This window comes from Hafnia paralvei, from assembly GCF_020150375.1.
Classification (GTDB): Bacteria; Pseudomonadota; Gammaproteobacteria; order Enterobacterales; family Enterobacteriaceae; genus Hafnia; species Hafnia paralvei.
The window spans coordinates 2,815,126-2,930,468 of record NZ_CP083737.1; the positions used below are offsets into that span (position 1 = coordinate 2,815,126).

General features: G+C 47.6%; 105 protein-coding genes and 4 tRNA genes (2 of these 109 only partly in view). 40 read left to right on the top strand and 69 right to left on the bottom strand.

From position 1 onward, the window contains the following. Positions 1-2,403, top strand: the 3' portion of a protein-coding gene (rne, locus tag K9N75_RS13355; protein WP_224452613.1) for a ribonuclease E. It extends 999 nt beyond the left edge of the window; the window shows 2,403 of its 3,402 coding nt (coding positions 1,000-3,402); the start codon falls outside the window, past its left edge; the stop codon is at positions 2,401-2,403. Positions 2,404-2,706: 303 nt separating this feature from the next. On the opposite strand, the gene K9N75_RS13360 is transcribed toward rne, so the two are convergent. Beyond that, positions 2,707-2,997: a putative quinol monooxygenase gene (locus K9N75_RS13360; RefSeq protein WP_008813805.1), complete on the bottom strand. Its 291-nt coding sequence runs from the start codon at positions 2,995-2,997 to the stop codon at positions 2,707-2,709. Positions 2,998-3,266: 269 nt separating this feature from the next. Here K9N75_RS13360 and pyrC point away from each other — a divergent pair, with 269 nt between their 5' ends. From pyrC to fetB, 3 genes are all read left to right on the top strand, one after another. Next, positions 3,267-4,310: a dihydroorotase gene (gene pyrC / locus K9N75_RS13365; RefSeq protein WP_130975893.1), complete on the top strand. Its 1,044-nt coding sequence runs from the start codon at positions 3,267-3,269 to the stop codon at positions 4,308-4,310. A 68-nt stretch (positions 4,311-4,378) separates the two neighbouring features. Continuing rightward, positions 4,379-5,041, top strand: coding sequence for an iron efflux ABC transporter ATP-binding subunit FetA (fetA, locus tag K9N75_RS13370; protein WP_039186349.1), 663 nt, complete (start codon positions 4,379-4,381; stop codon positions 5,039-5,041). Beyond that, a complete protein-coding gene (gene fetB, locus K9N75_RS13375; RefSeq protein ID WP_008813808.1) occupies positions 5,038-5,796 on the top strand; it encodes an iron efflux ABC transporter permease subunit FetB in 759 nt (252 codons plus the stop codon). Before fetA ends, fetB begins: the two co-directional genes overlap by 4 nt. 100 nt (positions 5,797-5,896) lie before the next feature. Here the strand turns inward: fetB and fumA are convergent, their stop codons facing one another. Together fumA and K9N75_RS13385 are read right to left on the bottom strand one after the other, a co-directional pair. Beyond that, the gene (gene fumA / locus K9N75_RS13380) at positions 5,897-7,543 is read right to left on the bottom strand and encodes a class I fumarate hydratase FumA (protein WP_039186346.1); all 1,647 of its coding nucleotides are present in this window, start codon (positions 7,541-7,543) and stop codon (positions 5,897-5,899) included. A gap of 358 nt (positions 7,544-7,901) precedes the next feature. Next, entirely contained in the window at positions 7,902-9,008 is a 1,107-nt protein-coding gene (locus tag K9N75_RS13385) for a glycerol dehydrogenase (protein ID WP_039186343.1), read from the bottom strand. Between the two features lie 381 nt (positions 9,009-9,389). Here K9N75_RS13385 and ydfZ point away from each other — a divergent pair, with 381 nt between their 5' ends. After that, positions 9,390-9,593, top strand: coding sequence for a putative selenium delivery protein YdfZ (gene ydfZ / locus K9N75_RS13390; RefSeq protein WP_130975894.1), 204 nt, complete (start codon positions 9,390-9,392; stop codon positions 9,591-9,593). 83 nt (positions 9,594-9,676) lie between these two features. Here ydfZ and aqpZ read toward each other — a convergent pair whose 3' ends face one another. The 5 genes from aqpZ to csgD all read right to left on the bottom strand — a co-directional run bounded on the left by aqpZ (position 9,677) and on the right by csgD (position 13,666). Further along, complete coding sequence (gene aqpZ / locus K9N75_RS13395) at positions 9,677-10,372, bottom strand: aquaporin Z (RefSeq protein ID WP_008813812.1); 696 nt, start codon at positions 10,370-10,372, stop codon at positions 9,677-9,679. 983 nt (positions 10,373-11,355) lie between these two features. Next, on the bottom strand, positions 11,356-12,189 hold the full coding sequence (gene csgG / locus K9N75_RS13400; RefSeq protein WP_008813813.1) for a curli production assembly/transport protein CsgG: 834 nt from the start codon (positions 12,187-12,189) through the stop codon (positions 11,356-11,358). A gap of 16 nt (positions 12,190-12,205) precedes the next feature. Next, complete coding sequence (csgF, locus tag K9N75_RS13405) at positions 12,206-12,616, bottom strand: curli production assembly/transport protein CsgF (protein ID WP_008813814.1); 411 nt, start codon at positions 12,614-12,616, stop codon at positions 12,206-12,208. A 9-nt stretch (positions 12,617-12,625) separates the two neighbouring features. Continuing rightward, positions 12,626-13,015: a curli production assembly/transport protein CsgE gene (gene csgE / locus K9N75_RS13410; protein ID WP_039186897.1), complete on the bottom strand. Its 390-nt coding sequence runs from the start codon at positions 13,013-13,015 to the stop codon at positions 12,626-12,628. A 3-nt stretch (positions 13,016-13,018) separates the two neighbouring features. Further along, positions 13,019-13,666, bottom strand: a complete 648-nt coding sequence (gene csgD / locus K9N75_RS13415) for a biofilm master transcriptional regulator CsgD (RefSeq protein ID WP_008813816.1) — start codon at positions 13,664-13,666, stop codon at positions 13,019-13,021. Between the two features lie 834 nt (positions 13,667-14,500). Here csgD and K9N75_RS13420 point away from each other — a divergent pair. The 3 genes from K9N75_RS13420 to csgC are packed head-to-tail and all read left to right on the top strand — an operon-like array spanning position 14,501 to position 16,049. Next, a complete protein-coding gene (locus K9N75_RS13420; RefSeq protein ID WP_008813817.1) occupies positions 14,501-15,010 on the top strand; it encodes a curlin in 510 nt (169 codons plus the stop codon). A gap of 52 nt (positions 15,011-15,062) precedes the next feature. Further along, positions 15,063-15,659 (top strand): hypothetical protein, encoded by a 597-nt coding sequence (locus K9N75_RS13425; protein WP_008813818.1) that lies wholly within the window; start codon positions 15,063-15,065, stop codon positions 15,657-15,659. A 60-nt stretch (positions 15,660-15,719) separates the two neighbouring features. Further along, on the top strand, positions 15,720-16,049 hold the full coding sequence (csgC, locus tag K9N75_RS13430) for a curli assembly chaperone CsgC (RefSeq protein ID WP_039186333.1): 330 nt from the start codon (positions 15,720-15,722) through the stop codon (positions 16,047-16,049). An 80-nt stretch (positions 16,050-16,129) separates the two neighbouring features. On the opposite strand, the gene putP is transcribed toward csgC, so the two are convergent. Then, entirely contained in the window at positions 16,130-17,611 is a 1,482-nt protein-coding gene (gene putP, locus K9N75_RS13435; protein ID WP_008813820.1) for a sodium/proline symporter PutP, read from the bottom strand. Positions 17,612-18,206: 595 nt separating this feature from the next. Between putP and putA the strand changes: the two genes are divergently transcribed. Continuing rightward, positions 18,207-22,181 carry a trifunctional transcriptional regulator/proline dehydrogenase/L-glutamate gamma-semialdehyde dehydrogenase gene (gene putA, locus K9N75_RS13440; RefSeq protein ID WP_224451728.1) on the top strand — a complete coding sequence of 1,325 codons (3,975 nt, stop codon included), beginning with the start codon at positions 18,207-18,209 and terminating at the stop codon, positions 22,179-22,181. Between the two features lie 647 nt (positions 22,182-22,828). Here putA and tcyN read toward each other — a convergent pair. The 4 genes from tcyN to K9N75_RS13460 form a co-directional block, all read right to left on the bottom strand. Continuing rightward, positions 22,829-23,611 carry an L-cystine ABC transporter ATP-binding protein TcyN gene (gene tcyN / locus K9N75_RS13445; RefSeq protein ID WP_008813822.1) on the bottom strand — a complete coding sequence of 261 codons (783 nt, stop codon included), beginning with the start codon at positions 23,609-23,611 and terminating at the stop codon, positions 22,829-22,831. Between the two features lie 199 nt (positions 23,612-23,810). Next, positions 23,811-24,326: a flagella biosynthesis regulatory protein FliZ gene (fliZ, locus tag K9N75_RS13450; RefSeq protein ID WP_020303701.1), complete on the bottom strand. Its 516-nt coding sequence runs from the start codon at positions 24,324-24,326 to the stop codon at positions 23,811-23,813. 38 nt (positions 24,327-24,364) lie between these two features. Then, positions 24,365-25,087 (bottom strand): RNA polymerase sigma factor FliA, encoded by a 723-nt coding sequence (locus K9N75_RS13455; protein WP_008813823.1) that lies wholly within the window; start codon positions 25,085-25,087, stop codon positions 24,365-24,367. Between the two features lie 196 nt (positions 25,088-25,283). Then, a complete protein-coding gene (locus K9N75_RS13460) occupies positions 25,284-26,561 on the bottom strand; it encodes a FliC/FljB family flagellin (protein ID WP_224451729.1) in 1,278 nt (425 codons plus the stop codon). 290 nt (positions 26,562-26,851) lie between these two features. Between K9N75_RS13460 and fliD the strand changes: the two genes are divergently transcribed. The 3 genes from fliD to fliT are packed head-to-tail and all read left to right on the top strand — an operon-like array spanning position 26,852 to position 29,063. Next, on the top strand, positions 26,852-28,270 hold the full coding sequence (gene fliD, locus K9N75_RS13465) for a flagellar filament capping protein FliD (protein WP_224451730.1): 1,419 nt from the start codon (positions 26,852-26,854) through the stop codon (positions 28,268-28,270). 17 nt (positions 28,271-28,287) lie between these two features. After that, on the top strand, positions 28,288-28,701 hold the full coding sequence (fliS, locus tag K9N75_RS13470) for a flagellar export chaperone FliS (RefSeq protein ID WP_004092864.1): 414 nt from the start codon (positions 28,288-28,290) through the stop codon (positions 28,699-28,701). Continuing rightward, positions 28,701-29,063 carry a flagella biosynthesis regulatory protein FliT gene (fliT, locus tag K9N75_RS13475; protein WP_008813827.1) on the top strand — a complete coding sequence of 121 codons (363 nt, stop codon included), beginning with the start codon at positions 28,701-28,703 and terminating at the stop codon, positions 29,061-29,063. Before fliS ends, fliT begins: the two co-directional genes overlap by 1 nt. Positions 29,064-29,286: 223 nt before the next feature. On the opposite strand, the gene K9N75_RS13480 is transcribed toward fliT, so the two are convergent. Beyond that, a complete protein-coding gene (locus K9N75_RS13480; protein ID WP_008813828.1) occupies positions 29,287-29,559 on the bottom strand; it encodes a putative hemolysin in 273 nt (90 codons plus the stop codon). Positions 29,560-29,835: 276 nt separating this feature from the next. Here K9N75_RS13480 and K9N75_RS13485 point away from each other — a divergent pair, with 276 nt between their 5' ends. Continuing rightward, positions 29,836-30,498, top strand: coding sequence for a DUF3313 domain-containing protein (locus tag K9N75_RS13485; protein WP_039186315.1), 663 nt, complete (start codon positions 29,836-29,838; stop codon positions 30,496-30,498). Between the two features lie 279 nt (positions 30,499-30,777). Here K9N75_RS13485 and K9N75_RS13490 read toward each other — a convergent pair whose 3' ends face one another. The 4 genes from K9N75_RS13490 to fliE all read right to left on the bottom strand — a co-directional run bounded on the left by K9N75_RS13490 (position 30,778) and on the right by fliE (position 33,264). After that, complete coding sequence (locus K9N75_RS13490) at positions 30,778-31,059, bottom strand: hypothetical protein (RefSeq protein WP_008813830.1); 282 nt, start codon at positions 31,057-31,059, stop codon at positions 30,778-30,780. Between the two features lie 137 nt (positions 31,060-31,196). Beyond that, positions 31,197-31,409 carry a hypothetical protein gene (locus tag K9N75_RS13495; protein WP_008813831.1) on the bottom strand — a complete coding sequence of 71 codons (213 nt, stop codon included), beginning with the start codon at positions 31,407-31,409 and terminating at the stop codon, positions 31,197-31,199. Between the two features lie 142 nt (positions 31,410-31,551). Then, positions 31,552-31,833: a hypothetical protein gene (locus K9N75_RS13500; protein WP_020303700.1), complete on the bottom strand. Its 282-nt coding sequence runs from the start codon at positions 31,831-31,833 to the stop codon at positions 31,552-31,554. A 1,116-nt stretch (positions 31,834-32,949) separates the two neighbouring features. After that, positions 32,950-33,264 (bottom strand): flagellar hook-basal body complex protein FliE, encoded by a 315-nt coding sequence (gene fliE, locus K9N75_RS13505; RefSeq protein ID WP_004092852.1) that lies wholly within the window; start codon positions 33,262-33,264, stop codon positions 32,950-32,952. Positions 33,265-33,549: 285 nt separating this feature from the next. Between fliE and fliF the strand changes: the two genes are divergently transcribed. From fliF to fliR, 13 genes are all read left to right on the top strand, one after another. Beyond that, positions 33,550-35,271: a flagellar basal-body MS-ring/collar protein FliF gene (fliF, locus tag K9N75_RS13510; protein ID WP_039186310.1), complete on the top strand. Its 1,722-nt coding sequence runs from the start codon at positions 33,550-33,552 to the stop codon at positions 35,269-35,271. Further along, the gene (gene fliG / locus K9N75_RS13515; RefSeq protein WP_004092847.1) at positions 35,268-36,260 is read left to right on the top strand and encodes a flagellar motor switch protein FliG; all 993 of its coding nucleotides are present in this window, start codon (positions 35,268-35,270) and stop codon (positions 36,258-36,260) included. The genes fliF and fliG overlap by 4 nt, the downstream gene beginning before the upstream one ends. Continuing rightward, positions 36,253-37,014, top strand: a complete 762-nt coding sequence (gene fliH / locus K9N75_RS13520; protein WP_064573558.1) for a flagellar assembly protein FliH — start codon at positions 36,253-36,255, stop codon at positions 37,012-37,014. The genes fliG and fliH overlap by 8 nt, the downstream gene beginning before the upstream one ends. After that, a complete protein-coding gene (gene fliI / locus K9N75_RS13525; protein WP_130961129.1) occupies positions 37,011-38,372 on the top strand; it encodes a flagellar protein export ATPase FliI in 1,362 nt (453 codons plus the stop codon). Before fliH ends, fliI begins: the two co-directional genes overlap by 4 nt. A gap of 192 nt (positions 38,373-38,564) precedes the next feature. After that, positions 38,565-39,005: a flagellar export protein FliJ gene (gene fliJ, locus K9N75_RS13530; RefSeq protein WP_039186302.1), complete on the top strand. Its 441-nt coding sequence runs from the start codon at positions 38,565-38,567 to the stop codon at positions 39,003-39,005. After that, on the top strand, positions 39,002-40,345 hold the full coding sequence (locus tag K9N75_RS13535; RefSeq protein WP_224451731.1) for a flagellar hook-length control protein FliK: 1,344 nt from the start codon (positions 39,002-39,004) through the stop codon (positions 40,343-40,345). Before fliJ ends, K9N75_RS13535 begins: the two co-directional genes overlap by 4 nt. An 881-nt stretch (positions 40,346-41,226) precedes the next feature. Next, entirely contained in the window at positions 41,227-41,706 is a 480-nt protein-coding gene (fliL, locus tag K9N75_RS13540) for a flagellar basal body-associated protein FliL (protein ID WP_004092168.1), read from the top strand. Positions 41,707-41,711: 5 nt separating this feature from the next. Further along, the gene (fliM, locus tag K9N75_RS13545; protein WP_008813837.1) at positions 41,712-42,725 is read left to right on the top strand and encodes a flagellar motor switch protein FliM; all 1,014 of its coding nucleotides are present in this window, start codon (positions 41,712-41,714) and stop codon (positions 42,723-42,725) included. After that, positions 42,718-43,155: a flagellar motor switch protein FliN gene (fliN, locus tag K9N75_RS13550; protein ID WP_008813838.1), complete on the top strand. Its 438-nt coding sequence runs from the start codon at positions 42,718-42,720 to the stop codon at positions 43,153-43,155. The genes fliM and fliN overlap by 8 nt, the downstream gene beginning before the upstream one ends. After that, on the top strand, positions 43,155-43,556 hold the full coding sequence (gene fliO, locus K9N75_RS13555; protein ID WP_008813839.1) for a flagellar biosynthetic protein FliO: 402 nt from the start codon (positions 43,155-43,157) through the stop codon (positions 43,554-43,556). The genes fliN and fliO overlap by 1 nt, the downstream gene beginning before the upstream one ends. Continuing rightward, positions 43,556-44,302, top strand: coding sequence for a flagellar type III secretion system pore protein FliP (fliP, locus tag K9N75_RS13560; RefSeq protein WP_004092156.1), 747 nt, complete (start codon positions 43,556-43,558; stop codon positions 44,300-44,302). The genes fliO and fliP overlap by 1 nt, the downstream gene beginning before the upstream one ends. A 26-nt stretch (positions 44,303-44,328) precedes the next feature. Continuing rightward, positions 44,329-44,598, top strand: coding sequence for a flagellar biosynthesis protein FliQ (fliQ, locus tag K9N75_RS13565; protein WP_008813840.1), 270 nt, complete (start codon positions 44,329-44,331; stop codon positions 44,596-44,598). Between the two features lie 8 nt (positions 44,599-44,606). Then, the gene (gene fliR, locus K9N75_RS13570; protein WP_004092151.1) at positions 44,607-45,392 is read left to right on the top strand and encodes a flagellar biosynthetic protein FliR; all 786 of its coding nucleotides are present in this window, start codon (positions 44,607-44,609) and stop codon (positions 45,390-45,392) included. A gap of 115 nt (positions 45,393-45,507) precedes the next feature. Here the strand turns inward: fliR and flgL are convergent, their stop codons facing one another. The 12 genes from flgL to flgB all read right to left on the bottom strand — a co-directional run bounded on the left by flgL (position 45,508) and on the right by flgB (position 56,517). Beyond that, entirely contained in the window at positions 45,508-46,488 is a 981-nt protein-coding gene (gene flgL / locus K9N75_RS13575; protein ID WP_008813841.1) for a flagellar hook-associated protein FlgL, read from the bottom strand. Between the two features lie 15 nt (positions 46,489-46,503). After that, positions 46,504-48,189 (bottom strand): flagellar hook-associated protein FlgK, encoded by a 1,686-nt coding sequence (gene flgK / locus K9N75_RS13580; RefSeq protein ID WP_008813842.1) that lies wholly within the window; start codon positions 48,187-48,189, stop codon positions 46,504-46,506. Then, complete coding sequence (locus K9N75_RS13585; RefSeq protein WP_039186292.1) at positions 48,177-48,401, bottom strand: hypothetical protein; 225 nt, start codon at positions 48,399-48,401, stop codon at positions 48,177-48,179. The genes flgK and K9N75_RS13585 overlap by 13 nt, the downstream gene beginning before the upstream one ends. Positions 48,402-49,142: 741 nt before the next feature. Continuing rightward, a complete protein-coding gene (flgJ, locus tag K9N75_RS13590; protein WP_008813843.1) occupies positions 49,143-50,081 on the bottom strand; it encodes a flagellar assembly peptidoglycan hydrolase FlgJ in 939 nt (312 codons plus the stop codon). Continuing rightward, a complete protein-coding gene (locus K9N75_RS13595; RefSeq protein WP_004092139.1) occupies positions 50,081-51,184 on the bottom strand; it encodes a flagellar basal body P-ring protein FlgI in 1,104 nt (367 codons plus the stop codon). Before K9N75_RS13595 ends, flgJ begins: the two co-directional genes overlap by 1 nt. 70 nt (positions 51,185-51,254) lie before the next feature. Continuing rightward, positions 51,255-51,938 (bottom strand): flagellar basal body L-ring protein FlgH, encoded by a 684-nt coding sequence (locus K9N75_RS13600; RefSeq protein WP_224452614.1) that lies wholly within the window; start codon positions 51,936-51,938, stop codon positions 51,255-51,257. A gap of 70 nt (positions 51,939-52,008) precedes the next feature. Next, complete coding sequence (gene flgG, locus K9N75_RS13605) at positions 52,009-52,791, bottom strand: flagellar basal-body rod protein FlgG (RefSeq protein ID WP_004092136.1); 783 nt, start codon at positions 52,789-52,791, stop codon at positions 52,009-52,011. Positions 52,792-52,830: 39 nt separating this feature from the next. Next, positions 52,831-53,586 carry a flagellar basal-body rod protein FlgF gene (locus K9N75_RS13610; RefSeq protein WP_008813845.1) on the bottom strand — a complete coding sequence of 252 codons (756 nt, stop codon included), beginning with the start codon at positions 53,584-53,586 and terminating at the stop codon, positions 52,831-52,833. A gap of 68 nt (positions 53,587-53,654) precedes the next feature. Continuing rightward, entirely contained in the window at positions 53,655-54,899 is a 1,245-nt protein-coding gene (flgE, locus tag K9N75_RS13615) for a flagellar hook protein FlgE (protein ID WP_008813846.1), read from the bottom strand. Between the two features lie 81 nt (positions 54,900-54,980). After that, positions 54,981-55,682: a flagellar hook assembly protein FlgD gene (flgD, locus tag K9N75_RS13620; protein WP_008813847.1), complete on the bottom strand. Its 702-nt coding sequence runs from the start codon at positions 55,680-55,682 to the stop codon at positions 54,981-54,983. A gap of 11 nt (positions 55,683-55,693) precedes the next feature. Continuing rightward, a complete protein-coding gene (gene flgC / locus K9N75_RS13625) occupies positions 55,694-56,098 on the bottom strand; it encodes a flagellar basal body rod protein FlgC (RefSeq protein ID WP_004092125.1) in 405 nt (134 codons plus the stop codon). 5 nt (positions 56,099-56,103) lie between these two features. Next, the gene (gene flgB / locus K9N75_RS13630) at positions 56,104-56,517 is read right to left on the bottom strand and encodes a flagellar basal body rod protein FlgB (RefSeq protein ID WP_020303695.1); all 414 of its coding nucleotides are present in this window, start codon (positions 56,515-56,517) and stop codon (positions 56,104-56,106) included. Between the two features lie 237 nt (positions 56,518-56,754). Between flgB and flgA the strand changes: the two genes are divergently transcribed. From flgA to K9N75_RS13645, 3 genes are all read left to right on the top strand, one after another. Next, positions 56,755-57,435 (top strand): flagellar basal body P-ring formation chaperone FlgA, encoded by a 681-nt coding sequence (gene flgA / locus K9N75_RS13635; RefSeq protein WP_130974761.1) that lies wholly within the window; start codon positions 56,755-56,757, stop codon positions 57,433-57,435. A 187-nt stretch (positions 57,436-57,622) separates the two neighbouring features. Then, a complete protein-coding gene (gene flgM, locus K9N75_RS13640; RefSeq protein ID WP_008813850.1) occupies positions 57,623-57,922 on the top strand; it encodes a flagellar biosynthesis anti-sigma factor FlgM in 300 nt (99 codons plus the stop codon). A gap of 15 nt (positions 57,923-57,937) precedes the next feature. Continuing rightward, positions 57,938-58,363 carry a flagellar protein FlgN gene (locus tag K9N75_RS13645; RefSeq protein WP_008813851.1) on the top strand — a complete coding sequence of 142 codons (426 nt, stop codon included), beginning with the start codon at positions 57,938-57,940 and terminating at the stop codon, positions 58,361-58,363. A 622-nt stretch (positions 58,364-58,985) separates the two neighbouring features. Here K9N75_RS13645 and K9N75_RS13650 read toward each other — a convergent pair. From K9N75_RS13650 to efeU, 9 genes are all read right to left on the bottom strand, one after another. Beyond that, positions 58,986-59,390 (bottom strand): flagellar protein FlhE, encoded by a 405-nt coding sequence (locus K9N75_RS13650; RefSeq protein ID WP_039186280.1) that lies wholly within the window; start codon positions 59,388-59,390, stop codon positions 58,986-58,988. Next, a complete protein-coding gene (gene flhA, locus K9N75_RS13655) occupies positions 59,390-61,465 on the bottom strand; it encodes a flagellar biosynthesis protein FlhA (protein WP_224451732.1) in 2,076 nt (691 codons plus the stop codon). The genes K9N75_RS13650 and flhA overlap by 1 nt, the downstream gene beginning before the upstream one ends. Next, positions 61,458-62,609, bottom strand: coding sequence for a flagellar biosynthesis protein FlhB (flhB, locus tag K9N75_RS13660; RefSeq protein WP_008813854.1), 1,152 nt, complete (start codon positions 62,607-62,609; stop codon positions 61,458-61,460). Before flhB ends, flhA begins: the two co-directional genes overlap by 8 nt. A gap of 186 nt (positions 62,610-62,795) precedes the next feature. After that, the gene (locus tag K9N75_RS13665; protein ID WP_004092077.1) at positions 62,796-63,140 is read right to left on the bottom strand and encodes a TehB family protein; all 345 of its coding nucleotides are present in this window, start codon (positions 63,138-63,140) and stop codon (positions 62,796-62,798) included. 10 nt (positions 63,141-63,150) lie between these two features. Beyond that, positions 63,151-64,326: an NADH:flavorubredoxin reductase NorW gene (norW, locus tag K9N75_RS13670; RefSeq protein ID WP_224451733.1), complete on the bottom strand. Its 1,176-nt coding sequence runs from the start codon at positions 64,324-64,326 to the stop codon at positions 63,151-63,153. After that, positions 64,304-65,701 (bottom strand): anaerobic nitric oxide reductase flavorubredoxin, encoded by a 1,398-nt coding sequence (gene norV / locus K9N75_RS13675; protein WP_039186255.1) that lies wholly within the window; start codon positions 65,699-65,701, stop codon positions 64,304-64,306. The genes norW and norV overlap by 23 nt, the downstream gene beginning before the upstream one ends. A 214-nt stretch (positions 65,702-65,915) precedes the next feature. Further along, positions 65,916-67,214 carry an iron uptake transporter deferrochelatase/peroxidase subunit gene (efeB, locus tag K9N75_RS13680; RefSeq protein WP_224451734.1) on the bottom strand — a complete coding sequence of 433 codons (1,299 nt, stop codon included), beginning with the start codon at positions 67,212-67,214 and terminating at the stop codon, positions 65,916-65,918. A gap of 24 nt (positions 67,215-67,238) precedes the next feature. Further along, a complete protein-coding gene (efeO, locus tag K9N75_RS13685) occupies positions 67,239-68,363 on the bottom strand; it encodes an iron uptake system protein EfeO (RefSeq protein WP_061059928.1) in 1,125 nt (374 codons plus the stop codon). Between the two features lie 44 nt (positions 68,364-68,407). Next, the gene (gene efeU, locus K9N75_RS13690) at positions 68,408-69,253 is read right to left on the bottom strand and encodes an iron uptake transporter permease EfeU (RefSeq protein ID WP_008813859.1); all 846 of its coding nucleotides are present in this window, start codon (positions 69,251-69,253) and stop codon (positions 68,408-68,410) included. A gap of 379 nt (positions 69,254-69,632) precedes the next feature. Here efeU and K9N75_RS13695 point away from each other — a divergent pair, with 379 nt between their 5' ends. The 3 genes from K9N75_RS13695 (at position 69,633) to mtfA (ending at position 72,730) form a co-directional block, all read left to right on the top strand. Continuing rightward, entirely contained in the window at positions 69,633-69,815 is a 183-nt protein-coding gene (locus K9N75_RS13695; RefSeq protein WP_130955372.1) for a GDFGVC terminal motif YodC-like protein, read from the top strand. 210 nt (positions 69,816-70,025) lie between these two features. Beyond that, positions 70,026-71,660, top strand: coding sequence for a phosphoethanolamine transferase (locus K9N75_RS13700; protein WP_224451735.1), 1,635 nt, complete (start codon positions 70,026-70,028; stop codon positions 71,658-71,660). A 275-nt stretch (positions 71,661-71,935) separates the two neighbouring features. After that, entirely contained in the window at positions 71,936-72,730 is a 795-nt protein-coding gene (mtfA, locus tag K9N75_RS13705; RefSeq protein WP_224451736.1) for a DgsA anti-repressor MtfA, read from the top strand. 217 nt (positions 72,731-72,947) lie between these two features. Here the strand turns inward: mtfA and K9N75_RS13710 are convergent, their stop codons facing one another. Next, positions 72,948-73,376, bottom strand: a complete 429-nt coding sequence (locus K9N75_RS13710) for a PPC domain-containing DNA-binding protein (RefSeq protein WP_039186236.1) — start codon at positions 73,374-73,376, stop codon at positions 72,948-72,950. Between the two features lie 175 nt (positions 73,377-73,551). On the opposite strand from K9N75_RS13710, the gene K9N75_RS13715 reads away from it, so the two are divergent. Next, positions 73,552-73,627, top strand: a tRNA-Asn gene (locus K9N75_RS13715). Positions 73,628-74,355: 728 nt separating this feature from the next. After that, positions 74,356-74,431 (top strand) — tRNA-Asn (locus K9N75_RS13720). Positions 74,432-74,510: 79 nt separating this feature from the next. Here K9N75_RS13720 and K9N75_RS13725 read toward each other — a convergent pair. Further along, the gene (locus K9N75_RS13725) at positions 74,511-74,660 is read right to left on the bottom strand and encodes a hypothetical protein (RefSeq protein WP_166713316.1); all 150 of its coding nucleotides are present in this window, start codon (positions 74,658-74,660) and stop codon (positions 74,511-74,513) included. A 92-nt stretch (positions 74,661-74,752) separates the two neighbouring features. Between K9N75_RS13725 and K9N75_RS13730 the strand changes: the two genes are divergently transcribed. Both K9N75_RS13730 and K9N75_RS13735 read left to right on the top strand, forming a co-directional pair. Then, a tRNA-Asn gene (locus K9N75_RS13730) sits at positions 74,753-74,828 on the top strand. A gap of 336 nt (positions 74,829-75,164) precedes the next feature. Beyond that, a tRNA-Asn gene (locus K9N75_RS13735) sits at positions 75,165-75,240 on the top strand. Between the two features lie 171 nt (positions 75,241-75,411). Here K9N75_RS13735 and tmaR read toward each other — a convergent pair. The 15 genes from tmaR to rfbA form a co-directional block, all read right to left on the bottom strand. Beyond that, positions 75,412-75,735 (bottom strand): PTS system regulator TmaR, encoded by a 324-nt coding sequence (tmaR, locus tag K9N75_RS13740; RefSeq protein WP_004089583.1) that lies wholly within the window; start codon positions 75,733-75,735, stop codon positions 75,412-75,414. A 249-nt stretch (positions 75,736-75,984) separates the two neighbouring features. Next, positions 75,985-77,397 carry an NADP-dependent phosphogluconate dehydrogenase gene (gene gnd, locus K9N75_RS13745; RefSeq protein ID WP_039186182.1) on the bottom strand — a complete coding sequence of 471 codons (1,413 nt, stop codon included), beginning with the start codon at positions 77,395-77,397 and terminating at the stop codon, positions 75,985-75,987. A gap of 231 nt (positions 77,398-77,628) precedes the next feature. Next, positions 77,629-78,795 carry a nucleotide sugar dehydrogenase gene (locus tag K9N75_RS13750; protein ID WP_064573517.1) on the bottom strand — a complete coding sequence of 389 codons (1,167 nt, stop codon included), beginning with the start codon at positions 78,793-78,795 and terminating at the stop codon, positions 77,629-77,631. A 47-nt stretch (positions 78,796-78,842) separates the two neighbouring features. After that, on the bottom strand, positions 78,843-79,859 hold the full coding sequence (gene galE / locus K9N75_RS13755; protein ID WP_224451737.1) for a UDP-glucose 4-epimerase GalE: 1,017 nt from the start codon (positions 79,857-79,859) through the stop codon (positions 78,843-78,845). A 14-nt stretch (positions 79,860-79,873) separates the two neighbouring features. Continuing rightward, positions 79,874-80,785: a sugar phosphate nucleotidyltransferase gene (locus K9N75_RS13760; protein WP_224451738.1), complete on the bottom strand. Its 912-nt coding sequence runs from the start codon at positions 80,783-80,785 to the stop codon at positions 79,874-79,876. 4 nt (positions 80,786-80,789) lie between these two features. Next, positions 80,790-81,923: a glycosyltransferase family 4 protein gene (locus K9N75_RS13765; protein ID WP_224451739.1), complete on the bottom strand. Its 1,134-nt coding sequence runs from the start codon at positions 81,921-81,923 to the stop codon at positions 80,790-80,792. Between the two features lie 115 nt (positions 81,924-82,038). Next, positions 82,039-83,127, bottom strand: a complete 1,089-nt coding sequence (locus K9N75_RS13770; RefSeq protein WP_224451740.1) for a glycosyltransferase — start codon at positions 83,125-83,127, stop codon at positions 82,039-82,041. A gap of 8 nt (positions 83,128-83,135) precedes the next feature. Next, positions 83,136-84,209 carry an EpsG family protein gene (locus tag K9N75_RS13775; RefSeq protein WP_224451741.1) on the bottom strand — a complete coding sequence of 358 codons (1,074 nt, stop codon included), beginning with the start codon at positions 84,207-84,209 and terminating at the stop codon, positions 83,136-83,138. 58 nt (positions 84,210-84,267) lie between these two features. Further along, a complete protein-coding gene (locus K9N75_RS13780; protein ID WP_224451742.1) occupies positions 84,268-85,167 on the bottom strand; it encodes a glycosyltransferase in 900 nt (299 codons plus the stop codon). 7 nt (positions 85,168-85,174) lie between these two features. Continuing rightward, positions 85,175-86,167, bottom strand: a complete 993-nt coding sequence (locus K9N75_RS13785) for a glycosyltransferase family 2 protein (RefSeq protein WP_130954018.1) — start codon at positions 86,165-86,167, stop codon at positions 85,175-85,177. Further along, on the bottom strand, positions 86,160-87,428 hold the full coding sequence (locus tag K9N75_RS13790; RefSeq protein WP_130954019.1) for an O-antigen translocase: 1,269 nt from the start codon (positions 87,426-87,428) through the stop codon (positions 86,160-86,162). Before K9N75_RS13790 ends, K9N75_RS13785 begins: the two co-directional genes overlap by 8 nt. After that, positions 87,416-88,522: a DegT/DnrJ/EryC1/StrS family aminotransferase gene (locus tag K9N75_RS13795; RefSeq protein ID WP_224451743.1), complete on the bottom strand. Its 1,107-nt coding sequence runs from the start codon at positions 88,520-88,522 to the stop codon at positions 87,416-87,418. The genes K9N75_RS13790 and K9N75_RS13795 overlap by 13 nt, the downstream gene beginning before the upstream one ends. A 1-nt stretch (position 88,523) precedes the next feature. Continuing rightward, on the bottom strand, positions 88,524-89,060 hold the full coding sequence (locus K9N75_RS13800) for a GNAT family N-acetyltransferase (protein WP_130954021.1): 537 nt from the start codon (positions 89,058-89,060) through the stop codon (positions 88,524-88,526). Beyond that, the gene (locus K9N75_RS13805; RefSeq protein ID WP_224451744.1) at positions 89,053-89,457 is read right to left on the bottom strand and encodes a sugar 3,4-ketoisomerase; all 405 of its coding nucleotides are present in this window, start codon (positions 89,455-89,457) and stop codon (positions 89,053-89,055) included. Before K9N75_RS13805 ends, K9N75_RS13800 begins: the two co-directional genes overlap by 8 nt. Positions 89,458-89,483: 26 nt before the next feature. After that, entirely contained in the window at positions 89,484-90,362 is an 879-nt protein-coding gene (gene rfbA, locus K9N75_RS13810; protein ID WP_224451745.1) for a glucose-1-phosphate thymidylyltransferase RfbA, read from the bottom strand. A gap of 642 nt (positions 90,363-91,004) precedes the next feature. On the opposite strand from rfbA, the gene K9N75_RS13815 reads away from it, so the two are divergent. Then, positions 91,005-92,588: a TerC family protein gene (locus K9N75_RS13815; protein WP_039187586.1), complete on the top strand. Its 1,584-nt coding sequence runs from the start codon at positions 91,005-91,007 to the stop codon at positions 92,586-92,588. 80 nt (positions 92,589-92,668) lie between these two features. Here the strand turns inward: K9N75_RS13815 and dcuC are convergent, their stop codons facing one another. The 5 genes from dcuC to apbC all read right to left on the bottom strand — a co-directional run bounded on the left by dcuC (position 92,669) and on the right by apbC (position 99,273). After that, complete coding sequence (gene dcuC, locus K9N75_RS13820) at positions 92,669-94,027, bottom strand: anaerobic C4-dicarboxylate transporter DcuC (protein WP_008813906.1); 1,359 nt, start codon at positions 94,025-94,027, stop codon at positions 92,669-92,671. 306 nt (positions 94,028-94,333) lie between these two features. Beyond that, positions 94,334-96,202, bottom strand: a complete 1,869-nt coding sequence (gene asmA, locus K9N75_RS13825) for an outer membrane assembly protein AsmA (protein ID WP_224451746.1) — start codon at positions 96,200-96,202, stop codon at positions 94,334-94,336. 96 nt (positions 96,203-96,298) lie between these two features. After that, positions 96,299-96,880: a dCTP deaminase gene (gene dcd / locus K9N75_RS13830; protein WP_061059884.1), complete on the bottom strand. Its 582-nt coding sequence runs from the start codon at positions 96,878-96,880 to the stop codon at positions 96,299-96,301. A gap of 435 nt (positions 96,881-97,315) precedes the next feature. Further along, positions 97,316-97,957, bottom strand: coding sequence for a uridine kinase (gene udk, locus K9N75_RS13835; RefSeq protein ID WP_004089611.1), 642 nt, complete (start codon positions 97,955-97,957; stop codon positions 97,316-97,318). Positions 97,958-98,160: 203 nt separating this feature from the next. Beyond that, a complete protein-coding gene (gene apbC / locus K9N75_RS13840; protein WP_008813909.1) occupies positions 98,161-99,273 on the bottom strand; it encodes an iron-sulfur cluster carrier protein ApbC in 1,113 nt (370 codons plus the stop codon). Positions 99,274-99,548: 275 nt separating this feature from the next. On the opposite strand from apbC, the gene metG reads away from it, so the two are divergent. Beyond that, on the top strand, positions 99,549-101,603 hold the full coding sequence (gene metG, locus K9N75_RS13845) for a methionine--tRNA ligase (RefSeq protein ID WP_224451747.1): 2,055 nt from the start codon (positions 99,549-99,551) through the stop codon (positions 101,601-101,603). A 66-nt stretch (positions 101,604-101,669) separates the two neighbouring features. Here the strand turns inward: metG and cirA are convergent, their stop codons facing one another. From cirA to K9N75_RS13880, 7 genes are all read right to left on the bottom strand, one after another. Next, on the bottom strand, positions 101,670-103,631 hold the full coding sequence (gene cirA / locus K9N75_RS13850) for a catecholate siderophore receptor CirA (protein WP_224451748.1): 1,962 nt from the start codon (positions 103,629-103,631) through the stop codon (positions 101,670-101,672). Positions 103,632-103,838: 207 nt separating this feature from the next. Next, on the bottom strand, positions 103,839-104,627 hold the full coding sequence (locus K9N75_RS13855; protein ID WP_008813912.1) for an ABC transporter ATP-binding protein: 789 nt from the start codon (positions 104,625-104,627) through the stop codon (positions 103,839-103,841). Further along, a complete protein-coding gene (locus K9N75_RS13860) occupies positions 104,624-105,706 on the bottom strand; it encodes a FecCD family ABC transporter permease (RefSeq protein ID WP_224451749.1) in 1,083 nt (360 codons plus the stop codon). The genes K9N75_RS13855 and K9N75_RS13860 overlap by 4 nt, the downstream gene beginning before the upstream one ends. A 57-nt stretch (positions 105,707-105,763) precedes the next feature. Beyond that, positions 105,764-106,909: an ABC transporter substrate-binding protein gene (locus tag K9N75_RS13865; protein WP_020303681.1), complete on the bottom strand. Its 1,146-nt coding sequence runs from the start codon at positions 106,907-106,909 to the stop codon at positions 105,764-105,766. 242 nt (positions 106,910-107,151) lie between these two features. Next, positions 107,152-108,636, bottom strand: a complete 1,485-nt coding sequence (locus K9N75_RS13870) for an amino acid permease (RefSeq protein ID WP_008813915.1) — start codon at positions 108,634-108,636, stop codon at positions 107,152-107,154. 217 nt (positions 108,637-108,853) lie between these two features. After that, on the bottom strand, positions 108,854-109,717 hold the full coding sequence (yieE, locus tag K9N75_RS13875; RefSeq protein WP_004089624.1) for a DNA-binding transcriptional regulator YeiE: 864 nt from the start codon (positions 109,715-109,717) through the stop codon (positions 108,854-108,856). 318 nt (positions 109,718-110,035) lie between these two features. Next, entirely contained in the window at positions 110,036-110,476 is a 441-nt protein-coding gene (locus K9N75_RS13880) for a universal stress protein (protein ID WP_008813916.1), read from the bottom strand. Positions 110,477-111,143: 667 nt separating this feature from the next. Between K9N75_RS13880 and K9N75_RS13885 the strand changes: the two genes are divergently transcribed. Both K9N75_RS13885 and nfo read left to right on the top strand, forming a co-directional pair. Beyond that, complete coding sequence (locus tag K9N75_RS13885; protein ID WP_224451750.1) at positions 111,144-112,232, top strand: YeiH family protein; 1,089 nt, start codon at positions 111,144-111,146, stop codon at positions 112,230-112,232. Positions 112,233-113,098: 866 nt separating this feature from the next. After that, entirely contained in the window at positions 113,099-113,956 is an 858-nt protein-coding gene (nfo, locus tag K9N75_RS13890) for a deoxyribonuclease IV (RefSeq protein ID WP_061059879.1), read from the top strand. 68 nt (positions 113,957-114,024) lie between these two features. Here nfo and fruA read toward each other — a convergent pair whose 3' ends face one another. Next, positions 114,025-115,343 carry the 3' portion of a PTS fructose transporter subunit IIBC gene (gene fruA / locus K9N75_RS13895; protein WP_039187575.1) on the bottom strand. Its footprint extends 373 nt past the window's final position, so only the last 1,319 of its 1,692 coding nucleotides appear in the window; its start codon lies beyond the right edge, outside the window; the stop codon is at positions 114,025-114,027.

Genomic DNA, 115,343 nt, shown 5'->3' on the forward strand with positions numbered 1-115,343 from the left:
CTGCGACTGCGTGACCTTGGCGGCCTGATCGTGATCGATTTTATCGATATGACACCGGTACGCCATCAGCGCGAAGTTGAAAACCGTCTACGCGACGCCGTCCGTCAGGATCGCGCTCGTATTCAGATTGGCCGTATTTCACGCTTCGGTTTGCTGGAAATGTCTCGTCAACGTCTGAGCCCGTCTCTTGGCGAGTCCAGCCACCACGTGTGTCCGCGCTGTAACGGTACAGGCACCGTACGTGACAATGAGTCTCTGTCTCTCTCGATTCTGCGCCTGATTGAAGAAGAAGCGCTGAAGGAAAACACCAACGAAGTCCACGCGATTGTTCCTGTTCCGGTTGCTTCATACCTGCTGAACGAAAAGCGAGAATCCGTGAGTGCTATCGAGAAGCGTCAGGATGGTGTGAAAGTCATCGTCGTTCCTAACGATCAGATGCAAACGCCACATTATTCCGTCGTACGCGTGCGTAAAGGTGAAGAAACCAGCACCCTCAGCTATCTCTTGCCTCAACTCCATGAAGCAGAGAGCCTGACTGCTGAAGAAGAACCGGTACTTGAGCGTAAACGTCCTGAACAACCCGCACTAGCGCCGTTCTCTCTGGATGTTGAGGCTCCGCCGGCTGAAACTGCCGCACCTGCTACCGTAGCACCTGCGACGAAAGCCGTTGCTAAGCCTGCTGAACCAACCCAACCAGGTTTGGTTAGCCGCTTCTTCTCTGCACTGAAAAATATGTTTGCTGGTTCAGAGTCAGAGCAAAAACCAGCTGCCGAACCCGCTGCGCCGGTGGAAGAACCTCGCCGCCAGAATCAGGATCGTCGCAACAACAACCGCCGTCAAAATGGACGTCGCGATCGTAATGACCGCAACGATCGTAATAACGACCGCAATAGCGACCGCCCTGAACGCAGCAACGAACGTAATAACGATCGTAGCAACGATCGCAACGAACGTAACAGCAACCGTGAAGACCAGCGCCGTAATCGCCGCCAGCCAGCACAAGCTGTCAATACCGACGTTAACGTTGATGCAGCGCCAACTGAACAGCGCGATGAACAGCAGCCACGTCGTGAACCACGTAACAACGACCGTCAGCGTCGTCGTACCGAGGATAAACGTCAGGCTCAGCAAGAAGTAAAAGCGCTAGAAAACAATGACGTCGTCGCCGCGACCGAAGCCGAAGAAAGCAACCGTGAAGAGAATCAGCACATGCCGCGCCGTCAGCGCCGCCAGCTGACTCAAAAAGTACGCTTCACAACGCAGGCTGAAGACGATGCCGCAGCGTTAGCTAAAGCCTTCGTTCCTGCCGTAGTCGTCACGCCGACGGTAGCTGAAGCTGCGCCGACTGTTCAGGCAGATGCACCACAGCAGCAGGCAAGCGAAGAAGAAAGCTTCCGTGATAACCGTCAGGGTGAAAACGGTATGCCTCGTCGTTCTCGCCGCTCACCTCGTCATCTGCGTGTTAGCGGTCAGCGCCGTCGTCGTTATCGTGATGAGCGTTACCCAACTCAGTCGCCAATGCCTCTGGCATTTGCCGCCGCCTCTCCAGAGATGGCATCTGGCAAAGTGTGGATCAGCTATCCAGTTGCACCAACGGCAACGACTGAAGTTGAAGCGCATGCTTCTACAACCGAACAACACCAGACCGAAACACATGTTTCTCCTGTTGCTGAAAACGTTGTGGAACACAGAGTAGAACAACCCGCAGTGGTTGAAACCGTTGTGGCGGCACCCGTCGTTAAGCCAGTCATCATCCCTGCGGTGGTCACTTCTGTAGTAGCAACCTCAGTTGCTGCGGCACCGGCTGCATCGTTAACCACGGATACCGTTGCGGCAGAGCCTGTGACTGAAGTTAAACCTGCAGAACCAAGCATCGACGCGGTAGAAGTTGCTTCTAACGCCCCTGTTGTTGAAGAAACAGCAGCCGAAGAGACAGTGGTCGAGCAGAGTGTTACTGAAGAAACTGCGGAGGCTGTTGCTCCCGTAGTGGCAGAAACTCCTGCTGAATCAGTGAGCGAAGAGCCAACGATTGCTGAATCCACGGCAATCGATGCTGCTGAAGTTCCTGTTCTAGCAGAGACTCAGCCAGAAACGGCGGCGATTGAAACGCCAGCGACTGAAACAGTAGAGACTAGGGCTACTGAAGACGCTGTCGTCGAGGCGCCTGTACAGCCTGCGGTGGTGACTCCAGCTAAACCGGTTATTGTGGTTGCGGCTAAAGCACAGCGCGTCGCAACAGCACCAATGACTAAGGCTCCCGCACCTGAGTATGTTCCTTCGACTCCGGCCGTGAGCACTTGGCAGCGCCCTGCTTTGGATCTACAAAGCAAAGGCGGTGCCGGTGGACATGCCGCGGTAAGTCAGGCAACAGCACCGGCAACTAAGCCACCAGCCGTTGATTGATGAGTTGGCTATTGCACTAAATAAAAAACCCGCCATTGGCGGGTTTTTTATTTATAAACTGACCTCAGAATTACTTTATTAAATAATAAAAACCATTCTCATATGTTTAATAATATATATGCATCAATAATTAGGCCAATTATTATTCATCGTTTGAGCTAGGATAAGTTTATTATAGATGGAATATAATTTGCCTAGAGTTTCTGGCATCACAATGTATTATTTCCGCACAGTCTCCGGCTGCATGACGCAATGGGCATGAAGGAAAACCTTAGCCCCCGGAGACTGGCTATTATTTATTCATCAAGCAATCTGATGTAGAACCTTAATATCAAGCATCTCCAACTTCCCTTCAATTTCTTTCACAAAATTCTGGAAGTGTACGGTATTGTTATGGTGATCTACCGCTTCCTGAGACGCCCATACTTCAAAGAATACATAGGTGCCTTTATGGCCAATTTCTTCGTGCAGATCGTACTGAATATTACCGACCTCTTGTCTACTAGGATCGACAACGCGTTCTACTGCTCTATGAATGGTTGCTGTATGCTCTGGTTTAGCGATCAAGGTTGCAACTATACGAATCTCACTCATCGTGGTACTCCTTTTCTTTGATTTCACAGATTCATTCATTTAACACCTGCTTTCACATTACGCTTTTTGTCACACAAAATCCCGCAGGAATTCTCATGAATCATACTAATTATCGATAGATCACAACAAACGAGTGCATATTGACGCGTTTCCCCTTATCCTTATTCCCCGCCATAAAAACACATTTTCATCGTTAATTTAAGAATGTGTCTCGCTCGATCTGTATCGTCAACATCACTCAAGACAGTCTTGTCAGCCGGAGCCTTGTAATGACCGTAATGCAGCACGCCCTTAAGATCCGCCGCCCAGATGACTGGCATCTCCATCTTCGCGATGATGAAATGCTAAAAACCGTTTTACCGCACACGAGCCAGCATTTCGCCCGTGCCATCGTCATGCCTAATCTGGTTCCGCCGATCACCAGCGTTGCTCAGGCACAGGCCTATCGCGCACGCATTCTCGCTGCCGTACCGGCGGAGCACGATTTCACGCCGCTAATGACCTGCTATCTTACCGACGATCTCGATGCTAATGAGCTGATCTCGGGGCACGCCGAAGGGGTTTTTACTGCGGCAAAGCTCTATCCTGCTAATGCAACAACTAATTCTAAACATGGCGTAACATCGGTTCCTGGCCTATATCCGCTGTTTGAGAAGATGCAAAAGGTGGGCATGCCGCTGCTGATCCATGGTGAAGTTACGCTGCACGACGTGGATATCTTTGACCGCGAGGCTCGTTTCATCGATGAAGTTATGCTGCCTCTGCGCAAAAATTTCCCAGAGCTGAAAATTGTCTTTGAGCACATCACGACCCAAGAGGCTGCCGAGTTTGTGACCGAAGGGGATAACTTTTTAGCCGCAACCATCACCCCGCAGCATCTGATGTTTAACCGCAACCACATGCTGGTTGGCGGCATCCGACCACATCTGTTCTGCCTGCCCATACTGAAGCGCAGCACGCACCAGCAAGCGTTGCGTAAGGCTGCCACCAGCGGTAACAGTCGCTTCTTCCTTGGCACCGACTCTGCGCCACATTCACGCCATCGCAAAGAATCCAGCTGCGGATGTGCCGGTGTATTTAATGCACCAACGGCCGTACAGGCCTATGCAACCGTGTTTGAAGAGGAAAATGCGCTACAACACCTTGAAGCATTTTGTTCACTCAATGGCCCTGCATTCTATAACCTGCCAGTTAACGAGAGCTATATCGAGCTGGTACGTACCCCCGTCACCGTGGCCGAGTCTATCTCCTGTGGTGACGATACATTGATCCCATTCTTAGCCGGAGAAACCGTTCAATGGACGGTCAAGTAAACGACTAATATCCAGAATTGGGCCCAGCCCACTTATTCAGTGGGCTGCAACACCAGATGGAACATAAAATGAGTAACACGGAGAATCTGCTTGAACTGCGCAATATTTGTTTTAGCGTCGATCAACAGATCATTATCGACAATCTCTCTTTAACGCTTCAGCCCAACGAGTTCAAAGTGATTACCGGTCCATCCGGTTGCGGTAAGAGCACTCTGCTGAAAATAATAGCCTCTTTATTTCCCCCCTCCTCGGGCGATATTTTTCTCCATGGGAAGAATATTATTACGATCAAACCTGAAGAATACCGTCAGAAGGTTTCTTACTGTTTCCAAACCCCAGTTCTATTTGGTGAGACAGTCAGTGATAACCTCAGATTTCCGTATCAAATCCGCGGGGATAAAGTCGACAATGAAAAAATAAAAAAGGGATTGCTACAGTTCGATCTCCCTCTGCACATTTTAGACAAGAAGATTGATGAACTTTCCGGCGGTGAAAAGCAGCGTGTGGCTCTGCTACGCAATCTACAATACCAACCTGAAATCTTATTGCTTGATGAAATAACCAGCGCTCTTGACGATAAGAATAAAGAAATTGTGCACCAGGTCATTGATGATTTAATCAACAGTTCTGGCATCGCCGTTTTGTGGGTCACACACAACAGCGATGAAATCCGTCAATCTCATAATCTTCTACGCATGGAAAAACATGAAGCCAAAGGGGAAGAACAGTGAGCGAACATAATATAACCGATCAATCACTGGTTATGGCTCTAGCACTCGTCGCTATCGCACTCCTGATCAGCGGTAAAGAAAAGCTGGGGTTAGAAAAAGACATTATCTGGAGCGTAACCCGCGCCATTATTCAGTTGATTATCGTTGGCTATGTCCTGAAGTATATTTTTAATATTGATCATGCCCTGCTAACACTTTTAATGGTGCTATTTATTTGCGTCAATGCGGCTTACAACGCCAAGAAGCGCAGCAAAAATTTAAGCCATGCCTTTGTTATCTCACTAATCGCTATCGTGACGGGTACCGCGCTTACCTTAGCAGTGCTGATTCTCAGCGGCTCCATAACATTTACACCTATGCAGGTTATTCCTATTTCGGGAATGATTGCGGGTAATGCGATGGTCGCTGTTGGGCTGTGCTACAACAATCTGCGTCAGCGTTTTGCGGATGAAAAACAAAAAGTACAAGAGATGCTCAGCCTCGGTGCGACACCTAAACAATCATCTGCCGCAATTATCCGTGCCAGCATCAAAGCCGCGCTAATACCGACCGTTGATTCAGCCAAAACTGTCGGGTTAGTCAGTTTACCTGGGATGATGTCGGGGCTTATTTTTGCGGGGATAGATCCTGTGAAAGCGATTCGCTATCAGATCATGGTGACATTTATGCTGCTCTCTACCGCCAGCCTCTCGACCATCATTGCCGGCTATCTCGCCTACAAAAAGTTTTATTCTGATCGGTCACAGTTATTGTAGTTTGATTCGTTGGTAAATACGCCAACCATATAACATCGCATATCGGCAAAAAGCCCTGCTCAATAAGCAGGGCTTTTTTATGACGGCTATGCGTAAAATACTACTTCACACAGCGAGTACATTGTTCAGACTGGATCACTTGGAAGAAATCATTGCCTTTATCATCAACCAGAATAAATGCGGGGAAGTCTTCAACCTCAATTTTCCAGATCGCTTCCATACCCAGTTCTGGATATTCCAGACACTCCAAGCTCTTAATACTTTGCTGAGCCAGAACCGCAGCTGGGCCACCGATGCTGCCGAGGTAAAAACCGCCGTGTTTCTTACAGGCATCAGTCACCTGCTGGCTGCGGTTACCCTTCGCCAGCATGACCATGCTACCGCCGTGGGCCTGCAGCAAATCGACATAGGAGTCCATACGCCCTGCCGTTGTTGGCCCTAATGAACCAGATGCATAACCCGCAGGCGTCTTCGCCGGTCCTGCGTAGTAAATCGGATGATCTTTAACGTATTGCGGCAGCCCCTCACCTTTGTCTAAACGTTCTTTCAATTTAGCGTGGGCAATATCGCGACCAACAACAATGGTGCCACTCAGCGATAGACGTGTCGAGACAGGATACTGAGATAGCTGCTGCAATATTTCAGACATTGGACGGTTTAAATCAACCTTAACCGCTTCCCCCTCACCGGCTTTACGCAGGTGTTCAGGAATATATTTACCCGGATTGCTTTCCAGTTTCTCAATCCAGATACCATCACGATTGATCTTCGCTTTGATATTACGGTCTGCCGAGCAGGAAACCCCCATGCCTACTGGACAAGAAGCACCATGGCGAGGTAAACGAATAACACGAACATCGTGGGCGAAATATTTGCCACCAAACTGTGCACCTAGGCCGAGATTCTGAGCTTCTTTCAGCAACTCCTGCTCAAGCTCAATATCACGGAACGCCTGACCATGTTCATTACCTTCCGTTGGCAGACCATCATAATATTTGGTAGAGGCGAGCTTCACAGTTTTCAGCGTCGCTTCGGCTGAAGTGCCACCGATAACAAAAGCAACGTGGTATGGAGGGCATGCAGCAGTACCTAAAGTACGCATTTTATCGACCAGATAATTTTTTAGCTTACCCGGAGTTAAAAGCGCTTTAGTTTCTTGATAAAGGTAAGTTTTATTCGCTGAGCCGCCGCCTTTAGCGATGCACAGGAACTTATACTCATCGCCGTCGGTGCTATATAAATCGATCTGCGCAGGCAGGTTACTGCCGGTGTTAACTTCTTTATACATATCCAGCGCGGCGTTTTGCGAATAGCGCAGATTATCTTCAATAAAGGTGTTGTATACGCCGCGAGACAGGGCTGCTTCATCACCGCCCCCCGTCCAAACTCGCTGACCTTTCTTACCGACGATAATCGCGGTTCCAGTGTCCTGACAAGTTGGCAAAATACCCTTTGCTGCAATTTCAGAATTGCGCAGGAATTGCAGTGCGACATATTTGTCGTTTTCACTGGCTTCTGGATCGTCAAGAATTTGGGCAACTTGTTGTTGATGGGCTGGGCGGAGCATAAAGGAAGCATCGTGGAACGCGTGTTGGGCAAGGAGAGTCAGCGCTTGCGGTTCAACCTTTAGGATTTCTTGCCCTTCAAACTCAGCGACCGAAACATGATCTTTACTCAACAGATAATATTCGGTTTCGTCTTTTTTTAGTGGGAACGGATCTTGGTAATGAAATGGCTTATTTGACATTTTTTTCTCACTTGCAACATCAGCTTCAGTAGATTCACACTCACGCGACGTATTCTCGTCGGCTCACTGTGTAAAGAAAACACCACCACCTTACGTGTTTTTAGCCTGTTGATTCTTGAGCTAAATCCAAAATATACCCTCTAATGATAAAGGGGTACTTTTTGAATGGGGCTTTCCATCTTCACAGGGTGAGAACTGCGGGTACAGATTTTTAATTGCTAAAGTCATTATCTCGCAGTTAACACAATGATTACAATCGCTGAGACCCGATCAGAGTCTCAATGTAAGACATTGCTTTTCACATAGGCATAAAAAAGCGGCCATCAGGCCGCATTAGCAACATATTCAGCATTAAGTATTAAGCGTTTTTGTAACGCTCAGCCATGGCATTCGCTGCAACCATTGCTTCATATACATCATCGGCGGTTAATTCCATTGGCATATTGCCCATAGTATCCCCTTCCGCACAGGCAATTTCTGCCACTTTGCGCCATTCAGCTTCTACAAAGTTTTTCAGTCCCATGTCTTGTAGCGTCAGAGGTAATCCAGCGACTTTGATGATACGAATAACTTCGTCGAGTTCGGTGCGTGGGGCATTTTCCAGCACAAGCTGGGTAAGGAGACCAAATACCACTTTTTCACCGTGCTGCGCACGATGTAAATCAGGCACCGCAGACATACCGTTGTTTACCGCATGAGCAGCGGCTAACCCTCCCGCCTCTGCCCCAACGCCACTCAAATAAATCGTCGCTTCAATGGTTTGTTCAAGCGCAGGCGTAGAAACTTTATTTCTTACCGCATCCATCGCCGCATCGACATTTTCGCTCAACAGCTCATAGCACAGTTGAGCCAGACCGAGTCCTGTTCGAGATGGCTTTTTCAGCACCAAATTCACGCCATCAGCTGCATAGCAGGCACGCGCTTCAAAATAGGTTGCAAGCGCATCACCCACACCGGCAGCAAAGAAACGTACCGGCGCGGCTGCAATAATTGAAGTATCGGCAATAACGGCATCAGGGTTTTGCGGCAAAAATAGGTAGCGTTCGAACTCCCCTTCTTCGCTATAGATGACCGCCAGCGCAGTGCATGGAGCATCGGTAGACGCAATCGTTGGGAATAAAATAACCGGCAATTTATGGTAGTAAGCGACTGCTTTAGCAGAGTCTAAGGTTTTACCTCCGCCGATGCCGACAATAACATTTGCACTCTGTGATTCGGCCAATGCTCCAAGTCGCTTAATTTCTACTTCAGTACATTCATAGTTAAATTTTTCACAGGAACCCTTTAGTCCCGCTTTTTGCAACCCTGTAACGGCCTCATCTTTCACTCGTGGCAATATGAACTCATCACTGATGATAAAAGCATTATCACCAAAATCTTTCACGTAATCATGCATTTGTTGAAGAAGGCCGCGCCCAATAACAAATTTTTTCGGTGAAGTAACCGTACGAGGTGTTTTATTCATATGACGCTCCTGAAAATAACAGCACGATTTGCTGAAGGTGATCTTTTGTTAAGAAAAATTTTATCTTCATAAAAGGATACGCCTTCATCCACCGCTAAACTAGCTAAGACAAGATAATACTAACTATTTAGGGTTATTATTTTATCTGCGAGATGATTTTAGAGAAAAGGCTAGGTTTAGCTGAAAAATTAAGCGACCAAATAGGATAATGAGCTTTTAAATTTTGCGACATAAATTCATCAGATTGTTCTCTGGAGGGTTTTATTCTCGATGAAAATTAAAAATCAATTCATATTACAATTAAAACTAAGTACGGACTTTATCTACAGATTTGATAGGGCTAGCATTGATCTGTTGCTTATCTTTTGATGGAGAAATTATATGCACATTGCTTACGATAGAAACAGAAACCCTTTACGCGTTGGCGCCCACGTTATAGAAAACGGCATGCGTAATGTCATGGTGATTAAAGCGATTAACGATAAGAATTTAGCAAGAGAAAAAATTCGCGCAGCAAAATGCGTCGTATGCAACGATAGCAATGAATATTATGCACCACAGGATCTGATTTTACTCGGCCATTAATAAACAAGGCTGATAGTCACTTTACGATACTGATATAAAAAAGCCTGAGCATTGCTCAGGCTTTTTGTCTGGTATAAACAAATTTAGTCTTTCTTCTCGAGCAAATGACGATAGATTAAACCGCCGATAATGCCGCCAATAATTGGCATTAACCAGAATAGCCACAGTTGCTGCAATGCCCAAGTGCCTTGGAAAATAGCGACTGCAGTACTACGTGCTGGGTTTACAGACGTATTTGTCACTGGAATACTGATAAGATGGATCAGCGTTAGCGCCAGACCAATCGCTAATGGAGCAAAACCAGCCGGTGCACGCTTATCTGTCACGCCATGAATAACAATCAGGAAGAATGCACTCAAAACCATCTCAACTACAACAGCAGATTGCAATGTGAATCCGCCAGGTGAATGTTCACCATAACCGTTTGATGCAAAACCACTGACTGTGGCATCAAAGCCAGCCTTACCGCTAGCGATAACATAAAGCACGGCAGCAGCCGCAATACCGCCAATCACTTGAGCTACAACGTAAGGCACCACGTCTTTCGCACTGAAACGACCACCAGCCCACAGGCCAATAGTCACAGCAGGGTTAAAATGACCACCTGAAATATGTCCAACGGCATACGCCATAGTCAAAACGGTTAAGCCAAATGCCAATGCAACACCAGCAAATCCAATACCTAACTCAGGAAATCCAGCCGCTAGAATGGCGCTACCACAACCACCAAATACGAGCCAGAACGTACCAAAAAACTCGGCCGACATTTTTTTAAACATTATTACCTCAACAATCAAAATAAAAGGTGGCTACAGAATTGCGTTTAAACGCAACGCCAGCACCATATTTCTATAGGCACTTTTGTTTCGTCAGGCTATGTTCTATACAATAAAAAAATAAAACTCTTTGCCTAGCGCTCTCCGTAGACAAACAGTTTTGACATCCATGATTAAATAAACTCAACACTGAGACTTCCAGTACTCAATATAAGTGTTATTCATATAACTATCCATTTTTTGGATGCATTTTCCACATGTATTATTTTTTCTCAAGGAAAAAATAGTGAGATTATTCTCAGATATCATGGTGAATCAATCAATTAGAACAAAACACCTACATAGATGGAGTTTATTTAACAAATCAACACGCTGTCTGGCTGAACTTTATACAACATTCAGGCCATCATCTTTTTAGACAAAAGATTGTCTGCCCATGCCTATGGGGTAATATGAGGTTTTGATATATCGGCTTTTTTACAAACTTCAGTAAAAATTTGCATTCTTTCACAGGTCTTATCAACGGCAAAAACCATCATATAGCAAAAAATAATGAAGCCGAATAAGCAAGAAAGGACAAGTAAGATTTTTGTTTTCATCGTAAGTAGGTAGGAGCTTCTTTAGGCTATGTAAGTAGGCTACCCCTACTTTAACAACAGAAAGTTAAACTAAGGCTCTACGGACTTACTCTAAACAAGATAGGTAGCACTTAATGCTAACAGATGAAACGCACTCGGCACGAAAAGACACGCGCTACATGGAGGCGCCGAACACGTTTCTCTGTTACCACTTCCATAATGCATCCAAGGATAGGCTGGCTTGCTAAAACTTTCAAGCCTCCCCCCTTCAAGATATTGTAATCTAAGACTTCGCCGAATTTTCCAATGCAAAATGATTAAGATTCTCCCTCTGCGGTCTACGTCTAACATATTGAATAAATGATAAAAGGCAAAAACCAGTCTTACGACTGGCTTCTTTAAGCATACTTAAGAGGCTATAGGTACAATCGTACTCTTATAACGTTCGAGTATCGGAGATGAGACATCCTTAGGGTTCTTCAGCGACCATAAATTACGCGTAATACCATCGTTGACCAAGTAGATCACGCCGGTTTCAATCGCTGACATGACGCAGAGCATAACTGGCTCATTTGTGGTATAGCCAATTTCGCCTTCAAGCAGACGCTGGTAATCAATGTAGCGGAATACCCCAGCCTGAACTTCATAGGACAAAATCGTCTTACTGGTATTTACCGATGATAATACTTGTCCGGTATTAACATCAACGACGCGTAAATTAACTGCGATTTGATCTAACTGATATTGTGTACTCGCACCAATACCAAAGAAACGAGCTCCAGCGCCCCCAGATTTTACATTGCTTTCGTAGCCGATAATTGAGCCTTCGATAAGCACATTTGCAGCAACCAAAGATGAAAGCTGACGCTGGTTATTCACAGCAGCGGTACCATTTTCTTGGGCAGCACGAATGATTTTTCGTTCATTTAATAGATTTTGTAAGCCCTGTCTTTCTAAAGGAATAAACCAACCTGAATCTTTCAAGGCAGAAACCAACATTGCCGTCGCACTTTGAGGAACCGCGGTCGAAAAGTTACTGGCCGGATACGGTTTAAACTGCCCTGTCTCATCCTGAATATTGTACACAGAGACAAACAGCTTTCCCGCAGGCTCAGGCAGATGCGTTAAATCCTGGTAGCTTTGCGCCCGAGGCATTAATGTGGGTTTAGCCGCTTGCTTTGGCGGAGCCGTTAGGCATCCACTCAATAAAAGAACTGAGATAATTAATAAATAGCTGCGCATGTCTCATCATCCCGTGCTAATTGGAATTAACGCTTGAGAGACCATCAACTTCGATGGTTGAGGATTTTCCCGTAGTGCGATCGAGAATATTCATGGTTAACCGCCCATCAATATTTTTCACATCGACAATGAAGTCCTTGGTCACTAAACGCCCTGGTTTCCCTTGGCTAATATTGCCCATCAGATTCCCCAATAGCTGAGATTGAATAACTGAAGTGAAGTTGTCTAATGCTGACGGTGTTGCGGTATCAAAATTATATCCGTTGGGGTCTTTATACGAATTTTGCGCATTCGCTTCATTGAGCAAAAATGCACCATTGTTCGGATTGCCTCCAAAATTAGGGTTAACAAACTGAAAAACCATATTACCGCCCCACGATACTGGGGAAATTAGTATTGATATAAAGGCTAGATAAGTGACTCGCATTGTGACTCCTTAAAACTCATCTGCGGTTAAGTCACCAGTATTGAGAAGCGCTTTATCGATAGAACGGCGAGATAGCGATTCGTTAACGCTTTCAATAGCTACGGCAACATCTTTGTCAAAGCTGCGTTTGTTTGGAAATAAAAACGTTTGATAAACCGTATCCTGTTCAATTTTGATAGTGATCCAACTTCCCCAGCGGGCACTCGGTCTTTCATTGATCGTTAGTGTTCCCGGGTATTCTTTTCCCCAGTTGTCACTAAAATCACGATAAAAGGCATGACCTATTGACGTTACCGTGTGATCGGTAATTAATCCGGGAACCTCAATTTCAGCCGCAGAGGCATTCTTTCCTGCACTGCATATAGAGGCAATTACAAGAATAAACATAATTTTTTTCATCATTTAACGCCTGAGATGATCGTTAGCCCAGGAAACCGCCTGTGTGCGATTTTTTACCGATATTTTCTTAAATAGATTATAAAGATGCGTTTTTACCGTGTTTTCACTGATGAATAACAGCTTGGCTATTTCGGTGTTCGAGGCCCCTGCTCTTAGCTTATTCAGTATTTCTTTTTCTCGTTGAGTGAGCCCTGTTGCCTCTGGGCTATGATAACGATAATGTGAAGATTGGCTGATTAAATAACTAGCAACACCCTGACTAAAAAAACATTCTCCCTTGATAACACTCTTTATTCCTTCCGTTAGCGTCCGTTCATCCATTGATGGATAGAATACTGCACTAATGTTTGGCCATGACTCAATATCTTGGTTTTGATAATCATCAGGAGTATTTAATAACAATATTCTATTTCTCTGCCGGCAACGGCTCAACTCTGATTGCCACAAAACGGTCGTTCGTCGGTCAGCCTCCATAAGGTCGAAAAGATAGAGAGTATTGTCTACGGGATCATTTAAATCTTTGTTGATATTATGTATCTTGGTATTGACCTGTAACGTCAGTTGAAGCTGGTGCAGTAGTGCTGTTGCTTGCAATGACGGTTTAGTTATTAATACCAATAAATACTTCTTACGCTCTACTTCATCAAGCATAATAAAACCCTGCATTTATGCGAAGAGCAACACTCCCTGCTTAATTAAAAACAGTTTTTATCGAGCGCTACTTATCCGCTGCTGTGTAAAAGGCAGTGCAAGAAAAATTTGAAATATGCACAGAGACGAGCCGTATATGCCATCCGTTATTGCGGGCATATTACATGATTTAATCTAGCCATTGGCGCTTCTAACGCAAGTGCTATTTGTGTTTCAAAATGTAACTTGATATTTATAAATAAGTCTTATCATTACTTCTAATTTACATAATCCTTAATCGTTTCTTTAGATTCATCCAAGAAATAGCAAGCAGGTGATCTTCTTTAAAAATATAGAGAGGGTAAATTTATTCTTTTCAGCAAAGCACTTAGCGCACGTGATAATGGGAAATACCACTTTATGATTAGCTTGCTTGGTATATTCACATGCATTTCCCTTAGGTAAGTGGTATGTGAATTGTATCTTTGCTAGAAAACAATGCGCTCATGCTAGCGCATGAAATTTTACCACGCGTCAGTGATGCCATAGGTCATACCCGTAGCGCATGCGCTGGGGTGGCAAACTTCATTACATGAGTAAGATGAAAAACAGCTATCAACATGTTAATGCTCGACTAATCGACTCTTTAGCTTTTATTACAACGAATAAACATTATCGCCTCATACTTTCTTATCAGGCTTTATTTTTAAAATACGACTTCTAGGTGAGTTATTTAATTTTTCTTCGGCACATACTCAAATCATAAATCTGAATATTCCTGAAAGAGTTCTCAGGACGTTAACATACGAATCATCACGTCATAATTTGATTCACCGATTACATTAGGACGGCAAAATGAAAAAGATTGTCTTGTCAGCCGCTCTGCTTGTCACTCCTTATTTGGCAGTAGCAAATAGTGATTTGGCTAACGCTGATATGAGCACTGGTTATAGTGACTTGAATAGTCGTTATAGCCAAAGTGCGCTTATTAACCAAATAGGTAGCGATAATAGAGCTTTTACCCATCAGCAAGGTACGAACAATCATTCGATTATCGTACAACAGGGAAATAGTAACCAAGGCAGAATTACCCAATCCAGTAGCAATAATAATGCGTTAATTGCTCAACGAGGTTCGGGAAACTCTGCGGACATTACTCAACTTAGCAGCAATAACAATGCTGTTATTGCTCAACTAGGTAGTGGAAATAGTGATTCAATCATTCAAGACAGTTTTGGTAATTCTGCTTATATCATTTCCTTCGGGAAAAATAATATAACGCAGATTACCCAAACGGGCACAAACCGCTCAGCCGGTGTTGTGCAAAATGCTTCAGGAATGGCCATTAGAGTTACACAACATTAGTTATTGTTTATCTGATACATACATCTGATTCTTTAACCGACGGGGTAACATCATGAATAAGTGGAAAATCATCGCAGCATCTAGCTTTGTTTTTGCTATGAGTAATGCAATGGCGTTAACTAACCCAGCTTACGTTTTCCAATTCACACCTCAAACCGGGGCATTAGGCGGTGAGGTGCAGGTCTATCAGCAAGGCACCAGTAATATTTCCAGCGTTAATCAAGATTCTGCGGTTTTCTCTAAAACATCCGTATCTCAAAGCGGGGGTCTATTAGGTGGCACGGGCAACTACGCATCGGTAAACCAGAATGGCAACGTCAGCGTTGTTGATATTAATCAGCAAGGTAATAATAACGCCGCCACCTCAAGTCAAAACGGGAACTGGTCTGTCACTGAAGTCTCTCAATCGGGTCTCTTCGGCAACACCGCAACCACAAATCAAAGTGGTGACTTCTCCAGAACTGCCGTGGTTCAGTCTGGTTTTGGCTTGAATAATGCCGTAACCAGTCAAAGCGGCGATGCCGCCGTTATTGTTGTCCGCCAAAGCGGTGCATCCAACTACGCTAATAGCTCACAAACAGCTGACTTCTCTTACTCCAACGTAAATCAAGTCGGTGCAGGCAACGCCTCATACGTTAATCAGAACTAACTTTCTCCTCCCAACAAGACAGGGCGTTGCCCTGTCTTGTTTTTATTTCCGGAGCCGCAAATGCATCCTCTTCTGATCGCCTCTGTTTTATCTAATCAACTTTGGTTCGATACTACCCAAGAGGGTCAATATTACATACTTAAGCCCATGGCTTCGGTCACCAATAGCTGCGTATGCAATATTACCGTAGACATAATCCGACACGGCCTTCATGGCGAAAGCATCTCCCAACAGACAGGCACGGTTCAACTAACAGCCAACCGAAAACAAGCGTTAGGGCAAATGAGTTTTCCCGTACTGCAAGGTGACTGGCTGCAAGTTACCGTTGTCTTAACCGATGGCGATAGCGTGCGCTTGGAGAAACAAGTGATACTCCCCGATAAGGTTTGAACCAATGACGCCTACGTTCCCCCATAAAAAAAGGAAATGCCTTCGCAGACATTTCCTTTTGCACATCAATAGATTCCTACTTAGATGGTTTTATACTCTGCTTCCGCATTGGCAAAACGTGTCTGGATAATCTGTGAAGGCGATCGCCCCATCAGACTAACAACCACAATCGCAATGCTGGCGAAAATGAATCCAGGGATAATCTCGTACAGATTAAACCATCCATACTGCTTCCATACGATGACGGTGATTGCCCCGATCAACATACCGACTAACGCGCCATTACGCGTCATACGAGACCACATCACAGAAATTAATACCACTGGGCCAAATGCCGCACCAAAACCGGCCCATGCATAACTCACTAACCCCAGCACGCGGTTTTCTGGATTGGCCGCCAAAGCGATGGCAATCAATGCCACCAGCAGAACCATCAGACGCCCTACCCACACCAGCTCACGCTGTGACGCTTTCTTACGGAAAAAGGCTTTATACAAGTCTTCAGTAATTGCACTTGAACATACCAGTAGCTGGCAACTCAGCGTACTCATAACCGCCGCTAAGATGGCCGACAGCAAGATCCCTGCAATCCAAGGGTTAAACAAGATTTTAGCCAGCTCGATAAACACACGTTCACCGTTTTCAGACACGGTTCCCGCTTGGCCAGGATTATTTTCAAAGTAGGCAATACCAAAGAAGCCCACCGCAACCGCACCAGCCAGACATAAAATCATCCAGGTCATACTAATTCGACGTGCTTTGCGAATAGTTTGATGAGAATCTGCTGCCATAAAGCGCGCCAAAATATGTGGCTGACCGAAATAGCCTAATCCCCAGCCCATCAGAGAGATGATGGCGATCAGGTTCAAACCCTTGAACATATCAAGATTGGCCGGATTCTTGGCTTCGATAACGAGCATGGAAGTATCAATACCCCCCACGGCCAAAATAACGAATACCGGCGTTAAGATCAGTGCGAAAATCATTAGGCTAGCTTGAACCGTGTCGGTCCAGCTGACAGCCAAGAACCCCCCTATAAAGGTATAGAGGATGGTCGCCGCTGCGCCTGCCCACAGAGCCGTTTCATAGCTCATACCAAAGGTGCTTTCAAACAAGCGCGCACCCGCAACGATGCCTGATGCGCAATAGATCGTGAAAAATACCAAAATGACCACCGCTGAGATTACGCGCAGCAGCTTGCTGGTGTCTTCAAAGCGGCTGGTAAAATAATCGGGCAGCGTCAGAGCATTATTGTTAGCCTCGGTGTGCACACGTAAACGTCCTGCAACCAGCTTCCAGTTTAAATACGCTCCAACGGTTAATCCGATAGCAATCCAACTTTCAGAAATCCCTGAAAGATAAATCGCGCCTGGTAAGCCCATCAATAGCCAGCCGCTCATGTCAGATGCGCCAGCTGATAATGCGGTAACCACGCTCCCTAAACTGCGTCCGCCTAAAATATAGTCATCAAAGTTGTTGGTAGCGCGATATGCCACTAGGCCAATGACGATCATTCCCAAGATGTAGACCAAAAAGGTCACCAACATCGGTGTACTTATCATGCAGGTGTCTCCGTATTTATTTTTATCCGTCACACTTGGAGTGTTTTCTGTTATTAACGATGCTAGCTAACGACTCAGACACAGCTCCAACTACTCAGGCTATATGCTTATCAATCAGGCATTTTTATGCTGTATTTCGGTTTTAAATACCTAGCTGCTTTAAAAACTCAGCCGCATCGGAACGATGATGCGGCCAAACCCCATCTTAAATACAACCAATAATGAAAATCTAAACGTCGGCATCTTATGAACAGGCTTAGCTTATTCACAAGTTATTTAACTCAAAAGTTACACAAAGTTTACCATTCATCACATTTTGACCTGCATCAGGTTGCAACAACGATCCATTAACATGTGCTTTGACATAGCTCACCGCTAAAATATCCCTCTAATTTATAATGAAATATTTAATGTTTCACATAACTTCTTTCACATTTCCTTGTGCCTACCTGAGCTAAACCGCCGGATAAAACCTGCGCCATTTCACACATTCAAAACTTGTACCTTTTAACAAGGTTGCACAAAGTTGCAACATTCATAATGAACAGGATATGCTCAGGCTCTACCTTACAAAAATAAAATGGAGTAGGACGGCATGGGCACCACCACTATGGGTGTAAAACTTGACGAAGCGACGCGAGATCGTATTAAAGCCGCCGCACAGCAGATCGATCGCACGCCGCATTGGGTAATCAAGCAGGCGATATTTAACTATCTCGAGCGAGTCGAGAGTGGCAGTACGCTCCCTGAACTGCCCCTTCCCGTATCTGACACACTTTCCAGCGACGGCGACGATACCGTAACGCAGCCAGATCAACCACATCAGCCGTTTCTTGATTTTGCAGAACAAATCTTGCCTCAGTCCGTCGCGCGCGCTGCCATCACCGCGGCCTATCGCCGTCCTGAGCATGAAGCCGTCTCTATGCTGCTCGAACAGGCGCGTATGGCGCCTGAACTCGCGCAGTCGACGCACCAGATGGCTTATAAAATCGCAGAAAAACTGCGCAACCAAAAAAGTGCTAATGGCAGAGCTGGGATTGTTCAAAACCTGTTGCAGGAATTTTCACTCTCTTCGCAAGAGGGCGTGGCGCTGATGTGTCTGGCCGAAGCCTTACTGCGTATTCCCGATAAAGCAACACGCGATGCGCTGATTCGCGACAAAATTAGCAATGGTAACTGGCATTCGCATTTAGGTCGTAGCCCTTCTCTGTTCGTTAACGCCGCCACGTGGGGACTCCTGCTTACCGGACGTCTGGTTGCCACCCACAACGAATCCAAGCTTTCTAGCTCGCTGAACCGTATTATCGGCAAAGGCGGCGAACCCTTGATTCGCAAAGGCGTTGATATGGCAATGCGTCTGATGGGCGAACAGTTCGTTACCGGAGAAACCATCGCTGAAGCGCTGGCAAATGCGCGTAAGCACGAAGAAAAAGGCTTCCGCTACTCTTACGACATGCTCGGTGAAGCCGCGCTGACCGAAGCTGACGCCCAGCGTTATATGATTTCCTATCAGCAGGCCATTCACGCCATCGGGAAAGCCTCTAACGGTCGTGGTATTTATGAAGGTCCGGGGATCTCTATCAAGCTTTCCGCTCTGCATCCTCGCTACAGCCGTGCACAATATGAGCGAATGATGGACGAACTTTACCCTCGTTTGCTCTCCCTGACATTGCTGGCACGCAGCTATGATATTGGCATTAATATCGATGCTGAAGAAGCTGACCGTCTGGAAATCTCACTCGACCTGCTTGAACGCTTGTGCTTTGAGCCAGAACTAGCCGGTTGGAACGGCATTGGCTTTGTGATTCAGGCCTATCAGAAACGCTGTCCGGCGGTTATCGATTATGTCATCGATTTAGCCCAGCGCAGCCATCGCCGCCTAATGATTCGCTTAGTGAAAGGCGCCTATTGGGACAGCGAAATTAAGCGTGCGCAGGTGGATGGTTTAGAAGGATATCCTGTTTATAGCCGTAAGGTTTACACCGACGTTTCTTATTTAGCCTGTGCGCGTAAACTTCTGGCGGTTCCTAGCGCCATTTATCCGCAGTTTGCCACGCATAATGCCCACACTTTATCGGCGATCTATCACCTCGCGGGGCAAAACTACTATCCGGGGCAGTATGAATTCCAATGCTTACACGGCATGGGTGAGCCACTGTACGAGCAGGTGGTTGGAAAAATAGCCGAAGGTAAATTCAACCGTCCTTGCCGTATTTATGCGCCAGTGGGAACCCATGAAACGCTGTTAGCCTATTTGGTACGCCGACTTTTGGAAAACGGGGCGAATACATCGTTTGTCAACCGTATTGCTGATAACTCGCTGCCGCTGGATGAACTGGTTGCCGACCCCGTATCCGCAGTTGAATCGATGGCAGCCAAAGAGGGGGCTATTGGCCTACCTCATCCGCGTATTCCATCCCCGCGTGGGCTGTATGGTGAAGAACGCCGTAACTCACGCGGCTTGGATCTTTCCAATGAGCAGCGCTTGGCCTCTCTCTCCAGCACGCTGCTGAGTAGCGCTAGCCATAATTGGAACTGTGCCCCTATTCTCGAGCATCCCGCCAGTGGCGATCAGCCATCTCAGCCGGTGATTAACCCTGCCGAGCCACGCGATATCGTAGGCTACGTCACGCCGGCCAGCGATGCGGATATTGAAGCCGCGCTGACCAGCGCAGTGAATGCGGGGCCCATCTGGTTTTCTACACCGCCGGAGCAACGCGCTGCCGTGCTGGATCGCGCCGCTGACTTAATGGAAGATCAGTTGCAGAGCCTGCTGGGTTTGCTGGCTCGTGAAGCAGGTAAAACGTTTAACAATGCCATTGCAGAAGTTCGCGAAGCGGTCGATTTCCTGCACTACTACGCTCAGCAGGTACGCCACGATTTCGCCAATGATACTCACCGTCCGCTGGGTCCCGTCGTGTGTATCAGTCCATGGAACTTCCCGCTAGCTATCTTTACCGGACAAGTTGCAGCCGCGCTAGCTGCGGGGAATAGCGTGTTAGCCAAACCCGCCGAACAAACGCCGCTGGTCGCAGCTCAAGCCGTACGCATTCTGCTTGAAGCCGGCGTGCCATCCGGAGTGCTACAGCTATTACCGGGTGAAGGTGAAACCGTGGGCGCTAAACTGGTCGGTGATAGCCGCGTACGCGGCGTCATGTTTACCGGCTCTACCGCCGTAGCCGGTATTTTGCAGCGTAATATTTCTGGGCGTTTGGATCCTCAAGGTCGCACCACGCCGTTGATCGCCGAAACCGGTGGTCTGAATGCAATGATCGTAGACTCATCCGCGCTGACCGAACAGGTCGTCACCGATGTCGTGGCATCTGCTTTCGACAGCGCCGGACAACGCTGCTCAGCGCTACGCATTCTGTGCGTGCAAGAGGATATCGCCGATCACACGCTGCAAATGCTGCGCGGCGCGATGGCCGAATGCCGCATGGGGAATCCTGAACGCCTATCAACCGATATTGGCCCCGTTATCGATGCCGAAGCTAAAGACAATATCGATCGTCACATACAGGCTATGCGCGCCAAAGGCCACAATGTCTATCAGGCCGCGTTTGAACATCCACAAGATAGCAAAGAGTGGTCTGAAGGTACTTTCGTCAAACCCACCCTGATTGAGCTGGAGAGCTTTGACGAGCTCGAGCAGGAAGTTTTTGGCCCCGTTCTGCACGTTGTTCGTTACAACCGTCAGAATCTTGATGCATTGATCGAGCAAATCAACGCGGCGGGTTACGGACTCACGCTCGGCATCCACACCCGTATTGATGAAACCATCGCGCAGGTAACCGAACAGGCAAAAGTGGGTAATCAGTACGTTAACCGCAATATGGTGGGCGCCGTAGTTGGCGTGCAGCCATTCGGCGGTGAAGGACTGTCCGGTACAGGGCCTAAGGCCGGTGGACCACTCTACGTCTACCGTCTGCTTTCTAGCCGTCCAGACGATGCGGTAAGCCGTACGCTGGCACGTCAAGACTATGAGCAAAACGTTGACGCAACCCTACGCCAACCATTGCTGGCAGCCCATCAAGCATTGCTAACATGGGCGCAGCAAGAGAAAAACACCGCGCTGGCGCAGCGCTGCCAAGAGTTTGGTGATTGGGCGCAAGGCGGCACCGTCCGCTTATTGCCAGGTCCGACTGGAGAGCGCAATACATATGCACTCCTCCCGCGTGAACGTGTGCTATGTCTGTTCGACAATGAGCAAGACGCCCTGATCCAGCTCGCTGCCGTGCTCGCGGTCGGTAGCCGTGTTCAGTGGATTGATAGCGAAGTTCAGCGCACGCTCTATCGTCGCCTGCCTAAAGCCGTACAGCAGCAGATTAACGTAGCGAAATCGTGGGATGCCGAGGGCGTTGAGTTTGACGCGGTGATCTACCACGGTGACTCCGACCAGCTACGCAGCCTGTGCGAAAAAATCGCCGAACGCCCTGGTGCGATTGTGTCAGTGCAAGGGTTCTCACACGGAGAAACCGGTATTCTGCTAGAGCGCCTGCTGCTAGAGCGTTCACTGAGTGTGAATACCGCCGCCGCTGGTGGGAATGCGAGTTTGATGACGATAGGGTGATAGGTAAGATTTGGAGGGGGTGTTGATTGTGTGTGGGGGCGTTGTATCCGAGCGCTTATGTATAACGTCAATATTCTATGGGATAGCGGTGAAATATTTCGTTCGCCAGTCAGCAAATGCGTTTCCATGACACCGCTGGCGAAGGCGAAGGCGACCGATGAGAGCCCCGTTGCGCGGGGGCTCTCAACTCGCGCGCTTTTATCCGAGACGCCATCTCCGCTCCGGTTTGGTATCGCCCATCCCGGGCGCCCCAAACTCCGCCGGTACATCCCTGTACCGGCGGCTCTATCTACGACCACTCAAACTAAACACCTAAAAACGTTTTGATTTTGTCTTTTGGTTTAGACGTTGACCTTTTCGGCACATTACCGGACAGCTGAGTGAATCATGCAGGTTAGGATTCGCCGATTGATATCGGCGAAAGAACGACGGAGGCATGGATGCCGATTGTCGTTCGTTCCGTCAAAACCGGAATGATGAAACGAGGGAACCCGCGTAGCGGGCTGGGAGGGGGTGCCAAGCTGGGGTGTTGGGGGGCAGCGATTGGCCCCCCAACTCGGACGCCTGCACAGTGTATATGTAGATTTCAGAGCTCTAGGCGTACGAAACCTTACTCAGTATTAACCTAAATAACAGGCATCCCCCCCTCAAATATAACTCAGCGGCTCATCCACCAGCTTCTCGCCCAAAAACTTCTCCAAAAACAGCTTAGTTCTTGGGTGCTGTGGATTGGCAAACAGTTCTTTGGCGGCACCCTGTTCTACAATTCGCCCTTCATCCATAAAAATGGCACGGTTGGCAACGTCGCGGGCAAAGCTCATTTCATGAGTGACGATCACCATGGTACGGTTTTCTTCTGCCAGCGCACGGATAGTGCTTAGTACCTCACCCACCAGTTCAGGGTCCAGCGCCGAAGTAGGTTCATCAAAAAGTATGACTTCCGGCTGCATCGCTAATGCTCGAGCAATAGCCACGCGCTGTTGCTGACCACCGGACAGGCGTTTTGGAAACGCATCCTCTTTGCCCTTTAAGCCAACTTTTGCCAGCAGTTCACGCGCTCGGGCAATCACCACCTCTCGCTTTTCGCCTTTAACGATAACCGGCCCTTCGATAATGTTTTCCAACACGGTACGGTGCGGGAATAAATTAAAGTTCTGGAAGACAAAACCCACTTCCTGACGCAGTTTTCTAATCGCCGTTTTTTGTCGGCTCAGCGGCTGGCCGCCGTCGATAGTGACATCGCCAACCTGAATCGTGCCGCCGTCAGGCTCCTCGAGCAAATTGATGCTACGCAGCAACGTGGTTTTACCAGAACCACTTGGCCCAATGATGGCTACCACCTCACCCTTCTCAACCGTGAGATCGACGCCGTGCAGCACGGTGTTTCCGTTAAAGGATTTCGTCAGATTTTTTACTTCAATAGTGCTCACTGTGGGCTCCCAAACGGATACGTCTAAAATCGATACTGTGCAGATGCAACGCCGCGTACACGGCGCGTCACCCAATATAACGGCAACTTTAGCAACTCAGGACAGGGAATAAAAAATTTTGCAGGAATATGGTTAGACTGATATGGAATAAGACACAAAAAAGCCATCGTAACGATGGCTTTTCATACTGAAGGCTTAATCAGCAGACCGCTGTTTTTTGCCAACTAAGATACTGATCGTATTTCCGTAGCGCGATGCGATAGTTATTTTGATTCGCGTCGGTCATATTCTCGATCAGATCCCACTGTTGCTCACTGCCGCAAAACTTTTCGTCGGGGAAATCGCTCGCTCTTAACATATCGTCTAAGCGGCGTAAGCGGACAATATATTCACGGATGGAGCTATGACTCATTTCCGTCTGTTCAAACAGATATTGTTTAAACTCAAGAATATCGAAGTAATCCGCTTTGCAATGGCAGTACACGTCGCTACAAAAGCGACACAATGCCGTTAGCTCTTTTTCCAGTTCTTGCCAAACTCTGTCGTCAATCAGTTGATCCATCCCAGCAAGCGTTTCGCGATCGAGAATTTTCCCACGAAACACCAGAGACATGCGATCGAGCGATTTACCACAATGAGAGCAATCACACTGGCTGTGTTTAAAATCTTTCAAATAGCGACTCAGAGGCCGTCTTTTCTGTTGGGATGCTGTCATGGCAACATGCTCCATTTTATCGAATAACTGGTGACACATTAGCTTTGGCTGGCCAGCTTGGTACGTAGACGTTTTATCGCCTGACTATGCAGCTGGCTGACCCGAGATTCTCCGACCTCAAGCACGGCGCCGATTTCCTTCAGGTTTAGCTCCTCTTGGTAATAGAGGGTCAGAACCAATTTTTCACGTTCCGGTAAGGCTTCAATGGCGGCGATCACGCGCTGGCGCAGATCTCCTTCCAACAGCTGTTTGAGAGGATTGGCATCCTCATGCTGCTGAAATACCGGCTCGGCGCTATCGCCATGCTCTTCTCGCCATTCATCGTAAGAAAAAAGATGGCTGGTGTTGGTATCCAGCAAAATCTGCTGATACTCAACCAGTGGCATATCTAACTCTTGGGCAATTTCGGTTTCTGTCGGTGCGCGATGCAGGCGCTGTTCTGCTCGCTGCATAGCCGCTGAAACTTCACGGGCATTTCGACGCACGCTGCGCGGAACCCAATCTCGGCTGCGTAGCTCATCGAGCATCGCGCCGCGAATGCGCTGAACCGCATAGGTGGTAAAAGCCGTCCCCTGCATGGCATCGTAGCGTTCGACCGCGTGCAACAGCCCGATACCTCCAGCCTGAAGCAGGTCGTCCAGTTCAACGCTCGCGGGCAGGCGAACCTGCAAACGCAGCGCTTCATGGCGCACTAGCGGAGCGTAGCGCTGCCACAGGGAATTTTTGTCGATCACGCCGTCGGCGGTATACAATTCACTCACGTTGACAGAACCCGGGTTGATGGATGCCCGGCTATTATCTAACTCTCACGCCAAAGCCAATGGCGCGATTAGTCAGCAAAAATGCCCCCTTTTCTCACGTTGCTTTTTCCGCAATAGAAGTTTGCTCAGTTATTCATCAGGTGGTTTATGTAAAAAACCCCGCCGCAGCGGGGTTAGCTGAAATGCTGGCGAAGTATTAACGCAGCAGAGTCAGTACGTTCTGAGTAGACTGGTTAGCCTGAGCCAACACAGAAGTACCCGCCTGTTGCAGAATGTTTGCACGGCTCATGTTAGACACTTCGGTCGCGTAGTCAGCATCCTGAATACGAGACTGGGAAGCAGTCAGGTTGTTTACGGTGCTGTTCAGGTTGTTGATAACAGAGTCGAAACGGTTCTGTACCGCACCCAGAGATGAACGCAGGCCGTCGACTTTTGACAGCGCATCATCTAATGCCTTTAATGGATTGGTTGTAGCTGCCTTAGTTGCAAGTTCAGTTCCTCGAGTAACTTTTCCGTCTAGATCAACACTGGCAGAATAGAGTTTATCACCATCTTTAATCACATATTTCGGTGCTCCATCCTCAGTTCCTGTATAAGCATGCATTTTTGTACTATCAGACCCAGTAAGGGCACTATATGCAACTGTAAAATTGGTAGTCTTAACACTTTTACCAGCCGTTGCTGCTGTTAAATCAGCACCTGTTGCAGCAGTACCAGTAGTGGTAACCTTACCATCTTTATCTACTCCAGTTACCTGGTCATATTTAGTACCAGTATCGTCATATTTAGCATAGACTTTCCCATCTGTGCCTTTAACAAAATCTGTTATGTCTTTATTGGAAGTCGTTGTTTTCTGGCCTGTAGCAAACTCAACGTTGATACCTGTATCAATCCGGTCGCCTGCTGCAGGTGCAGCTGCTGTCACTTTAGTTCCATCTACACCTTTAGCCACAGAGAAATCATTTAAGCCCAAAGTTTCACGGTTAATCTTACTTAAATCGATATCGATTGTTTCGCCATCATTGGCACCAACCTGAATTGTCAATTTGTTGTCGCCACTTAAAACTTTAACGCCGTTGAAATCGGTCTGTTCAGAAATACGGTTGATTTCAGATAGGCGCTGATCAATTTCATCCTGAATAGATTTCAGGTCGCTACCTGAGTTAGAGCCGTTTTGAGCCTGAACGCTCAAACGGCGAATGTTTTGCAGGTTGTCGTTCACTTCGTTCAGAGCACCTTCGGTGGTCTGCGCCAGAGAGATACCGTCGTTGGCGTTACGAGAAGCCTGAGTCAGGCCTTTGATGTTCGCTGTGAAGCGGTTAGAAATCGCCTGACCCGCAGCATCGTCTTTCGCGCTGTTGATACGCAGACCAGAAGACAGACGCTCAATAGCGGTACCCAGTGAAGACTGAGATTTGTTCAGGTTGTTCTGCGCCATCAAAGACAGGCTGTTGGTATTAATTACTTGTGCCATAGTGAGCTTTCCTTTCGAATCAGCTGCGATATACGCATCTAGTTAATGGGTCGGGCCTGATTGCCCTACGGCGTCAGCCACCGTCCACACAGGTATCGGCGCTCCCCAATTAACCTTTAGGAAATTTTTTAATTATTTTTCCTGAAAATTCTCCGCACAGACAATCGCCTAAATAAGGCCCTCTTTACGCCTTCTATCGTCCCATCACTTTTTATATTTATTTCGTAAACTTTTTTCCTACCGAGCCGATAACGCGTAAAGCGCAGTAAATTATTAAAAGGAAAATACCGATGGCATCTATTTCTTCTTTAGGGATCGGCTCTGGTCTCGACTTAAATGGCTTACTTGATAAATTATCTACGGCGGAACAACAGCGTTTAACGCCTTATACCACTCAGCAAACCAGCTACAAGGCACAGCTGACCGCCTACGGCACGCTGAAAAGCTCGTTGGAGAAGTTTGATAACCTGAGTAAAGATCTGGCAAAAGCCGACTTCTTTAATACCACCAAGGCATCGACGCACGATCAGTTTACTGTAACGACCAACGCAAAGGCGGTTGCTGGTAACTACAGCGTTGAAGTCAAACAGCTGGCTCAGGCACAAAGCTTAACCACGCAGAAAGTCATTACCGATCAGTCTGCACAGCTCGGTACATCAGGAGCGAGCGGCCGTTCTATTACCCTGACACAGGGCACACCACCTAAAACAACTCAAATTCCTTTGAGTGATGATCAGACCTCACTCTTAGAAATGCGCGATGCGATTAATGGCGCGAAAGCAGGCGTTACGGCCAGTATCGTGCGCGTAGGTGATAGCAGCTACCAGTTAGCATTAACGTCTTCCTCAACCGGTTCCGCTAACCAAATGACGGTTAAAGTGAACGGTGATGATCAATTGGGTGAATACCTGAACTATGACCCAAGCGCGCCATCAACTTCACCCACGGCCATGAAACAAACGGTAGAGGCTAAAGACGCCATTATCACCATGAATGGCACAGAAATTGTGCGTAGCAGCAATACCATTACCGATGCGCCACAAGGCACCACCATTGAGTTGAAAGCCAAAACTAAAGACGGCGAGCCGCAGAACCTGATTCTAAGCGCGGACAACTCTGGTGCGATGGATAAGATAAAAAGCTGGGTAGATAGCTATAACTCCCTACTTGATACCTTTACATCTCTGACTAAATACACCCCAGTAAAAACCGGTGAGGCACAGTCAAAAACCAACGGTGCTTTGTTAGGTGATAACACCCTGCGCGGTGTTCAGGCTGCAATTAAAGGCGCCTTAAGCTCGGCTCAGGATAACCCTGAACTGAAAGGTCTAGGCAATTTGGGGATCACCACCGACGGTAAAACCGGCAAATTGACCGTAGACAGCGACAAACTCACCAAAGCTTTCACTGACCATCCAGACCAAGTGGCCAACTTCTTTGTTGGCAACGGGACGGATAGCGGTATGGCAACCAATATTCACAATGAAATTCAAAGTTATATCAAGGCCGGCGGCGTGATCGAATCAACAACCAAAAGTATCAATACCAACCTAGATCGTTTGAGTGTACGTATCGATAGCGTGAGCGACAGTATTCAAGAAACTATCGACCGCTATAAAGCGCAGTTTGTACAACTGGATACCATGATGTCCAAGCTCAACAGTACCAGTTCGTACCTCACACAACAATTCACCGCCATGAACTCATAAGATAGGTAACAAGCATCATGTATAAAGCGACGGGCTCACAGGCCTACGCTGATGTGGGATTAGAAAGCGGCGTGATGAGCGCCAGCCCACACCAGCTTATTGTCATGTTATTTGACGGGGCGCATAGCGCCCTAATCCGTGCCCGCCTGCATATGCAGGCGGGGCAAACCCAGCTCAAGGGTCAGTCAATCACCAAAGCCATCAATATTATTGATAATGGGTTAAAAGCGGGTCTCAATCTGGAAAAAGGCGGAGAGCTTGCAGAAAACTTAGCCGCGCTGTATGACTATATGGTGAAACGGCTATTACATGCTAATCTTCATAATGATGAAGCGACAATCCAGCATGTCACGGACCTGTTAGACAATATTGCCGATGCGTGGCGTCAGATCGGCCCACAATCACAACTTAATCAGCAGGACCACTTATAATGTATGGAATACAGCCTTTGTCACATGCGTACCGGAACATCCTTTCCATCAGCGAAAGTATGCTCGATCTCGCTAAGCGCTCTGAATGGGACTCGCTGGTAAAATTGGAGATGGAGTATCTCCAAGCAGTGGCAAAAACCACTGAGCTCATGCCTATTTCCGAGGTTGATTCAGCGATGCAAACCGAGCTGCGCAGAGTGTTGGCTAAAATTCTGGATAACGAAGCTGAAATTAAACGCCTGCTACAAGCGAGAATGGATGAGCTGAGCCAAATCATCGGCAAAACCTCACGCCAACAGGCCGTGACTCACACTTATGGACAGTTTTCCGATAATGAAGGTTACCCCAACGATTTACTTTAATTTTTTATATTTAAACAACACCAGTTTAATACATTGTCCTAGTCTCTATTTTTATTAGAAATTTAATTCAATAATAACACTTTTAAATTATAGGTATTTTAAAGATTGGCCCTGCCATGTCCCTATGGCTATCATAATTAATAATAAGTTTTTCAGTAATAATGCGTTCAATACGCGCTAATATATTACTTTTCTAACACCAATAATATTCCATGAGAATTAATTAGGAATGGTCACGTCTGTATAGTGTCCATTCGTCTATTCTCTCACCACTAGGTAGCAAGCAATCGGTATGCACACCGAGGTCTGTTGTGATATTGATTTCTTTACCCCCCAAGGTTAAGCAATAGACAGAGGCTGGGTTGGCCATGCCGATCGTCTTCTCTACCGGCACCGTTTGCCTATCTGAAGAAGTTTCTGGATCCTTGTGTCCAGAATGACAGCCTGCCATAACCAATCCTCCCAATCCTACGAGCAACAGCGTGTGTAATTTCATCAAGTATTCCCAACATAAAAATAAATATTATAGACGGTCTTAACGCCCAATATAGGTAATTACTCCTATTTATTACAAGGTATTATCTACTCAGCGTTCAGACGTTTTCATCCGTTTTTTATAAAATCAATCAATAAAAACACTAATCACATCACTAAAAATTATTCATTGATTAAAAATAGTTAAATTAGTACCACAATGCTAATGATTTTATAGGTAAACCAATAGGATTCTGATATATCTTAGCTTGCACCTCTCTCATTTGGATAAGGAACTATGGCTACGCTTCGTAATCTCAAAACTGCGCTGTTGATCGGCGCGCTGGCTCTGACCGGTTGTGCAACAAAAACAGCAACTCCCGAGCAGTATTCTGGTTTTTTAAAAGACTACTCTAACCTGACAGAAACCAAATCAGCGTCTGGTTTACCCGTTTTGCGTTGGGTTGATCCCAGTTTCAAAAGCAGTCACTACGATAAACTGATCTATAACCCTGTGACTTACTATCCAGAACCTAAACCAACAACTCAGATCGGTAAAAACGTCTTAGAAGGTGTGCTTAACTACACAAATACCAAGCTGAAAGCTGCCGCAGCTCAGCGCTCCACTCTTGTGACGCAGCCGGGACCGAGGACGCTGATTTTCCGTGGAGCGATAACGGCGGTTGATACCAGTAAAGAAGGGTTACAGTTCTACGAAGTGATCCCTATCGCTATGGTGGTTGCGGGTACACAAGCCGCGACAGGACACCGTACCATGGACACTAACCTGTTCTTCGAAGGTGAGCTTATCGACTCCCAAACTAACAAACCCGTGTTAAAAGTAGTTCGTAAAAGTTCAGGTAAACAGCTTTCTAACTCGAATCAGCTATTAACCGTGGATGATCTGAAAGCCGTCATCGACAATATGGCCACCGACGCCACCATGTTCGATGTTAAATAGTTTGACGTGAAATAAGCATTCAAATTTAAGTACGCATTCTCCAGCCAGCTGCCACATACAGCTGGCTTTTTTATGCGGATTAGCAGCAATACTCTGTTTTTCAGGCAAAAAAATCCCGTACCTAGGGCACGGGAAACCATACTAGAAATTTGAAAACAAACGTTTTGAAGCAATTAGCAATGGGTATTGAGCAATCTGAACGATTCGCCATCGCTATATAAATAAGTATATAGCGATTTCACTGAATACGCAATCGTCCAAGATCACACTAAAGACGGGCTATTTTTTTACTGCGTACGAACAGGTATACGCCATACGTTTTAGCGTTGGGATACTGCTGGCCAGCGGAGGGATCTGTGTGGCTTGATCAAAGCCATTCTCTTTGCAATAACTCAATGCATCGGCATCCATTGCCGCTTTGTCAACTTTCTCAGGATCGTAGCGATAGATTACCGCCTGATCGGCTGCATGATCGTCAAGTCTGACAAAACCTTTTGGTGCGCTGACACAGCCCACCAATAAGGCCGCCGGCAAAGCCAATAATAAATAGTATTTTTTCATAAGAACCTCTCTAGTTATTTGTTCTTATGATACTCACAACTCTTTTTTGCATAAACCGGATTAATACGAATACTGGGTCATACCCGTAAAAAAGACCACTTACGTGGCCTTTAAATTCTCTCAATGACACTTGTCGATTACAGTTTGAACAAACCTTTAATGACAATACGAGCTATCGCTGAGTTATGGGCTTTAGCCGATTTAATCAGGTATTGATTAATTGCGGCAAGCATTTCATGTGGCGATGGTTCTTCTGTTTCAGAATTCACAATATGTGAACCATTTCCCTGAAAAACAACTTTGCCCTTTTCATCCAGTCCATCGTAATAGCTAATATAGCTGGCCTTCATATAATCCCTATACCTTTCATCTGATTAATAATTTACTGATATACATAACACCTTGCTAGGCAAGAATTTTATCATCAAATCAGAGGTGCAATATGTTGATTTCTTAACAATTGAATTTAGTGCTGCTGGGGGTAAGATCGCTTTACTTTTTCTGTATCGCCATCTCGCGAACAACCCAAAGTTCGTGATTTATCTGACTCACGCATAAGCCAATTTGCGAGGCTCCAAGCATGAGGGTCAGCGTATCTTTATCGGCCAAACGACCATCGCCTTCGCACGTAAACATCTTTTTATCCGGCTGAAACACCGCCAACTGATGCCGTTCTGCACCGCCACTTATCACCCAGTTCAGCATAAAAAGACATACCACCACACCTAATCCCAAAGCGGAACAAAGGATTTTCACCCCGTTAGAAAATCTCACGCTGCATCCCTTTTATAAATAATGAAGAAGGTAACAGCATGAAGAGTGTGGTTAAAATTGATTGTATAGATCAATAAATCGATATTGATCGTTGAAAACGATCGGTATTACAAAGGTATTATATTGGTGCTATTTCCGCTAAACCTGCATATTCATAATGTAGTGTATGGGCATTCAGCATTGTAGTTATGTACATGATATTTAAGTTTAGGAACCGCATTACCGCAAAGTACCAAAAAGCATTACTATGCTCTAAGGTGTTTTGCGGTAATTTTTTGCCCTATATATGCCCCATTAGCTAAATACACGGGTTATCATCAAACTCGCTCATCGACATGTCATTGACGACATATGTCACCAAGCCGAATATTCGCATTGTCTCTCACCTCCCCGCAGGGCTGGTGCTGTGTGCTATAAATAGGGACGCTCGGGAAAACAGGGCCACGGAAAGGTTTAATACTTAACTCTAAAGAGATTAAAAAGATGCACGGGATAAGAAATCTCAGTCTGATCTGTTGTATTGGGTTAACCGGCTGCGTGGTAGCAGATCTGGATTCAAGTAATTACGATTACTTCCCCTATGTTCAGACGTTCCAGAAGCCACAAACTATGGGTCACACCGATGTTCAGAAGCGCAGGGATGATCTATACGAATGCGGAGTTAACAAGAAATTTTCGCTAAATTCATGGGATGAAAAGTTCCGACGTAACAGCCTGCAGGCAGGCGAGACGATGGAGCAGCTCGATACCAGAACTAAAAAAGTAGAAGGCTGTATGAAATCAAAAGGATATGTGCTTCTGGATTTCTCTGAATGCGGACCACGAAAAAAGCCAAGCGGATTGTGTAATTGATACCGACCTTCCTGCCGGTTAGGTGGGGATAGCCGTCAATGAGACGAACTTGCCCACTGTGCGTTGTTTTCTGGCGTCGCACCGGTTATCCAGAAAAATCATGAATGCACAACTGGTTTATCAAGTTTCTGGAGCTTGGATGGAGGAAACAAATAGCGAGCAAGTAGCCATGCTGAACCAGACATTATCTGACTTTGCCCCACCCATGCCCCATAGCAAAGTTAGCAATAGATAAACTCTTTATAAAACAATAGCATCACAACGCTAAACCTGCATATTCATAATATCTTGATAGGCGGCAACCAGACGATTACGCACCTGAATCCCCATCTGCAGCGAAATGCCGGATTTTTGCAAATCGACCATCACGTCGTTTAACGCTACGCCCGGAACACCCATCTCAAAATTCTGCGCCTGAACACGAGCGTTATTTTGCGTTTCGCTGATACGGTTAACAGCCGCTTTGAGCTCCGCAGCAAATGCGCCCTGCGGGGCTTCGCTATTTTGACTACGATTGGCTGCTGAAACTGCGGTTGCCTGTAACTGCTGAAGTACGCCTTCAATTCCGACTATCGCCACTGCCGATACCCTCTTGATTAATCACTTTTACCCATAGCGCATCACCCTACCATAGAGGTCAAAGAGTAAAGCCGCTAAATAGACGCAAAAATAGGGCCTTATTCTCCCATCAAATTTCCCCTCCCCGCAGAATAATACCCTGCCTACTTTTGTAAGCCGCAGACCTTCCAAGAAAAGGCTCTGATTGAATACATTTCGCTGATAGCGCGTCAGGGAGTCCGTTTTGCAAGACATTAATTTATTCCGGGGTTATTTCCCGGCTCAACTGAAAGACAAGGTAAGCACATGAACGCTTCAGCCAACGGTACCGCGGGCACCACAGCAAAAAGCGGAGATGGCGGTTTCGCTACCCTAGTGAATCGTCTACGTGCTAACCCAAAAATTCCATTGCTCATCGCCGGAGCGATTGCGATCGCGGTTGTCGCCGTGCTCGCTCTGTGGGCAAAATCACCAGACTATCGCGTGCTGTATAGCAATATCAGCGATCGCGACGGTGGCGCTATCGTCACCCAACTTACCCAGATGAACATCCCCTATCGCTTTGCGGATAACGGCACTGCACTGTTAATTCCGGCCGATAAGGTGCATGAAACCCGCTTGCGCTTGGCGCAGCAGGGCTTACCGAAAGGTGGAGCGGTAGGTTTTGAGCTGTTAGACCAAGAAAAGTTTGGTATCAGCCAATTCAGCGAACAAATCAACTACCAACGCGCGCTGGAAGGCGAACTCTCTCGAACGATTGAAACACTCGGACCAGTGCAAACTGCACGCGTACATTTAGCCTTACCTAAGCCGTCTCTGTTTGTACGCGAGCAAAAACAGCCTTCCGCCTCCGTGACCTTAAATCTACAACCGGGGCGTGCGCTAGATGAAGGACAAATCAACGCCATCGTGTATATGGTTTCTAGCAGCGTTGCCGGTCTTCCCGCAGGGAACGTCACCGTTGTCGATCAAGGCGGTCACCTGCTGACCCAGTCTGATGGCACCGGACGCGACTTAAACGCGACCCAGCTTAAATACGCCAACGAAGTTGAAAGCCGTATTCAGCGCCGTATTGAGGCCATTCTTCAGCCCATGGTTGGCAATGGTAACGTGCACGCGCAGGTCACCGCACAGATAGATAATGCCGTACGTGAACAGACCGACGAAGAATACAAGCCGAATCAGGCTCCTAATCAAGCCGCGGTACGTAGTCAGCAACTCAGCGACAGCTCGCAGTCCGGCGGACAGTTATCCGGTGGTGTCCCTGGGGCATTAACCAATCAACCTGCCCCAGCGGCGACGGGTAACATCACTAATCCACCACAGGCCGGTGGCGCCAACGCCAATACAGCCAATGCACAGCGGCCGGCGTCGTCTACCATTGATACCAATGGACGCCGCAGCAGTTCTGCATCGAACGCTCGCCGCGATGAAACTATCAACTATGAAGTTGATCGCACGATTCGTCACACCCAGCAAAAAGCGGGGAACGTCGATCGCCTGTCGGTTGCCGTGGTCGTTAATTACGCCACCAACGCCAGCGGGAAAAGTATTCCATTAACGCCGCAACAACTGGAGCAAGTGACCGCATTGGTGCGTGAGGCCATGGGCTTCTCTGCAACCCGAGGCGATACGCTCAATGTGGTGAATACGCCATTCACCACCAGTGCTGAAGAAAGTGGTGATGTGCCATTCTGGCAGCAATCCAGCTTCTTTGATCTGCTGATGACTCTTGGCCGTTATCTGCTGGTACTGATTGTGGCCTTCATCCTGTGGCGCAAACTGGTTAAGCCACTGCTGAACAAACAGTTGGCGAACGCGCAGCCTGCTCGCCGCGTTGAACCAACGCCAATCGTGACCACGCCGGTTCAGCCTGCGAAACCAAGTAATGAAGAAATACAGAATCGTCGTAAATCGCAACAACGCGCCACGGCTGAACAGCAAGCACAGCGCGTACGTGATATGGCTGAGCAAGACCCTCGAGTGGTCGCTCTGGTAATTCGCCAATGGATGAGTAACGAACAATGACCATGACCGCGACTGAAAAAAGTGCAATTTTGTTGATGACTATCGGTGAAGACCGTGCGGCAGAGGTGTTCAAACACCTCTCCACTCGCGAAGTGCAGCACCTCAGCACCACCATGGCCACCATGAGTCAGGTTTCTCATCAGCAACTGGGCGAAGTGCTCAATGAGTTCCAAGACGAGGCTGAGCAGTATGAAGCGCTCAGCGTTAACGCCAGCGACTACCTACGTTCGGTGCTGGTCAAAGCGCTAGGCGAAGAGCGCGCTTCCAGCCTGCTAGAGGACATTCTCGAGTCACGTGAAACCGCCAGCGGTATTGAAACGCTTAACTTTATGGAGCCGCAGGCCGCCGCCGATATTATTCGTGACGAACATCCGCAGATTATCGCCACTATTCTGGTGCACTTAAAGCGTGCGCAGGCAGCCGATATTTTGGCGCAGTTTGACGAACGCCAGCGTAACGATGTGGTGCTACGCATCGCCACCTTTGGCGGTGTTCAACCTACAGCCCTGCAAGAGCTGACTGAAGTCCTTAACGGTTTGCTCGACGGACAAAATCTCAAACGCAGCAAAATGGGGGGTATTCGCACCGCGGCTGAAATTATCAACCTGATGAAAACCCAACAAGAAGAGTCTGTCATTGAAGCCATGCGCACCTACGACGGTGAGCTGGCACAAAAAATCATTGATGAGATGTTCCTGTTCGAAAATCTGGTCGATGTCGACGATCGCAGCATCCAGCGCATTTTGCAGGAAGTGGAGTCCGAATCTCTGCTCATCGCCCTCAAGGGGGCCAACGAAGCGCTGCGCGAGAAGTTTATGCGCAATATGTCGCAGCGTGCGGCAGATATTCTACGCGACGATCTCTCAACCCGTGGACCTATTCGTCTATCACTAGTAGAAAGCGAGCAAAAAGCGATTCTGCTGATCGTACGTCGTTTAGCCGAAAGTGGCGAAGTGATGATCGGCGGCGGCGAGGACGCATATGTCTAATCCTCCAAATAATAAAGAGGGATTCCGCAAAGCGGTTTTCCCTAAAGCCACCATTGAGGAAACTAATCAGCAGTGGCAACGTTGGGAAATGCGCGATTTTTCCGCGCCCCGCAAACCCAAAATGCCTGCGTTTAAGATGGAGCCGCTGCCGCCAGCGGCCGAATCAACGCCCGCCGTTATTGCTCAGGCCGAGCTTGAGCAACTGCGTGAAGACGCCCAAATGCAAGGCTATCAACACGGCCTGCAACAAGGCGAAAAACAAGGGTACGATACCGGTTTCCAACAAGGGCTTAATGAAGGCCGTTCGCAAGGATTACAGCAGGCACAAGCCGAGCAACAACCGTTGCTAGACCACTGGCGTCAGCTCGCCCAAGAATTTCAAAGTTCTCTACAGGCGATGGATAACGTGATTGCCGCGCGGCTAATGCAAATGGCGCTCACCGCCGCAAAACAGATTATCGGCCAGTCTCCGGTCTGCGACGCCAGCGCGGTGTTACAGCAAATCCAGCACCTCATTAATCAGGAGCCGTTGTTTAACGGCAATTTACAACTGCGTGTGAATCCGCAAGATTTGCCGATTATTCAACAACAGCTCGGCGTACAGTTAGAGCAACAAGGATGGCGTTTACTCGCCGATACCCAGCTACACCGCGGCGGCTGCAAAATCAGCGCCGAAGGCGGTGAACTCGATGCCAGCATCGCCACTCGCTGGCAAGAACTGTGCAAACTGGCCGCGCCGGAGCTGCCGCTATGACCCAACGCCTCAATACTTGGCTTAGCACCTTAGATGCCTTTGAAAAGCGGATTCCGCAGATCCCACCTGCCCGACGCTACGGGCGGCTGACCCGTGCGACGGGACTGGTGCTCGAGGCCAGTGGACTTCAGCTCCCTATTGGCGCTACCTGTCTAATAGAACGTAATGATGGAGTAAAAATCCAGCAGGTCGAAGCTGAAGTGGTTGGTTTTAACGGGCAGCAGCTATTTTTGATGCCGCTTGAAGACGTCGACGGCATTGTTCCCGGTGCGCGCGTATGTTCTCAAGGCGGCGGGTTACAGTCCGGCGGCAAACAACTGCCGCTGGGCCCCATGCTATTAGGCCGCGTGTTAGACGGCGGAGCCAAGCCGCTCGACGGATTGCCCCCGCCGGAAGAAGCCGATGTCGGCAGTTTAACCACTATGCCGTTCAACCCATTACAGCGTACGCCGATTGTTGACGTGCTCGACGTTGGCGTACGTGCGATTAATGCGCTGCTCACCGTTGGGCGCGGTCAGCGCATGGGGCTGTTCGCAGGTTCGGGCGTGGGGAAAAGTGTACTGCTCGGCATGATGGCGCGCTATACCCAAGCCGATGTGATCGTCGTTGGGCTGATCGGTGAACGCGGCCGCGAAGTCAAAGATTTCATCGAAAATATTCTCGGTGATGAAGGTCGCAAACGTTCAGTGGTTATCGCTGCGCCCGCCGATGTTTCCCCGCTGCTCCGTATGCAGGGAGCATCCTATGCTACGCGCATTGCTGAAGATTTTCGCGATCGTGGACAGCACGTATTGCTGATTATGGACTCCCTCACCCGCTATGCGATGGCGCAACGTGAAATTGCCTTGGCTATCGGCGAACCGCCCGCAACCAAAGGCTATCCACCGTCGGTGTTCGCCAAACTTCCAGCGCTGGTTGAACGCGCTGGCAACGGCACCCACGGTGGCGGCTCAATCACCGCATTTTATACTGTGCTGACTGAGGGCGACGATCAGCAAGATCCTATCGCTGACTCGGCACGCGCGATTCTCGATGGCCACATCGTGTTGTCTCGCCGTTTGGCCGAAGCCGGTCACTACCCAGCTATCGATATTGAAGCCTCAATCAGTCGCGCCATGACATCGCTGATTAGCGACGATCACTACGCACGAGTTCGACGGTTTAAGCAGCTACTTTCTAGCTATCAGCGTAACCGCGATCTCATCAGCGTCGGTGCTTACGCTAAAGGCTCCGATCCTATGCTGGATCAGGCCATTACGCTATATCCCCATTTGGAAGCATTTTTGCAACAAGGGATCTTCGAGCGCAGCGGCTACACCGATGCCTGCTCAAGCCTACAGGCGTTGTTCCCCGCGTAGGACATTATGACCCAATAACGGGGCGTTGTACGAAGAGGGCTGTTTATACGCCCCAAACAGCATCAATAACGCTGTTACGAGAGTGAACAAATACAGCCACCGCACATACCACTTCAAGTATGACGGGGATAAATAGGAGTCTCTGCGCGCTCGGTGAGTTCGGCTCTGGCGCACTTGAGATAGGAGGTAATTATGTCTTCACCTATGAGCACACTACGTGACCTTGCACAGCAAGATGTTGATGATGCGACAACCGCATTGGGAAAGTCGCGTCAAGCATACCTGCATGCAGAGCAACAGCTCAGTATGTTACTGAATTATCAAGATGAATATCGTCAGAAACTGAATCAGGGAATGAGCGGCGGTATGGATGCCTCCCGTTGGCAAAATTACCAGCAGTTCATTCGCACCTTGGATCAAGCGATTGATCAACATCGAATTCAGCTTAATCAGTGCAATGTTCGGCTAGCTACAGCGACCCGCTGCTGGCAGGAAAAACAACAGCGTCTCAATGCATTTTGTACGCTGCATGAACGTCAGGAGCAGCAGCTAAAAATGCAGCTCAATAAACAAGATCAAAAACGGATGGATGAGTACGCCCAGCGTGCCGCCATGAGGAGAGAAAAATCATGACGTCCCAATTGCTCGCTGTTACGGCTGCAAATCATACCGCAACACCCTCCAATAGTGCTGGAGCTAACGCCCAATCAGAAAGCGCGGCGCCGTTTTCCGACGTTTTATCACAGGCCCATACGTTAACTAAAGGACGCCAAACATCGCAGGATGCATCGAAGCAGACAGGATCTGCGTTAACCGCAAAAACCGATCTCAAAGCCTTGCAAGCCGCGCTGGCTAAAACGCTGCAACAGGCAAAGACACAGCCAGAAGAAGGCAAAGACGCGCAGCAACTATTGAGCCAACTGGCTCAGTTAGATCCTCAACAGCAACAAAAACTGTTGGCATCGCTTAATGTTTCGCTGAACGATAAAGGTAAAGCGCCACTCGATGGCAGCGTGCAAGCGCTAACCGAATCACTCACAGGCAAAGAGACCGATAAAGAGACCGAGCAAGCCGGACAGGCGGCTATCAGCGCACTGCTTGCCATGCTGCCAAATTCGTTGCCCAAGGCCTTATCAGATACCCCCGTTACGGATACGTCAGAACCAGCCCTAACCCTGCTTTCCGGTGAAAACAAAAAGGATGCTAGCCGAGATCTTCACTTACTGCTGAAAACAGACAAGCCAGATGCAGAGCTAGACGAACATCAACTTTCGTTGCCTATCACCGCCGCATCAAGCAAAAAAGTCGATCCTTCAGCGCTAAAGTCTGCCGTTGAAACCAAAGCAGTACCGACAAATGCAACGGATATTCCGCTGAAGCTTGCCGCCCAGCCAGAAAATGCGCTGCCGCAGCACAGTGAGACTAGCGCTTTGCAGCCAGCCCACGCGCAGCCTCATGCGCTGAGCAATATCACCGCCAGCAGCCCGGTAATAACCAACACGATAGCTGCCCCCACCACACCGCTGCCCACACCGGTATTAAACGCGCAACTAGGCAGCAGCGAATGGCAGCAAGCGCTGGGGCAACAAATCATGATGTTTAATCGAAACGGCCAACATAGCGCCGAGCTGCGGTTACATCCACAAGATCTTGGTACGCTACAAATCAGCCTACGAATTGATGATAACCAAGCACAGCTGCATATGGCTTCTGGCCATAGTCAGGTACGCGCGGCACTTGAAGCCGCATTACCTCAGCTCCGCACGGCGCTAGCCGATAGCGGAATTCAGCTTGGACAAAGCAGCGTAGGCAGTGACGCTCAGCCACAGTGGAACGGTTCACAGCAAAACTCAGCCGATCGTCAAGCGACATCAGGTGTGTTTAGCATATCCGAGAACCACGATGACGCGGTGATAGCAACTACCGTTGCGTCGAAATCGGTGAGAGTTGGGGGAGTGGATATTAGTGTGTAATCGCTGTGGCTTATGTGTAATGTTCCAGTCGTCTGATATGTGAGTTCAGAGTGAATTTCGTACGCCTAGTGCACCGAAACTGACATGCACTCCGTGCAGGCGTCCGAGCAACGCGGCTCAATCGCCGCCTTCCATCCAGATTATTTCTATACCAGAACCGTGAAGGTTTTCGTCCGCCCATTAGCATTTGTGTTTCCATGAAACCGCAGGCGTAGGCGTCCGACGAGAGGTTACCAGCGCGTAACCTCTCGACTCTCGCGCTTTTTACCGCGTCGCTTGGCCGACCGGTCTCAGAGCGCACATCCTGTACGCCCTCGACCTACCGCCATCTTCCCTGATGGCGGTTCTATCATGTATTTCATTCAACTCGAAAAGACAAAACAATATTGTTTTGCCTTTTTAATTGTTTAAGTCTTGGTAGGGAGAGCCGGCACGACAGGGATGTCGTGACGGAGTTTGGGGCGCCCTGGATGGGCGATACCAAACCGGAGCGGAAATGGCATCTCGGATAAAAAGCGCGAGGTTTGAAGGGGCGCGCGCTGGCGCCCCTCATCGGTCGCCTTCGCAAGCGGTGTCATGGAAACGCATTTGCTGACCGGCGAACGAAACATTTCACCGCAATCCCATAGGATATTGAATATGACATTTCCCCCCATTCCATAAAATATCGCCATTCCAAACGGGAGCCTAAATAGCATCCGAATTCTTACACCACCACCTCAAAAACAAGAGAAAATCCCCGCGCTACAATAACAATCCCCCAATTAACGCCATTTTCCCCCTCTATTCCTCCCATTGATCGCTCATAAGCCAAGGATAATAAAGCTCACAAGTAAAATTTATGTGCACCTTCTTTGCACCGTAACAGGAATCATCCCCTTATGTCTGAAACCACACTCCCCAAGAACACTAAGCGGCGTGCCAAGTGGGTATGGATACTGTTAATTCTCATCATTGCCGGTGCTGGCGGTGGTTTTTATGGCTGGAAATATTATCAGCAGCAAGAATCACTGACCGAAAGCAAGCCAACGCCGCCACCCATGCCGGTATTCATGCCGCTGGATACCTTCACCGTTAATCTGATCAGCGATGGTGAAGATGCAGACCGTGTGCTTTACATCGGATTAACGTTGCGTTTGCCCGATGAGGCTACTCGCAAACGCATGAACGATTATCTGCCTGAAATGCGCAGCCGTTTACTCATGCTGCTTTCGCGTCAACACGCCGCTACGCTAGCCAGCGAACAGGGTAAAACTCAGCTAATGTCTGATATTAAAACCGTTCTCATGCCGCCAATCGCTCCCGGTCAGCCGAAGCAGATCGTCAGCGATGTGTTGTTTACAGCCTTTATCCTGCGGTAACCACTATGTCTGATAGCATTCTGTCACAGGCTGAAATTGACGCGTTGCTTAACGGTGATAGCGACAATGCCAAGCCTGATAGCGAAGTCCCTCTCGCGGGAAGTGAGAGCGACGTTCGCCCTTATGACCCCACGACGCAACGTCGCGTGGTGCGTGAACGGTTGCAGGCGCTAGAAATTATCAACGAGCGCTTTGCCCGTCAGTTCCGCATGGGGTTGTTCAATCTGCTACGTCGTAGCCCTGATATCACAGTGGGTGCGGTAAAAATTCAGCCTTATCATGAATTTGCCCGTAACCTACCGGTTCCCACCAACCTCAACCTTATCCACCTAAACCCACTGCGCGGCACGGCGCTGATGGTCTTTGCGCCAAGCTTGGTCTTTATGGCGGTGGATAACCTGTTTGGGGGCGATGGTCGCTTCCCGACCAAAGTGGATGGCCGTGAGTTTACCCATACCGAACAACGCGTTATCAAGCGCATGTTACGTTTGGCGCTGGACGCTTACCGCGACGCATGGAGCGCGATTTATAAGCTCGAAGTGGAGTATGTTCGCTCTGAGATCCAGGTTAAATTCACCAACATCACTACGTCGCCTAACGACATTGTGGTCACCACGCCATTCACTGTCGAAGTGGGTGCGTTGAGCGGTGAATTTAATATCTGTATCCCCTTCTCCATGATCGAGCCACTGCGTGAGCTGCTAGTGAACCCGCCGTTAGAGAACTCCAAGCAGGAAGATCAACACTGGCGAGATACTCTCAGCAAGCAGGTGCAGCATTCCGAGCTTGAACTGGTCGCCAATTTTGTCGATATCCCTTTACGCCTGTCTGAAGTATTAAAGCTGCAGCCCGGCGATGTTTTACCCATCGAAAAACCAGAAAAACTTATCGCAAACGTGGATGGCGTGCCCGTTTTAACCTGCCAATACGGCAGCCAAAACGGCCAATACGCATTACGCGTAGAACGACTTATTAACCCAATTTTAAATGCTCTGAGCGAGGATCAGCCCAATGAGTGACGTCAACAAGCCGTCTGCCGAAGGTCATGACGACGCCGCCGACCTGTGGGCGGAAGCGATGAACGAACAGCAAACCACCGAAAATACTTTGGCGAAAAGTGCTGTGGAGAATTCTGCTGATGAGATTTTCCAGAATCTGGATAATCCATCACCGCTAGCCGGCAACCTACACGATATTGATTTAATTTTGGATATCCCGGTGAAATTAACCGTGGAGCTGGGCCGCACCAAAATGACGATCAAAGAGCTACTGCGTCTGTCGCAGGGGTCGGTGGTGGCATTGGACGGTTTAGCCGGTGAACCGTTAGATATTCTGATTAACGGCTACCTGATTGCGCAAGGTGAAGTTGTGGTGGTCGCTGATAAATTTGGTGTTCGCATCACCGATATTATTACCCCCTCTGAACGTATGCGCCGTTTGAGTCGCTGATGATTCCCGCCACTTCAACCGTCACCAGTGCACCGGCGACGCCGGTCGTGCCCGCAGGCAGCGTGCTGACTCAGGTTGGCAGCACGCTGGGCGCAATACTGCTGCTGATCCTGATTATCGGCTGGCTGGTTAAGCGTCTCGGTTTTGCTCCCAAGAACAGCCGTAATAACCTGCTTAACGTGCGTGCCAGTTGCTCGCTCGGCGCGCGCGAGCGCGTGGTGGTGATCGAAGTGGATAATCAATGTCTGGTGCTCGGTGTAACCAGCCAAAACATCACGCATCTGCACACTTTCACCGCACCACCGTCTGAGGCTGAACCTGTTGCAAAAAAACAGGATTTCAGCCAGATCTTCAAGCAGGTGGTGCAGCAACAGTTTGGTAAGCGCGGAGATAAGTCGTAATGCGCCCTCACCGTTTCATTCTTGGGATCAGCGCGGCGGCATTGCTTCTCGCCAGTCCGCTAGCGCTAGCTCAGCTCCCTGGCATCGTTTCTCAGCCGCTGGCAAACGGCGGTCAAAACTGGTCGCTACCGGTACAGACGCTGGTTTTTCTCACTTCGTTAACCTTCTTGCCTGCCGCTCTGCTGATGATGACCAGCTTCACCCGCATCATTATCGTATTAGGGCTGTTACGCAGCGCATTGGGTACGCCGTCTGCGCCACCGAATCAGGTAATGCTGGGTTTGGCGCTGTTTCTCACGTTTTTTGTCATGTCGCCGGTATTCGATAAAATCTATCAGGATGCCTATCAGCCGTTTAGCCAAGACAAAATTACGATGGACGTGGCAATGGATCGCGGCGCACAACCGCTACGCGAATTCATGCTGCGCCAAACGCGTGAAACCGATCTGGCTCTCTATGCCAAATTAGCCAATCTGCCGCAGATGGCTGGGCCTGAAGATGTACCGATGCGCATTCTGCTCCCTGCCTATGTCACCAGCGAGCTAAAAACCGCGTTCCAAATTGGGTTCACGATCTTCATTCCGTTTTTAATTATCGATTTGGTTGTCGCCAGCGTATTAATGGCGCTAGGGATGATGATGGTTCCTCCGGCCACGATCTCACTGCCGTTTAAACTGATGCTGTTCGTACTCGTCGATGGCTGGCAGCTACTATTGGGATCGCTGGCACAGAGTTTTTATAGTTAACCGCCACACTCACTGAGTAAATAATCATGACCCCAGAATCCGTAATGGCACTCGGTTATCAGGCGATGAAAGTCGGCTTGGCATTGGCCACACCTTTGCTGTTGGCAGCATTGATTAGCGGCCTAGTCATCAGCCTATTACAGGCGGCGACCCAAATTAACGAAATGACGCTCTCGTTTATTCCCAAGATTTTAGCGGTATTCGCCACGATGGTGATTGCAGGACCGTGGATGCTCAGTCTACTGCTTGACTACATGCGTACCCTATTCACCAGTATTCCCTCGATCATCGGCTAAAAATCGCGATGATCTCGTTTGATACCTCCCAACTCGCGTTATGGCTCGGCCAATATTTCTGGCCGTTCGTCCGCATGTTAGCGCTTATCAGCACCGCACCGCTGCTGAGTGAAAAAGCGATCAGCAAAAAGACCAAAGTCGGCCTAGCGATGGCGATTACCTTTTTGTTAGTACCTAATTTAGGCAGTAACCCCACGCCGGTCGTCAGCATCAGTGGGCTATGGCTAGTGACCCAGCAAATATTAATTGGTGCCGCGCTCGGCCTAACCATGCAGTTTGCTTTTGCCGCCGTTCGCCTTGCCGGTGAAGTGATCGGGCTGCAAATGGGGCTTTCTTTTGCCACCTTTTTTGACCCTTCCGGCGGCCCAAACATGCCGATTCTGGCTCGATTGCTGAACCTGCTCACCATGCTGCTCTTTCTGAGTTTTAACGGCCATCTATGGATGATTTCTCTGCTCGCCGAAAGCTTTCAAACGCTGCCTATTAGCGAACAGCCGCTCAACGGTAACGGTTTTCTAATGCTGGCACAGGCGGGAAGCCTCATTTTCGTTAATGGTCTAATGTTGGCGCTACCGTTGATTACCCTGTTACTCGCCCTCAATACCGCGCTCGGTTTGCTCAACCGCATGACTCCCCAGCTCTCTATTTTCGTGGTCGGATTCCCGCTCACGCTCACCATAGGTATGTTCAGCCTTAGTCTGATGATGCCAATGCTTGTTCCGTTCAGTGAACATCTGTTTAGCGAAGTGTTTGAGCGTTTAACGCAGGTGATGGGCGGAATGCAGGGGCTTTGATGGGCATAAGCAGCTCATCAAAAATGCGCAAGCGTTCGATATCTCTAAATGATGAGAACTACATCAAGGCTGTGCTCACTGGCCGCCTTGATGCAGTTTCACGTATGACGGGGACTTAACGATTCATTTGGAACAGGGACATCCCCTGCATATCCGTAAACGCCTTATACGACGCCTGCAACGCAACCTGACGCAAACTGTAATCAGAGATTGACTGATACCAGTCAACGTCTTGCGTACTACTGATACGGCTGGTGTAAGTCATCGCACGTTCGCTGCCTACGGCATCTAATGAGTCCAGCTCTTTCAGATTGGTCCCTAACTCTGCGCGAACCTGTGAAACGTTGTTCAGCGTGTTGCGCAACCCACGGTTAGCAGAGTCAATGGCGTCGCTAACCCCTTTTTTCTCTGCGTCGGTGGCACCGGCAATCGGCGTTTTCAGGGCATCAATAGCCTTTTGCAGCGTGCTGAAAATATCGCTACTGACCGAACCATCGGGCTCTTTGATCGGGTTGCTAGACGCCTTCTGGAATACGTCAGAACCGGTGTGGCTGATGGTCATATCGCGTGCGGCATCCACCTTTTGTGTTACCGCGGTATCGCCGCCCTTATAGTTCACAGTGACTTTACCCGTCACAGGGTCGGTCACTTTCTCGAACGGCGCGGTATCATTTTTGAAGCCGGCAAAAACATAACGACCATTGCCGTCGGAGCTGTTTGCCAAATTCAGCAGTTGATCGCGCATGCCCTCAAGCTGTTTAGCAATGGATGCACGGTCATCGTCGCTTTTACTGCCTGAAGAAGCCCCATCCACCAACACGGGTGTGATGTCTTGCAGCGTTGAAGTCACCTGCTGCAACACGCTTTCTTCCATCGAGACACCTTGGCGTGCATAGCCGCGCGCCATGGTATATTGATCGTTTTGCGCCTGCGCCTGTTTTAATCCCACCAGTTGCGAAGCCGCAAGCGGATCGTCGGAAGGATTAATGACGCGTTTTCCGCTGGTTAACTGCTGTCCAATGCGCTGCCATTCTGACTGCGCATCCGTGATACTGCCCATATTCTGTTGGTACATCATGCTGGTGCTAAGACGCATGGAATAACATCCTTCTTATCGAATATTAAGCAGAGCGCTAAATAGCGTCGTCGCTGTCTGAATAACCTGAGCATTCGCCTGATAGTACTGCTGGAAACGCATCAAATTACCGTACTCTTCATCTAGATTGACGCCTGAAACCGACTGCTGCTGCTGAGTCAGCTGTTTCACCACGTTGCCCTGTGCCGTACTGTCAACTTTTGCGCTGTTGGTTTGGTTCCCTACGGTACCAACCAGCCCCGCATAAGCTTCGTTGAAGGTTGATTTCCCGCCAACAGTCTGCGCTTTTTGCAAATCCAACATTTTTTGCGCATTGGTGTTATCACCTTTGCCGCTGGCATCCGGCACTAAATTACCGCTGGCGTCATACTCCGGTGTACCCGCGCCAATTTTCGCCGCATCGGTGATTGCCACGCCAAAACCTTGCACCGCGCTAGACGTGGTCTTTAGCGTAAAGCTATCGCTTTTGGCCGCCGCTGGAGACACCGTCACCTCTAACCCGTCAAACTGAAGTTTGCCGGTCGCATCAGGGGTCAGATCCGTAATTTTACTGTTGTCGGACAGACGGGTGATCTGCCACTTACCGTTTTTGTCATATTCCAAGCGGTAGTCGGTCGCTTTGGTTTGACTCACATCGGTATACTTTGCCGAAATAGAAGCATTAACGGTTTTATCATTATTGCTGTTAGCGAAGGACGATGGCTGACCAATAGTGAAAAATGGCTCGTTGGTGGTCAGATCGCCATTCAAATCGATGCCCGCTTGCTGCACCTTATTGAAGCTATCGGCCATAGAAAGCGCAATTTGCCCAAGTTGATTACGCGCGTTATCCAACGCCCCGCTACGGAACTGTAAAATCCCGCTCAGACTACCGCCGGTGATACGACCTTCAGGCACTTCGCTTGCGGTACCTGAACCACGGTTATAGCCAATAGTCAGGCGCTGAGGGTTCGCGCTAGAAGGGATCGCTTCCAGTTTATAAGCGTCGTTTCCCTGCACCAAAGACAGCCCACCGGCAAAGGACACGTTCATTGCGCCGTCTTGCATGGTGATTTCGACGTTAGCAATCTGGTTCAACTGAGTGGCCATCTGATCGCGTAGGTCGAGTAAATCGTTAGGCGCACTTCCACCACTTGCGCCGGTAAGACGTGAAATCTGATCGTTTAAGCTGGCAATTTGTTTGGTGTAGTTATTAATCTGCTCAACGCTGTTACTGACGGTGACGTTAGCGTTGCTTTCTAGATTTTTCAGGTATTCATCGGTGGTTTTAAACTGATTCACCAAGCCATTCGCTTTGGCTAATACGGTTTGACGTGCGGCCGGATCGCTAGGGTTGCTGACCAAGTTTTGCAGGTTAGAGAAGAAATCCTGCATGTTGGCTGACAGGCTGTTATTACTGTCTGCCAACAGGTTATCGATTTGCGAAACCTGCTGATAATAAGCCGTGGTAGAAGCGTAGTCACTCTGCCCCTGACGCAGTTGTCCAACGATAAAGGAATTATATTCGCGATTAATACCGCTTACGTTCACCCCATTACCGATAAAACCGGTTGATGTACTGATCCCGCCGCTTTGTGCAAAACTCACCGTTTGGCGGTTATAACCTTGAGTGTAAACATTACTAAGGTTATTACTTGTGACGCTCAGCGCGGTCTGTGCGGCGCTTAGTCCACTCATTGCGCTATTAATTAAGTTAGCCATTCGGGTTCCTTTAAACTTAAAAAAAGCCTCACGTCATCACGCGGCAAGGCTCTTGTTGTTGAAACAGTTATCGGCGGTAGGAAAGTAAACTTGAGGGAAAAATCATGGCCTCTAACGATTTTTCCTACCCTGATAGTGATGCAAACAGCAACGCCGATCGTTAATGTGACTGCGGTGTAATATTCCGCCCGCCTGTCGATACCGAGCTTCATTGATACACCGGTGAAGGCGTACGGGCAGAGACCACCAGCGCGTGGTCTCTGCACTCGCGCGCTTTTATCCGAGACGCCATCTCCGCTCCGGTTTGGTATCGCAAATCCTCTATGGGATTGCGGGGAAATATTTCGTTCGCCGGTCAACAAATGCGTTTCCATGGCACCGCTGGCGAAGGCGACCGATGAGGGGCGCCAGCGCGCGCCCCTTCAAACCTCGCGCTTTTTATCCGAGATGCCATCTCCGCTCCGGTTTGGTATCGCCCATCCAGGGCGCCCCAAACTCCGTCACGACATCCCTGTCGTGCCGGCTCTATCAACGAATACTTAAACTAAAAACCGGCCACGCCTTTTGTTTTGACGTTGACCTTTCCGGCACGTTGTTCTTCAGCCGAAGGGAGGAATGTAGGCTAGGATTCGCCGACAGGGATGTCGGCGAAAGAACGGAGGAGCCAGGATGGCGATTGCCGTTCGTTCCGTTAAGGCCGGAATGACGAGTTTCGGGCACCTGCGAAGCAGGCTGAAGAATGGTGCCAAGCCCGGATGCAAGGCGGCGGCGATTGAGCCGCCTTGCTCGGACGCCTACGCCAATGGCTTAATAGATCCACAGATGCTAACTGGCGTACGAAACCCTTCCCTAATCAACCATAAAGCTAGCCGTACGAAACCCTTCACTAATCAACCATAAAACTAGCCGTACGAAACCCTTCACCGATCAACCATAAAGCTAGCCGTCCCCACCTAAAACAACCTCTCCAAATCCGTGGTATACGCCTTCACCACCTGTTCGCCCGCGTTTTTAATCTGTCCAATCACCTGTACCAGCTTGCTGGCGTAGTTAGGGTCGGTCGCATAGCCCGCTTTTTGCAGAGCATGTGCGGCCTGTTCTGGCGTATTGGCGCTGGTGACGTTGGCATAGCGTGGGTTATTGGTTAACAACTGCACATAGTCGCTGATGGCTTCAAGGTAAGATCCATACACACGGAATTTGGCTTTCACTTTATGTGCAACGCCATTTTCAAACTCGGTGGTGGTGATCTCGGTTGTCGGGCCATCCCAACTTTTGCCGGCTTTAATCCCAAACAGGTTGAAGCTACGCGAACCATCGGTCGTAGGAATCTCCCGCTGACCCCATCCAGACTCCAGCGCCGCCTGCGCCACAATCAGTTGGTGCGGTATACCACTCTGTTGGCTGACAGCTCGCGCCGCGCCACTCAGTTGAGTGACAAACTCGCCGTTGCTGGTCGGCATCGGCGACCCATTTTGTGGGATACGCGGCATCGCTCGGCGCATCACCTGCTCAAGTGCACGAACCGGCATGCTTTGAATCGTCTCTCCATCTAACGCCATTGGCGTAGTGCCCACGCTGTCAGGAATCGACGTTTTATTTCCGGAAAGCTGCTGTACCAGCATATCGGCGATGCCGAGACTACCGGACATATCCTGTGCAATTTGCTGGTCATACATCGAGGTATACAGCTTCGTTTGTTCCGTACTCAGTTCCCCATCCTGAGGCAGCGCAGCACGCATACTTTTCAGCATCATTTGAACAAACATGCCTTCCATCTGCTTGGCGGTTTCACGGATAGCCTTATCCGATCCAGCCGCCGTATGACGTTTCAACTGATTTAATGCCTGCGCGTCATACGCGGCGCTACCGAGAGAGAAGCTATCATTCATCAGATAATTTCCAATTTGGCTCGTAGGCAACCGGCGCTCTGCATTGCCTGCAAAATCGACATCAGATCGTTCGGCGTAGCTCCCAACGCGTTAAGGGTTCGCACAACGCTGTTTAGGTTGGCACTTGAACGCACCTGCTGTAATGAACCTTGCCCTTGCTGAACTGAGATCTGAGTATTTGGCGTCACCACGGTTTGTCCCCCACCAAACGGGGTATTAGGCTGACTGACGGTATTTTGACGATCGACCACCACGGACAGGTTCCCTTGAGCGACAGCGCAAGAGTCCAGCTCAACGTTGCGGTTCATCACCACCGAGCCAGTTCGTGAGTTAACGATAACCTTCGCATCGAAACTACCAACAGACACTTCAATATTCTGAATGTTCGCCAATACGCGTACCTGATTGCTGTTGCCTTGTGGAACTAAAACCTGCACGGTGCGAGCATCCAGCGGCGTAGCCGAACCCATCCCGCCAAAGCGGTTAATTGAATCACTGATACGCTGTGCCAAGCTGAAGTCTTCATCGTTGAGCTGTAGGTTAATCACGTTACTGTTGCCGAAGGTGCTCTGCACCTCACGTTCGATCGTCGCGCCGCCGCTGATACGCCCCCCCGCTAACTGATTCACCTGAACGCTGCTACCACCGGCGGATGCACCTGCGCCGCCCACTAGCACGTTACCCTGCGCCAAGGCATAGACCTGATTATCCACACCTTTTAGTGGTGTCATCAGCAAAGTACCGCCGCGCAGGCTTTTGGCGTTCCCCATCGATGAAACCACCACGTCGATACTTTGACCGGCACGTGAAAATGGCGGAAGCTTAGCGGTTACCATCACGGCAGCCACGTTTTTCAGCTGCATGTTAGTGCCCGCCGGTACAGTGATCCCTAACTGCGACAGCATGTTGTTCAGGCTTTGGGTCGTAAACGGCGTTTGCATGGTTTGGTCACCCGAACCATCCAGACCGACAACCAATCCATAACCGATCAGGGCGTTATCGCGCACACCCTGTACGGTGGTTAAATCGCGGATACGTTCGGCGCTAGCGGTTTGGGTGAACAGGCTTAGGGAAACCAACAGCCCCAGCATCAGCGAAGTCATACGCTGAGCCCATCGTCTAGAGCTATGTTTCATCGTTCTATTCCTTATCAACATATGATCAACCCTTTTATTAATACGGAGAAAGGTTGAGGAAGAACCGCTGCAGCCAGCCCATGTTCTGAGCTTCGTTGATATAACCACTGCCGACGTATTCGATACGCGCATCAGCCACCTGCGTTGATACCACAGAGTTGCTGCCGCTGATGGTGCGTGGGTTCACGACGCCAGAGAAGCGGATAAATTCGGTGCCCTGATTGATGGCGATTTGCTTTTCGCCCACCACTTTCAGATTACCGTTAGCCAGCACTTCCGCGACGGTCACCGTAATCGTGCCGTTAAAGGTATTGTTGGCGTTAGCCCCGCCCTTACCGCCGAATTCGTTGTCGCCGGACATGTTCATGTCAGCTCGCGCGTTACCCAACAGCCCTTCCAGATAGCGTGGCGCAGTCGCCACTTCGAAACTGGATTTACCGTTACGGCTAGCGTTTGCCGAGGAGCTTTTGCTGGCGCTGACGTTTTCCTGCAACGAAATGGTCAACGTATCACCCACGTTGCGTGGACGGCGGTCTTCGAACAGCGGCTGATAGCCATAATTCATCGGCTGCACGCTTTGGAAAATAGAGCCATTGGCAACGGTCGGCGCTGCGGGTGCCGGAGAGGCCGTGGTTGCACCCTTCACGATCTGATCGTGCGGAATGTAAGCGCAGCCGGAAAGCAATAGAGCCGCACTCAGTGCGGCGATTTTGCATGGCATCAATGCGGGACGAGCAACAGCATTGGATATCATCACGTTATGCGGCTTGATTGACATACTGCATCAGTCCTTAGAGCTGCGTTAAGCGCTGCAGCATCTGGTCAGACGTTGTCACGGCTTTGCTGTTAATCTCATAGGCGCGTTGAGTCTGGATCATATTGACCAGTTCTTCAGCCACGTTAACGTTTGAGGTTTCGACATAGCCTTGATACAACATGCCCGCACCATTCAGACCCGGAGTGCTTTCGGTCGGCGCACCAGAACTCTCGGTTTCCTGATACAGGTTTTCACCCACGCTCTCCAAACCGGCATCGTTGATAAACGTTGTTAGGGTTAGCTGTCCAACCTGCGTGGTTGCGGTTTGTCCTTGCTGATTCACACTAACGATACCGTCGCGACCGATGGTCAACTTGGTGGCATTAGCCGGAATAGTGATCGCCGGAACGACCTGAAAACCGCTCGACGTCACGAGTTGGCCGTTTTGATCCACTTGGAACGAGCCATCGCGCGTGTATGCTAGCGTGCCATCCGGCTGCTGCACCTGAAAGAATCCCTGACCTTTAATGGCAACATCACGGCTGTTGTCGGTCTGAGACAGGTTACCTTGGCTATGCAAACGTTCAGTGGCAACCGGACGCACACCAGTACCGATCTGTAACCCTGAAGGCAACGTCGTTTGCTCGGAGGATTGAGCCCCCGGCTGGCGTAGCGTTTGGTACATCAAGTCTTCAAATACGGCACGCTGGCGTTTAAAGCCATTGGTGCTAACGTTGGCCAAGTTGTTGGCAATGACGTCCATGTTCGTTTGTTGGGCTTCCAGCCCGGTTTTTGCGATATACAGTGAACGGATCATTCAAACACTCCTACAGTTATTCAACTCGCTCAGCGGCTATTAACTCAATGACAACAGCTGGTTGGCTTTTTGTTCGTTGTCATCCACGCTGCGAATGACCTTCATCTGCATTTCAAAACGGCGGGCGTTGGCAATCATATCGACCATCGTATCCACGGGTTTGACGTTGCTTCCTTCTAATACCCCAGGCATCAGACGCATTTCTGGGTCGAGCGTCAGCGTAGCGCCGCGTTGCTGCTGCGCTTCTGGCGTCAAATGGAATAAGCCATCGTCGCCGTGTGCCATTTCCTGAGACGTGGCTTTAACCAGTTTCAAACGCCCAACCTGAGTGGTGGTGTTGGGCTGATCGCCAGCGCCGAGCGCCGTGATAGTGCCATCGGCGGCAATCGTGATTTCTGCACGATCGGGGATCGCAATCGGCCCGTTATCGCCGATCACTAAGTTGCCCTGCGATGTCAATTGTCCTGCGGTGTTGATCTGCAGGTTACCGTTACGGGTATAAGCTTCCGTGCCGTCTGCGTTACGCACCGCAAGCCAGCCATCCTGCTGTAACGCCACATCTAACGGGCGCTCGGTGTAATCCAATTTACCCATACTCATGTCATGCATCGGCGTTGACGCCGCGACCAGGGTACGGGTTTCAATGCTGTCACCCTCAACCGGTACAGCGCGTAAAGCCGCAAGCTGGGCACGAAATCCGGGCGTGCTGGCGTTGGCCATATTGTTGGCCGTGATTGCCTGCTGTTCGAGGGTCTGGCTAGCGGCCCCCATCGCGGTATAAATCGCGTGATCCATAGCATCTGCCTGTTGCCTCTATGCGCCGGCCATCTCGCCAGCGCATAGAAGAAGTGGATTAAGGGTAATTAACGTAGGTTGACCAACGTTTGCAGGATCTGGTCCTGCGTTTTGATGGTTTGAGCATTGGATTGGTAGTTACGCTGCGCCACAATCATGTTGACGAGCTCTTTACTCAGATCCACGTTGGATGCCTCAACGGCGCCGCTGGTCAATGCGCCTAACCCACTGGCACCCGCCACGCCAACAATCGCCTGACCCGATGTGGCACTCTCTTTCCACATGTTGTTGCCTTCAGACTGAAGACCCTCTGGGTTGGCAAAGTTTGCCATCACGATTTGCGCCAATAGCTGGGTTTGCTGGTTAGAGTAAGTGCCCGTAATGGTGCCATCGTCGTTGATCTGATAGCCGGTCATCTCACCTGCTGCATAACCGTCTTGAGATTTGGCGGTCACGCCATCTTTACCGGTGTTTTGTTGCATGGAACCGGTGAAAGTCAGGTTGAAGTTTTGCGCTGGAGCGCCGTTGTTAGCTGCCATGTTCAGTGCCAGAGGTGTACCTGGGTTTTGCAGCGTACCGTTCTGGTCAAACTCCAGTTTGCCTGCGTTTTGAGGTGCTGTACCTGCAGCGGCTGCGCTATCGACGCTATAAACCGTCCATGGCGTAGTCATGCCCGTCGCCGGTGGCGTGGCTGCCACTGGTGCCCCTTTCACGAAATAAAGATTCATATTGTGGGTATTCCCCAAAGAATCATAAGTCGTAATAGACGTTGCATAGGTGTAGGAATCAACATCATCAACTTTGAACGGTGAGTTCTTTGGCACCTCATGCGATGAGTTAAGGTTCATGCTCATGTTGCCTGAGCTGCTGGCTTTAGCCGGCATCATGCCCGTTGGGATCTGAATCGGTGAAGGCTGCGCGCCTTGTTGGATAGTCGGAGGTGAACCTGCCGCGGGATAACCTGTCAGGAAAACGCCCTGCGCATTGGTCAAGAAGTTGTCCTGATTCTTAGTGAATTGGCCGTTACGCGAGTAGTAAACGCCGCCGTTAGCATCCTGCATACGGAAAAAACCGTTGCCACTGATCGCCACGTCTAAACCACGGTTAGTGGTGGTGGTAATACCATCGGTAAAGTCCTGCTGCACGCTAGCAACTTTCACGCCTAGCCCCACCTTTGAACCCGCGAACATGTCGGCAAAGGTCACAGAGCCAGATTTAAAGCCTACGGTTTGCGAGTTAGCAATGTTGTTGCCGATAACGTCAAGGTTACTGGCCGCAGCGTTCAAGCCGCTGACTGCTTGGTTAAATCCCATGTGAAGTCCTATCTCTAGAGGTCAAAAAACGTTCATCAGCAAAAATCAGAGCTGCTGATAATGATGGAGTCAACGCTGTGGCTACAGGATCTGGCGCACGTCGTCGAGGGTGGCGGTGCCCGCCATGCCGAGTTCCAGCAACGCGCCGTTACCGTTTTTGGTCACTCCGTTCACCATGCCAAAGTGCAACGGCTGAACGACCATCGGCTGACCTTGGTTGGTCGCGCTCACGCTAAAGGTGTAGGCTCCGTTTGGCACGTTGGTGCCATCGGTTTGTGTGCCGTCCCATGTATAGCTATGAACACCCGCCGTTTGCGTGCCCAAATCGATTTGTTTAACGACCGCACCATTGGCGTCGCTGATGGTAACCACCACGCTCTGAGCACCACTTTCCAGCTCAAAACCAAACGGTGTGGTACTGGTTGTGGTTGCACCCTCTTCTTTCCCCGCCAAAATATTTTTGCCGGGGATCATCACGCCATGACCAATGAGGCTGCTGGCCTGTAACGATTGATTGCTGTTAATTTGGCCGGAGATAGAACCCAACGTGGTGTTGAGCTTTTCAATGCCGCTAACGGTGTTGATCTGCGCCAGTTGGCTGGTCAGCTCATTGTTTTGTAGCGGATTGGTCGGATCTTGGTTTTTTAGCTGCGCAACCAAAAGCGTCAGGAAGCTGTTGCTTAAATCCTGGCTGTTTTGGCTGGTTAAGCTATTGGTGCCGTTGGTTTTGTTGGTTGCGCTGGAATTATCAACCGGATCGTTAAGCGAGACAGAAACTGCCATAGCTCCTCCTGTTATTGGCCAAGCGTTAATGTTTTCATCATTAACGACTTGGTAGTGTTGAGGACTTCTACGTTGGCCTGATAGCTGCGAGAAGCGGCAATGGAGTTCACCATCTCACCGACCACGTCAACGTTAGGCATCCGCACATAGCCTTTAGCATCGGCTAACGGATTGCCCGGTTGGTACACCAAACGCTCTGGCGACGGATCGTCAACCAGCTGCGATACTTTTACGCCGCCGGTTTCCTGCCCTGGTGCGGCTTGCACTTCAAACACGACCTGCTTGGCGCGGTAGGGTTCGCCATCGGGTCCGGTCACACTGTCGGCATTCGCCATGTTGCTGGCTGCCACGTTCATACGCTGCGACTGTGCCGCCAGCGCCGAACCGGAAATATCAAAAATGTTGAGCATCGACATGGTCGTTATCCTTGTTGCAACACTGACATCATGCTTTTGATCTGCCCGCTGATAACGGTCAGATCGGTTTGATAGCGCAGGCTGTTATCAGCGAATTGCGTACGCTCGCGGTCCATATCGACGGTGTTTCCATCCAGCGATGGTTGATCGGGGACGCGGTAGAGCATATCCAGTTCAGGCGGCTGAAAACTCTGGGCAGGAATATGGCGGCTAGAGGTGGTTTTTAGCTCGACACCGCTGCCATTAACACGCCCTTGTTCGATCGCGCGCGTAAGCTGTGAGGAAAAATCGATATCTCTGGCCTGAAAGCCTGGGGTATCTGCGTTGGCGATATTGGCAGCCAGGATTTCCTGACGCTGTGCGCGTAGGTTTAAAGCTTCTTGCTGAAAACGTAACGCGGCATCCAGTTTATCGAGCATACCTTCTCCGCTAAGTGGGTTAGGACGGGCTGCCATGGCATAAAGCTGCTGGCAGATCGTCAAGAATGACAATTTGGAGCGGATAGCATAGACGTGGGGAGATACAGACGATGGGAGGAATAAGCGCAAAATGTAGCGCTATTTGTGGCCTTTATTTTCTAGCAAAGCAGATAGACTACGAGCCTGAGTTTAGAATTTTCACGCTGTAATACGTTAATTCCACCCGGTGGAGGCCCCATGCGTTGCGATTTAAAGAAATGGCCATTATTCCTGACCAGCGTTTTGCTGACGGGCTTTTTCTTGCCCTCGGCGCACGCAGATTCAGCGCTACAAGAGGGGCTAACGCAGTATTTCGGCCAACAGTTCACCGCAGAAAATCAGCACGTAAAAGTCAATATTCGTTCCCCTCAATCGCAGTGGCCAACGTGTGAAATACCCCAGTTTTCGATGCCCTCCTCGGCACGCCGCTGGGGAACACTGAGCGTGTTGGTACAGTGCCCGCAGGATAAACGTTATCTGCAAGTTGAAGTTCAGGTCACAGGAGGCTATCCGGTAGCGAGCGCACCACTCAGCCGTGGGCAGCATATTAGCGCAGCAGATTTCAATATCATGCAGGGTCGTCTCGATCGTCTTCCTACCGGTAGCATTATGGAAATAAGCCAGTTAGATAACGCGGTATTGACACGTGATTTAGCGGCGGGTCAGCCGGTGACGTCATCGATGATGCGCCGTACATGGATCATTAAGGCCGGACAATCGGTACAGATTTTAGCGCAGGGTGACGGCTTTAACGTGACCAGCGAAGGGAAAGCGCTCAATAATGCGGCGATTGCCGACAACGTTCGCGTTCGTTTAGCCTCTGGACAAATTATCAGCGGCAAAGCCACCGAACAGGGAACTATCGAGTTGCTAATGTAGTCATTTCTCGTGCCAAAATGACTTTTTCACGCTTAGGTGAAAAAAAGCTGCAATAAATCGAGCGAAATAGACAGTTTTAGCTAAAGTTATTGGCTTCTAAGCCGATAGTACAGACAGACAGAAACACGTTGCCGTAGCGTTCAATCAGAGAACGGACTCACGCCAACTAACCAGTGAGATAATGACAATGAGCATAGATCGCACCCATTCGCTGAGCGGTGTTAGTCCGATTCAGCCAAGAGAAGCATCCGAAATCCAGCAGCAAAAACGCAAAGAGGCTACAAGCCAACCTGCGGTTGATGGCACTCAGGTTAAGCTGAGCGATGCGCAATCGCGCCTGATGCAGCCGAATGGCCAAGATATCAACGTTGAACGCGTTGAAGCATTGAAACTTGCCATTCGTAACGGTGAGCTGACCATGGATACCGGCAAAATCGCCGATGCGCTGTTACAAGATACACATGATTTATTGAAATCAAACGACTGACAGGTAGTCATGACTATGCCCGGAACGTTAGACGTGCTGCAACAAATGTTAGATACCCTGAAAACGCTTGAAGTTGAGCTTGAAAACGAACAGTCACTCCTGTGTGCCGGTCGTGTAGACGCCGTGCGTTTGCAGGCCGCCACGCTGGAAAAAGAGAATCTGCTCGCCACGCTTCGCCATCAGGAACAGCATCGTCATCAAACCGGCGACCAAGCCCCCTATTCAGAACATAGCGACCTCGCTCCCCTTTGGCAGACCATCATGGATCTCACGCAGAGATTGCATGATATGAATCAGCACAACGGTATGCTGCTCAACCAACATCTCACCCGCAATCAGGGTGCGCTCGACACATTAAAAAGCCGCCACGGACAGTCTCTGTATGGCCCCGACGGACAGGCTCAGAGCGGGATGATAACGGGTAGGAAGTTGAGTATTTAGTCAAGTTTGCCTGTCATTACTGGGCTTCATTGATACACCGTAAAGGCGTACGAAATGCCATCTCCGGTTTGGAACGTCAATATCCTATGGAATTACGGTGAATTGTTTCGTTCGCCGGTCAGCAAATGCGTTTCCATGACACCGCTGGCGAAGGCGACCGATGAGGGGCGCCAGCGCGCGCCCCTTCAATCCTCGCGCTTTTTATCCGAGACGCCATCTCCGCTCCGGTTTGGTATCGCCCATCCAGGGCGCCCCAAACTCCGTCACGACATCCCTGTCGTGCCGGCTCTCCCTACCAAGACTTAAACTAAAAACCGTCCAAGCTTTTTGTTTTGATTTTGACCTTTCCGGCACGTTGTTCTTCAGCCGAATAGAGGAATGTAGGCTAGGATTCGCCGACAGGACGTCGGCGAAAGAACGGAGGAGCCAGGATGGAGATTGCCGTTCGTTCCGTTAAAGCCGGAATGACGAGATTCGGGCACCTGCGAAGCAGGCTGAAGGACGGTGCCAAGCTGGGGTGTCGGGGGGCAGCGATTGGCCCCCCGACTCGGACGCCTGCACAATGTTCAAGTAGATTTCAGAGTTCTAGGCGTACGAAATCTGACGCTAGAACAACCACATCTTACCGATAATTCACTATCACCTGCTGGCTCACCACTCTCACCGGTGGATACACCACGCCCTTGCCGGGAATGTGTAGGCTCATCGTGAGCGGTACGGCTGCTGACTCGCCTTGCAGCGCGGCGCTTTGCCCATTGGCGCTGTCTAACCAGAAGCATCGGTTTGGCGAACAGAGTTGTACAGCTAATCCCGCGGGAGCGGGATTGAGTAGCTGATAACGCCATACCACATCCTGAATAACCGCACCGGCGGGAATCGCCACGGGTGGATTGAGTGTGCGGGATGAAACGCTGACGCCTTTGTGGCTCAGTGTTGCCCCCGTGCTGTCTGCCGACCAACTGCCTCCGGTAGCGTTAACTGACAACGGAAGCGTTAGCAGCAAACCCATGAACATAAGACGTTTCATTAAGCGGCACCAATCGTTGAGGTCATACGCAACTGACGGTTCTCGCTGATTTCCATGTTTGAGAGCACCACCATCTGCGGAAGAGAACGGTGCAGGAAACGTGCGAGCAATGGCCGTAGGGCGTGATTAACCAGTAGTACTGGCGGTGCGCCAAGCATCTCTTGACGTTGTAATGCCTGTTTAGCCTGCTCCAGCAGACGATCGGCTAGACCGGGTTCAAGACCGCCTCCGCCCTGAAGCGCTTGCAATAACAGTCGCTCCAGCGGCGTGTCTAAACCGATAACCTGAATTTCACCTTCTCCGGGGAACCACTGCTGAGTAATCGCCCGTCCCAACGCCACGCGGATAACCGCGGTAAGCTCATAGGGATCGCTTTGCGTTGGCGCATGTTCTGACAAGGTTTCAATGATCGTGCGCATATCGCGAATCGATACTTTTTCCGCCAGCAGATTTTGTAGCACTTTGTGTAGCGTAGTCAGGCTGATAGTGCTTGGAATAAGGTCGTCGGTCAGCTTAGGCATCTCCTGCGTGACGCGCTCCAGCAGTTGCTGAGCCTCTTGGCGGCCAAAGAGCTCACTGGCGTGAATCCCAATCAAATGATTGAGGTGCGTCGCAACCACGGTGCTAGATTCAACGACCGTGAAACCTTGTATCTGAGCCTGCTCACGCAACGCGTTATCTATCCAGATGGCCGGTAGACCAAAGGCAGGATCGACCGTTGCCTCACCTTCCAGCGTACCGGCGGCACTGCCTGGATTGATCGCTAACCAGCGACCAGGATGTGCTTCTCCACGCCCTGCTTCGATGCCCTTAAGCAAAATGCGGTAACCCGAAGGGCTCAGCTCAAGGTTGTCGCGGATATGTACCACCGGTGGTAAAAAGCCCATCGTCTGGGCAAACTTCTTGCGAATACTGCGGATACGCCCCAAAAGTTCGCCATTTTGCTGGAAATCGACCATAGGAATAAGTCGATAGCCCACTTCTAAACCGAGCGGATCCGCAAGCTGTACATCTTCCCACGTTGCCTCCACGACCGGAGGTGCTTCAGGTACCACCTGTTCAGCCTGAGACGGCGCTGCTCGTCCTTCACGCTTGCTGATCCAATAAGCAATGCCGAGCAGTGCTGCGGTGAAGAGCAAAAAGACCAGGTTGGGCATGCCCGGTACCAAACCGAGTAAGCCCAGCACCGAGGCGCTAAGGATCATCACGCGCGGATTGCTGAACAGCTGATTCACCATCTGTTCACCGACATCCTGATCGGTGCTCACGCGAGTGACGATAACCCCTGCGGCGGTTGAGATAACCAGCGCGGGGATCTGTGCAACCAAGCCATCACCGATGGTCAGCAATGTATAGGTTTCCGCCGCCTGCCCCACGGGCATACCATGTTGAATCACCCCCACCAGCAATCCGCCGACCACGTTTAGCGCCATAATCATCAAACCGGCAACAGCGTCACCGCGGACAAACTTACTGGCACCATCCATTGAACCGTAGAAATCGGCTTCCTGCGTCACTTCCGAACGACGTTTTTTCGCTTCGTCTTCACCGATCAGCCCTGCGTTGAGATCGGCGTCGATCGCCATCTGCTTGCCGGGCATACCATCGAGCACAAAGCGCGCCCCCACTTCGGCAATACGTCCAGCCCCCTTGGTGATAACCATGAAGTTAATCAATACCAAGATGATGAACACCACGATACCAATGGCAAAGTTGCCGCCCACCAAAAAGTGGCCGAAGGCTTCAATGACTCGACCAGCCGCCGCGCCACCGGTGTGCCCATCAAGCAAAATTACGCGCGTCGATGCTACGTTAAGCGAAAGGCGCAGCAACGTGGAGAACAGAAGAATCGTTGGAAACGCCGCAAACTCTAGCGTGCGTTGGGTGAACATGGCCACCAGCAACACCATGATTGAGAGCGCAATATTAAAGGTAAACAATAAATCCAGAATGAACGGCGGTAGCGGCAGCACCATCATCGACAGGATCATCAGGATAAGTATTGGGCCAGCCAATATTTTCCACTGAGCACCATTCATGCCCTGCATGCGTAACAACGCGGCCAAATTACTCATCGGTGGTCTTCTCTCCGGCAAAATCCAGTGCTTCCGGCACTGGCAAGTTTTGTGGTTTCTTCGGTGCTAATCCGCCCTCTTTTTGCCAACGTTTCAGCTGGTAAACCCAGGCTAAAACTTCAGCAACCGCGGCATAAAGCGTGGCGGGAATATGGTGCCCAATTTCGCTGTGTCGATAGAGCGCACGCGCCAAAGGGGGAGCTTCAAGCTGAGGGATTCGATGCTGATTTCCCAGCTCTTTGATGCGCAGCGCAATCTCACCGGCGCCTTTCGCCAACACTTTTGGCGCACTCATCTTGTTTTCCTGATACTGCAACGCTACCGCATAATGCGTTGGGTTAGTGACGATCACATCCGCTTTGGGTACATCGCTCATCATACGGCGGCGCGCAGCGGCACGCTGTTGCTGACGGATTCGCCCCTTAACATGTGGATCACCCTCTTGTTCTTTGAATTCGTCTTTAATTTCCTGCTTGGTCATTTTTAGTTTGTTGAGGTTGCTCCAGATTTGATAGAAAACGTCAAACGCCACCATCGGAACCAGACCGAGAACGATCAACAGCCCGCACATGCCAATCAGATGCAGTGCATCCCCCATGGCATCAAGCGGCGACTCGGCAATCAGCGCCAACATCTGTCCCCAATAGTGCCAGAGAAACCATCCGGCAACCCAACTCACCAAAATGACCTTCAGCACGCCCTTCAGCAACTCCGCTAACGCCTGACTGGAAAACAGGCGTTTCAAGCCCGAGAGTAGGCTCATTTTGCTTAAATCAAATTTGATCGACCCAGGATTAAAGAAAAAACCGCCAATCAGCATGGGGGCGGCCCATCCCACTAGCATCAGGCCAAGTAGCACCGGCATTAGCGCGGCAACGGCCTGTTGCAGCAGGTTACCCAACTGTCTCAGCATCTGTTTGTCATTGCTGATCAGCAACTGATCAAACTGCAGGCCTTGCGAAATCATCGCAGCCAGTTGGCGCGCCAAATGCTCACCGCCGATCAGTAGAATGGAAATACCGGCAGCCAACATCAGCATTGACGTGAGCTCACGCGAACGCGGTACTTGCCCTTTCTCACGCGCTTTTTCAAGTTTGTGGGATGTGGGGTCTTCTGTTTTTTCCAGATCGCTATCTTCTGACACCGCGCAAGCCTGAACCAAAGATGAAAATAAGTCAGTGCATAGGATGACAGAGGAGAAAAAAAGCCATAGCGGGAATAAAGGGGGGAAATTTAGGTTTATTGGGTGATCGAAAGTAAAAGATGTCAGCCCCCTCATCTTTTGCGAGGGGGCTAAAACGAGCGGATAAAGCTCATAGCCGAAGTATCGTTAACAATCAACCACCTTGCTCAAATCACCTTTCTCCGCCTGTATCTCTTCCTGAGCGAAGAAGTCGAGATTGAAGTAGGTATCTTCGGTAAGCAATTCTACTTTATGCCAGTACTGTGGCGGTGAAACCCCAAACTGACCTGCATGAATGGTGAGCTCAATTTCAGGCGTTTGTGCCTGCTCATTAGCGAAACCGTAGTATTTCACCGCACCTTGCATGACCGATAAACGACCATATACACCGGCTTTGGTGTTGTGGTGGCTCAACAGCGCAGCCGGAACGGTTTGACGATTAAAGAACGGAGTACTGCGAGTGACACGATAATTTGCTGGGATTTTAAACATATATCCACCTCTACATTGATAGTTGACGCAGTAGCGTTAAACCTTGCATTTGAGCCGAACCGCCCGCGATATAGGCGACGAGTTTGTCATTACGATAACCTTTCGCTAACAAGCCGTCGGGCATCTCTTCTGTCTGCCAAGTCACATCATCGGCGCATGTTTCCCCGGCTAGCTGTATCGGGAAGCGTGGCGTTTTTACATTAATTGGCATGATCGGCAGCGATACGTGGGTTGGCTCACCGCTGAGCGTTTTTGCCAGCGCCGCTGCGCTTTGCGAAATGGGCTGTAAAAACGGCCAGAGGCGCCCTTCAATTTGGGCAACATCGCCTAGCGCATAGATATAGGAGTCAGACGTACGTAGCTGGTTGTCCACCACAATGCCCCGTTCTACGTTTAACCCTGCTTGAGCGGCAAGCTCAATATTTGGACGTAACCCCGCAGCGCAAATCACATGATCGAACTCACGCACTTCTCCGCGGGTGAACGTCGCTCGTACACCCTGTGGCAGCCGTTGTAACATTTCCAGCGTGTTATTCAGCATGAGCTCACAGGAGAGATCGCGCAGCACCGTGGACAAGCGCTGGGCAGCAAACTCAGGCAATAGGCTGGCGAGAAGATACGGCGACGGATCGCATACGGTAACTCGCTTACCAGCCACAGCCAGATCGTGGGCAATTTCAGTGCCAATCAATCCGCCACCAATGACCAGAACGCGCTGTCCATACGCCATACGCTCACGCAGATAGAGATATTCCTGCAGGCTGTTAAGCGTCAGTATTTCTTCGCGAGCATCCCCCGCAATGGGGGGAATAAAAGCGCGCGCTCCCGTTGCCAGCACGAGTTTGCTGTAGGCCAACGTGCGTCCGTTGACCTGAACGGTGCGTTGGTTGGGATGAATAGCCTCAATCCGTTGCCCATTGAGCAACATCATTTTCAATTCCTGACGGAGTTCTTCCGCCGTTTTGCGCGTGAGATGCTGCGCCGTTTGCTGCTGGCTAAATGCATGGCTCAGTTGGGGTTTAGAATAATCCACACCGTCATCGGCGCAGATCATCACCAGCCCCGAGCTGGCCTGCAAGCGACGCACATTGCGCGCCAGTTGTAATCCTGCGTGACCGCTACCCACGATGATAAGAGGATGATTATCTGCCATCATGTTGTCCTTAATCTGCAGGGTAAAAATCATCTTTGCCCATCAGACATACTGGGCACAGGAAACTTTCGGGTACATCCTCCCAAGCGGTGCCGGCAGGTACTCCTTGGTTAGGCTCGCCCAGCTCGGGATCGTAGACCCAAGAGCAGGTGCGGCAGATCCATTTGCCTGACGTTGCTTTTTCTGCCCCGCCGCAGCCCGTGTCACAACAGGCGGGAATACCAAATTGGCGAGCGAACTCGGCGCCAAAAGCTTCACACTGAGTGACCGCGTCTTCGGTCGGTTTCCATTCGGCTTTAATACCTCGCATCATCATGAAACCGCAGTCTTGTAGACGAGAGGAGATCCGATCGACCGCCCCACCGCTCCAGCCGTGGCTACCAAATGCTGCTGCACTTTTCCCAGTAAAACGTAGCCCCTGCATCTCTTCCAATAATCCTGCCACCTGCGGCAACATAACGTTGTTTACCGTCGGCGAGCCCACCAGAATACCTTTGGATTTAAACACTTCCGTCAGCACGTCGTTTTTGTCGGAGTTAGCGAGATTAAATTGTTTCACCACCACGCTGGGATCGGCTTGTCGTATCCCGCGAGCAATGGCCTCAGACATGGTTCGAGTGCCATTCCACATGGTGTCGTAAATCAGCGTAATTTGGTTTTCTTGATAGCTATCGGCCCACTTCAGATAGTTTTCAACGATTTGTGCCGGGTTATCGCGCCATATGATGCCGTGTGAAGTACAGATCATGTCGAGAGGTAAATTCAGGGATAACACTTCTTCAATTTTTTTGGTTACCAGCTTGCTGAAAGGCGTCAGGATATTGGCGTAATACTTGATGCACTCGTTGTACAGCTCGTTTTGGTCAATCTCATCATTGAATAAACAGGCGCTGGCGAGGTGCTGACCAAAGGCATCATTGCTGAACAGCAAAGCATCTTCGGTCATGTAGGTCATCATGCTGTCAGGCCAGTGCAGCATGGGGGCTTCAACAAAGACCAACTTTTTGCCGTTGCCAATATCAATGGAATCACCGGTTTTCACAACACGGAAATTCCAGTCCTGATGGTAGTGACCTTTGATTGAATTAACCCCGTTCGCGGTGCAGTAAATTGGCGTATTGGGTATTTTCGCCATCAACGCAGGCAGCGCACCGCTATGATCGCTCTCGGCGTGGTTAGCGATGATGAAATCGATTTTATTTAAATCGATTTCGCGTTCGAGATTAGCAACAAACTCGGCGGCATAGGGGGTCCACACCGTATCAATCAGAACATTTTTTTCTTCTTTAATCAGATAGCTGTTATAGCTAGAGCCTTTGTGGGTTGAATACTCGCTGCCGTGAAACTCGCGCAGTTCCCAATCTTGTTTACCGACCCAATAGACGTTGTTTTTTACCTGAATAGCCATGAACCACTCCTGATTATTTTCCACTCTTAAATATGCATTTCAAATGCGTCTTTTTGATTATGGTATTTAATATGCATTTTAAATGCAACTTAAAGAGCGATTTTTTCAGAGGGTAATACTTAAGGAGTAGATTCAATGCAAAAGCCAGTCCCCCTGATGCGGGGACTGGAATGGCAACGGATGGAGAAAACGGGGAAAATTATGTGGGGATAGACTAAACTTTTTGGAACATGCCCTCGCCCAAATAGTGGTTTTCGTCCTTTACTCCCGGTAATACAAAGAAGTAACCACCACCGATAGGCTTTATGTACTCTTCTAGCGCCTCGCCATTCAGGCGCTTTTGCACCGTGATAAATCCTTTATCCAGATCGTGTTGATAGCAGACAAACAGTAGTCCCATATCCAGCTGCCCTGAATTGGAAACCCCCTGCGAATAGCTATAGCCACGACGCATCATCAAGCTGCTGTGCGTTTCTTTAGTGCGCGGATTGGCTAAGCGAATATGCGCATCAAGCGGGATAACTTTTCCGTCGGGATCCCTGCTGTAATCAGGCTCATCATGTTCATGATTCATCCCCAGCGGAGCACCACTGGCCTTGTCACGCCCAAAAATAGTCTGCTGCTCTTGCAGTGGCGTACGATCCCAGAACTCAACGCGAAAACGGATGATACGTACTGCCTGATAGCTGCCACCCACCGTCCAAGCTGGCTCTTGTTGATCGGCCGTCACCCAAACAATATCGTCCATCAGCGGCTTATCGCTGGCATTGGGATTGGCCGTGCCATCTTTAAAACCGAGCAGGTTGATCGGTGTTTCTTTACCTTGGCTCTGCGCCGCATGGGTGGAAATAAACCCCTCGCGCCGCCAGCGTACGCTAAGCAAATCAGGCGTATATTTGATAATGTCGCGTAGCGCGTGGATCACACTGTCATTACTGTTGCTGCAAATTTGCAATAACAGATCGCCGTGGCAAATATTGGCATCAAGAGAATCGTTGGGGAAACGCGTCATCTTTTGCAACTGCGTAGGTTTTTGAGCCGCGAGCCCAAAGCGTTCATCAAAGAGTGAATTACCCACCGAAACCGTGATAGTGAGGTTATCTGGATAGATATCCGGCCCCATGATCCCTGAATCCAGCGGAGGCAATTTGGCATCGGCATGCGGTGCTTTGCCGCCGTGCGTCAAAAATGCTATCCGCTCGGTGAGTAACTTCATTAAACGCTGTAAATCTTCTGCGTTGGTCGCCAACACATCAAAAGCAACCAACATCGCCGATGCTTGCTGCGGTGTCAGCACACCGGTCTGATGTTCACCATAAAACGGCTGTTTCTGCCAGCGTGCATTTTTCGGTGACGTCGCCGTCGCCAGAGGCTTGGTTCCCGTATCTGCTTTGACCGCGCCACCGAGCGCGAGCGCGCTGCCCAGCGCCCCTGCGCCAATCAATAAACGACGGCGAGAAGGCATTTCTGCCCCCCCAGTCAGCCCGGTGACCGGGCATCCTTTACCACTCATCTTTCCAACCTCAAAACGTTGCTTTTAATCGAGACCTAAAACACCGCGCAGCTGCGCTAAATCTTCTGCCAACGCCGTAATTGGGCCTTTCATCGCGTTGCGATCGGCAGCGGTCAGCTTCTCATAGGATTCATAGCCATCTTTGGTACGATATTTATCCAAAATGGCGTCAACGGTTTTAAAGTTGGCATCAATTTTTGCCAGCAGTTGCGGGTTAGCTTTTTCCAACATTGGGCGCAGCAGGTTAACGATTTTCTGCGCACCATCGACGTTTGCACGGAAGTCCCACAGGTCGGTACGACTGTAGCGATCTTCTTCACCGCTGATTTTGCTGGCAGCCACTTCTTCAATCAAACCCGCCGCGCCGCCAACCACTTTGCTTGGGGCGAAAGTTAAGGTTGTCACACGGTTTTGCAGCTCAAGCACGTCTTTCATCAAGCGGTCAGCGTAGCCATCAGCCCCTTTGGTGGTTTTGTCACCAAACAGCACTTTTTCCAAACGATGGAAACCGGTGAAGTTAGGATCCTGTGCTTTTTGCTCATAGTCGTCTTCGCGCGCATCGATGCTGCCATCAAGATCGGAGAACAACTCAGCAATCGGTTCAATTCGCTCATAGTGCTGGCGCGTAGGCGCATACAGTTTTTGCGCCGTGGCTAAATCACCCTTTTTCACGGCATCAGTGAATGCTTTGGTCTGTTCCACCAGCTGTTTCACTTCTTGCATCACGTAAACTTTGTACTCAGCAATGGGACCTACCAATGCCATAGCATCCGTTTTTGCAGCCGTCGCACCGTCAACAGCTTGAACAATAATTTTGCCCTTAGGATTGCTGAGCAAACCACAGGTCATATCGTATTCACCCGGTTCTAAAGTTGCTGTCATTTTTTGGGTAAAACCGGGAGCAATATTTTCGCGCTCCTCCACGACCATCACGCCTTTGAGAATTTCCCACTCCAGCGCCTTTTGGCTGTTGTTATGCACAATGAACTGGGTTTTCCCGGCAGGAATGGTCAGCGTCATTGGCTCACATTGTTTGTCGTTAACTGAAATTTTGACCTGAGGCAGCGCTTCAGCCGCCAAAGCCGCAGTGGTAGGCAGCGCCAGCAGAGCAAGAGATAACGCGGTGCGGCGGAAAATCTGGATGGACATAACGGTGACTCCCTGACAATTTGTTCAATATTATTTGGTTTTAATTAACGTGACTGACTCGCGTTACGGTTCGCCGCTTCATCAACGGCTCGCTGCGGCATGAAGAAGAAAATCAGTGCTGGTATGAGATAGAGGAAATACACCAGAACTTCGCTGACGGTCGGTGCTTCCTGATAACCGAAAATACCTTCGAGCAACGTTCCCAGAAGTGAATGAGTCGAGAGCACATCGGTGAAATTAAACGCAATATCTTGCAGATAGTTCCAAAGCCCGGCTTCGTGGAAAGCGCGGATGGCTCCGGCTGCTAAGCCTGCGGCAACAAACAGAATAAATAGGCTGGTCCATTTAAAGAACTTAGCCAAATGCAGTTTTACGCCGCCCCAATAGATCATCATACCGACAATGATGGCGCACACTAATCCGAGCACCGCACCAATCGGAGCCTGAATGCCGACATCTTGCTGAAAGGCTGCCAGCAGGAAAAACACGGATTCCAGCCCTTCGCGCGCAACGGCAAAAAACACCATCGCGACTAACGCCCATCCCTGCCCTTTACCTGCATTTAGTGCGTTGTCTATCGCGCCTTCTAAGTGTGTTTTTACCGAGCGAGAAACTTTACGCATCCAAAAAACCATGTACGTCAAAATACCGACCGCAACGACGGCGACAATCCCTTCAAACAGTTCTTGCTGTTTTTGGGGAAACTCACCGGTGGTCTCATTAATAAAAATGCCTAACCCTAAGCAGAGAGCCGCAGCCAAAATAACGCCGATCCACACAATGCCTAGCCATTGAGCGCGTTGGGTACGTTTTAAATAACTGGCGATAAGGCTTACGATCAGTGCAGCTTCAAGCCCCTCGCGGAACATGATGAGGAATGGGACAAACATGTTTTCTCTCTTGCTTGCGCGTAACGCGCATGTAAAGAACGGTAAAAATAATGATACCGATTATCATTACGATCAATAAAAAAACAAGCGCCCAATGCATAATATTTGTGAATTAAAGTGTAGCCAGTTGTTACTCATGGGTATTTGAAATGAAAATAATTTTTAAAAACAAACGAATAGCTTGAACGAAGAAGATAGCCTACTGATATTGAGCTCAGCGTTTGTTCAAAAAAGGTCACTAAAACCGTCGGATATTTTTGCTATCTATCCCAGCTGCGCTGGCCTAACTTATAAAAGTTAAGTATTTGGAGACTGAGCTAATTCAATTGGATAGCTCACTATCAACGAACATTCATTCTGCTTTATTTAGGAGAGTAAAATGTCTTTCACAATGGGTGATAGCGTTCAAAAGATCGGCGGAGGTCCGCGTATGACCGTTTTGGCTGTGAACGGTGATGAAATCACCTGCGTCTGGAATGAGCTAGGTAACGAGAGAAAAGAGACTGTCGATGCCAAGGTGCTAACGCTATACCACGAAGAAGGTGATTTTGGCGTGTGTTAAAGCACTCCCCACAACGCCACACTATTTCTGTGTGGCGTCTAATAACTTCCATGAATTTTCAATATCCTACCTCATTAATCCATTTCGTGAGCTTAAGGCTATCTTAAGTTTAGTTAGGTAAATTTGCCTGATACCAACAGCGTTTTCGCTTATTTTTCGGTTTTGTCATGACAGCAAAAGCCGTTTACTTGCATTTCAGGAGCGTTTCCCTTGCAGCGAAAGGTTTTGAAAGTCAGCTTTTTGTCGCTGACTATTATTCTGGCGATTTATTTTACTCTGGTAGTTAACCTGCCAATCCTGCTGCATTTTTATCATATCCTCACATCGCTGGATAACTATAAACTCGGCTTTGCTATATCAATTCCGCTGGTATTGATCGCCGCACTCAACTTTGTCTTTACCCCTTTTACGTTTAAACCAATTTTTAAACCCTTTTTCTGCATCGTGCTGGTAATCAGTGCCTTTGCAAGCTATGCACAGCTGAAGTACAAAATTATTTTTGATCGTTCAATGATTGAGAATATTTTTGAAACTAACTCTGCGGAAGCCTCTTCATACTATAATTTCTCGGTTGTGCTGTGGGTGCTGTTTACCGGTATTTTGCCCTGCATCCTGCTGATGAAAACCCAGATTGTCTACGCTCATGGCGTCATTGCGCGTTTGGGGCTACGCCTCGTATCCATGCTGGTTTCTCTTCTGATCATCGCGCTCGTGGCTAGCCTGTATTATCAAGACTATGCCTCCGTAGGGCGTAATAACCGCACATTGAATCTTGAAATTCTGCCGACTAATTATCTGTACAGCGCATCGCAATACATTAACCGTCGCTATCTGACTAAGCCGATTCCCTTCCGTAAGATTGGTGACGATGCCAAATTAGTACAGAAAGCCGGCAGCAAGCCTACGCTGGTATTTTTAATTGTGGGTGAAACCGCACGAAATCAGAACCAGCAGCTACAGGGATATCCTCGCCCAACGAATCCTTATACCAGCCAAGAACCGGATCTGATCTACTTCTCTAAAGTCAGCTCGTGTGGCACCGCCACCGCAGTATCCGTGCCTTGTATGTTCTCAAATATGCCACGTACGCATTTCGACAATAATATTGCGCGTAACAGCGAAGGTTTAATGGATATCCTGCAAAAAGCGGGGGTATCAACCTACTGGAAGGACAACGACGAAGGATGCAAAGGCGCTTGCGACCGTATCCCTACACAAATCGTGCCGACCAATAGCGATAAAAATCTGTGTGACGGTGATACCTGCTACGACGCCGTATTGTTGAACGATTTAGACAAGCTCATTCCTAACGACGGAAAAAACAAAACCTTAGCATTCCATCTTATTGGTAGCCATGGGCCCACTTACTATAAAAGGTATCCAAAAGAATTCCGCTTCTTCATGCCTGACTGCCAACGTAGCGATATTGAAAACTGCACTCAGCAGCAGTTGGTTAATACCTACGACAACACCATTCGCTACACCGATTACGTGGTAAGTCAGTTTATTCAGCGGTTAAAAGGCTATGAAAAAGACTATAACGTTGCACTATATTATGTCTCTGACCACGGTGAATCCTTGGGTGAAGACGGACTCTATTTGCATGGTACCCCTTACAAATTTGCACCTGAAGAGCAGACTCGTGTCCCAATGGAAATGTGGTTGTCTGATAGCTATGTGAAAGCGCAAGGTATCGACCGTGCCTGCGTGGCTAGTCTTGCAAAAAACAGCGAGTTTTCTCACGACAATCTTTTCCACACTATGCTGTCAATGATGAATGTGCAGACGAAAGAGTACGATCCTAATCTGGATATTTTGAAAACATGCAGAACACAAAACCCGTAGCGCAGCTGCGGTGTTTAACCTGAAAAACAACGAAAGCCACGAACACGCGTGGCTTTTCTTTTACCCCAAAAAAATAATCACGTGTTCCCCTCAGCAATAGAATTCTAGCACTGCCAACATCTTGATTTATTTGTTCTAACGAACGGCAAGCGTGGACTTTATCACAGACAACCACACAAAAAAGTGGTTATCTACGCGCTTAGTTTGCTGTTTTATTCTGATGTTCATTCATGATAAAACAGTGGGGAATAAACGTTCATATTGCGAGCCTTCTAATGATTAAGTGGCCTTGGAACGCAGGTGCAAATACTCCTCTTGCCAATTACCCTTGGGAAGAGGCTTTAGCTATTCCACTGCTTTCAGCGCTTACCCCTCGTGAACTTCAGAAGCTTACGCTTATCGCCTCAAAATTTTTACAGCTTAAACGTATTGTTCCGCTACAAGATCTCTATATCACACCGCTAATAGAGGCACGCATTGCGCTGCTATTCTCTCTGCCGGTTCTTGAGCTCAGTATTGACTGGCTAGATGGTTTTCACGAGATTCTGCTCTATCCAGAACCGTTCATCTACCATGAAGAGTGGCAAGATGATATCGGGTTAGTCCATGCGGGTCCCATGGTGCAGGCAGGCCAGTGTTCCGCCCAAGGCCCTGTGATCCTTAATCTTATGGATGTTAAAGACTCTTTCGACCTTTCCGGCTACAACCTTATCATCCATGAAACGGCACATAAGCTTGATATGCGTAACGCTGGGGTTGCCAGCGGCGTACCACCGATTGCGTTAAAAGATGTGGCTCAATGGGAGCATGATCTCCATGCGGCGATGGAATCCATTCAAGATGAGATTGACGTGGTCGGCGAAGGCGCGACAAGCCTTGATGCCTATGCAGCGAGTGAGCCAGCAGAGTGCTTCGCTGTGTTATCAGAATATTTTTTCAGTGCCCCTGAGCTCCTCGCCGAGCGCTTTCCAGAGATGTACGCGCACTTTAAAAGCTTCTACCGGCAAGATCCGCTGGAGCGACAACGTCAGTCGCTAGAGCAGGATACGCATTTCTCACATCTCAGCTAACCATATTCACCGTTCCGTTGCAGACATGAATAACTTTCTGGAAATTCCGAGCGGTAAATTCGGGATCGTGACTAATCGCAAGTACCGTCGCACCCCGTTCACGGCTGTGGGATAACCAGCGTTCAAACACCGCAAGCCAAAGCAATCATATTAATAGCAACGCAAATGACGATCAGAACCAGACTACGACTGGAAAAACGGTGTTCCTTTCTCATGTTCACCCTTCTTTAGAGGTAATAACTAATTCGTCATAGCCAGATAACACACAGTGCTGCCGCGAAAACTCGACATCACAGAGCTCACCGATAATAAGTTCTAGCGTTGTTCTGACGATATTCCCTGACATAACATGTCCCGCAATCACTCGCCCCGTTTCATCCGCCACGGACATGTGGAGGTGTTCAAATTGGCTATCGAGAGTTCCCCCTAGCGCAATGACTTCAAACTTCCCTTCAATAAGACTCGTCCACTCACACCCAGCGTAACGCAGAGATACGGACGATAGACTGCCGACAACGGACGCGATCCAGCCGGCCTTGATGTGATTAACTTGAATAAACTGACGAAGTTGCTCTATGAGCTCAGCTCCTGGTTGGAGTCTGAGAGAATAAAACTGGCTCGATGAGACTAAATCCTTAGCACGCATAGTAATTCCAGTGTGTGATTAAACCGTATTATAGTAAGGATAAAAAAATGCTTACTTTGCGATAAAGAACAAACTTTTAGCTTTTTGTGCAGTTAAGCAGCAAACAAACGCATAAATCTAATTAGCCGTTGACAGCGTTATCACTGCTCGCTAAGATTCGCCCCGTTCAAACGATTCCTCTGTAGTTCAGTCGGTAGAACGGCGGACTGTTAATCCGTATGTCACTGGTTCGAGTCCAGTCAGAGGAGCCAAATTCAAAAGCCTGCTTAAGGAAACTTAAGCAGGCTTTTTTGCTTTGATCTTTTCTCTACACTTCGCCGGCTCATCCCCATAGCTTATCCGACAAAAATTATGCAACTCACTATTTGCCTGTGGTGTTAACGGAGAACTTCTCAATACTTCAGTCGGAGAAACTGGCATTTCAAAGATTAGTTTTGATGACATGGCATGTTTAATAAATAAAATTGGCACCCAAGGCCTATCACCTTCTTCATAATAGGGTGCCCTATCAATGCCAACTACGGAGCATAAAAGGCAAGATAACAATTACACAGTTCGCTATTCTGAACACCCTAGCACCTCGCGTTAAGTCTTTTCATCCGAAAAAGCCTGAAGATATGGATGAACTGGATATTTTATCTAGTTAACTCATGTATGTCCCAGATACTTCGGCATATCATTGATGTGAAAATGGACTAATGGCAGTCAGCGTCACTTACTGGCTTATACAGGTTGCTTCTATATATCGGCACACCTATCTGACTCAGTATATGACTTAGATGAACCAGACAGACGCTCTCATATCCTTTTGGTTATTGCCGTATGCATTCATCTTCAATCAAGTTTCTGCTCTCTAAATTATCAGTAATTTGGTATTTATTCGCCGTTTTGCTTACAAGATAAGCGAACAAGCAAAAAAGAACGATTTTGGCTTTACAGCCACAAATGAGATCGCTATTATTCGCCTCGTTCACACGATTCCTCTGTAGTTCAGTCGGTAGAACGGCGGACTGTTAATCCGTATGTCACTGGTTCGAGTCCAGTCAGAGGAGCCAAATTAGAAAAGCCTGCTTAAGGAAACTTAAGCAGGCTTTTTGCTTTCTATCAGTTTTGATAATCCACAGCGGTTTGGGTTCACGCCCAATATTTGTCCCGAGCATATGCGGTAGCAATAATGGGCACACCGTTGGCGCCATGGGTAAAGCATTTGCCAAACGCCGTGCCTTGGATTTCCACCATGCACTGAGCAAACTCACACCACCAGATATGCCAAGAATGGCTCATTTGCCTGTTTTATCAGCAAACGCACCAACAGTGTGATAACAGGCTTTGACAACCCTTAAACGCCTCGCTAATATGCGCCTCGTTCACACGATTCCTCTGTAGTTCAGTCGGTAGAACGGCGGACTGTTAATCCGTATGTCACTGGTTCGAGTCCAGTCAGAGGAGCCAAATTCAAAAAAGCCTGCCTAGTGCAGGATTTTTACTTTTCTGCCCTCCCCCCTCTTTTGCTCACTCAGCACTTGCAGCGAAAACCCCCGCAGTGGAAATCATTCAACAGCGCCAAATCTAGACTTCGTTTTCCGCTAGTGCCCTAAACTCAGAATTTCAGCGTCAGATGGAATACCAGATAAAGAATGACCTTTGAGCGCCAAAACGCGGCGACACGATGTTTAACTTGCTATAAAAACAGCATGTTGCTGATTTGATAAGCAAACGATTCTGAAGTTGGTTTTTAGACTTTACAAGGCACAACAAGCTCGCTATTATTCGCCTCGTTCAAACGATTCCTCTGTAGTTCAGTCGGTAGAACGGCGGACTGTTAATCCGTATGTCACTGGTTCGAGTCCAGTCAGAGGAGCCAAATTCTAAGAAGCCTGCCTAGTGCAGGCTTTTTGCTTTTATGCACGCACGACAATAGCGACGGGCTTCTATAAAGAGTCACAACGTTATTTGCTAGGGATTAATTCGGCAAAACAGAGTAAATCGCCGGAGAGTGGAGTACAGGCAGAGCAGAATGCCCTGCCCGTTGATATTACTTAGATTCGCCTTCGCCAAGCGCTTTAAGCTTCTTAGATAGCTCACGGCGCTCTTTAGACAGATCGGCATTCTTGATGATGTAGTCATCCACGCGATCTTCATAGTTTCCGCGCATATCGGCAATAATCGCCTGAATCGCTTCAACACTCATACCTGGCTTGATGTACTCGCTCAGGTTGTCCAGCAGCAACACGCGCTTTTGGTTGTCACGGATTTTCTTTTCATTATCCACGATTTCACGCTGCAGCTTGTTTTTACGGCGGAACATACGCACAAATTCCAGAACGTTTTGGAAAGTCGGCTTATTCACATTTTCCATCTTGATACCTTTGCTTAAGTAGAAAACTTCAAATCAGGCTGTGACTAACAAGATACCGTTTCACGGCTTCGAGGTATAGCCCCTCACTTTCTTTATATTACCCAGTTTAGCCGGTCGGCAATATGATAAAAACACATCGAATGGTGAATAAAGATGACCAAATGCTGCGTTTTTGCGCAAACGGTCTTTTTTAAAGCAAAAAAATCCGGGCAAGCCCGGATCTTTGATTTATGTTCAAAACTCAGAACATTAGTCTTGCAGCCACTCAGTGTGGAATACACCTTCTTTATCAGTACGCTTATAAGTATGCGCACCGAAGTAGTCGCGCTGCGCCTGAATCAGGTTGGCAGGCAGTACGGCTGAGCGGTAGCTATCGTAGTAAGAGATAGCCGCTGAGAAGGTTGGTGTTGGGATACCGTTTTGTACCGCGTAAGAGACGACGTCACGCAGCGCTTGCTGGTATTCATCGGCGATTTGCTTGAAGTACGGCGCCAACAGCAGGTTAGCGATCGAAGCGTCTTGAGCGTAAGCATCAGTGATTTTCTGCAGGAACTGCGCGCGAATGATGCAGCCAGCGCGGAAAATCTTAGCGATTTCACCGTAGTTCAGATCCCACTTATATTCTTCCGACGCAGCGCGTAGCTGGGAGAAGCCCTGAGCATAAGAAACGATTTTGCCCAGATACAGCGCACGGCGTACTTTTTCAATGAACTCAGCTTTATCACCGCTGAATACCTGTGCTTTAGGTCCAGAAAGTACTTTAGATGCGGCAACACGCTGATCTTTCAAGGAAGAGATATAACGAGCGAAGACAGATTCAGTGATCAGCGACAGTGGCTCGCCCAGATCTAGAGAACTCTGGCTGGTCCATTTACCGGTACCTTTGTTAGCAGCTTCGTCCAGAATCACATCAACCAGATATTTACCGTCTTCATCTTTTTTAGTGAAGATATCTTTGGTGATGTCGATCAGGTAGCTATTCAGTTCACCTTTATTCCATTCGGTAAAGGTGCTGGCCAGATCGTCGTTAGACATATTCAGACCATGCTTCAGCAGAGAATAAGCTTCAGCAATCAGCTGCATATCGCCATATTCAATGCCGTTGTGAACCATTTTTACGTAGTGACCCGCACCATCGGAACCGATGTAGGTGACGCACGCTTCGCCATCTTCAGCAACCGCTGCAATCTTCTTGAGGATTGGGGCTACCAGCTCATAGGCATGCTTCTGACCGCCAGGCATGATGGATGGCCCTTTCAAAGCGCCCTCTTCACCACCGGATACGCCGGTACCGATAAAGTTGAAGCCTTCAGCCGACAATTCGCGGTTACGACGAATGGTGTCTTGGAAGAAAGTATTACCGCCATCGATCAGGATGTCGCCTTTTTCCAGATAAGGTTTCAGAGAGTCGATAGTCTTATCGGTAGCTTCACCAGCCTTCACCATCAACAGGATACGACGAGGCTTCTCAAGGGACTCAACAAACTCCTGCACCGTATAGAACGGCACCAAATTCTTGCCCGGGTTCTCAGCAACGACTTCGTCGGTCTTGTCCGTGGAACGGTTAAAGATGGATACGGTATAACCGCGGCTTTCGATGTTGAGCGCGAGGTTACGCCCCATCACTGCCATACCGACAACGCCGATCTGTTGTTTGGACATTGGAAACTCCTGTCTAAGGGATGATACCTGCGAGGACTCTCCTCACAGCACATGTGTGGCAGCTATGTTAACTCAGCTTGCTATTAATGGGATAGCGATTGATGCGATAGATGTTTCAAGCGTTCAGAAGGTGTACGCATACGTTTGCTAAAACTGTGAGTTTAAAATATAAAAAAAGCCCGCAAGCGGGCTTTTACAATTACGTTACCTAACTGGGCTAATTCTAAAGGATTAATCACCGCCGAACAGGTCACGGGTATACACTTTATCCGCAACATCGGCCAATTGCTCATCCATACGGTTAGAGATAATCACATCAGAACGCGCTTTAAACGCATCCAGATCGCGCATAACCTGCGAGTTAAAGAAAGTATCTTCTTCCATCACAGGTTCATAAATAACGACCTCTACACCTTTCGCTTTGATGCGCTTCATGATCCCTTGGATGGAGGAGGCTCGGAAGTTATCTGAACCACTCTTCATGATAAGGCGATAAATACCCACCGTCTTAGGATGATGCGATAACACGGACTCAGCGATAAAGTCCTTACGCGTACGGTTGGCATCCACAATGGCGCCGATAAGGTTATTCGGCACTGACGAATAGTTAGCAAGCAATTGCTTAGTATCTTTCGGCAAGCAGTAGCCGCCGTAGCCAAACGATGGATTGTTGTAGTGATTACCGATACGAGGGTCTAAACATACGCCATCAATAATCTGGCGCGTGTTTAAGCCAAGAGCCTCTGCATAGCTATCAAGCTCATTAAAGTACGCAACACGCATAGCCAAATAAGTGTTGGCAAACAGCTTGATTGCTTCAGCTTCAGTGGAGTCCGTAAAGAGAACCTTAATATCTTCTTTAATCGCGCCTTCAACCAGCAGCGCAGCAAATTTTTCTGCACGCTCAGAACGCTCGCCAATCACAATACGGGAAGGATGAAGATTATCGTAAAGCGCGCGCCCTTCTCGCAAGAATTCTGGCGAGAAGAAGATATTTTCAACACCCAACTCTTCACGAATTTTCTGCGTATAGCCAACCGGTACCGTCGATTTGATCACCATTACCGCGTTAGGATTAATAGCCATCACGTCTTTAATCACAGACTCAACCGACGAGGTATTAAAGTAATTAGTTTTAGGGTCGTAATCGGTCGGAGTAGCAATAATGACAAAATCAGCACCTTGGTAAGCGTCTTCTTTGTCGATCGTTGCACGGAAATTAAGGGGTTTATTGGTCAGATAATTTTCTATCTCCAGATCGGAAATCGGCGATTTTTTCTGGTTCAACAGATTAACTTTTGACTCGAGAATATCTAATGCCACAACCTCGTGGTGCTGAGAAATCAAAATGCCATTAGAAAGCCCAACATAGCCTGTACCGCTGATTGCTATTTTCATAGCTAGCCTTGGTTAAACGAATAAAGAAATGATTATATACAGCGAACTTAAACGGCGTATCCATCAGGATTGTTTTTTTGCCAATTCCAGCTATCCCGCATCATTTCATCCAGTTGACGAGTCGCTTTCCAGCCAAGTTCTTGCGCAGCTAGTGAGGAGTCAGACCAGCATTCAGCAATATCGCCAGGGCGTCGTTCAACAAGCTTATAACTGATCTTAACACCCGAAGTTTTCTCGAAAGCGCTGATAAGATCCAAGACAGAATAGCCGACTCCTGTACCCAAATTGTACGTTTTGAATGAAAGTCCCTCGTTTTTATGATCTAGCGCCGCAAGATGCCCATCAGCGAGATCCATTACGTGGATATAGTCACGGACTCCAGTCCCATCATTTGTAGAATAATCACTACCGTATACAGACAGGCATTCCAATTTACCAATAGCAACTTGCGCTATGTATGGAAGTAAATTACAAGGGATACCATTCGGATCTTCACCGATCATTCCCGACGGATGTGCTCCGACTGGGTTAAAATAGCGTAAGCAAGTAATGCGAAAATCAGGATTTGCAGACGAAATATCTTTCAAGATTTGCTCAGCCATCAACTTTGACGTGCCATAGGGATTAGTCGTGCCGCCCACTTTACATTCTTCATGCAGGGGGACTGTTTCAGGATTACCATACACCGTTGCTGATGAGCTAAATATTAAACTATTGATACCCGCTGCAATCATCTCATCTAAAAGAACGAGGGTTCCTGTAACATTGTTTTTATAATACTCGACTGGTTTTTGAACAGACTCCCCTACCGATTTAAGTCCAGCAAAATGAATAACATCAGTTATCTTGTGCTGTGCAAAAATATCTTTTAGCGCATTTCGGTTAAGAATATCATCAGTATAGAGTGTTAACGTCTTGCCAGTTAAAGCCTCTACTCGAGATAACGACTCTCTTGAGGAATTGGAAAGATTATCTATAACTACAACATCATCCCCGCGTTCTAAAAGCGCGAGAACAGCATGGGAACCAATATAACCAGCCCCACCAGTCACAAGAATAGCCATACTCACTCCAGAATTTAAACTAACTTAGCCTGCAACTCTTTAAGCCACACTTTGAATTCTCGCCCCTGGGTCGGGTGATTTATGCCATATGCGACAAACGCCTCAGCATAACCAAGCTTTTCACCACAGTTGTATGCTTTGCCCACTAACCGATAGGCCTCAACAGGCAGATGTTGCAACATCGTTGCAATAGCATCAGAAAGCTGAATGCGCTCCCAAGCACCATACCCTGTGGTTTCAAGAATAGGCCATATTGAACTTGAAAGAACGTAGCGGCCTACCGCTGACAAATCAGAGTTATACATCTCAGCATTCTCAGGTTTCTCAACAATAGAGGTCATGCGCGCCGTTTGGCCTGGCTCTAGGACTTCATTATCACAATTAATAACTGAATACTCAGACAAGGCTTCGATAGGCGTAGATTGCACAAGAACCTGACTACGGCCTGTCTCGTTAAAGCGCTCAACCATAGCAGCTAAGTTTTCACTCGCAGCATCAAAAGTTGACTCGTCTAGCAAAATATCTGGCAGCACTACAACGAATGGGTTGTTACCAACTAACGGTTTGGCACAAAGAATTGCATGACCTAACCCCAGTTGCTTATGCTGACGCACGCTATTGATTGTGACACCTTTAGGGCAGATGGACTGCACTTCTGCCAATAACTGGCGCTTAACACGCGCCTCCAACAATGCCTCTAATTCATAAGAAGTATCGAAATGGTTTTCGATTGCATTCTTGGATGAGTTAGTCACCAATACAATTTCTTTGATGCCAGCAGCAAAACACTCGTTAACGATCTTCTGAATCAGAGGAATATCAACTATCGGCAGAAGTTCTTTAGGAATTGCTTTGGTCGCTGGTAGCATTTTCATGCCAAGGCCAGCTACGGGGATGACGGCTTTTAGACTATTTGATTTATGCATTAGACTATCCTTTAAAATTCTCGGTGAGGATACCAATCAGTTTTGCTGAGGCATCATTCTCATCAAATTTCTCTACCGCAATTTTACGGCTAGCTTTCCCCATTGAAACAATCCTCTCAGGATGTTCAATAAAAGCAATCATAGCTTCAACTAAGGCGGCAATATCCCATGGTGGAATCATATAGCCATTGTAACTGTCAATAATAGTCTCACGGCAACCGGGAACATCGGTAGTAATAACGGCCCTCCCTATAGACATTGCCTCCTGAGTGCTGCGAGGAACGCCTTCTCTGTATGAAGGAAGAACGAAAACACTAATTTTCTCTAAATAATTTTTAATTTCACTTATTTGTCCTAGAAACTCGACGTTACCTTCGCTCATCCACTGTTCGACCTGAATTTGATTTATGCCACCAGGGTTATCATCAACAGCGCCAGCGATACTAAACCTTACACTGGGGTATTTGCTCTTAATAATCTTAGCTGCCTCAACAAATTCTCGAACGCCTTTCTCAACCAACAGACGAGAAATCATGCCAAAATGGATGCTGGTTATTGTAGGTTCAACATATCCATAATAGTCAGTGTTAACACCAATACCACCAATTATTTCCTTTCCCCTTATGCTTATTTTATTTTTAACAATAAGATCCTCATAGTCATTTTCATTTAAAAACAAAACCTTTTTTGCTAATGGCAAAGAGGTTTTATATAAAAAAACTTGAATCCCTCTTAATGTTTTTTTTCGCCAAGAATCTGAGATTAAATGTTTAGTAAAGCAAAAACCAAGCCCTTCCAATAACAAATAAATATTTTTCACTCCTGCAAAATATGCAGCAAAAGAACCAAAAATAACAGGCTTGGGAAAAAAACAAAGTACTATATCTGGTGCAAGTTTTCTGATTTTTCTGGATAGACTATAGGTATGAATAAAATCAGAAATAGGATTAGTTCCTGAACGAGAAAAATCATAAGAATGTGGCACAGCCCCCATATTCCGTATTTTTTCAAAATTGACCTCATCACAATCCATTGTTAAAGTGGTAACAATCATGCCTTTAGACACCAACAAATTTATAACCTTTTCTCTAAATAAAATTATCGTCTCTGATTTATTACCAATTAATAGAACTCTCATGTGACCACCTGTTTATTATCTTCTACCAGCACAAATCAGTGACAAAGATTAATGTCCATAGTAATGGTATAACCGAATTCATTCATAATAAATTGTGACATCAGCTTGTGGCTATTTAATATTCATTATAAATTGACAGCCAACGCTTAGATATCACGTCTAGGGAATAGTCAGATTCAACAATACGTCTAGCATTTTCGCCTCGGGTGATTATTTCGTCAATTGGCATTTGTAATGCATAATCTATTGACTCTGCTAATTTTACATGATCCTTTATTGGAACCAAAATTCCACTATCTCTAATCATTTCCTTAACCCCCCCACTGTCCGTGCCAACGACAATACGCTTACAAGACATAGCCTCTGCAACAACTAACGGAAGCCCTTCCCACTGGGAAGCTAAAACAAACATATCACAAGCTGACATCCACTCAGCTACATCACTCCTCAACCCAAGCCAATGAACTCGTTCATCTATTTCCAACGAAGTAGCAAGAGTTTTCAATGCGTTTTCTAAATGTCCAACACCAATAATTGCTAGTTGACAATCACTCTGATCTTTGAGTAAGGAAAATGCCTTTAATAAATTTGGATAATCTTTAGCTTCGGTTAAACGACCAACTGCTAATATTAATTTTACAGAATCACAAATACCAACCTCTTTTCTTTTTTTATCTCTACTGCTAGAGTTGAATTGAAATTTAGCAATATCAATACCATTCCCCATAACAATCATCCGGCCGTCTGGAGCTGCTTTTTTCTGCAAGAAACTGGCCAGCGCATCTTGGCTCACATTGGTAGATATATTAGCTAAGCGATCAGTCAGTTTATAAGCCAGCATCCTTATCTTCCCACCTTCATTTGTATTATGTGCAGTACAAATTAAAGTTGGATATTTTGTCACTAATCTTAACAACCTAGCAAAAATATTAGCATGAACCATATGGCTATGTACTACGTCTGGTTCAAATTCTTTTATTATTTTTCTAGCTTTAAAATATGCAGAGATGAAACCTAGTGGTGTTTTTTTCATATTAAGGTTCATAACCGCTACAGACTGTTCGGATGGCCTATTATTTACATCTCCGCCAAGTACAACAAATAAGACCCGATGTCCCAATTGAACATATTTATCAGCAAGATCACATACTTGTCGCTCAGCGCCCCCCATACCTAGTCCAGTAATCATAAATAATATTTTCATCTTGAAATTTACCTAGAAGCCTCAAGTTTAGAAGAAGAGAATTTATATTGGGCCAAATCAAAAAGCCCACTATTTTCATTGTATAAGTATGAAGTATTTATATTCAGTTGGAGAAAATCAATTGGTGCTATTGGATTTCTAAAATATGAGGCCAAATTAAGCACTATAAAAACAGCAAAGAAACAATACTTACATAATAGATCTTTCCTGATATATCCAGATAAGTAAAAAGGCTGTTTTGAAAAATAAAAAATCAAAACAAAATAGAAATAATAAGCAACTCGACCAAACAATGGAATTGAAGAACTCAATAAGTGTATTAATGCACCAATGAAAATCATCCGTAATAGGCTATTATCAACGCCAACCACCTTGCTTCTTAATTTAAAATTATATAAAAATATAAACACGAAATCTAATATATTTAAAAACCCTAGTTTTATTTCCACTTCTGATAAAGAAAGATAATAGTCAATTTTAGCAAAAATGAAACTGATGTTAGATAACGAACTGAATATTGGTTTTAAGAAAAGCAATCCGAAGAAAATAAATACAAACGAAAATAGCGAGAAAAGAAAAAAATTATTATCTTTTTTAGTCTTAAGTAAAACAAAAATAGGAATAGTTATCAAAGCTGAAGCATGAAAACATGCGGCACCAAGAACCCATACCAAATAATTACGCCTAATATAGGCGTAATTTAAAAAGGAGTAAAAAACCATAATACATGCGATAAATTGTCTTAGTTGTTCTAATATCAACGAAAAACCTAACGATAAAACTAAAAAAGCAAAAAAAATTGCTGCGTTGCATTTATATTTATACAAGATTAATGCTAAAAACGACAAGGAGATAAAATAAAAAGATAAAATTGACAATCCAAAACTGTCAGAAAAAAAATACAGAAGACTTTTAAATAACAAAACGAAACCAAATTCAAAACTAGAAAAAGGCTCTCCAGCGCCTAAAAATGAAAGAAAATATATACTCCAGTCATTACCATTCAAATAAAAAAAAGAAATAAAAAGTGAAAGCCATACTATACAAAAAATAGATATCATTTTCCTCAAATCAGATTTCACCTCCCACCAGAATATAGAGAATAGAAACAGAGGGATTGACAATAATATCATATACATTTTAACGTCCTATTCTATCAATTAAATATGTAAAAACTCTTATAGGATCGATAAACTGCAGCAATCGTGCATATCTTGGAATTTTTTCATTTAACATAAGTTGATACTTATGGTGTAAATATGAAAAATAAAACCCCCTATCAAATCTATATTCATTTAACTTTCGCAAATCTGATAATAAGATACGATTTATCACTGTGTTTGACTTTGACGTTATCTGGTTACCATGTACCCTATATTTTACGATTACTTTATTAAAGTAAATAGTTTTCTTTTTTTTATATATAAGATATAACCAAAGTGGTAAATCTTCTAATAAGCGATATTCTTCGTCAAATTTTAGCTTTGCATCTCTAAATAATGAGTTATTAATGAATGCTGAAGGAGCAAGATTGTTTAGATGGAGCATAGCTAAATGCGTTTTTAGCCTACCTGGTTTCATGCTTACCACACATCGGGTCCATTGTTGTGGGTAAACTTGACTGATTAAAACCTTAGAACCGAAGGTTTCAAATGCTGCAAATACAACAGTGGGCATATCATCTTGATGCATACTAACAACTCGGATCAAATCTGATATTGCGTCAGGCAAAAGAAGATCATCGGAACCAATAAACTTTACCCACTCACCACAGCAATATGGTAAAGATTTGTTCAAGTTTTTAGGTATCCCCCCATTGATTGAGCTTGGTAGCAAGCTAATATTTATTTTGGGATTTTGTATTTTTTGTTTTTCTATCCATGAAGTACATACACTAAGAGTATTATCTCCTGAACAATCATCAGTGATGATTATTTCAATATTTCTATACCGTTGATTGATACAGCTATCTAAAGTTTCCTCGATATAGGACTCTGCATTATACGCAGCAACGACAATAGAGACTAACGGATTATACATAAACCGCTCACTTCCAAAGAATGATTATATATGCACAAAGAACTTGAATAAAGCCCTTCATGTTCAACATTTTTATATTAGAAAAAAGGTTTTTTAAATAATCCTTGATGCCAACACGAATACTGTTCGCCCAAGCAACTTTATCAATATCCATTTTATTCCACTGATAATATCGCCTCGCAACTCCCCATATTGTGCTTGACTCTAATATCAAAGCTTTTTTAACTACAATATCCTTGAGTCTACTTTGTCTATTCACATATTTAAAAAAAATAATTGAATTAAAAATAACCTTATGATAGTTATCATTTAATCGTCGTACCGTAGAATCAGGGTTATTAACAAAGTAGTAATTCCCTCCACAGTTAGTTACTAACTTATTAGCATTAGAGTAGCAAATCCTAGAAATTATTTCGTCGTTATTTAAGTAATTTTCATTTTCCACATTCAACTTATCGTAAATAGTATAGCTTATCTCAAGTATTTTTTTCTTATATATACCAAAGCCGTGTAACCCCCATGTATCAATGCAAGAAAAAAAGGCCTCATCTCCCGAAACTTGTAAACTTTCAGTATATAAATGAAACGGCTTACCCAAACTTGTGCTACTTAAGCTGTCGACGTGTACTAGATTAAATAAAACAATATCAATCTCGCTATTTTTATTTGTGAAGTATTTCATTGCAGAACTAATAGCGTCATTTGATAAATAATCGTCGCAATCGACAAAAGCGATATAATCGCCTTTAGCATATTCCAGACCTGTCTTCCTTGCCCTTGCAGCACCCAAATTTTCCTGTTCAATATATCTGACAGATACTGTATTATTGTCAGAAGCTAACTTTTTAAGTATATCTAAACTTTGATCAGTAGAGCCATCGTCAATAAATAATACTTCTATATCTTTATAGTCTTGTTGTTGAATCCTAAAAAATAAGCTCCGTATATTTTTTTCTTCGTTAAAAACAGGAACTATTATTGTACATAGTGAATTACCCATCAGAAATCCTTCTGAGATGCATTGTATAAATGAAAATCACGACGATTAAATACACACCATAATTCAGCATATAAGCCAAGCTTGCAGAGGCCAAACCAAAATAGTTAATAAATAGGTATGTTAGTAATGGAAATAGAGAACTAAATGCAATTTCTAAAATTGCATTCGTTTTAAAATACCCTTTTGCTAGCAAAATAGTAGCAAATAGCCAACTAGTTATCCTTAGTACATCACCAATATTCTGATAGAAAAATAATACATTAGCCCTGTGGAAATCCTTTGAAAACAATATTGCTATTATAACGTCTCTTAAAAAATAAATACTCACTGACATAATAATTGCCATTGGCACGACGACTACACAGCCTTTTTTAAGAACGTTCAAATAATCTGATTTAGTTTTTGCTGACGCAGTTTTAGGAAAATAATAAACCGTTAGAGCTGTTGTTAGCACAGCTAAGTATGCTTCTGATATTTTTGAAACTGCCTGCCAATAGCCAGCATCTTCTATAGAAAGTTGATTCGTCAAGATATAACGGACAGTTATTAAAGAAATTGGCCCAGTAAATGCACCAACAACACCCATGAAAAAATAATTTCTCATTTCTAGCATTTTTTTTCTTTCTGCTGGCCCAAGCCAATAATTTAGCCGAAACCAGCGCTGACGAAAGAGAAGTGTTATAAGCCAAAACCCGGCGAGCGCATTGTTTAATGCAGCAGAAATAAGCGCTCCGGTTAATCCATAAAAATAGACTAGAACCGACATTGAAACTAATGAAGATATGATAGCAAGAACATTAGCAATGAAATAACGTTTGTAGTCAGATAGCCCATTTAATACACCTAAGAATAAACTATTGGCTACATTTAATGGAACAACCAAAAGAGCTAATATAACCAACCAATAAAAATCTTTATTATCAAAAAGCCAGATTGATAGTTTTGTCGATAGTAAAACTCCAATGGTTATAATAACAGCACTTGCAACTGCCGAAAGTTTTAACGCTGCACGCCAAAATACTGCCGCAGCCTCATAGTCATCTTTATTTTCCGCTGTGTATCTGTTTACACCTTGTGACACCTGCGAAGAAATAAAGCCATTAACAAAAGTCACAAAGTTTTGTAGCTGACCTAAAGCAGCTAAACCTGACGGCCCCGTATAAACAGCAACAACCTTGGAAACCAAGAGACCACATATTAATCTTAGGAAAGTCACAATTCCACTTAGAATTGTGACTTGAGCGAAATTCAATTTTGCCACCGATTAATTAAATTTATTACATAACTTACATCAGAGGAACTCATGCTAGGATCCATAGGTAAAGAAAGTACACACCTATGCAATTTTTCTGAAATAGGATATGACTCCTCAACTAAATAAGAATATGCTTTTTGCTTATGTGGAGGAATTGGATAATGAACAAGAGTCTGGACATTGTTATCTGAAAGATATTTTTGGAAAACTTCTCGCTCATTAACTTGGACAACAAACAAATGCCATACATGAGCATCATTACCATAGCTTATACATGGTAGTTTAATTCTGTCATTTTTAATTTCGCTTAGATAACGATTTGCAATTTCAGTTCTAATTCTATTATTTGAATCTAGTTTTTTCAATTTAACACTAAGTATTGCAGCCTGAATTTCATCTAACCTACTGTTAACTCCCTGATATTTATTTTCATACTTAACATGAGAACCATAATTTCTTAGTGCATATAAAACTTCTGCTAGCTCATCATTGTTAGTCGTTATAGCGCCTGCATCACCTAATGCTCCAAGATTTTTCCCCGGATAAAAACTAAATGCTCCAGCATCCCCCCAAGCCCCAGCTTTAATTCCGTTAATTTTTGCTCCATGAGCTTGTGCACAATCTTCTAAAACGAGTAAATTATATTCCTTCGCTATTGACATTAAATCGGACATTGCACAAGCCTGTCCGTACAAATGAACTGGCAATATAGCTTTAGTTTTTTTAGTTATCAGAGGCCGAATACTATCTACATCAATATTAAACGTATCAGGATTTGGTTCTGCTAATATAGGAACTAGATTATTTTGTGATATAGATAGTATTGATGCAATATAAGTATTTGAAGGTACAATAACTTCATCACCATCGTGCAGCACACCAAGTTCCTTCCAAGCACGCAAGACCAGAATTAATGCATCTAAACCATTAGCTACACCAATACAGTGTTTTACTCCACAATACCTAGCAAACTCATTTTCAAACGTCTTAAGCTTTTCTCCCATGATGTACCACCCAGAGTCAAGAACTTCTTTTATTGCAGAAATTATTTCATCTGATTGAATGTTATTTATTTTTTTCAAATCTAAAAAATTTATCATTTTAGTTACCATTTAATATATTATTGAATTTAATTTTAAACCGTTCATAACATTCAGAAGTGAATTCATAATTTTTGTTCACATCATCTTCACTCACTAATATAGCACCTGTTTTTTCATGAAACGAAATAACCAATTTATTTTTTTTATCCACTTGAAAATAAGCAGAGTTAAACGCGCGGCATTCAAAGGCATACTTATAAACTAGATATGCACTTTCAATTGCCGCTGTTCTTGTTTTATCATTATTTAAAATCCAACTTCCCCAACAAAACTTTTCAGCGCCTATGAATCCATAAAGCCGCACAGTACCAATAGGTATTTCAGAGTCGATTCGCTCTATAATGAAATATGCCTCAGCACCAGAAATCTCTCTTTCTTTATATGCATGTAACCATTCTCGTTGTTGAGCTTCCGTCCCTGATACTTTTGAAATATGCTCATTTAGTTTTTTATTTATCCGAAGAGAGTAAATAAAGCTAGCATCATCAAGATCAGCCAATCGAAATTGGATTGTTTTTGCTTTTAGATTATTCATTTTCCGAAATGACCTCTATGAAGTCTTCATAGTTACGAATATAATCTGATTCATCATAAAAACCATCAGCAAGAACCATCAGAACACAGTCGTTAGAAAAATCATACATTTCATGCCAGATCATTGGATCAATAGCTAACCCTTGAGCAGGGTTATCGAGATATACTTCTATTTTCTCAGCCCCATCATCTAAAATAATTCTACAAGATCCTCGGACAGGGATAGCTAGCTGCTGTAGTTTATAGTGAGCATGAAAACCACGTCTCACGTCCCCACCAGTCTCAAACATATAATAAACACGTTTAATTGGAAATGGAATGTTCTTTGTCTCTTCAAGTGCAACAAGTTGCCCTCGCTCATCGCCATGCTTCTGCAATTGGATTAATTTTATATCCATAATTACATCCTCAAAAAATATTTTTACTATATATTGTTAGTATTCTTTAGCAATCTAGAAAGATATATTCCATACTCATTCTTTTGCAATTTTTTTGCTATTGTAGAAAGCTCTTCATCGCTCAACCATCCATTTCGCCAAGCAATCTCCTCAGGACAGGCAACCATCATCCCTTGTCTTTTTTGAACCGTCTCCACGAAACTACCGGCTTCGATTAAGCTATCGTGAGTTCCGGTATCTAACCATGCAAAACCGCGCCCCAGAAGCTCAACACTTAAATTATTATCGTTAAGATACATTTCATTAAGAGATGTTATCTCTAATTCTCCACGTTCAGATGGCTTTACCTTTTTAGCATATTCAACAACTTTATTATCATAAAAATATAGTCCGGTAATTGCCCAGTTTGATTTTGGTTTTTCTGGTTTCTCTTCTATAGATAGAACTTTATAGTTGTCATCAAACTCCACTACGCCAAATCGCTCAGGATCCATCACTTGATAGCCAAATACAGTAGCTCCTTGGTTTTTCTGTGCAATTGCTTTCAAGCGAGGACTAAAACCTTGACCAAAGAAGATATTATCTCCTAATACCAAGCAAACTGGATCCGCACCGATAAACTCTTCGCCAATAATAAATGCCTGAGCTAACCCATCAGGACTTGGCTGTGTCGCATAGCTAAGATTCACGCCAAGTTGGCTTCCATCGCCAAGTAAACGTTCAAAGCTAGTTTTATCTTCAGGAGTTGTTATCACCAAGATATCTTGTATTCCTGCTAACATTAGCACCGATAGTGGATAATATATCATTGGCTTATCATAAATAGGCAACAACTGTTTCGATACACCCATCGTAATTGGGTAAAGACGAGTGCCTGATCCACCTGCTAAAATAATACCTTTCATATCTTAAATCCTAATACTCCATCCTAGAGATGAAGAGAATGATTATTCCAATGGATTAAATAATTTTATTATAGAGAAGAATATCAGATACTGCTCAGCAGTATTTGTAAAAACATTTCATAAAGATGAAAAACATGCCGCTTTGTCAGATACTTTAATCTTACTGATTCAAGTCTAATTTAGATAATATATTCATCTTGCTTTTATTGGTGAGTCGTAACCTCGCTAAGGGTAAGATCGGCACGCTACCGCCCTTGGCTCATCAGCTACCAATGCACTGTTCAAACTTGCGGCGATGTGGCCCCTGTCGAGGGGTGCAGGGAGGGTACACCTCTGTGGAGAGCGCCTACCTCGGATGATTCTTAATCTAACTCCATTTTAAGAACTTTCCCTGCGTTCACTATTTCTGACGTTTTCAACTGCGGGCTAATTCTCATACTTCTAGCGGCCTGATACAAGGATAAATACGCACAAAAAGCTTAGCTGTTTTAGAAACGTGCAAATTAACATACAAATTGGAGTTTTTGCTGTCTATCCATAGTTTTCACTTATCCATAGCATGCTTATACTTGAATTCATCGGCTTAACCACCGATCATTCCTCTGGAATAACCGTAATAACTTAAAAGGTATAGCAAAGCATATGGAATGGATCGCTGATCCGACTATTTGGGCAGGGCTGGCAACACTGGTCGTGCTCGAGATTGTTCTAGGTATTGATAACCTTGTTTTTATTGCCATTTTGGCTGAAAAACTCCCGCGTCACCAACGTGATAAAGCACGTGTTGTGGGGCTATTACTGGCGTTAGTGATGCGCCTGATTCTGCTGGCATCTATTTCCTGGCTAGCCACCCTGACGAAACCCATCCTTACCCTTGTCGATCATTCTTTCAGTGCGCGTGATTTGATCATGCTCACCGGTGGGATATTCCTCCTATTTAAGGCTACCGTTGAGCTTAATGAACGGCTCGAGGGTAAAGACCATGAAAATCATAATCAGCGCAAAGGAGCCAAGTTTTGGCCGGTCGTCATTCAGATAGTGGTTCTGGATGCGGTATTCTCTCTCGACTCCGTGATTACGGCTGTGGGGATGGTCGATCACCTTGCGGTGATGATGGCCGCCGTCTGTATCGCCATTAGCCTGATGTTGCTGGCTAGCAAGCCATTGACCAATTTCGTCAATGCGCATCCCACCATTATCATTCTCTGCCTCAGCTTCCTGCTGATGATTGGCTTTAGCTTAGTCGCAGAAGGCTTCGGCTACCTGATTCCAAAAGGCTATTTGTACGCCGCTATCGGTTTCTCGGTAATTATCGAAATATTGAATCAGCTTTCTCAATATAATCGGCGTCGCTTCCTCTCCTCTTCTCGCCCACTGCGTGAGCGTACCGCTGAGGCCGTTCTGCGTTTGCTGAGTGGTAAGCATGAAGAAGCACAGCTTGATGCCAATACCTCGAGCTTAATTGCCGATAACCGTGGTGAAGCCGATCTGTTTATCCCACAAGAACGCATGATGATTGAACGCGTACTGGGCATGGCACAACGCACCGTCAGCAGCATCATGACGTCTCGCCATGATGTTGAACAGTTAGACCTTAATGACCCGAAAAGTAAGCTCGACGAACTGTTGCAGAAAAATCTGCATACTCGCATCGTTGTGACCGACGACGATGCCGCCGATGAGCCGCTGGGCGTTATTCACGTTATTGATCTCTTGAAACAGCAGCTACAAGGCGAAGAACTTGATCTGCGATCGTTGGTTAAGCAGCCGCTGATTTTCCCAGAAGGCGTATCGTTACTGATGGCGTTGGAACAATTCCGGCAAGCGCAGACTCACTTTGCCTTCGTTGTTGATGAGTTCGGGTCTGTCGAGGGCGTTGTGACGCTGACGGACGTGATGGAGACGATCGCTGGTAACCTCCCTGTCGCTGGTGAAGACATTGACCCTCGCCATGATATTCAGCAAAACGAAGATGGCACATGGACAGCAAACGGCTATATGCCGTTGGAAGATTTGGTTCTCTATATACCGCTGCCAATCGATGAAAAGCGTGAATATCACACTTTGGCAGGCTTATTGATGGAGTATTTGCAACGCATTCCAAACGTGGGCGAGCAAATTAGAATCGGTGATTACATGTTTGAACCACTCGAAATCATTAGCCACCGGATTCTGAAAATAAAAATAACACCGCTGGCGGTGCCTGAAGATGACTATGAAGTCTGATTAAGCGTCAATAATCAAAATGTTATTATGAAAAAAGCGGGCCGAGCCCGCTTTTCTATACATACAATACGCTGTGATTGTTACAAATGAACCGGAACTAAAATTTCGGTGGCAACAATAACAACAACCAATCCGACCAACACCGGAACAGAAGTACGTTTAACGACTTCGAATGGAGATATTTTTGCCATCCCCGCGACAGCCACAACCACACCAGACACCGGTGACAGTGTGCGGCCAAGGTTGGAAGCTTGCAGCATAGGAATAGTTAGATAGGCTGGGTTAACGCCCATCTGAGCTGAAAGCTTAGGAATAAGCTCCACAAACGCGTAAAAAGGCGCGTTACCCGACCCTGTCGTCATTGCAGCCAACATGGTGATGACCACCAGCACCATCATCATCACGATACCACCGGTGCCAAACGACTGAGCCAGATCGATCAGACTGCTAATAAAACCGACCGTGCTGAGTCCTTGCGCAAATACCCCCGCGGCGACCAATAACATCACAACGCTAGCAAAAGCATCCGCCATACCACGATAGGCAACTTCTAACCCAACAAAGACTTTCTGCGCATCAAAACCACGTAAGAATTCAATAATAGCCGCGGCCAGCATACAGATGACCAGAACAGTAATAATGTGTAGTTCAGGCCCCCACTTACCATCAAAGATCAGAACACCTATGATTGGCGTAAAAGGCAATAACGCATAAAAACTTGGCGCATTGGTTTTAATCTCGCTGACGTCTAACATTTCATGCGAGACGTTTTCTTTTTTATCTAAATAGCGCTGCCAGAAAAAGTGCGCGATGGCCATACAGATGATGGCAGCAATAGAAATCGGCAGCGTGGTTTTAAAAGCAAAATCAATTAATGGCATTTCAGATGCTTTCGCAGCCAGCACTACGTCGCCAGAGGTCGGTGCAAGAATAATTGCCGCTGGAGATGCACAAATCGCAGCAGCGGCGCCACGGCTGATACCGACGTTAACCATCACTGGGAATAGCGTTGCCATCAGCAATACGCCCAGTCCAGTTGCAGAGGAAACGGCCAGCGACATCAGGCAAGCAACAAAATACGCCGCGATCATCAGCAAATAGGGAGAGTTAATATATTGCAGCGGACGCGATGCGAGTTTCACCACCATATCGTTTGCACCGATGTGGGTCATATAAGCGGCAAAACCACACAGCATCATAATCATCATGCCCAAATCGCCACCACGGCTCATCAGCAGCACTTTGATGTATTCCACAATATCGGTGGCACTGAGCCCCGTCGATTTGGCACTGGCCGGTAATACCTGATGTCCCATTAATGCACTAATGATAAGTAGCAAAATGCCGCCTACCATCAAAACACCAGTAGCCGAATAGCCCTTGATGATGTACCGTCCAACCCCTGTCGCAACGAGTACACCAATTAACAACTCAATCATATAAAAGCCTCTATAGGTATTGCTTTAAATAAGTTCTCTGCGGAACTTGAATAGCGTTGCGATGAAAAAAAGAACGAATTAACCATCACTAGCCAATAAACCCAGCAAACAGTCGAACTTTGCCGAAAAAGGCAGACGATTTTACTGACTTCGGTCAACGATTACCCGTGTTTGTTTATGCCGTGATAAGTTTGTGATTTGCCGCTTAATTCAGTCTTTCTCGATTGCAATTTAACGAAATTCTGGAAGCAATAAAAAAGCCGTAGCACTCAGGCTACGGCTTCGAAGAATTGCTTTGCAAAAGAATTAGAGTTTATTCAACAACCGCTCTACATCCTTCTTATCTTTTGTGTCTTTGTCCTGATGCTTACTCAGCCAATTATTGAGTGCATCTTTGGCTTTTTGTTGCAGTTGATCGCGTAAGACTTTATCTGCATCAAGTGAATAACTCAGTTGCTGCCATGGGCCATAAATCCGCAAAGGAATAACCGCATTCTGTAACGCTTTAACCACGCTATCTTTGCCATTCCATCCTTCAAGCACCCGCACATTCAAGTTCATGTCACAGCTTTGGTTTTCTAGATTGACCAATCCTGAGCCACCAACGGTCAAAATCTCTGAGCTGCCAAAGAACCGAGTGATTCGCAAAATGCCATTGCGTAATACCGTGTCAGCTTTGAGTTCCTGTACCTTGGTATAATCAGAATAACTGTCTTTACCCGAGACATCCGAATGATTCCGGATCACCGCTTGCTGAATTAATTGCTGAATATTCATGCCCTGAAGTCGAGCATTAGCCAATGAAATATGCGCATGGCCATCCCAATTTTGCATCACATCAACCAGCGTCATACCCGTTCCGTTAAATTTGCCGGTCAGCGTTAAATCCCCTACCAGCGCATCGGGTTGGCTGAAAGCATGAAGAACAGGTTCTAAGGTAATATTTTCTATCTGCGGCGTTAAACTAACCTGAGCGGGTTGGTTGTCCACCACTGCCAACGTGCCTTGTGCCTGAAACGTTCCTTTGCCCAGACGGCCGCTGATATTCTGTAATGTGGCGTTGCCCTGCTCATTTTGTGCCGCCAAAGAGAAGTCAGCGAGTTTTAAGCCATGATAAATCACTTCGTTAGCCTGAATTTTTAACTCAGCAGTGAAGTCACGTAAAAATGCCATCTCCCCAACCTGGGCAGTAGATTCTGGGTTGGATGTGACCGGAGAACGCAGCGTTGCCTGTTCAGCGGTATTAGCAGAACCATCTGCACCTTCGGTAGGTGGTGTCCAGCCAAACAGGTTATCAAGATTAAGCGCTGCCGACTGCAAATCCACTTTGTAAGCCGATGTGCCATTTTCCTGCATTGCGCCTTGAATGCGCCCCTGCAACTGGCTTTGGTTGGCTGTCACCAGCAAGTTTGAAATATCAATTTGCTGCGGCTGTTGTTGGTAGCTGACCGTTGCACTCCCCATCCCAGCAATTCCGCTGGCAGGTAATCCAACCCCGCTCAGTTGATAATCAAAGTTAGAAACCACGGCGCTATAGCGCTGAGGGTAGCTGCTTAAATCAACGTTCGCGGCAAGCTTGAAGTTAAGATCACGCTGGTTACGGTTGATCCGACTCGATAACTCAATGCTGGCCTGACGTGCACTATCCTGATCGATCGATAAATTAATATCACGCATATTAATCTGGTCATCTTTATCCTGCTGCCAGATCAATAAGCTATCTCGTACCTGAACTTTTTTGATGTTCAGTTTCCATGCGACATCGCTGGACAGTTCGCGTGAGCCCGATGGCGCAATCGGGGAATTCTCTGGTTTCTGAGCGTCGCTACCCGGCGTTAAACGAATAACGGCGCCTTTTAGCATCACCTGCTTCACATCAAGCTGATGAGAGAGAAGAGGCCAAAGGCCGACGTCTAACCGCATATTTTCGGCGCTAATAACCGGCTGTGCCGCTCCGGGAGCCGTCAACGACATTCGTCCGGATAAAATGCTAAGACGAGGCCAAACATGCCAACGTAGCGAACCATCTAACTGCAATTCGTAGCCCGTGCGCTGCTGTACTTCTTTCGTCATATAACTACGGAAGTCATTGGGATTAACCAGCAACACCAGCGCGGTCATTCCAACAGCCAGCACAACCAGCAGAATTACAATGGTCGTTAAAAATCGTCTCATGCCATCCTCTATCTAAAGACAAGCGGTATACGAGCTCGATGTCATAACCGTCAACGCTATCGCTAGGCAGCTAAACACCAAGGACATCAACAAGCATCAATCTTTATCAATACGACTCGCCACAGCGCCCTGCTGATCACGATATTTTGCATCTTGGCGGCTATTATATGGACGCGCTGCTGACCCAGATAGTGGTTCAAAGCTAAGTGCACCGATTGGCATGCCAGGACGAAGCGCCAGCGGCAGCTTACCCGAGTTGTAAAACTCTAGCACAATGCACCCCTGCCAGCCGGGGTCGATACGGTGTGCCGTAACATGCACCATCAGCCCTAAACGCGCCAGCGAAGAGCGTCCATCCAGCCAGCCAACTAAGTTATCAGGTAAGGTTACCGATTCTAAGGTCACCGCAAGCGCAAGTTCACCGGGATGCAGGAAGAAAGCGTCTTCTTCACCAAGAATGATCTCATCGCTCATCACGCGTTCTAATGCTTCAGCCACTTCAGCCTTGGGCCCACTGAGATCAATGTAGGGTGCGGTATGCCCACGGAAAACACGAAACTTATTCCCTAAACGCACATCAACGGTAGCACCGTTAATACGGTCTACTGGCGGACGAGGTGAAATAGTGAGTTTTCCCGCGTCTAGCCAAGCTTCAATATCGCGGTCACAAAGTCTCATGGTTTTCTCTCCGTTACGGGCAAAGCAGCAATGGCTGCAAACTATGGCACATACTACCTTATGACACTTAGTTTCTGAAATGCCTCACATGATTTGTCGATAAACTTTTCACTTATTGGTTTTATTTCACCCAACTGTCGGCATTTCAGAGACTAACAATCGTCCTATACAGCCCTAAGACGGGCTTTTTCAGAATAATTAATTCGTAAGCTATGCGACTCACGCTTTGCGTCTATTGCTTCATAGCGATTCTGAAACACGCGTTGAAATAGATGAAAGTGAATTATTATGACTGAAATGATATTTACGATGGGTAAAACCGAGGTATTGTTGCGTCAATCAACGTTGACTTTATTTTTTGGCGTGAAACGAGCCGCGTATTGGCATAAAAAAAGGCCGAGTCATCGGCCTTAATATTTTCCGTTCAAAAATGCTTTATTTAAAGAACTGACTAATTTTCGCTTTCAGAATATCGATTGCAATGCGGTTTTTACCCCCACGCGGCACGATAATATCTGCATACTGTTTAGAGGGTTCAATAAACTGTAGGAACATCGGACGCACTGTTTTCTGATATTGTGCCATCACCGAATCCATGGAACGGCCACGTTCATTCACATCGCGTCGGATACGACGCATCAAGCAGATATCCAGCGGGGTATCAACGAAAATAGAAAAATTGAGCTCATTGCGTAAGCGAGCATCGGTCAACAGCAAAATCCCTTCTAGAATGATAACTTTCTTCGGTTCTAGATGGATGGTCTCTTGTTTGCGGGTGTGTTCTACGTAGCTATACTGCGGAAGTTCGACGGCTTTACCTGCTTTTAGCATCTGCAAATGCTGAAACAGCAGGCTATGATCCATCGCGCTTGGATGGTCGTAGTTGGTTTTAACACGCTCTTCCATCGTCAGATCGGTCTGGTCTTTATAGTAACAATCTTCCGGGATCACACCGATGTGCTCCTCACCCACTTGTTCACGCAATTCACGATAAAGTGTGCTGGCGATCAAACTTTTGCCTGAGGCAGATGCGCCCGTGATGCCAATAATGACGCACTGATGGGAGTTGTCAGTCATATAATTTTTAAGACCTGGTGTTAAATGTTCGACGGGGGGCTAAGCAGAGACAGCTCACCGCTGCTTGCTTGGGACGCGGCAATTATAGGGAGTTACGCGGATTGATACCAGAATTTTGCAGGTTTTAATCGGTGAAATTACGGGCATCCAGTTTAATGCCCGCATTATACCCGCCATTCGGCGCTAAATAATACTACGGTGAATTACAACGCGCGGAAGGCGATTTCTGTCGGGATAGATTCGCCCTGCCAGTATAGCTGCGCTGCAACGTTCGCCGCCAACTGACGATAAATATGCGCAAATTCACTGTCTGGACGACATGCCATCGTCGGTTCACCGCGATCCAAATCTTCACGCAGTGAAATATGCAACGGTAACTGGCCCAACAGACGGATCTTGTATTTTTCCGCCAGTTTCTCAGCACCACCGGTGCCAAAGATAGGTTCATGGAAACCACAGTTACTGCATACGTGAATGCTCATGTTTTCCACCACACCCAGCACTGGCACATGGACTTTCTCGAACATCACGATGCCTTTCATCGCATCCAATAGGGCAATATCTTGCGGAGTCGTCACTACCACGGCGCCTGTTACTGGAATGTTCTGCGCCAGCGTTAGCTGAATGTCGCCGGTACCCGGAGGCATATCCAAGACCAAATAATCCAAATCAGGCCACAGTGTATCCTGTAGCAACTGCAGCAACGCTTTGCTGGCCATGGGACCGCGCCAAACCATTGCATTATCGTCAGTGACCAAGTAGCCAATCGAGTTGGTCGCCAAGCCATGCGCCATAATAGGCGCCATGTGTTGACCATCTGGCGACGTTGGGCGCTCATTTGGCGTTCCCAGCATCATCGGGATCGATGGGCCATAGATATCCGCATCGAGAATACCGACTTTAGCGCCTTCGGCGGCGAGCGCCAGCGCCAAATTCACCGCGGTGCTTGATTTGCCAACACCACCTTTACCAGAGCTCACAGCAATAATGTTACGTACACCTTTCACGCCAGCCTGGTCGTTGGCACGTTTTAAGGTGGCGATATTATGCGCCAAACGCCATTCAATCGCCTTCGCTCCGCTCACACGCAGCAGTTCAGCGCTTGTGGCATCTTTCAGCGCAGCAAAACCGCTTTGCCACGCAAAAGGCATCAGCAGTTCGATGTGTAAAGTATTGTCCAGCAGAGCACAATGGTGCAACGCCTTGAGCGCACTCAGCGGATGATTAAGTGTTGGATGGGTAAAGGCCGCGAGAATTTCGCCGACCTGCGTCCGCAGTGCTTCGGGAGTGGACGTTTCATGGGATTTATTGCTCATCCCGGCTCCTTGTGTCATTCATTTTTTATCTTCAGAGGGTGCTGCGAAGCGTCTTTATCTTTGTTCGCTTACATAACTCACTTACACAGCCATTCTACTTATTTACACAGCAGTCATAAGCATACCAGAACTCCACCGGCTCCGCGTTAGACAACTTAAGATCCGCGCATTAAGAAAGAAAATCGCTTAACAAACACAGCAACCTAGCGGCAACGGGCTCAATCAGGTAACATCTTCTGCACCGTTCCATTCTTTAAAGAGACAGCAAATCCACTATGGCTTCAGTCACCTCCCAAGCAAGCGCAAGAAAAATTTTAGTGACGTGCGCGCTTCCGTACGCCAACGGCTCAATTCACCTCGGCCACATGCTCGAGCACATTCAGGCAGACGTATGGGTTCGTTTTCAGCGAATGCGCGGCAACGAAGTGCACTTTATCTGCGCGGACGATGCCCACGGGACCCCAATCATGCTGAAAGCTCAGCAGTTGGGTATTGAGCCTGAGCAGATGATTGCTGCCGTGAGTCAGGAACATCAGAAAGACTTCTCCGACTTTAATATCAGCTACGACAACTATCACTCCACGCATAGCGAAGAAAACCGTGAACTGTCGAGCCTGATCTATGGTCGCCTGAAAGAAAACGGTTTTATTAAAAATCGCACGATTTCTCAGCTCTACGACCCAGAAAAAGGGATGTTCCTGCCAGACCGTTTTGTCAAAGGGACTTGCCCGAAATGTAAGTCGCCCGATCAATACGGTGATAACTGCGAAGTGTGCGGTGCCACCTATAGCCCAACCGAACTGATTGAGCCTAAATCCGTCGTTTCTGGCGCTACGCCTATCATGCGTGAATCAGAACACTTCTTCTTCGACTTACCTTCATTTAGCGAAATGTTGCAGGCATGGACTCGCTCCGGCGCGTTGCAAGAACAGGTCGCGAACAAAATGCAGGAATGGTTCGAATCCGGTTTACAGCAGTGGGATATCACCCGTGATGCTCCATATTTCGGTTTTGAGATCCCAGATGCGCCGGGTAAATACTTTTATGTATGGCTGGATGCGCCAATTGGCTACATGGGGTCATTCAAAAACCTGTGTGAAAAACGCAGCGATTTGAGCTTTGACGAATTCTGGCGCAAAGACTCCTCTACCGAGCTGTATCACTTTATCGGTAAAGATATCGTCTATTTCCATAGTCTGTTCTGGCCAGCAATGCTGGAAGGCAGCAACTTCCGCAAGCCAAGCAATGTATTTGTCCACGGCTACGTTACCGTTAACGGCGCCAAGATGTCTAAGTCTCGCGGAACCTTCGTGCAAGCGCGCACCTATCTGGATCACTTAGACCCAGACTGCCTGCGCTACTACTACGCCGCGAAGCTTTCTTCACGCATTGACGATATTGACCTGAATTTGGAAGATTTCGTTCAGCGTGTGAACGCTGACATCGTGAACAAAGTGGTGAACCTAGCCTCTCGTAACGCGGGCTTCATCAATAAGCGCTTCGGCGGCAAACTGTCTGAGCATTTGGCCGATCCTGCTCTGTATCAGACCTTTGTGAATGCTGCGGATGAAATCGCTCAGGCGTACGAAAACCGTGAATCAGGAAAAGCCATTCGTGAAATCATGGCGCTAGCCGATCTGGCAAACCGCTATGTCGACGAACAAGCACCGTGGGTCGTAGCGAAGGAAGAAGGCCGTGACGCTGATTTACAGGCTATCTGCTCAATGGGTATCAACCTGTTCCGCGTGCTCATGACCTATCTGAAACCGGTTCTGCCTTCACTGAGCGAGCGCACCGAAACCTTCCTGAATACACAGTTAACTTGGGATGGTATTGCCCAACCGTTGCTCGGTCATCAGGTTAACGCGTTCAAAGCGCTGTTCAACCGTATTGAAATGGCAAAAGTTGAAGCGATGATCGAAGATGGTAAAGCCGCTGCGGCTGCTGCAGTGGCGGCGTCCAAACCAGCCACCGGGGCACTCGCCGATGAGCCCATTCAAGACACCATCACCTTTGACGATTTTGCCAAAGTTGACATGCGCATTGCTGAAATCAAAAGCGCTGAGTTTGTTGAAGGCTCCGATAAACTGCTGAAATTGATGCTGGATTTAGGCGGCGAAACCCGTCAGGTCTTCTCCGGCATCCGCTCAGCGTATCCAGATCCTAGCGTACTGGTTGGCCGTTTAACCGTAATGGTAGCAAACTTGGCCCCACGCAAAATGCGCTTCGGCATGTCTGAAGGTATGGTGATGGCCGCAGGTCCTGGCGGTAAGGATATCTTCCTACTCAGCCCTGACAGCGGTGCCCAGCCAGGCCATCAGGTTAAATAATATCCTGATACGAAAAACCCGCCGTTTGGCGGGTTTTTTTATACTCAACAAACGTGGAATACAGCTTTAGAAAGTATAATCCGCAGCAATAAAGTAACGACGCCCTTCTTCGTTGTAACTGTAATCATCGCGGTTCAGGTCTTTATCCAGCACGTTCAAAACGCCGGCACGCAGTTTCAGATCTTTCGTCATCTGATATGAACCACCGGTGTTCCACAGCGTATAACCGCCCGAGGCTTTATCTGAGCTAGAAACCACGCGACGTTTGCCCGAGTAGTTGGCAGAAACGTAGAATGCCCAGTCTTCAACCGGTTTCCAGTCCAACGTGCTGTTTGCAGTGTGGAACGGCTGTGTGCTCAATGGGCGATCGTTAGTCAAGTCACGTGCATCGTTGTAGGTATAGTTCATGCTAATGCTGAGTTCATCGGTAAACGGTACCTTCAACTCGGTTTCAACACCTTTAATACGCGCTTTATCAACGTTGTAATAGCTAAAGATTGGCTTACCATTCTTATCGAAGCCGACAAAGTTCGGATACGTCGGCGCGACAGAAACGTCTGAAGTACGATTGACGTTAATCATATCCTTAACGTTATTCTGGAACACGGTTACGCTGGCGTTCACACCGTCCAACATCCCCTCATCACCGGCATAGTACAGACCCAGTTCAAAACTTTCTGACGTTTCAGGATCGAGATCTTTACTACCGACGATAGTACATGCGCCACGACATGAAGCAGACTGCCAGTCTGGGCTCAGCTCCAATAACGAAGGCGCTTTAAACGCCGTTGCCCAGCCCCCTTTCACCGTAACCGTATCCGTTGCGCTGTAGACTAAATAGGCACGCGGGCTCCAGTGAACGCCATAATCTTCATGGTTATCCATACGAACACCGCCTGTAAAGGCCAGCGGTTCGAAGATACGCCACTCATCTTCAACAAACAGTGCGTATTGGTTGGCTGACGTTGAACCGCCGTTTTTGAGGTTACCTGCATCGCTCAACTTATCGTTACGGTACTCACCTCCCAAAGTGAAGAGCTGGTTAAAGTCACCCAGAGGAACGACAACTTTACCGTCGATGGCATTGTTTTTAGCCGTGATTCGATTTTCGTTGTAGTTATCAATTTTTTCGCCATAAGCGCGAATTTCTGTATTGGCCAGATCCCAGCGACCATTATGACCAATGGAATAATTCTGACGTTCTAAACGATTCTTATCCAGTGAGTCAGAGTCACGATCCTGTCGGTCAAAGCCATAACCAAAGGTCATGTCCTGATTAGCTTCTGGCGTCCAAGCAAACTCAACGTTAGCATCGCGCGTGGTGTAGCCTTCGATACGGCCTGATTCGCCGGTTTTGCTCGTTGTGGACTTCTGCGCATCATCTTTTTCACGCTTGCCCAAATTACCAAAGACTTTAACGCCCAGCACATCTTCAATCAGCGGACCACTGGTGTAGAAACTGCCGTTATAGCTATCACCACGATCGCGATGTTCCTGAATGGTACTGTCAGCGCTTAAAGAACCATGCCACTCTTTTCCCACTTTACGGGTAATGATGTTGGCTACGCCGCCCAAGGCATCAGAGCCATAAAGCGAAGACATCGGGCCGCGAACAACTTCAATACGCTCAATAGCCTCGGCAGGAACCCAGCTTAGGTCGTAGTCGTTATGACGGAACACCGCCGTACGCGAGCTTACGCGTTTCCCATCAACCAAAATTAGGGTATAGCTGCTATCCAAACCACGAATACTCACACCCTTACGGTTGTCGCCTTCGTTGGTCAATTGAACACCTGGAACTTCCTGCAAAATATCCTTCAGATTTTGAATTGGCTTTTTCGCCAAATCTTCACGCGTAATCACGCTGATACTGGCAGGTGCATCCTTCAAATTTTGTTCTGTTGCTGAAGCGGTTACAACCATGACGTCGTCCCCTTCGGCCGCCATCACTGGTGCTGCGATGAATAACGGTACGCAAAGCCCCCCGCGCAATAAGTTCGCTAACGGGTTAAGTTTTGCCTTAGCCATTTGGTCAATCTCCATGAGGTTAATATAAATAGTTATTAGAATAATTATTATTCAATAAGCATGGCGCTCTCATGGCGCCGTTTAGCCCACTTTTGGTACTTCAGTAAATTGATGAAATCTGTTGTTTAGCCGTGAACGTAATGGCTAGCGGAGCCGATAATTGGCTCAGCTAGCTTATTCATGAACGACACTGCTGGCAGGAAAAAATCAGATGGTGGGTTCCGCGACCAATCCGTCGATCACAACCTGAGGCATTCCCTGCGAACAATGTTCGATGCGTCCACGGACGCCATAAACGCGTGCCAAACTTTCTGGCGTAATCACTTCAACGGGTTTACCGTCAGCAATCAGCTTTCCATTTTCAAGCATCAACACATGGTCACCATGGCGTAGCGCAATGTTGATATCGTGCACTACAACGACGGTAACAATATTGCGCCGCTGAGTTTCACGGCGTACCAAATCCATGACGTGGAATTGGTAGTTCAGATCGAGTGCGCTCAGCGGCTCATCAAGCAGCAACAATGATGGCTGACGGATCAGCGATTGTGCCAGCCCCACTAACTGTTTCTGCCCGCCCGATAGCTGATCCAAGTAACTCAGCGCCAAATGCGAAATACCGAGCTGCTCCAACAGTCGCATGACTTCGCCTTCGTTGCCTTTATGACCCATACCGCCCGAGGCGCGTTGAGCCACAATAATCGACTCCAGCACATGTAGGTGAACACCAGCGGGTAAAGACTGCGGTAGATAAACCACCTGCTTAGCTCGCTCGCTGAACGGCTGAGCCATCAAGTCGTTGCCATCGAGCAACAGTTTACCTGTGGCTCGATTAAGTCCTGCCAGAGAACGCAGCAGCGTGGATTTCCCACAGCCATTCGGCCCTAACAGCACGGTAATCTTGCCACGCGGCAACGTTGAAACCGATAAGTCTTCGATCACTGCCCTACGTGGATAGCCCGCATTGAAATGCGAAATCTCTAATCCCGAAATCATACATTCCCCCTATGACGCAAAATAATGCTCAGGAAGAACGGAACACCAACCAGTGATGTCACAATCCCCACAGGAATAATCACACCGGGAATCAAATTCTTAGAGGCAACCGATGCCATCGACAGCACCAGCGCACCAATCAAGGCACTTGCTGGCAAATAGAAACGATGATCTTCACCAAAAATCAGGCGTGCAATATGCGGAGCCACTAAGCCGATAAAACCGATAGGCCCAACAAATGCCACTGCAAGAGCGGATAAAATACTGATACGCAACAGCGTCCCTAGACGCAGGCGCTTCACATCTATACCAAAGCTCACCGCACGATCTTCACCCAAGCGTAAAGCTGTTAGTTTCCATGAGCTCATCATCGAAATCGGCATCAAAATGGCAAAAGCCAGCAGCAAAATGCCCAGTTTTTCCCACGAGGCTCGAGCCAGACTGCCCATCGTCCAGAACACTAACCCTTGCAGAGTGTCTTCCGTCGCAATGAACTGCATCATTGAAACTAATGCATTAAAGGTAAACACTAACGCAATACCAAACAGCACCACGCCTGAGGTAGCCACTCGTGTCCAGCGCGTGATGCCATCTAGCATCAGCGCTGCGAACAGCGCGAAAATAAAGGCATTAGCAGAAATAAACCACTGGTCGGGAATACCAGGAAAACCAATACCCAACACGATAGCCAGTGCAGCACCAAAGGCCGCTGCGGATGAGACACCTAGCGTAAACGGGCTTGCTAGCGGGTTATTTAAAATGGTCTGCATTTCTGCGCCGGCTAACCCTAAAGCCAATCCCACGACGATCGCCATTAGCGCATAGGGCAAACGAATATCCCAAACGATAACGCGGGTGCCCGCATCGGCCATTCCTGGCTGCCACAGCGTTTGCCATAACGTACTGAGGGATAAGCCTGATGGCCCCATGGTGAAATCAAGGATCAGCGATGCCAAAATCGCTAACACAATCACGCCCATAATCACTAGGCGATGGCGCACAATGCGCTGGTAATGGCCTTTAACTGCGCTAGCGTCGTGACGTTTCACGGCGGTCATTGGCTCGGTGCTTGCACTCATTTTGTTACCTGTGAATGGTCATCCCTGCTGGCGGCGGCTGGCAGGGACAATTATCGATTACTGATTCGACGCTTTAGCATCAACCCAATAGGTGCCGCTTGGGTCAACAGCAAGGAACTGTTGGTACATGGAGTCCATGGTTTTCTTAGGATCTAATGAGGCAAACTTCTCAGGATAAATCCACTTAGCGAATGCCTGCACGGCCAATACGTTATAAGGCGAGTTGTAGTAGCTGTGCCAAATAGCATGCGAATTACCTTCTTTAACCGCTTTCAGCGTACTGATGCCGGTTCGCTGCATCGCTAAGTTCAAACTATCGCGCGCCTGTTGTTCGTCGACCTGCGCCCCGAGCTTAATACCCGGATCTTTGGCATTTGGCGCCTTAGCACCACTTGCGATGTAAACGTCAGGATCGGCCGACAACACCTTTTCCAGATTGATCTGACCAAGCGCGCCCGGTAGCAAACCTTTCGCAATATTGTTACCACCGGCGAGATCGATAAAGTCACCCATATTGCCGTTACCCGCGGTACCGCAGCAGTCATCGCTGGTTGCGGCCTTCAGTTCGATAAAGACTTTAGGTTTTTGGCTATCGGGGATTTTGCTGGTGATATCAGTCACCAAGCGCACGTTGTCCTGGTAGAAGTTGATATAATTTTCAGCCTGCTGTTCGCGGTGTAGTACCTGGCCTAACAAACGCATGCTTGGTAGCGTATTTTTCAGCGGAGAGGTACGGAAATCGACAAACACAACCGGTACACCCGCTTTCTCCAACTGCTTAACCAGTTGGCTATCGCGCCCCGGTCCATGACCCGAAAGGCCAAAGATGGCAACGTCAGGGTTAAGCGTCAGTACTTTTTCTGGGCTAACGCTGTCGGCAGTGGTATTGCCAATCAGCGGAATTTTGTCAATTTCAGGGAATTTAGCCTGATAAACGGCGTAGGTTTGCGGGTCGAGTTTGCGGAAATCCCCCTGCCACCCGACAATACGGTCAAAAGGTTTTTGGCCTTCCAGCAATGAGACGGCATAGAATAAGCGCCCTTCGCCGAGGAGAATGCGATCAACTTTAGCGGGAACTTCAACGCTGCGGCCGGCAATATCCGTGACCGTTGCAGCCCATGAACTCATGCTGCCTAGCAGCGTCGCTGCAGCGAGTAATTGAATACCCCAGCGCGATTTTCTTCCTTTAACGGTGTCTTTCACCTTCACCACTCCTGCTCTTCAATTCCATAAGTGCACAAAATGGTAAAGCAAATGATAATACTTATCAATGTGATTTGTTTATTTTATTAATCGACTTCACACCATAACTCTCTAATAAATGATGGAATTTTGATTCAAAAAAAATTATTGCTGATTCATCAATCATATCCTATGAGATGAGGCAGCATCACGATCAAAAAAGGCAGCCCAAGGGCTGCCTTTTTCTGTCAATAAATGACTAACTAGTCATCAATCTTTGTGATGGGGAATTCCATCTCACTGTAGGAAACAAAGTGAGTACCCTTCACCAATTTGTAACCAAACCAGATGATCAAGAACAGTGGCAGTCCAATATAGGTTGCCGTTACACCGTACCAGTCGATACGGTCATCCAGAAACGCTTCATAGTTCTGACCTAAAGTAATAATCAGGCATAATACGAAGGCAAAAATCGGTCCGACAGGGAAGAAACCTGACAGGTATGGCAACGCGTTCAGATCTAAACCTTTCTTCACATAGCCGCGGCGGAAGCGATAATGACTAATCGCAATCCCCAACCATGCAATGAAACCCGTCATCCCCGAGGTATTCAGCAGCCACAGATAAACTTCTTGGTTACCAAACATCGACGTTAAGAAGCACAGTCCCGCCACTACCGTCGTTGCATACAGCGCGTTACGCGGCACACCACCAGCAGAAAGTTTAGCAAAAATGCGCGGCGCTTTGCCCTCAGAAGCCAAGGTAAACAGCATGCGCGTAGAAGCATACATACCTGAGTTACCCGCAGACAGCACCGCCGTCAAGATAACCGCGTTCATCACCGCTGCCGCTGACAGTAAGCCCGCATTCTGGAATACCAACGTGAACGGACTCACCGATATATCTTTAACGTCGTTACGCAGCAGGTTTGGATCGGTATAAGGAATGATCAGGCTAATAATCAGAATCGCCAACACATAGAACAGCAGAATACGCCAGAACACCTGACGGATCGCCATTGGAATGTTTTTACCCGGATCTTTAGATTCACCTGCCGCGATACCAATCAGCTCAGTACCTTGGAAAGAGAAACCGACAATCATCGCCACGCCAATCATCGATGCGAAACCACCGGCAAACGGCGCGTCACCGATAGTCCAGTTATGGAATCCTGCGTGTTCGCCCCCTTTCAGAATCCCCACAATCATCGCAACACCGACAATGATGAAAATGATTACCGTGGTCACTTTAATCAATGAGAACCAATACTCTGCTTCGCCAAAGCCTTTCACAGAAATATAGTTCAGCAAGAACATCAGGCCGAGGAACAGCGCACTCCAAATCCAGCCTGGCGTGTCGGGGAACCAATACCCCATCACAAGCTGCGCGGCAACCAAGTCCACTGCGATAGTTACAGCCCAGTTGTACCAATAGTTCCAGCCCAGAGCAAAGCCGAAGCCCTCTTCTACGTAGCGAGAGCCATAGGTAGAGAATGAACCGGATACCGGCATAAACGCCGCCAGCTCACCCAAACTGGTCATTAAGAAATACACCATCAAACCGATGATGATATAGGAAAGCAGTGCGCCGCCTGGGCCTGCTTGAGAAACGGTAGCACCTGATGCAACAAATAGCCCAGTACCGATAGAACCGCCGATAGCAATCATCGACAGATGCCGCGCTTTTAACTCCCGGCGCAGCGCCGGTGCTCGCCCCGTGGAGGAGGTCTTAGTGTTTGTCTGAGCCATTAGAACCCTATATCTGCTCTATAATTATTAAAGAGGACGAATTGTAACAAATCCGGCCCCTGCATAAAGTAACAATCTGATCTTATTAGAGAGCTTCATGATTGCCTGTGGATTATTAGCGTCAGCTGTTAATCCACTGTTAAGTGTAGCGACAATTTGTTTATCTGCTATCACCGACAGCAAAAGATGAATTGTGCCGCTTGGCACATTCCTAGCGTTAATCGCAATAGCTAAGAAAACGCTCAAGTGCCTTGGAAATATGCTTTTGACGATGATGGATGAGATAAAGCGCGCGATTTAAACGCGGCAATGGCACAGGAACTTCCACTAATACGCCCGTCTGCAACTGCTCTTCGATGACTCGGCGCGATAAACAACTAATACCGATGCCATAGCGAACTGCGTGCTTGATAGCTTCAGAATTCCCCAACTCCATCACCAAATCGAAGTGCGGCAAATGTGACAGCAAAATATGCTCGACTACTTCACGGGTACCTGAACCGCTTTCACGCAGGATCCACGGTGCCTGTGCCAGCGACTCCAACGTAATCGGCATCTGCAATAATGGATGGTCGGGAGCCGCAAAAACCACTAACTCGTCCTGTTGCCAAGTATGCGTCAGCAAATCAGGCATATGACAAGGACCTTCAATCAACCCAAGATCAACGCGAAAATCAGCAACCGCATTAATCACATCTCTGCTGTTACCCACGTTTAACTCTAAAGGCGCGACAGGAAAATCACGACGATAGTTCGCAATCATTTTTGGCAGAATATAATTACCGATAGTGCTACTCGCGGCGATACGTAAAGCGCCTGCTTCGCTTTGAAACAGATGTTCAATCTCTCCGGCCTGCTCTAACAACGCCATCGCTTTAGGATAAAGAAGACGTCCGTGCTCATTAACGACCAAGCGCTTCCCTACGCGATCGAATAAACGCACTGAAAGTTGGGTTTCTAAATCAGATAATGCTGCGCTCACCGCCGATTGGGATAAGGACAACATATGAGAAGCCTGAGTGGTGGAACCGCTCTTCAATACTTCAGTAAATACTTCCAGCTGGCGCAGAGTAATATGCATAAAAGAGATCCGAAAAAGTCACAGTATATTTATAAGAGATATGCTCTAAATCAGCCCAAATCTCATGAGATAAGCTCAGTAGCAGGTTTAGGAGGACGAGAGATGCAGGGAAGTATAACGCGAATATCCCTATTTATAGCAGACTTAACGTAAATATAGATAAAGCGCGGATAACCACAAGATTAAAGCATTGAGTGAATCATTATCGCGTGCTTTCGGAAGATAAGAAGAACTTACACGGCTATTCATTTTACCCGCGTGACTCCCCGTGATTATTTGTACGGAAAACAACCACGGAGAGCATTCTTTTAACCGCGTTTAACGGACAACCAATACCGATGTTTTAGCATGGCGAACCACGCGCGCCGCGTTAGAGCCAATCAGGTAAGTCGACATGGTTGGGCGACGCGATCCCACCACGATTAAATCCGCGCCACACACTTCTGCTTCTTTCAAAATTTCATCGTAAATAGAGCCCCAGGTCACCACCACAGAAACCTGATCGGCCGATACATCAAGCGTAGAGGCTAACGCCTCTAACTCTTTCTGAACCTTATTAGTTGCATCATCTTGAATTTTAATCAGTTGCTGTGGATGTTCCCCCATATAATAGGTAGGAATCGAAGGGCGCACGTTCATAAGCCGAATTTTCGCCTGCGACATTTTGGCTAAATAGGCAGCATGGTTAAGCGCGCCTTCGGTTAGCTTTGGCTCTTCAATATCGATAGGAACAAGAATCATTTTGTACGCATAATCCATTTATCGTCTCCTTCAGCAAGGGCTTTTTTTATTTCTCATCTCTGTAATAGCATATTTAACCCATTGATTGATATTACAGCACCAAAAGTGTGATGCCCGACAAACCATAAAATAAATCCGATAGTGTTTAGGCCAGTCATCAGACAATATCCATAATAAATACTTTATTTCTTCATTTTTCCATCACATTTAATGTGATTGACTTTATTTAAAGAAATCAATTAATTATAAAAACACCCATTTAAGATAAAACCTATATTGAGGCATTCTTTGCCGATTTAATCTGCCACAGTAATAACCACTCTGGTAGGCGTTATAAAATGAAAAGCATGTTAAAAATAGCAGCATTATTATTAATTTCATCATCATTAAGCGGATGCATTGTTGCAGATCATCGCGGCCATCATGCCCCACCACCACATTACGACTGGCACCAAGGCAGCAATGCCCCCCATTATGGTGGACACTCTCACGGACATTCTGGCAATGGCGGGAACCATCACCGCTAGTGCTCATGGCTGACGGCGACATTCTTCTCTGTCAGCCAGGAGAAACACCGCCACTTACCACTTATACCGTTAGGTTATAAATATATAATCAATTTCATTTTTAAGCCCTGCCCCACTACTCTTACCGCATCAGAAATAGGGTTATAGGTAAGAGGTCTATGCACGCAAACAGTGCTTTTGAACACAAAAACTCTCCCCGCTATCTTCATGCTCTGGGCAATTTGCTTCCAGGGCTACTGCTTGCCGGTGTTATCACTGCGGTTGCTATGTGGGCTGGCAATATTCCGTGGGTTGAAAACCTCGGTTTCGGCGCACTCACGCTGGCAATTATTTTCGGTATTATTTTAGGTAACACCCTCTATCCACGCATTGAAGGGGCCTGCGCCGTTGGCGTACACCTCTCCAAGCAAAAACTTCTGCGTCTGGGGATAATCCTGTACGGATTCAGACTGACCTTTCAGCAAATCGCTGATGTGGGTATGACGGGGATCGTTACTGATGCTATTACGCTGACATCCACTTTCCTGCTCGCCATGTGGGTGGGGCGAAAAGTATTTGGTATGGACAGCCAAACCGTGATGTTGATTGGTGCCGGTAGTAGCATTTGTGGCGCTGCTGCCGTGATGGCCACTGAACCTGTGGTCAAAGCCGATGCCAGTAAAGTCGCCGTAGCGGTTTCTACCGTCGTCATTTTCGGCACCATCGCCATCTTTTTCTACCCGTGGTTATACCAACTTAACGAGCATTACCAGTGGCTGCAAACCACTCAGGAAGGCTTTGGTATCTACATTGGTTCAACGATCCATGAGGTGGCACAGGTCGTCGCCGCTGGCCGTGCGATCAGCGATGAGACCGGTAACGCCGCCGTTATCACCAAAATGATCCGCGTGATGATGCTGGCACCGTTCTTGGTCATTTTGTCGAGTTTTATTGCCCGCAGCATGCCAAGTAACAAACAAAATGCAACTAAGCAAAAATCTGCCATCACGATCCCATGGTTTGCGGTGCTGTTTATTGTAGTCGCTGGATTTAACTCTTTTGACTTGCTCCCTGTTGAGCTGGTACACCAGTTGATCACACTGGACACCATCCTACTCGCCATGGCGATGGCTGCTTTAGGGTTAACGACACATATCAGCGCCATCCGTCAGGCGGGTATTAAACCTATTTTGCTGGCCAGTATTTTATTCGTGTGGCTGGTTGTCGGTGGTGCGTTGATTAATCACTTTGTGGGGATGTGGGTGTAATTGTAGTAGGCGCTTGCGCCCGCCAATCAGCCAATATCCTATGGAAGCCCTGTGAACGGCTTCGTTCGGCTGTCGTTGATGTGACTACTGTGTAATATTCCGCCCGCCTGTCGTTTATGAAGCAGCTGTGAAATGTTTCGTTCGCCAGTCAGCAAATGCGTTTCCATGAACCCACTGCGAAGGCGACCGATGAGAGCCCCGTTGCGCGGGGGCTCTCAACTCGCGCGCTTTTATCCGAGACGCCATCTCCGCTCCGGTTTGGTATCGCCCATCCCGGGCGCCCCAAACTCCGTCACGACATCCCTGTCGTGCCGGCTCTCCCTACGACTACTTAAACTAAAACCCAAAGAAGGTTTTGATTTTATCTTTTGGTTTTGACGTTGACCTTTTCCGGCACGTTGTTCTTCAGCCGAAGAGAGGAATGTAGGCTAGGATTCGCCGACAAGGACGTCGGCGAAAGAACGGAGGAGCCAGGACAAATTTGCCTGGAGCAAATTTGAACAACGCTTGCGTTAGCCCCGTAGGGGTGAGGCGCAGGGATGCGCCGAATACTCGCGATTGCCGTTCGTTCCGTTAAGGCCGGAATGACGAGATTCGGATACCTGCGAAGCAGGCTGAAGGACGGTGCCAAGCTGGGGTGTTGGGGGGCAGTGATTGGCCCCCCAACTCGGACGCCTGCACGGAGTGCATGTAGATTTCAGTGTATTAGGCGTACGAAACCTTACACAGTTCTCATGTAGATTTCAGTGCCTTAGGCGTACGAAACCATAACCGCCCTCATGCAGATTTCAGTGCTCTAAGCGTATGAAACCTTACACCATCCCCACATCAATGCCATAATGCCCCCATAAAAGAGGAGAAGAGCAATGAAATTTGTTGGAGCCCATGTCAGCGCCTCCGGCGGCGTTGATCAGGCCGTCATTCGTGCGCACGAATTGGAAGCCACTGCCTTTGCATTATTTACCAAGAACCAACGTCAGTGGAAAGCCGCCCCGTTAACGGCTGAAGTGATTGATAAATTTAAATCTGCATGTGCGCAATACCACTACCAGCCAGAACAAATTCTACCTCACGACAGCTACTTGATTAACCTCGGTCATCCGGTTGAAGAGGCTCTGGAAAAATCCCGCGAAGCGTTCATCGATGAGTTAGAACGTTGCTCCGAGCTTGGGCTGACATTGCTGAATTTCCATCCAGGCAGTCATCTGATGCAAATTGATGAGGATAAATGCCTCGCCCGCATTGCTGAATCTATCAATATTGCGTTAGATAAAACGCAGGGCGTTACCGCAGTGATAGAAAATACAGCGGGACAAGGAAGCAATCTCGGTTTCCGCTTTGAGCATCTGGCCGCCATTATTGATGGTGTAGAAGACAAATCACGCGTCGGTGTATGTATTGATACCTGTCATGCATTTGCGGCAGGCTATGATTTGCGTACCGAAGAAGAGTGCAGCAAAACCTTTGCAAACTTTGAGCGTATTGTTGGCTTTAACTATCTGCGCGGCATGCATCTCAATGATGCCAAAAGTGCCTTTGACAGTCGCGTAGACCGGCACCATAGCCTTGGCGAAGGCAACATTGGTAAAACCGCGTTTAGCTGGATTATGCGTGATCCACGCTTTGACGGTATTCCATTGATTCTGGAAACCGTAAATCCAGACATTTGGGCTGAAGAGATTGCGTGGCTGAAATCGCAAGAAGTTGCGGAGAATGCAGCGTAACTCAGAGTATCCCATAGTAAAACGGGTGCCACTGGGGCACCCGTTTTCATTTCAGCTATCACCTAAGCTTAAGCCAATTTCTCTTCCGCAATTTCCACGTCTGGGCGTTTCAGCAGAGCATATAAGCCCCCTGCCAGAAGCGTACCCGCCACAATCGCGATAAGATACTGAATTACCGGTGTAATAGCACCAGGAATCAACAGTACGAACAAGCCACCGTGTGGAGCCATCAGCTTAGCGCCAAAGAACATGGACAAAGCACCGGTCAGCGCGCCACCGGCAATACAGCACGGTAGGACACGCATTGGGTCACGCGCGGCAAAGGGAATCGCCCCTTCAGAGATAAAGCACAAGCCCAGAACCAGCGCCGCTTTACCACCTTCACGTTCGCTTTGAGCAAATTTATTACGCGCTACCAGCGTTGCAAACCCCATAGCCAGCGGTGGAACCATACCCGCAGCCATGATCGCCGCCATTGGTGCATAGGTCTGAGTACTCAGCAGCGCAACACCAAAGGCATAAGCGGCTTTGTTGACCGGACCGCCCATGTCGGTACACATCATCGCGCCCAAAATCGCGCCTAAGATCACGGCGTTAGCCGTCCCCATCGCTTGCAGCCAATGAGTCAAACCTTCCATGATGGCAGCAACAGGTTTACCGACGATATAAATCATCGCTAAGCCTGTAATCAAACTCGCTATCAACGGAATAATCAGGATAGGTTTCAGAGCTTCCATACTCTGTGGCAAATGCAGCTTAGTGCTAATTAATTTGGCCACATACCCCGCGAGGAAACCTGCAATAATCCCTCCCAAGAAGCCAGCACCGGTGCTTACAGCCAACATACCACCGATCAAACCTGGCGTTAAACCCGGACGGTCGGCAATGGAAAACGCGATGTATCCAGCCAAAACAGGCACCATCAACGCAAATGCAGAACCACCGCCAATCTGCATTAACGCCGCTGCCAGCGTACCCTCTTGTTTAAACGCTTCGATCCCAAATACAAACGACAGCGCGATACACAGGCCGCCCGCCACCACCATTGGCAGCATGTAAGATACGCCGGTCAGCAGGTGGCGATAGGCCCCCACAGCCTCTTTTTTCTTAGACGAGGAAGCCGTTGAAGAAGATTTCTGCGCGGTAAAGGTTTCAGACTCCACCAGCGCTTTGTCCAGCTCCTGAGCCGTTTTCTTCAATGCCAAACCGGTGGTGGTGCGATACATCGGCTTACCTGAGAATTTATTCAGATCAACTTCGATATCAGCAGCGACAATGACCAAATCCGCAGCGGCAACTTCCTCAGGGGTAATTTCGTTACCCGCACCGACTGAACCGCGGGTTTCTACTTTAACCCACCAACCACGTTTTTTAGCTTCTGCTTCAA

Excerpts from the sequence above, each read along its gene's own strand:
- K9N75_RS13360 (WP_008813805.1), bottom strand. The coding sequence starts at position 2,997 with ATGAGTGAGATTCGTATAGTTGCAACCTTGATCGCTAAACCAGAGCAT.
- pyrC (WP_130975893.1), top strand. The coding sequence starts at position 3,267 with ATGACCGTAATGCAGCACGCCCTTAAGATCCGCCGCCCAGATGACTGG.
- fetA (WP_039186349.1), top strand. The coding sequence starts at position 4,379 with ATGAGTAACACGGAGAATCTGCTTGAACTGCGCAATATTTGTTTTAGC.
- fumA (WP_039186346.1), bottom strand. The coding sequence starts at position 7,543 with ATGTCAAATAAGCCATTTCATTACCAAGATCCGTTCCCACTAAAAAAA.
- K9N75_RS13385 (WP_039186343.1), bottom strand. The coding sequence starts at position 9,008 with ATGAATAAAACACCTCGTACGGTTACTTCACCGAAAAAATTTGTTATT.
- ydfZ (WP_130975894.1), top strand. The coding sequence starts at position 9,390 with ATGCACATTGCTTACGATAGAAACAGAAACCCTTTACGCGTTGGCGCC.
- aqpZ (WP_008813812.1), bottom strand. The coding sequence starts at position 10,372 with ATGTTTAAAAAAATGTCGGCCGAGTTTTTTGGTACGTTCTGGCTCGTA.
- csgG (WP_008813813.1), bottom strand. The coding sequence starts at position 12,189 with ATGCGCAGCTATTTATTAATTATCTCAGTTCTTTTATTGAGTGGATGC.
- csgF (WP_008813814.1), bottom strand. The coding sequence starts at position 12,616 with ATGCGAGTCACTTATCTAGCCTTTATATCAATACTAATTTCCCCAGTA.
- csgE (WP_039186897.1), bottom strand. The coding sequence starts at position 13,015 with ATGAAAAAAATTATGTTTATTCTTGTAATTGCCTCTATATGCAGTGCA.
- csgD (WP_008813816.1), bottom strand. The coding sequence starts at position 13,666 with ATGCTTGATGAAGTAGAGCGTAAGAAGTATTTATTGGTATTAATAACT.
- K9N75_RS13420 (WP_008813817.1), top strand. The coding sequence starts at position 14,501 with ATGAAAAAGATTGTCTTGTCAGCCGCTCTGCTTGTCACTCCTTATTTG.
- K9N75_RS13425 (WP_008813818.1), top strand. The coding sequence starts at position 15,063 with ATGAATAAGTGGAAAATCATCGCAGCATCTAGCTTTGTTTTTGCTATG.
- csgC (WP_039186333.1), top strand. The coding sequence starts at position 15,720 with ATGCATCCTCTTCTGATCGCCTCTGTTTTATCTAATCAACTTTGGTTC.
- putP (WP_008813820.1), bottom strand. The coding sequence starts at position 17,611 with ATGATAAGTACACCGATGTTGGTGACCTTTTTGGTCTACATCTTGGGA.
- putA (WP_224451728.1), top strand. The coding sequence starts at position 18,207 with ATGGGCACCACCACTATGGGTGTAAAACTTGACGAAGCGACGCGAGAT.
- fliZ (WP_020303701.1), bottom strand. The coding sequence starts at position 24,326 with ATGACAGCATCCCAACAGAAAAGACGGCCTCTGAGTCGCTATTTGAAA.
- K9N75_RS13460 (WP_224451729.1), bottom strand. The coding sequence starts at position 26,561 with ATGGCACAAGTAATTAATACCAACAGCCTGTCTTTGATGGCGCAGAAC.
- fliD (WP_224451730.1), top strand. The coding sequence starts at position 26,852 with ATGGCATCTATTTCTTCTTTAGGGATCGGCTCTGGTCTCGACTTAAAT.
- fliS (WP_004092864.1), top strand. The coding sequence starts at position 28,288 with ATGTATAAAGCGACGGGCTCACAGGCCTACGCTGATGTGGGATTAGAA.
- fliT (WP_008813827.1), top strand. The coding sequence starts at position 28,701 with ATGTATGGAATACAGCCTTTGTCACATGCGTACCGGAACATCCTTTCC.
- K9N75_RS13480 (WP_008813828.1), bottom strand. The coding sequence starts at position 29,559 with ATGAAATTACACACGCTGTTGCTCGTAGGATTGGGAGGATTGGTTATG.
- K9N75_RS13485 (WP_039186315.1), top strand. The coding sequence starts at position 29,836 with ATGGCTACGCTTCGTAATCTCAAAACTGCGCTGTTGATCGGCGCGCTG.
- K9N75_RS13490 (WP_008813830.1), bottom strand. The coding sequence starts at position 31,059 with ATGAAAAAATACTATTTATTATTGGCTTTGCCGGCGGCCTTATTGGTG.
- K9N75_RS13495 (WP_008813831.1), bottom strand. The coding sequence starts at position 31,409 with ATGAAGGCCAGCTATATTAGCTATTACGATGGACTGGATGAAAAGGGC.
- fliF (WP_039186310.1), top strand. The coding sequence starts at position 33,550 with ATGAACGCTTCAGCCAACGGTACCGCGGGCACCACAGCAAAAAGCGGA.
- fliG (WP_004092847.1), top strand. The coding sequence starts at position 35,268 with ATGACCATGACCGCGACTGAAAAAAGTGCAATTTTGTTGATGACTATC.
- fliH (WP_064573558.1), top strand. The coding sequence starts at position 36,253 with ATGTCTAATCCTCCAAATAATAAAGAGGGATTCCGCAAAGCGGTTTTC.
- fliI (WP_130961129.1), top strand. The coding sequence starts at position 37,011 with ATGACCCAACGCCTCAATACTTGGCTTAGCACCTTAGATGCCTTTGAA.
- fliJ (WP_039186302.1), top strand. The coding sequence starts at position 38,565 with ATGTCTTCACCTATGAGCACACTACGTGACCTTGCACAGCAAGATGTT.
- K9N75_RS13535 (WP_224451731.1), top strand. The coding sequence starts at position 39,002 with ATGACGTCCCAATTGCTCGCTGTTACGGCTGCAAATCATACCGCAACA.
- fliL (WP_004092168.1), top strand. The coding sequence starts at position 41,227 with ATGTCTGAAACCACACTCCCCAAGAACACTAAGCGGCGTGCCAAGTGG.
- fliM (WP_008813837.1), top strand. The coding sequence starts at position 41,712 with ATGTCTGATAGCATTCTGTCACAGGCTGAAATTGACGCGTTGCTTAAC.
- fliN (WP_008813838.1), top strand. The coding sequence starts at position 42,718 with ATGAGTGACGTCAACAAGCCGTCTGCCGAAGGTCATGACGACGCCGCC.
- fliO (WP_008813839.1), top strand. The coding sequence starts at position 43,155 with ATGATTCCCGCCACTTCAACCGTCACCAGTGCACCGGCGACGCCGGTC.
- fliP (WP_004092156.1), top strand. The coding sequence starts at position 43,556 with ATGCGCCCTCACCGTTTCATTCTTGGGATCAGCGCGGCGGCATTGCTT.
- fliQ (WP_008813840.1), top strand. The coding sequence starts at position 44,329 with ATGACCCCAGAATCCGTAATGGCACTCGGTTATCAGGCGATGAAAGTC.
- fliR (WP_004092151.1), top strand. The coding sequence starts at position 44,607 with ATGATCTCGTTTGATACCTCCCAACTCGCGTTATGGCTCGGCCAATAT.
- flgL (WP_008813841.1), bottom strand. The coding sequence starts at position 46,488 with ATGCGTCTTAGCACCAGCATGATGTACCAACAGAATATGGGCAGTATC.
- flgK (WP_008813842.1), bottom strand. The coding sequence starts at position 48,189 with ATGGCTAACTTAATTAATAGCGCAATGAGTGGACTAAGCGCCGCACAG.
- K9N75_RS13585 (WP_039186292.1), bottom strand. The coding sequence starts at position 48,401 with ATGAAGCTCGGTATCGACAGGCGGGCGGAATATTACACCGCAGTCACA.
- flgJ (WP_008813843.1), bottom strand. The coding sequence starts at position 50,081 with ATGAATGATAGCTTCTCTCTCGGTAGCGCCGCGTATGACGCGCAGGCA.
- K9N75_RS13595 (WP_004092139.1), bottom strand. The coding sequence starts at position 51,184 with ATGACTTCGCTGATGCTGGGGCTGTTGGTTTCCCTAAGCCTGTTCACC.
- K9N75_RS13600 (WP_224452614.1), bottom strand. The coding sequence starts at position 51,938 with ATGCCATGCAAAATCGCCGCACTGAGTGCGGCTCTATTGCTTTCCGGC.
- flgG (WP_004092136.1), bottom strand. The coding sequence starts at position 52,791 with ATGATCCGTTCACTGTATATCGCAAAAACCGGGCTGGAAGCCCAACAA.
- K9N75_RS13610 (WP_008813845.1), bottom strand. The coding sequence starts at position 53,586 with ATGGATCACGCGATTTATACCGCGATGGGGGCCGCTAGCCAGACCCTC.
- flgE (WP_008813846.1), bottom strand. The coding sequence starts at position 54,899 with ATGGGATTTAACCAAGCAGTCAGCGGCTTGAACGCTGCGGCCAGTAAC.
- flgD (WP_008813847.1), bottom strand. The coding sequence starts at position 55,682 with ATGGCAGTTTCTGTCTCGCTTAACGATCCGGTTGATAATTCCAGCGCA.
- flgC (WP_004092125.1), bottom strand. The coding sequence starts at position 56,098 with ATGTCGATGCTCAACATTTTTGATATTTCCGGTTCGGCGCTGGCGGCA.
- flgB (WP_020303695.1), bottom strand. The coding sequence starts at position 56,517 with ATGCTCGATAAACTGGATGCCGCGTTACGTTTTCAGCAAGAAGCTTTA.
- flgA (WP_130974761.1), top strand. The coding sequence starts at position 56,755 with ATGCGTTGCGATTTAAAGAAATGGCCATTATTCCTGACCAGCGTTTTG.
- flgM (WP_008813850.1), top strand. The coding sequence starts at position 57,623 with ATGAGCATAGATCGCACCCATTCGCTGAGCGGTGTTAGTCCGATTCAG.
- K9N75_RS13645 (WP_008813851.1), top strand. The coding sequence starts at position 57,938 with ATGCCCGGAACGTTAGACGTGCTGCAACAAATGTTAGATACCCTGAAA.
- K9N75_RS13650 (WP_039186280.1), bottom strand. The coding sequence starts at position 59,390 with ATGAAACGTCTTATGTTCATGGGTTTGCTGCTAACGCTTCCGTTGTCA.
- flhA (WP_224451732.1), bottom strand. The coding sequence starts at position 61,465 with ATGAGTAATTTGGCCGCGTTGTTACGCATGCAGGGCATGAATGGTGCT.
- K9N75_RS13665 (WP_004092077.1), bottom strand. The coding sequence starts at position 63,140 with ATGTTTAAAATCCCAGCAAATTATCGTGTCACTCGCAGTACTCCGTTC.
- norW (WP_224451733.1), bottom strand. The coding sequence starts at position 64,326 with ATGATTTTTACCCTGCAGATTAAGGACAACATGATGGCAGATAATCAT.
- norV (WP_039186255.1), bottom strand. The coding sequence starts at position 65,701 with ATGGCTATTCAGGTAAAAAACAACGTCTATTGGGTCGGTAAACAAGAT.
- efeB (WP_224451734.1), bottom strand. The coding sequence starts at position 67,214 with ATGAGTGGTAAAGGATGCCCGGTCACCGGGCTGACTGGGGGGGCAGAA.
- efeO (WP_061059928.1), bottom strand. The coding sequence starts at position 68,363 with ATGTCCATCCAGATTTTCCGCCGCACCGCGTTATCTCTTGCTCTGCTG.
- efeU (WP_008813859.1), bottom strand. The coding sequence starts at position 69,253 with ATGTTTGTCCCATTCCTCATCATGTTCCGCGAGGGGCTTGAAGCTGCA.
- K9N75_RS13695 (WP_130955372.1), top strand. The coding sequence starts at position 69,633 with ATGTCTTTCACAATGGGTGATAGCGTTCAAAAGATCGGCGGAGGTCCG.
- mtfA (WP_224451736.1), top strand. The coding sequence starts at position 71,936 with ATGATTAAGTGGCCTTGGAACGCAGGTGCAAATACTCCTCTTGCCAAT.
- K9N75_RS13710 (WP_039186236.1), bottom strand. The coding sequence starts at position 73,376 with ATGCGTGCTAAGGATTTAGTCTCATCGAGCCAGTTTTATTCTCTCAGA.
- K9N75_RS13725 (WP_166713316.1), bottom strand. The coding sequence starts at position 74,660 with ATGAGCCATTCTTGGCATATCTGGTGGTGTGAGTTTGCTCAGTGCATG.
- tmaR (WP_004089583.1), bottom strand. The coding sequence starts at position 75,735 with ATGGAAAATGTGAATAAGCCGACTTTCCAAAACGTTCTGGAATTTGTG.
- gnd (WP_039186182.1), bottom strand. The coding sequence starts at position 77,397 with ATGTCCAAACAACAGATCGGCGTTGTCGGTATGGCAGTGATGGGGCGT.
- K9N75_RS13750 (WP_064573517.1), bottom strand. The coding sequence starts at position 78,795 with ATGAAAATAGCAATCAGCGGTACAGGCTATGTTGGGCTTTCTAATGGC.
- galE (WP_224451737.1), bottom strand. The coding sequence starts at position 79,859 with ATGGCTATTCTTGTGACTGGTGGGGCTGGTTATATTGGTTCCCATGCT.
- K9N75_RS13760 (WP_224451738.1), bottom strand. The coding sequence starts at position 80,785 with ATGCATAAATCAAATAGTCTAAAAGCCGTCATCCCCGTAGCTGGCCTT.
- K9N75_RS13765 (WP_224451739.1), bottom strand. The coding sequence starts at position 81,923 with ATGAGAGTTCTATTAATTGGTAATAAATCAGAGACGATAATTTTATTT.
- K9N75_RS13770 (WP_224451740.1), bottom strand. The coding sequence starts at position 83,127 with ATGAAAATATTATTTATGATTACTGGACTAGGTATGGGGGGCGCTGAG.
- K9N75_RS13780 (WP_224451742.1), bottom strand. The coding sequence starts at position 85,167 with ATGTATAATCCGTTAGTCTCTATTGTCGTTGCTGCGTATAATGCAGAG.
- K9N75_RS13785 (WP_130954018.1), bottom strand. The coding sequence starts at position 86,167 with ATGGGTAATTCACTATGTACAATAATAGTTCCTGTTTTTAACGAAGAA.
- K9N75_RS13795 (WP_224451743.1), bottom strand. The coding sequence starts at position 88,522 with ATGATAAATTTTTTAGATTTGAAAAAAATAAATAACATTCAATCAGAT.
- K9N75_RS13800 (WP_130954021.1), bottom strand. The coding sequence starts at position 89,060 with ATGAATAATCTAAAAGCAAAAACAATCCAATTTCGATTGGCTGATCTT.
- K9N75_RS13805 (WP_224451744.1), bottom strand. The coding sequence starts at position 89,457 with ATGGATATAAAATTAATCCAATTGCAGAAGCATGGCGATGAGCGAGGG.
- rfbA (WP_224451745.1), bottom strand. The coding sequence starts at position 90,362 with ATGAAAGGTATTATTTTAGCAGGTGGATCAGGCACTCGTCTTTACCCA.
- K9N75_RS13815 (WP_039187586.1), top strand. The coding sequence starts at position 91,005 with ATGGAATGGATCGCTGATCCGACTATTTGGGCAGGGCTGGCAACACTG.
- dcuC (WP_008813906.1), bottom strand. The coding sequence starts at position 94,027 with ATGATTGAGTTGTTAATTGGTGTACTCGTTGCGACAGGGGTTGGACGG.
- asmA (WP_224451746.1), bottom strand. The coding sequence starts at position 96,202 with ATGAGACGATTTTTAACGACCATTGTAATTCTGCTGGTTGTGCTGGCT.
- dcd (WP_061059884.1), bottom strand. The coding sequence starts at position 96,880 with ATGAGACTTTGTGACCGCGATATTGAAGCTTGGCTAGACGCGGGAAAA.
- udk (WP_004089611.1), bottom strand. The coding sequence starts at position 97,957 with ATGACTGACAACTCCCATCAGTGCGTCATTATTGGCATCACGGGCGCA.
- apbC (WP_008813909.1), bottom strand. The coding sequence starts at position 99,273 with ATGAGCAATAAATCCCATGAAACGTCCACTCCCGAAGCACTGCGGACG.
- metG (WP_224451747.1), top strand. The coding sequence starts at position 99,549 with ATGGCTTCAGTCACCTCCCAAGCAAGCGCAAGAAAAATTTTAGTGACG.
- cirA (WP_224451748.1), bottom strand. The coding sequence starts at position 103,631 with ATGGCTAAGGCAAAACTTAACCCGTTAGCGAACTTATTGCGCGGGGGG.
- K9N75_RS13855 (WP_008813912.1), bottom strand. The coding sequence starts at position 104,627 with ATGATTTCGGGATTAGAGATTTCGCATTTCAATGCGGGCTATCCACGT.
- K9N75_RS13860 (WP_224451749.1), bottom strand. The coding sequence starts at position 105,706 with ATGAGTGCAAGCACCGAGCCAATGACCGCCGTGAAACGTCACGACGCT.
- K9N75_RS13870 (WP_008813915.1), bottom strand. The coding sequence starts at position 108,636 with ATGGCTCAGACAAACACTAAGACCTCCTCCACGGGGCGAGCACCGGCG.
- yieE (WP_004089624.1), bottom strand. The coding sequence starts at position 109,717 with ATGCATATTACTCTGCGCCAGCTGGAAGTATTTACTGAAGTATTGAAG.
- K9N75_RS13880 (WP_008813916.1), bottom strand. The coding sequence starts at position 110,476 with ATGGATTATGCGTACAAAATGATTCTTGTTCCTATCGATATTGAAGAG.
- K9N75_RS13885 (WP_224451750.1), top strand. The coding sequence starts at position 111,144 with ATGCACGCAAACAGTGCTTTTGAACACAAAAACTCTCCCCGCTATCTT.
- nfo (WP_061059879.1), top strand. The coding sequence starts at position 113,099 with ATGAAATTTGTTGGAGCCCATGTCAGCGCCTCCGGCGGCGTTGATCAG.